Source organism: Cedecea davisae, assembly GCF_044095835.1.
Taxonomy (GTDB): domain Bacteria; phylum Pseudomonadota; class Gammaproteobacteria; order Enterobacterales; family Enterobacteriaceae; genus Cedecea; species Cedecea davisae.
Window position 1 is genome coordinate 4,059,575 of sequence record NZ_CP172054.1, and the last position, 115,343, is coordinate 4,174,917.

Below are 115,343 nucleotides of genomic sequence, written 5' to 3' on the forward strand. Positions count from 1 at the left end.
CTCCCACTGCATCAAGTCTTCGAGCATCCTTAGTCTTTGCTCTACCGTCAGGCGAGCCAGCCATCCAGAACGAACAGATTGTGTCGCAGCAAAGTACTGTTGGAAAAACTTAACAGGTGATGACCGCATCATAAACACCTCCTCGCTTCATCGCCGATGATTATTGACGTAATATAGGGATAGTTAAATTGATGAGTTTCCAGCGGGAGTTCCTCTTTTATGTCTTCGTCACGTCTGCAACAACAATTCATCCGCCTGTGGCAGTGCTGCGAGGGCAAACCACAGGAAACTACGCTTAATGATCTGGCCGAGCTGCTGAGCTGTTCACGTCGCCATATGCGCACATTGCTGAACGCCATGCAGGAAAAAGGCTGGCTAAGCTGGCAGGCCGAAGCGGGCCGCGGCAAACGCTCGCAGCTCACCTTCCTCTACACCGGGCTGGCGCTTCAGCAACAGCGAGCCGAAGATTTGCTCGAGCAGGATCGCATCGATCAGCTGGTGCAAATCGTTGGCGATAAGGCGGCTGTGCGCCAGATGCTTATCTCCCATTTGGGACGCAGCTTCCGCCAGGGGCGCCATATTTTGCGTGTGCTTTACTACCGCCCTCTGCTTAACCTGCTGCCCGGCTCGGCGCTGCGGCGCTCCGAAACCCATATCGCAAGGCAAATTTTTAGCGGCCTGACGCGTATAAATGAGGAAAATGGGGAACTGGAAGCGGATATTGCCCATCACTGGCAGCAAATATCCCCTTTACGCTGGCGCTTCTTTCTCCGCCCCGGCATTCATTTCCATCATGGCCGGGAGCTGGACATGCTGGATATCATTACCTCGCTACAGCGCATCAATACCCTGCCGCTGTTTGCCCACATCACGCAGATAACCTCCCCGACCACCTGGACGCTGGATATTCATCTCAGCCAGCCGGATGACTGGCTGCCGTGGCTGCTGGGCAGCGTTAACGCCATGATCCTGCCGCGCGAATGGACGACGATGCCGGATTTTGCCAGCCAACCCGTTGGCACAGGGCCTTATTCCGTCGCCCGTAATAATCGCAACCAGCTGAAGATCCACGCATTTGATGATTACTTCGGCTTCCGGGCGCTGATTGATGAAGTTAACTTCTGGGTACTGCCGGAAGTGGGGGAAGAGTCGAGCTGCGGCGTGCAGCTCCAGGGCATGCCGGACAGCGAAAAAGCCGTTGAAAGCCGCCCCGAAGAAGGCTGCTACTACCTGCTGTTCGACAGCCGCTCCACGCTCGGCGTTCACGAAGGCGTACGCCAGTGGATTGGCCACATCCTTTCGCCGGTCAATCTCATTTACCGTGCGGCCGAGCAGTATCAGCAATACTGGTTCCCTGCCTACGGCCTGCTGCCGCGCTGGCATCATTCGCGCCCCGGCCCGCTGCCCGCCAGGCCTGCTGGCCTCGAAAGCATTACCCTCACCTACTACCGCGACCATGTAGAACACCGCGTTATCAGCAATATCATGACCGAACTGCTGGCCGAGCAGGGCGTGAAGCTGATTATCCAGGAAGTCGATTACGCCGAGTGGCACCAGGGCGATGCGCAAAGCGATATCTGGCTGAACAGCGTTAACTTTACGATGCCGCTGGAATATTCCCTGTTCGCCCAGCTGTATGAAGTGCCGCTTATCCAAAAATGCATGCCGCTGGACTGGCAGGGCGACGCCCGCCGCTGGCACGGAAAAACCCTTCCTCTGCCGGAATGGTGCAAGCAAATGCTGGAGCGAAACGACGTTATGCCCTTGATTCACCACTGGTTGCGCATCGAAGGTCAGCGCAGTATGCGCGGGGTAAGAATGAACACCCTCGGCTGGTTTGATTTTAAATCCGCCTGGTTTGCGCCACCCGGCCCATAACGCTTTCGTAACACAGAGGAAATCAGTAGAATCCTCCCTGCTCAACGGGGTGCCAGGACAAATTGTCCGCGCTGAGATAATACCCGTCGAACCTGATCCGGATAACGCCGGCGAAGGGATTTGAGACAGTCCGCTCAATTCCTTTGCCCCCTTTTATAAGAGGTGCGAAGTGTTCAAAAAATTACTGCCGCTGCTGGCGCTGGTCGCCGCTCCCGTTTTTGCTAAGCCCGTATTAACCGTTTACACCTACGACTCATTTTCCGCCGACTGGGGCCCTGGCCCGGCGGTTAAAAAAGCGTTTGAGGCCGACTGTAACTGCGAACTGAAATTTGTCGCGCTGGAAGACGGCGTGTCGCTGCTCAACCGCGTGCGCATGGAAGGTAAAAACAGCAAGGCTGACGTGGTGCTGGGGCTGGACAACAACCTGCTGGACGCGGCTTCACAAACTAAACTGTTTGCGCCATCCAATATCGACACCGCCAGCCTGAAAGTGCCCGGCGGCTGGAAAAACAGCACGTTTGTTCCTTATGATTACGGCTACTTCGCTTTTGTTTATGACAAAAACAAGCTGAAAAACCCGCCGAAAAGCCTGAAAGAGCTGGTCGAAAGCGAGCAGAAATGGAAAGTGATTTATCAGGACCCGCGTACCAGCACGCCGGGGCTGGGTTTGCTGCTCTGGATGCAGAAAGTGTATGGCGACAAAGCGCCAGAAGCCTGGCAGAAGCTGGCGAAAAAAACCGTCACCGTCACCAAAGGCTGGAGCGAAGCTTATGGCCTGTTCCTCAAAGGTGAAGCCGACCTGGTCATGAGCTACACCACCTCCCCGGCTTACCACATCATTGAAGAGAAGAAAGACAACTACGCAGCCGCGGACTTCAGTGAAGGCCACTACCTGCAGGTTGAAGTTGCCGGGCGTCTTGCCAGCAGCAAACAGCCCGAGCTGGCGGAGAAATTTATCAAATTCATTACCACCCCTGGGTTCCAGAACACTATCGCTACCGGCAACTGGATGTACCCGGTAACCGACGTGAAATTACCCGCTGGTTTTGACGGGCTGGTGAAACCGCAAACCACGCTGGAGTTTACGCCTCAGCAGGTCGCGGCCCAACGAGCAACCTGGATTAGTGAATGGCAACGCGCCGTCAGCCGCTGATCCCCGGCTGGCTCTATCCAGGGCTATTTGCCGCCACGCTGGTGGTGGCGGTAGCCCTGGCGGCTTTCCTTGCGCTGTGGTTTAACGCTCCGCAAACGGACGTCTCCGCGCTGCTGCAGGACAGCTATATCTGGCATGTTCTGCGCTTCTCTTTCTGGCAGGCCTTTCTTTCCGCCGCACTCTCCGTTTTCCCGGCTATCTTTTTAGCTCGGGCGCTTTATCGACGGCGTTTTCCAGGCCGTATGGCGCTGCTGCGGCTGTGCGCCATGACGCTGGTGCTGCCGGTGCTTGTCGCGGTATTTGGCATTCTCTCGGTTTACGGGCGCGAAGGCTGGCTGGCAACGCTTTGCGGCTGGCTTGGCCTCGAGTGGAATTTCTCGCCTTACGGCTTACAGGGCATCCTTCTGGCGCATGTTTTTTTCAACATGCCGATGGCCACCCGCCTGCTGCTCCAGGCGCTGAATAATATTCCATCAGAGCAGCGCCAGCTGGCCGCGCAGCTGGGTATGCAGGGCTGGAATTTCTTTCACTTCGTCGAATGGCCGTGGCTGCGGCGGCAAATTCTGCCGGCCGGAGCGCTTATCTTTATGCTCTGCTTTGCCAGTTTCGCGACCGTGCTCTCGCTGGGCGGAGGACCTCAGGCAACAACCATCGAACTGGCTATCTTCCAGGCCCTGAGCTACGACTACGATCCTGCCAGAGCCGCGCTGCTTGCGCTGCTGCAAATGGCTTGCTGCCTTGGGCTGGTGCTGTTCAGCCAAAGACTAAGCAAGGCTATCCCCGTGGGTTCAAGCCAGCTACAAGGCTGGCGAGATCCGCAGGATTCTCTGCGCCGTAAACTGTGCGATGGCCTGCTCATCGGGCTGGCATTGCTGCTATTGCTCCCGCCTTTGCTGGCGGTGATGTTCGACGGAGTCAATAGCAGCATGAGCAGCGTGCTCCGGCAGGCCGCGCTCTGGCAGGCGCTCTGGACTTCGCTGCGCATTGCGGTTGCCGCCGGAGTTATCTGCGTTGTGTTAACCATGATGCTGCTGTGGAGCTCGCGTGAACTGCGGCTGCGCAAGCGAGTGTTTGCCGGGCAGGCTATAGAACTAAGCGGCATGTTAATTCTGGCAATGCCGGGCATCGTACTGGCTACCGGCTTCTTCCTGCTGCTCAATAATACCGTCGGCCTGCCCCAGTCTGCCGATGCAATTGTCATTTTTACCAATGCGCTGATGGCCATTCCCTATGCGCTGAAAGTGCTGGAAAATCCCATGCGTGACGTAGCGGAACGCTATACGCAGCTCTGCCAGTCACTGAATATTAGCGGTTTTAATCGCCTGCGGTTTATTGAACTCAGGGCGCTCAAAATCCCAATTTCTCAGGCGCTGGCGTTTGCCTGCGTGCTCTCTATCGGCGATTTTGGCGTGGTTGCGTTGTTTGGCAATGAAGATTTCCGCACGCTGCCGTTTTGGCTGTACCAGCAAATCGGCTCTTACCGCAGCCAGGATGGCGCGGTGACGGCGCTGTTGCTATTACTTCTGTGCTTTATGCTGTTCACTTTGATTGAAAAATTACCGGGGCGCGATGCTAACTCTGACTGATGTAACCTGGCTGTATCAGCATTTACCCATGCGCTTTTCTCTCCGCGTTACCGCCGGTGAACGCGTGGCAATCCTTGGGCCAAGCGGCGCGGGGAAAAGCACGCTGCTGAGCCTGGTTGCCGGTTTCCTTGAACCGGCCAGCGGCAGCATCAAGCTGGACGGAAAAGAACATACCCGAACGCCGCCTTCGGCTCGCCCTGTGTCCATGCTATTTCAGGAAAACAACCTGTTCAGCCACCTTAACGTCCGGCAGAACATCGCCCTCGGTATGCACCCCGGTATGAAGCTAAATGCGCAGCAGCAGAGCAGGCTGGTGGCAATGGCAGAGCGCATGGGGTTGCAGAAGATGCTCGATCGTCTGCCGTCCCAGCTTTCCGGCGGCCAGCGCCAGCGTGTGGCGCTGGCCCGTTGCCTGGTGCGTCAGCAGCCTATTTTATTGCTGGATGAACCCTTTTCGGCGCTCGACCCGGCGCTGCGCCAGGAGATGCTACAGCTGCTTGATGAACTGTGTCGGGAGCAGCGGCTGACGCTGCTGATGGTCTCTCATAGCACTGAAGATGCGGCGCGCATTGCCGAACGCAGCCTTGTCGTTATGGACGGACGTATAGCCTGGGATGGGGAAACAAAAACGCTGCTAAGCGGCGAGGCAAGCGCCTCGACGCTGTTGGGTATCGGCCGCTAGTGGGATAAAACCTTCCACAAAATATCCCAGTAAACCGGCATCAGCGGATGCTGAAGCAGCGCCACGAGGCTGCCGATTCCGGCCACCAGCATCAACGGCGCCAGCCAGTGTAAACGCGAGCGAGGCAGAAAGCGGGTAAGCCTGTCTGAGCCGCTCTTATCGCTACGATACCAACGCCAACACAGCCAGGCGGCCAGCCATAATAGCAGCGCCACCGCCAGCAGCAGCCACTTAAAGCTGGCGCTCTTCATATCTGCCGGAATGTCTATCGCCGCGCCGGCCAAAATACCGGGCATAAAATAGAGCGGAGGCCAGAGCAGGCAGCCAATGATATTCGGCGGCAGAAACTTAGCCAGCGGCAAGTCCAGCATTCCGGCAACCATCGGCACCAGCGGCCGCGTCGGGCCAACAAACCGCCCAACCAGGATGGTAAACATGCTGTGCTGATGCAGGGCGTGCTCGGTTTTATCCAGCAGCGCCTTGTTCTTCTTCATAAACGACCAGCGGTGCAGCGGCCCTTTAAAACGCTGCCCCAGCCAGAATGAAATCCAGTCGCCCAGCAGGCAGCCTACAATTCCTGCGCCCCATGCATAGTAAAAATTGACCTGCCCGCTGCCGATAAGCGCGCCAAGCCCCGCCATCATCACCGTGCCCGGCAGGATAAGCCCCACCAGCGCCAGCGACTCAAAGAAGGCCACCAGCATCACCGCAAAAAGCGAATATGCTACTGACTGCGTAATAAAGTGTTCCAGTAAGGCTTCCATAGGCTTTCCGTCGATAAACGAGCGGGGGATTCTCCAGAATTAACGTGATGGCCGTCAAGGTATCATTTATATGAATAAATAATAGCCGGGAAAGTTCCGGATGGTTTGCGGCATCGCTCGACAACACTGTATATAAATGCAGTAATCAGCCGCAAAATGGACTATAATCGAAGCACTTTTCCTGAAAGAGAATGCAGCGTGTCTCAAGCTCGTCAGGGGTTTCTGCTGACCAGACACTGGCGGGATACTCCACGCGGAACCGAAGTTGATTTCTGGCTGGCCACCGATGCTGGCCCGCAAAAAGTGCGCCTGCCGCCGCAGGAGTCCGTGGCTTTTATTCCGCAGGCACAGCTGGCGCAGGCGCAGCGTTTGCTGGCAGGCGAAAGCCAGTTCCGCCTCACTCCGCTTGAGCTAAAAGATTTCCACCGTCAGCCGGTGGCCGGTCTTTATTGCCACCAACACCGCCAGCTCATCAGGTTTGAGAAACTGCTGCGGGACGGCGGAGTAACGGTTTACGAAGCGGACATCCGCCCGCCGGAGCGTTTCCTGATGGAGCGCTTTATCACCGCCCCGGTCTGGTTCAGCGGCCAGCCTCAGGGCGAAGTGCTGCTCGACACGCGCCTGAAGCCGGCCCCGGAATATCGCCCACCGCTGAAATGGGTATCGCTGGATATCGAAACCAACCGCCACGGCGAGCTTTACTGCATCGGCCTTGAGGGCTGCGGCCAGCGCCACGTCTACATGCTGGGGCCGGAGAACGGCGAGGCCTCCAGTTTGGATTTCACGCTGGAATATGTTGCCAGTCGCCCTCTGCTGCTTGAAAAGCTCAACGCTTGGTTTGCCGAACACGATCCCGACGTCCTGATAGGCTGGAACGTGGTGCAGTTCGACCTGCGGGTGCTGCAAAAAATGGCAGAACGCTATCAGGTACCGCTCCGGCTGGGCCGTGGCAACAGCCTGCTGGAATGGCGCGAGCACGGTTTCAAACAGGGCGTATTCTTCGCCCAGATTGCCGGGCGGGTAATCATCGACGGTATTGAAGCCCTGAAATCCGCATTCTGGAATTTTTCCTCTTTTTCTCTGGAAACCGTCTCACGCGAGCTGCTGGGAGAAGGCAAATCTATCGATAATCCATGGGATCGAATGGATGAGATCGATCGCCGCTTTGCCGAAGATAAGCCCGCCCTGGCAACCTATAACCTCAAAGACTGCGAGCTGGTTACGCGGATTTTCCATAAAACCGAGCTGATGCCGTTCCTGCTGGAGCGCGCTTCGGTGAACGGACTGCCTCTGGACAAACACGGCGGCTCGGTAGCGGCATTCAGTCATCTCTATTTCCCGCGTATGCACCGCGCCGGTTATGTCGCACCTAACCTTGGTGAAGTGCCGCCGCAGGCAAGCCCCGGCGGCTACGTTATGGATTCCCGCCCCGGGCTGTACGACTCGGTGCTGGTGCTGGATTATAAAAGCCTCTACCCGTCTATCATTCGCACCTTTTTAATCGATCCTGTCGGGCTGGTCGAAGGCACCGCGCAGCCGGACTCCGCGCACGCTGTTGAAGGTTTTATTGGCGGGTGGTTCTCCCGCGAAAAACACTGCCTGCCGGAAATAGTCGGCCAAATATGGCACGGCCGAGACGAAGCAAAACGCCGGGGCAATAAACCTCTGTCCCAGGCGTTGAAAATAATCATGAACGCCTTTTATGGCGTGCTGGGCACCAGCGCCTGCCGCTTTTTCGATCCCCGTCTTGCCTCATCGATCACCATGCGTGGACATGAGATCATGCGCCAGACCAGGGAATTAATAGAAGCCTGCGGGTATGACGTGATTTATGGCGATACGGATTCAACCTTTATCTGGCTTAAAAAGGCGCACACCGAGCAGGATGCCGCGCGCATCGGTAACCAACTGGTTGAGCACGTTAATAACTGGTGGCGCGAGCACCTGAAGAACACACAAAACCTCAGCTGTGCGCTGGAGCTGGAGTACGAAACCCATTTTAGCCGTTTCCTGATGCCAACCATCAGAGGAACGGATCAGGGCAGTAAAAAACGCTATGCCGGGATGATTCAGGAGGGCGACGCTCAGCGCATGGTGTTCAAGGGGCTGGAAACGGTGCGCACGGACTGGACGCCCCTCGCCCAACAGTTCCAGCAAACGCTGTACCTGCGGATTTTCCGCAACGAGCCCTATCAGGATTATATTCGTGAGACGATTGCCAGCCTGATGGCGGGTGAGCTGGACGCCCAGCTGATTTATCGCAAAAGGCTGCGCCGCCCGCTAAGTGAATACCAGAAAAATGTCCCGCCTCACGTCCGCGCCGCCCGACTTGCCGACGAGCATAACCAGCGGCTTGGGCGCCCGGCGCAGTACCAAAACCGCGGTACAATAAAATATGTGATGACGCTAAACGGCCCCGAGCCTGTGGATTACCAGCAGGCCCCTCTGGATTACGATCATTACCTGACGCGCCAGCTACAGCCGGTGGCAGAAGGGATTTTGCCCTTCCTTGAGGATGACTTTGCTACACTGATGACGGGGCAAATGGGGCTATTTTAATAGACTCGGGGTGTGACAAGCAGGTGACGAATCCGTTGCCATCCAGTACCATAGCGCCCTTCTCCGAATCCATAGACCCAATTTTAAACGACTGCGCCCCTTGTGCGCGGTAGCCATGCTATTGCCTGCAAATTTAAGTCACTGAAATAGAGCCGAAAACTTATGCCTTTTACACTTGGTCAACGTTGGATCAGCGATACCGAAAGCGAACTGGGACTGGGAACTGTTGTGGCGCTCGATACGCGCATGGTTACTCTGCTATTCCCGGCAACGGGTGAAAATCGTCTGTATGCCAGAAATGACTCGCCTATCACCCGCGTGATGTTTAACCCGGGCGACATCATTACCAGCCATGAAGGCTGGCAGCTAAAAGTTGATGAAGTTAAGGAAGAAAAGGGTTTACTCGCCTACCTTGGTACCCGCCTCGACACCGAAGAACAAAGCGTTCTGCTGCGCGAAGTGTTTCTCGACAGCAAGCTGGTGTTCAGCAAGCCTCAGGATCGCCTGTTTGCCGGGCAAATCGACCGCATGGACCGTTTTGCGCTACGTTTTCGCGCGCGCAAATATCAGAGCGAACAATCTCGCCAGATCTGGAGCGGACTGCGCGGCATGCGCACCAGTCTTATCCCGCACCAGCTGAATATTGCCCACGATGTAGGCCGCCGCCATGCGCCGCGAGTCCTGCTAGCCGATGAAGTTGGCCTGGGCAAAACCATCGAAGCCGGGATGATAATCCACCAGCAACTGTTGGCAGGCAGCGCCGAGCGTGTGCTTATCGTGGTGCCGGAAACTCTGCAACATCAGTGGCTGGTTGAAATGCTGCGCCGCTTCAACCTGCGTTTCGCCCTGTTTGATGACGAACGCTATGCCGAAGCCCAGCACGACAGCAGCAATCCGTTTGATACCGAACAGCTGGTCATCTGTTCGCTCGACTTTGTGCGCCGCAGCAAACAGCGCCTTGAAAACCTGTGCGAAGCGGAATGGGATCTGCTGGTTGTCGATGAAGCCCACCATCTGGTGTGGAGCGAAGACGCACCGAGCCGCGAATACCAGGCCATCGAACAGCTGGCCGAACACGTACCCGGCGTGCTGCTGCTGACGGCAACGCCGGAACAGCTGGGAATGGAAAGCCACTTTGCGCGTCTGCGCCTGCTTGATCCTAACCGCTTCCATGACTTCGAGATGTTCGTTGAAGAGCAGCAGCATTACCGTCCGGTTGCGGACGCCGTTGCTCTGCTGCTGGCGGGCGATCGCCTGACTGACGAGCAGCTCAACACCATGGGCGAGCTTATCGGCGAGCAGGATATCGAGCCGCTGCTGCAAACCGCCAATAGCGATCGCGAAGGCAGCGAGGCCGCTCGTCAGGAGCTGATCTCTATGCTGATGGACCGCCACGGCACCAGCCGCGTGCTGTTCCGTAATACCCGTAACGGCGTGAAAGGCTTCCCGAAACGCGAACTGCATACCATTCGCCTGCCGCTGCCAACGCAGTATCAAACGGCAATTAAAGTTTCCGGCATCATGGCGGCGCGCAAGTCCGTTGAGGAACGCGCCCGCGATATGCTTTATCCGGAGCAGATTTATCAGGAATTCGAAGGCGATACCGGCACCTGGTGGAACTTCGATCCGCGCGTCGAATGGCTGATGGGCTACCTGACCAGCCACCGCTCGCAAAAAGTGCTGGTTATCTGTGCCAAAGCCGCCACCGCGCTACAGCTTGAGCAGGTTCTGCGCGAGCGTGAAGGCATTCGTGCCGCCGTGTTCCATGAAGGCATGTCAATTATCGAACGCGACCGCGCAGCCGCCTGGTTTGCGGAAGAAGACACCGGCGCTCAGGTCCTGCTGTGCTCCGAAATCGGTTCCGAAGGGCGTAACTTCCAGTTTGCCAGCCAGTTGGTGATGTTTGATCTGCCGTTTAACCCGGATCTGCTGGAACAACGTATCGGCCGCCTCGACCGTATCGGCCAGGCGCACGATATCCAGATCCACGTTCCTTATCTGGAAAAAACCGCGCAGTCGGTACTGGTAGACTGGTATCACGCGGGGCTGGATGCCTTCGAGCATACCTGCCCGACCGGCCGCACCATTTACGATAGCGTCTACCCGCAGCTTATCGAGTACCTTGCCGCCCCGGAAAACACCGAAGGCTTTGATGGCCTGATTAAACAGTGCCGCGAGCAGCACGATGCGCTGAAAACTCAGCTTGAACAGGGCCGTGACCGCCTGCTGGAGATCCACTCCAACGGCGGCGAAAAAGCCCAGGCGCTGGCGCAGGCAATTTCCGAGCAGGATAACGATACCAACCTCGTAAGCTTTGCGATGAACCTGTTCGACATCGTCGGTATCAACCAGGACGATCGTGGCGACAACATGGTTGTACTGACGCCGTCCGACCATATGCTGGTGCCGGACTTCCCGGGCCTGCCGGAAGATGGCTGCACCATTACCTTCGAACGTGATGTGGCGCTATCCCGCGAAGACGCGCAGTTTGTTACCTGGGAACACCCGATCATCCGTAACGGCCTGGATCTGATCCTTTCCGGCGATACCGGGAGCTGCGCCCTGTCTCTGCTGAAGAACAAGGCGCTGCCGGTAGGCACGCTGCTGCTTGAGCTGGTCTACGTTGTTGAGGCGAAAGCGCCTAAACAGCTGCAGCTTAACCGCTTCCTGCCGCCAACGCCGGTGCGTATGCTGGTTGATAAAAATGGCACCAACCTTGCGGCACAGGTGGAGTTTGAAAGCTTCAACCGCCAGCTGAGTGCGGTTAACCGCCACACCGGCAGCAAACTGGTCAATGCGGTGCAGCCCGACGTTCACGCGATTCTGCAACTGGCCGAAGAGAAAGTCGCCAGCGCTGCACGGGAGCTGATCGACTCTGCTCGCGAAGAAGCCGATGAGAAACTGAGTGCGGAACTGTCACGTCTGGAAGCGCTGAAGGCGGTCAACCCTAACATCCGTGATGACGAACTTGCGGCAATTGAAAGCAACCGTCAGCAGGTAATGGAAGCCCTGAGCCAGGCTAACTGGCGCCTGGATGCGCTTCGCCTGATTGTCGTTACCCACCAGTAAATAGACGTCGCTTTACTCAAATCATTCGAGTTGTAGCAAAGCGGCAAGAGAAAGCATTCCCGGTCGCTGACTTGAGCCAGTGACCGGGATAAACAAGAGCAGCAAACTCAGCTGTGACTTGAAGGATGCAGAGTAAATGTTGATGGAACCGTACAACCCGCCAACTGAACCGTGGCTGCACATCCTTTACCAGGATGAGCACATCATGGTGGTCAACAAGCCCAGCGGCCTGTTGTCGGTTCCCGGGCGTCTTGAAGAGCATAAAGACAGCGTAATGACGCGCGTCCAGCGCGACTATCCGCTGGCAGAATCGGTCCATCGGCTTGATATGGCGACCAGCGGCGTTATTGTAGTGGCGTTGACCAAAGCGGCCGAGCGTGAACTCAAACGCCAGTTTCGCGAGCGCGAGCCGAAGAAACAGTACGTGGCTCGCGTTTGGGGCCATCCACAGCCGGAGAAAGGCATGGTGGATTTGCCGCTGATTTGCGACTGGCCAAATAGGCCTAAGCAGAAGGTGTGCTACGAAACAGGGAAAGCGGCTCAGACGGAATATCAGGTGCTGGAATACGCGGCGGATAATTCCGCCCGCGTACAGCTAAAACCGATTACCGGGCGCTCGCACCAGCTGCGTGTCCATATGCAGGCGCTCGGGCACCCGATCCTTGGTGACCGCTTCTACGCCACGCCTGAGGCGCTGGCAATGGCACCTCGTCTGCAACTGCATGCCGAAATGCTTACCATAAGCCACCCAAGCTTCGGTACGCCAATGACGTTTAAAACACCTGCTGACTTTTGACTAAAAGCCTCCGAATGGAGGCTTTTTTCTACTTGAACCCTTTCGTCGTTTTAATCAGGTCGTAAGCACCCTGAATTTCCTGCGCTTTCTGCTTCGCCATCTGCATCATTTCCGGCGGTAACCCTTTTGCCACCAATTTATCCGGATGATGCTCGCTCATCAGCTTACGGTAGGCACGCTTGATGACCGTCGGCTCATCGGAGCTTTTCACCCCCAGCACATTGCAGGCGTCCTCAAGCGTTGGGCCTCGCTGCTGCTGAGAGAAGCCGCCCTGTGACTGCTGCTGATACTGCCCGCCGCCAAACTGCTGGCCGCCCTCCATCATGCGCAGGAACTGGTCAAACTGGCCGCGAGAAATCCCCAACTCTTCGGCAATGACATACAGCACCTGCCGCTCATTCGGATGCAATGAACCGTCGGCGAACGCCGCCTGGATTTGGATTTCCAGAAACATCCGAATAAGATCGGAGCGGCCAAAGCACACGGTGCGCATCTGACGCATTTTTTCACGCAGCGGGTAGCCGTTCTCTTTACCGTCCCGGAAGGCTCTTTGCGCCGCAGCGCGCGCTTCACCGTGGAGCTGCATGCGGTCCATAAGTAAAGAAGCGATTTGGATATCCGCCTCGGTTACTCTGCCTTTCGATTTGGTGAGATGCCCCATCACTTCAAAAGTGGTAGAAAAAAACAGCGCCTGACGCTGCTGCTGGTTGGCAAACCAGGCGCCACGGCGGCCGCGCGCCTTATCGAACATATGGCCGATAAGAAAACCAATCACCACACCCCAGAAGCCGCCGCCCGAGATTAACCCCAAAGCAACACCCACTACTTTTCCCCAATACCGCATATACTCCCCAAATCGTCATGCCGTCGTCTAGAATTTGCTTTATCATACCCGCCATTGATAGCGGTGCCTAACGGCATCCTGCTGAACGGGCTGGATTAACACTAGCGCTGTGGTGATGAGTACGTTAGTCTCTGACCGTTTGCCTTCGCTATACCCTGATGACGGAACAACAAATAACACGTATGAAAAAACGTATTCCCACCTTGCTGGCCACCCTGATTGGCTCAGCGCTTTATAGCCAACAAGGTATGGCTGCCGACCTTGCCTCGCAATGTATGCTGGGTATCCCAAGCTACAACCGTCCTTTGGTTCAGGACGATGGCAACAGCCTTCCGGTAACTATCCAGGCCGATCATGCCAAAGGAAATTACCCGGATAATGCCGTATTTACCGGCAATGTTGACATTCAGCAGGGGAATAGCCGTCTACAGTCTGACGAAGTCCAACTGCATCAGAAGCAGGTTGAAGGCCAGCCGGAACCGGTACGCACCGTCGATGCCTTAGGTAATGTGCATTACGACGATAATCAGGTCATCCTGAAAGGTCCGAAAGCGTGGTCGAATTTAAATACCAAAGATACTAACGTCTGGAGCGGTGATTACCAGATGGTAGGCCGTCAGGGTCGCGGAACTGCGGACCTGATGAAGCAGCGCGGCGATAACCGCTACACCATCCTCGAGAACGGGACATTTACCTCCTGCCTGCCCGGCTCCAATACCTGGAGCGTGGTCGGAAGCGAAGTTATTCAGGACCGTCAGGAAGAAGTCGCCGAGATCTGGAACGCCCGCTTTAAGCTCGGCCCGGTGCCGGTCTTTTATAGCCCTTACCTGCAGTTGCCGATTGGCGACAAACGCCGCTCAGGCTTCCTGATCCCAAGCGCTAAATACAGTACCAACAACGGCATCGAGTTCGCACTGCCGTACTACTGGAACATTGCGCCTAACTTCGATGCCACCATTACGCCGCACTACATAGACAAACGCGGCGGCATTCAATGGCAGAACGAGTTCCGCTATCTGACCCAGGCGGGTACAGGCTTGATGGAGTTTGATTACCTGCCGTCAGACGATGAATATAAGAATGAAACTAACACCGCGCCTGGTGAAAAGGACCGCCGCTGGCTGTTCTACTGGAACCACAGCGGGGTGATGGATCAGGTATGGCGCTTCAACGTTGACTATACAAAAGTCAGCGACTCCCGCTACTTTAACGATTTTAGCTCTAAGTACGGCTCCAGCACCGACGGCTACGCGACGCAAAAATTCAGCGTCGGATACGCTAACCAGAATTTTGACGCGACATTGTCCGCCAAACAGTTCCAGGTATTCGCTAACCAACTCAATAACGGCACTAGTTCTTATCGCGCAGAGCCGCAGCTGGACGTTAACTTCTACCAGAACGATGTGGGCCCATTTGATACCCGTATTTATGGCCAGGCGGTTAAATTCACCAACGTGAATGACAATATGCCGGACGCCACGCGTCTGCACCTGGAGCCGGTTATCAGCCTGCCGCTGTCGAACGGCTGGGCCAGCCTGAATACCGAAACCAAGCTGATGATGACCCATTATCAGCAAGGCAATCTTGATAAATATAAAAACTACGCTACGAATTTATATAATAGCGATAGGAACAATGCTTCTTACCAGCAGACACTAGCCTCAGCTAATAGTCTCGAATCATCCGTCAACCGCACGCTGCCGCAGTTTAAAATGGACGGCAAGCTGATCTTTGACCGCGATATGGACTCCGTAGCCGGCTGGACTCAGACCCTGGAGCCGCGCGCCCAGTATCTGTACGTGCCTTACCGCAACCAGAGCGCCATCAATAACTACGACTCCTCGCTGTTACAGTCAGACTACAGCGGGCTATTCAGGGACCGTACCTACGGCGGCCTGGACCGTATTGCTTCCGCCAACCAAATGACTACCGGCGTCACTTCTCGCGTTTATGATGATGCTTCGGTTGAACGTTTTAATATTTCCGCTGGTCAAATCTACTATTTCACCCAGTCCCGAACCGGGGATGACAACATCAACTGGGAGAAAGATAAAAATACTGGATCAATGCTCTGGGCCGGTGACACCTACTGGCGTATGACGGATCGTTGGGGCCTGCGCGGCGGCGTGCAGTATGACGCGCGCCTTGGCAACGTAGCAACCGGCAGCGGCGCGATTGAGTATCGTCGCGATTCAGATCGCATGGCACAGTTAACCTATCGTTATGCCAGCCCGGAGTATATTCAGGCGACGTTGCCAGCATATTCTTATGCCGAGCAATATAAAGAAGGGATCTCGCAGGTAGGTATGGTAGCCAGCTGGCCGATAGTCGATCGCTGGTCGGTAGTCGGGGCTTACTACTATGATACCAATGCCAGACAGTCCGCTGACTCTATGTTTGCCGTCCAGTACAGCTCTTGTTGCTATGCAATTCGTGTTGGTGTCGAACGTAAAATCAACGGCTGGGAAAATAACCAAAGCAAATACGATAACGTAATCGGCTTTAACATCGAGCTACGCGGCCTTAGCTCCAACTATGGCCTGGGTATCCCGCAGATGCTGCGTTCTAACATTCTGCCGTACCAAAGCTCGATGTAATTCACTTTGACGAATACTCTAAATAATCCGCTTTGCGGCTAAGTAAAATGGAAAAAGTATGAAGAACTGGAGAACGCTGCTTCTTGGTGTCGCACTGGTGGCAAACACGGCTTTTGCCGCCCCACAGGTTGTCGACAAAGTAGCCGCCGTAGTCAATAACGGCGTAGTCCTTGAAAGTGATGTTGATGGCTTAATGCAGTCGGTGAAAATGAATTCACGGGATGCGGGCCAGCAGCTTCCTGACGATGCTACCCTGCGTCACCAAATTCTTGAACGCCTGATTATGGACCAAATCATCCTGCAGATGGGCCAGAAAATGGGCGTCAAGATTACCGACGATGAGCTCGATCAGGCTATCGCCAACATCGCCAAACAGAACAATATGACCATGGATCAGATGCGCAGTCGTCTGGCCTATGACGGCGTGAACTACAACACTTATCGCAGCCAGATTCGTAAAGAGATGACGATTTCGGAAGTGCGTAATAACGAAGTTCGCCGCCGCGTAACTATCCTGCCTCAGGAAGTGGACTCTCTTTCCCAGCAGGTTGGCAACCAGAACGACAGCAGCACCGAGCTGAACCTCAGCCACATCCTGATTGCTCTGCCGGAAAACCCAAGCTCTGCTCAGGTTGACGATGCGGAAAAACAGGCGCGTAACGTAGTTGAACAGGCTCGCGGCGGCGCCGACTTCGGCAAGCTTGCCATCAGCTATTCTGCCGATCAGCAGGCGCTGAAAGGCGGCCAGATGGGCTGGGGCCGTATCCAGGAGCTGCCTTCTATCTTCGCGCAGGCATTAAGCACCGCGAAAAAAGGCGATATCATCGGCCCAATTCGTTCCGGCGTTGGCTTCCACATCCTGAAAGTTAACGATCTGCGCGGCCAGAGCCAGAATATTTCGGTTACGGAAGTTCATGCTCGCCATATCCTGCTGAAAACCTCGCCTATCATGAACGATGCCCAGGCGCGTCAGAAGCTGGAGCAGATTGCCGCCGATATTAAGAGCGGAAAAACCACTTTTGCCGCTGCGGCAAAAGAGTTCTCCGACGATCCTGGCTCTGCGAACCAGGGCGGTGACCTGGGCTGGGCGGCAACGGATATCTACGATCCTGCCTTCCGCGATGCCCTGCAGAAGCTGAATAAAGGCCAGATGAGCGCTCCGGTGCACTCTTCCTTTGGCTGGCACCTGATTGAACTGCTGGATACCCGCAAAGTGGACAGAACCGATGCCGCACAGAAAGACCGTGCTTACCGCATGCTGTTCAACCGCAAGTTCTCTGAAGAAGCGCAAACCTGGATGCAGGAACAGCGTGCCAGCGCTTACGTGAAAATCATAGGCAGCAATGGCTAACATTTCTCGTGTGACCATCACTCCCGGCGAACCCGCCGGGATTGGTCCCGACCTGGTCGTCGCGTTGGCGCAACGCGACTGGCCCGTTGAACTGGTCGTCTGCGCTTCCCCGGATCTTTTACTCGATCGCGCCGCTCTGCTCGGCCTTCCCCTTACCTTAATGCCTTTGCAAGCCGGTGCACCCGCTATACCCCAGGCTGCCGGTACGCTCACCGTGTTACCCGTTGAACTCTGCGCGCCGGTGGTTCCAGGGCAGCTCGACGTGCGTAACAGCGCCTATGTGGTCGAGACGCTGGCTCGCGCCTGCGACGGCTGTATGAACGGGGAGTTTGCCGCGCTGATAACCGGCCCGGTACACAAAGGCATAATCAACGATGCCGGTATTCCTTTTATCGGCCATACCGAATTCTTTGAAGAACGCTCCCACAGCGAAAAAGTCGTGATGATGCTGGCAACGGAGGAGCTGCGCGTTGCGCTGGCCACCACCCACCTGCCGCTGAAAGCGATTTCTGACGCCATTACGCCAGATTTACTACGCCAGATAGTCACCATCCTGTATCATGACCTGCAAACCAAATTTGGTATCCCGCAGCCGCACGTTCTGGTCTGTGGTCTCAACCCGCACGCCGGGGAAGGTGGCCATATGGGCACCGAAGAGATAGACACCATTATTCCGGTGTTAAATGAGATGCGAGCTTTGGGAATGCACCTTTCTGGCCCGTTACCGGCAGATACGCTATTCCAGCCCAAATACCTCGACCACGCCGATGCTGTGCTGGCGATGTACCACGATCAGGGGCTGCCGGTGTTGAAATACCAGGGCTTCGGCCGAGCGGTAAATATCACGCTGGGATTACCTTTTATCCGCACTTCGGTTGACCACGGCACTGCGCTTGAACTTGCAGGCCAGGGTAAAGCCGAAGTCGGCAGTTTTATTACGGCGCTTAATCTCGCCATCAAAATGATTACTAATAGTCAATGAATACTCGAGTCCACCAGGGCCACCTTGCCCGCAAACGTTTTGGACAAAACTTCCTTAATGATCAGTTCGTTATCGACAGTATTGTCTCCGCTATCAACCCACAGCCCGGCCAGGCAATGGTCGAAATCGGGCCAGGCCTCGGTGCATTAACCGAGCCGGTGGGTGAGCGCATGGATAAAATGACCGTTATCGAACTGGACCGCGATCTCGCCGCCCGTTTGCAGACGCATCCGTTCCTTGCTCCTAAGCTGACGATTTATCAGCAGGATGCGATGACAATGGACTTCGGTGCGCTTTCGCAGGAAATCGGCCAGCCGTTGCGCGTCTTCGGCAACCTGCCGTATAACATCTCTACGCCGCTGATGTTCCATCTCTTTACCTATACTGATGCTATTGCAGACATGCACTTCATGCTGCAAAAAGAGGTGGTTAACCGCCTGGTCGCCGGGCCAAACAGCAAAGCGTATGGCCGCCTGTCGGTGATGGCGCAGTATTACTGCAACGTTATCCCGGTGCTGGAAGTGCCGCCTACGGCGTTCACCCCGGCGCCAAAAGTAGACTCAGCCGTAGTGCGCCTGGTCCCGCATGCAACTTTACCGCACCCGGTAAAAGAGCTGCGTGTTCTGAGCCGCATCACGACAGAGGCGTTTAACAAGCGTCGTAAAACCATTCGCAACAGCCTGGGCCATCTGTTTAGCCCGGAGGTCATGGCGGAGTTGGGAATTGATGCGACGCTGCGTGCGGAAAATATTTCCGTTGCTCAATATTGCAAGCTTGCAAACTATCTGGCTGACAACCCTCAGCAGCCGTCGGAGAGCTAAACCATGCTTGATTCGCCCCGCGTATGTGTTCAGGTACAAAGCATTTATATTGAGTCGCAGTCTTCTCCGGAAGATGAGCGTTTCGTGTTTGCCTATACCGTCACGATTCGTAATGTGGGGCGAACGCCGGTTCAGCTACTCGGCCGTTACTGGCTTATCACCAACGGTAACGGTCGGGAAACCGAAGTACAGGGCGAAGGCGTGGTCGGCGAGCAACCGCTGATTGAGCCGGGCAATGACTACCAGTACACCAGCGGAGCGGTTATCGAAACGCCGCTCGGCACCATGCAGGGCCATTATGAAATGGTCGATGCTCAGGGTGAGGCCTTCCGGGTCGAAATTCCCGTTTTCCGTTTAGCCATCCCAACATTTATTCACTGATACAATGTCTACATATCTGATAGGCGACGTTCACGGCTGCTACGATGAACTGGTCGCATTGCTACAGCAGGTTAATTTCAAACCTGAAGAAGATACGTTATGGCTGACCGGGGACCTGGTCGCACGTGGCCCTGCCTCGCTGGAAGTCCTGCGCTATGTCCGCAGCCTCGGCGACAGCGTGCGCCTGGTGCTGGGCAATCACGATCTCCATCTGCTGGCGGTTTTTGCTGGCATCAGCCGTAATAAACCCAAAGATCGCGTGACTCCGTTACTGGAAGCGCCGGATGCGGACGAGCTGCTCAACTGGCTGCGTCGCCAGCCGCTAATCCAGGTGGATGAAGACAAAAAGCTGGTGATGGCCCACGCGGGTATTACGCCGCAATGGGACATCAGCACCGCTTTGGCCTGTGCTCGCGACGTGGAGGCCGTGCTCTCGAGCGACAGCTATCCGCTGTTCCTCGACGCCATGTATGGCGATATGCCAAATAACTGGTCCGACTCACTTACCGGTCTCGCTCGTCTGCGTTTTATCACCAACTCGCTCACCCGCATGCGCTACTGCTTCCCGAACGGGCAGTTGGATATGTACTGCAAAGATACGCCGGAGAAAGCACCTTCTCCGCTGAAACCCTGGTTTGCTATCCCGGGTCCTGTTACGGCTGAATATTCCGTTGCGTTTGGCCACTGGGCATCGCTGGAAGGTAAAGGCACACCGGAAGGGATTTATGCCCTGGATACGGGCTGCTGCTGGGGAGGGGATCTCACCTGCCTGCGCTGGGAAGATAAAGCCTGGTTCGTGCAGCCTTCAAACCGCCAGCAGGAAGGGGATGAAGGCCAGGCGGCCGTCGCCTCTTAATAATCAGCCCTCCCCCAGTGGGAGAGGGCTAAGTTCTAGCGACGTTCCAGAATTTCGAAGCAGTAGCCGTGCGAGTTATTTTCATCGGCATCGTGGAACTCGCTAAAGGTAGACTGCCACTCGTCCGGGCTGTAGTCCGGGAAGTGAGTATCGCCTTCAACTTCTGCATCAATATGGGTCAGATACAGGCGCTGTGCTTTTGGCAGGAATTGTTCGTAAACGCGCCCGCCGCCAATCACCATAATCTCTTCAGCGTCACCGCAGGCTTTAATCGCCTCTTCTATCGAAGTCACCCACTCAACGCGCTCATCGTTACCCGGCTTGCTGCTGATAACAATGTTTTTACGGCCAGGAAGTGGACGACCAATAGACTCCCAGGTCAGGCGCCCCATAACAACCGGCTTGTTTAACGTATTGCGTTTAAACCAGGCCAGGTCGGCAGGTAAATCCCAGGGCATGGCGTTTTCCATGCCGATAACACGATCTACCGCTAAAGCAGCAATCAGACTGATCATTTATATAACCTAAGGGTAAGCAAAAAAATTGCCGCCACTATACGGAAAGCGCAATCTTTCGTCGACAGGGGGCGTGGCCGGTAACGAGAATTTTTTTTATTCTGCTGGGCCAGACACGCCGCCGTTTTCAACAGCAGGATATGGAACAAGGGGTTAGCATGAACCCCCTTTCTTTACAGGGAAAGTAAATATTTTTCAGCAATATTACTCTGCCGGTTTGGCCGGGGGTTCATCCGCCAGTTTGCCGCTATGCAGCCCCTCTTCCGTCCCCTGCCAGCCGTGGCGCTGGATCACATTCAAATGCGCCCGATCTTCGTTGATGACCTCGGTAAGCATGGCGCTATTGCGTTTGAACACGTCGGCCCTGTCGGCCGACATATCGTCAGTCGGCACCATTTCTTCCAGCATTTGCAGGTTGAAGCGACGGAAGTGATCGGCCCTTTCTCTTGCCTCGTACTTTCCTACGCCTAAACCTTCCAGTGCGCGTCGCCCAATCTTCAGAGAGCTTTCAAACGTTTCACGTTCCGGCTGCTCAACGCCAGCCTGACGCAGGCGGATGTAGTGATTAATGTCGCGAGCACGAGCAAGGATTTGCAGGTGTGGAAAATGTTCCTTCGCCAACTCGGTAAGCTGCATATTCGCCTCAGGATCGTCGATGGCGTTAATCAGCACCTCGGCTCCAGCCGCTCCGGCAGACTCCAGTAAATCAACACGAGTGGCATCGCCATAAAACACTTTAGTGCCAAATTTACGCAGCGTTTCAATGTGGTCTGGATCGTGATCCAGGATGACGACATTAACCCCACTGGTCAGTAATAAACGGCCTGCTATCTGCCCAAAGCGGCCGAAACCGGCAATAATCACCCTCGGCTGCTCTTCATCAATTTCGTCGGCCTCTCCCGCCTGCTCGCTTCCCGTCTTCTCAAGCCGGTTCAGCAAAACCAGCAGCAGAGGCGTTGCCGCCATCGACAGGGCAACCGCAAGAGTGAGCGACTTCGCCCAGCTGTCGTCCAGCACCTGCGCCATATGTGCCGCGCCGAAGATAACAAAGGCGAACTCACTTCCCTGCCCGAGCAGTACGGCAAACCAGCGGCGCTGCCTGCGTGGAACCTTCAGCGGCTTAGCCACCAGCCAAAGCATCAGCATTTTAATCGCCAGGAAACCGACCAGCAGAGCCAGAATGCGCAACGGATCTTCCAGCAAAGTGCCGAAGTCGATAGACATCCCTACGCCGATAAAGAACAGCCCAAGCAGCAGGCCCTTAAACGGTTCGATATCGCTTTCAAGCGCGTGACGGTATTCGGAGCTGGCCAGCAGGACACCCGCAAGAAACGCCCCCATCGCCATCGACAGCCCGGCTTCTTCAAGCAGCAGGCCGAAGCCGAAGACCAGGAATAGCGCAACGGCACTGAACACTTCACGTAGCCCGGATCGAGCGACAAAACGCAGAGCCGGACGAGTGACATAGCGGCCCAACAGCACCACCAGCGCCAGCGCGGCCACAACCTTAAGGGCAGAAATAGAAAAAGCGGCGAAGGTCATCGTGCCGCCGCTGCTGGCCAGCAGCGGGATCATCGCTACCAGCGGGATCGCGGCGATATCCTGGAACAACAGCACCGCAAACGCGCTACGCCCCATCGGCGTAACGGTCAGGTTACGTTCGTTCATCGCCTGCATGGCAATAGCGGTGGAAGAGAGCGCAAGCGTCAGGCCTATCAATACCGCAATCTTCCAGTCCAGCCCCATCACTATACAGAATACGCCAAGTGCCAGACCGCAGGCCGCCATTTGTAAAAAGCCGCCGCCAAACACCGAAGCACGTAGCGTCCACAATCGTTGAGGATCCAGCTCCAGGCCAATGACAAACAGCATCAGCACGACGCCAATTTCGGCAAAATGCAGAATGCTTTCCGCATCCGTTACCAGCCGTAATCCCCACGGGCCGATAATACAACCGGCGATCAGATACCCGAGCACAGAGCCAAGACCGAGGCGAACCGCAATCGGAACAATAAGCGCCGCTGACCCCAGATAAATCAGCGCCTGAATCATGCTATGGCTATCCACGGCGAGCCTCCTGCCAGTCCATCAGGCGCTGCTTATATTCATCCGCCTGGCGAGCGAGGGTGAACTCATCGCAAACAAAGGTGAAGTGAATAGCGAAATTTGGCAGCCAGTTCATGCCGCAATAGAGCGCGGTAGCCTGTAGCGGCTGAGCAAGCACGTCAAAACCGGGGTGATCCCCAAGCTCAAAATGCTTTTCGCTGCCGCCGGTGGTCACGGCCCACATCACGTCTTTACCGTGTAGCGCTTTGCCACCCTTGCCGTAGGCCCAGCCATGTGCCAGAACTTTATCTATCCACAATTTCATCAGCGGCGGCGTGCTGTACCACTGCATCGGATGCTGCCAGATAATCAACTCGGCACGACTAAGCGCCTGCTGTTCGGCGGCAATATCAATATTAAAATCGGGATAAAGGTCGTAGAGGGAGCGAACCTCTACCCCCGGCAGCGTTTTCGCTCGCTCAATCATTTGTCGGTTGGCGTGCGAATGCTGGGGGTAGGGATGCGCATAAATAATAAGGATCATTGTTAGCCTGTCTTCACTACTGCATTTAATGACAGTGAGTTTAGTCACATAATCGACAGGCTAACAGTCAATATTGCTGAGCGTTCAGCGGGAGATTTCTGAATTAATTGTCCAGCTCGCTCATCTCTTTCACCTGATCCCGGTTGATCTGCTCGGTTTTACCGGTTTCAGCGTTTTTGTAAGAGACCAGCCCAGTATCTTTATCTACCTGCGGTTTCCCGTCGGTAACGATGGTTTTGCCATCGCTGGTCTTAACCGACTGATTGGACGAACAGCCGGCCACGGTCATCAGAGTAGCGGCGGCAAAGAGTGAAGCAAATAGCATATGTTTTTGCATGGTGTTCTCCCAGCATGTTAGTCATTTTCAATTGTGTGCCAATTAACTATAGACTAACTGGCTGACTCTAAAAGCAAATACAGAACACTCCGAAGCGGGGGTCATTCAGCGGGTTTACGTCTCATCGTTATCTTACCCGCCTGCACCAGCGTCAGACCGCGGGTTTCAGGGGCAAACGCAATCGAGATCATCAGTCCTAAAAACGAAATAGTGGCCCCCATTAACACGACGTTGTTGATGCCATAGCGGATGATAAAAATCGGCAGTGCCCAGGTCGAGACAATCGTCCCGATGCGGCTAATCGACATAATGACCCCCACCGCCGAAGCGCGAATATCGGTGGGAAACAGTTCGTTAGGGTAAAGCCATTGCAATATCCCCGGTCCGCCGGAGAAAAAAGCGTAAACAGCAAATGCCGCCACCACCAGGCCAATGCCCAAACCTGGCGCCAGCCCGAGCAACGCCAGCGCCATCGTCATCATCGCAAAACTGCCGATCAGCAAAGGGCGGCGGCCAATGCCGTTTAGCCAGAACATCGCCGGAACACACCCCAGCATGAAAAAGAGGCTAATAGCCACGTTTCCGAGTGCGGCACTCCTCCCTTGTTCCCAGCCGAGCTGCCCGACAATTTGCGGGCCAAAAGTATAAATAGCGAACATTGGGATCACCTGACAGGTCCAGATAGCCGCGACAAACAGCACAAAAGGGAAGTGGCGACGATTAAACAGCTGCAAAAAACGAGTCTGCTGCGGCGGTTCGGCCTCAAAGCAGACCGGCTCACCAAACAGTTTAATCATCATCTCGTTGCACTCTGCCACTCGCCCTTTACGCAGCAGCCAGCGCGGTGACTCGGGCAGATCGAAACGGCCTATCAAAATCATCAGGCAGGGAATGAAGGCGCTCCCGAGCATCCAGCGCCAGCCGCCCTCTATATCGTAAAGGCAGTAGCCCACAAGATTGGCGCAGGTTGCCCCTACGTACCACATGGCGGCGATGAAACCGATCGAAAACGCGCGCTGGCGAGTGTTGGAAAATTCGGCAATCATTGAGGTCGCAATCGGGTAATCCGCGCCAATAACAATCCCAATAAGTACTCGCATAATTAACAACTCGAACGGCGTGGAGACAAACATTGTTGCTATCGATATCAACCCAATGGCGACGATATCAATCAGGAACATTTTGCGCCGCCCGACCCTATCTGAAATATAGCCAAACAGCGTGGTGCCAATAAACAGCCCGGCAAGGGTTGCTGCGCCAAGCAGCCCAATCCATTCGGCATCAAGATGCAACAAAGGCGTCAACTGCTCCAGCGCCACGCCGATGATAACCAGCACATAGCCATCAAGAAACGGCCCGCCGCTTCCCCACAACATAATGCGGCGGTGGATGGAGGAAAATTTAATATCATCGAAGTTTCTGGGCTGCTGCATGGCGGTTTCCTGTTTCCCCAGGTAAGGCAGAGTGCCGCACTCTCGATAGCTAACGGTGAGAGCGCGGCATAGTCAGCCATAACGGAACATCACGCCAAAGGTACCGCGCGGGTATTCCCACTTATCCAGCACCGTGCCCAGCCCAAGGACCCGGCAGGTGCCGCACTCCAGGCATCCGGCATAATCGAAACGCACGCTACCATCCTCCTGTTTTTTGTATAGCCCGGCCGGGCAGGCAGCAATTAGCCTCTCCAGAGCGTGCTTATCAGGGTCCTTTTTCAGAATGATGTGTGGGTTTTCTTCATCAACATTGAATTTATTGACGCCCAGCTTGAGATCCACGTTAACGGAGGAAGTCATAATACGGTCACTCCTTTCATGCCGTCCTTTATCAGATTGATAAACCCGACTTTCTTGCAGCGGCGTAGAATTTTTTTGCGTATCGGCACCGGCTCACCGCCGTTGACGGTAAATACGTCATGAGCAATACCAACCACCATCTCCGGCCAGGCGCTAAACATTCGTGGATTATCGAGGAAAGCCGGAAGCCGGCGATACATGCGCATATCGCGCAGCGGACCGCTTTCCAGATGACGGCGATATTCCTCCAGCCTCTCACGGCTAAAATCGTTGCTCTGCATGGCGGAAAGCACTGTTTTAGCCGCCGCCTCACCGGCCGCGATGGCGAGATCCATACCGCGAAGGGTAAAACCTAAATTCATACACATTCCTGCGGCATCACCGGCCACCAGCACCCCGTTACCGACCAGTTCAGGCAGCATGTTTAGCCCGCCTTCAGGCACCAGATGCGCCGCATACTCCAGCAATTTTCCTCCGGCAATCAGTGGAGCGACGGCGGGATGAAGCTTAAAATTCTCCAGCATTTGCGGTAGCGAATTCTTAGCCCCTTTTAGAGCATGCAGGCCGCAGACCAGGCCGAGAGAGAGGGTGTTTTTATTAGTATAAAGAAAGCCTCCTCCCATCAGCCCTGCGGTTGCCGAACCGGCAAATAAACAGGCAGCGCCTTCGCCCGGCAACAGCTGGAAACGGTCTTCAATCACCGGGCGAGGCAGCTCGATGAGTTCTTTAAGACCGACAGCAACCTGCCTGGCTTCAATGCGCTTTGCCATGCCCAGCTTCTCTGCCAGCAGTGAGTTCACCCCGTCTGCAAGGATCACAACCTTTGCTTCAATAATCTCGCCCCCGGCCTCCACGCCGACCGCTTTGCCATCTCGCTGGACAACGCTCTCCACGCAGATACCGGTAATAAGCTGAGCACCCGCCTCTTCAGCCTGCTCCATCAGCCAGGGGTCAAATTTGGCGCGCAGAACGGAGTAAGAGAGTTGCGAAGGCACGCCCTCTTCGGCATTGAGGTAGTCCATCGCCATCGCACCTTTTTCAGTCATAAAGGTGAGTCTTTCACGGCTTATCCTGCGCTCAAGCGGAGCACGGCTGGCAAAGCCCGGTATAATGCGCTCCAGGCTGTGGGCGTAGATGCGCCCGCCGGTGACATTTTTCTCTCCAACAGAATTCGCGCGCTCAATCACCAGCACCTGTGCTCCCTGCCGGGCAAGTACCAGCGCAGCAGCAGAACCGGCAGGCCCCGCCCCCACGATGATGGCATCAAAGATATCTTCAGACATAACAACTCCCGGCAGAAAGATCAGCGTGATAGTGCGGCGGTAAGGGCGGGAAGAATTTTCACCGCATCGCCAACGATGCCGCAGTCCGCATGCTGGAAGATCGGCGCATTTTTATCTTTGTTGATGGCATAAATTGCCTGCGCCCCATTAGCGCCTACCATGTGTTGGATCTGGCCTGAGATCCCTACCGCCAGATACAAATGGGGTTTGATAATCAAATTTGAGATGCCGACATAGCGCTCGTGCTCCATCCACTTTTCGTTTTCCGCCACCGGGCGAGAGCAGGCAAGCTCTGCCCCTATTGCCCGGCACAACGCCTCTGCCAGCGGAATATTCTCTTGACCGCCAATACCGCGCCCCACGCTAACCACCAGTCGAGCCTTATCGAGATTTACACTGCTTTTCCGGCGAACCTGTGTTTTGCTACGTGTCACGACTGCCGCTTGTTCCCGCCACTCAACTGTGTGCGTTTCACCGTAGAGAGAATCATCCGGCGGCAGCACCTCAAACGCACCGCTACTCATAGTTACCACGGCAAAGGACGAGAAAACCGTCTCTTCGCCAATCGCCAGTCCGCCGTAGACCCTGTGCTGTAGCACCGCTTTATCATCCTGCCGGGCAACAGAGATGACATCGTTGGATACCGCAGCCCCAAGGCGAAAACCGAGTCGAGCCGCCAGCAGCTTTCCGCGGCGAGTATTGGGCAGCAGCACCAAACCACCAGCATCCTGTCGACACAGGGTGGCAACCATGACGTCGGCATAATCCTCCATCATGCGATCGTCCGGCTTGCCGCTCAGATACCAGACGTGGTGCGCTCCCGCACTCAACGCGGTTGCCGCATCAGTCTCATCTAGCACAAAGGCATTAATTTCCTCGCCTAAGCCGCGTGCGCCGCTCATCAGTTCCGGAAGGCGGGAAGGCGTATCGCTAAATACCCAAACGCTGGAAAACTTGCTCATAACATCCCCTCTTAGTTAATGATTTTGCGCAGGCTATCGGCAAATGCGACAATCTGTTCTTCACCATCGCCATCAATAACGATGCCCCGACGCTGGCGCTGTTTTGGAGCGGCAACCCGCTGCACGGAATAAACATCCGTGGCGCTGAAGCCAATATCCCCCGCAGTCAGTACCTGAACCGGTTTTTTCGCCGCACCGAGGATGGCTTTCATGGAGGGGATTGGCGGGAGATTAATATCGCTGGTTACCGCCACAACCGCAGGAAGAGGAATACGCAGAGTCTCAACCTCCTCCTCCAGCTCACGTTCAACAACCAGCGCATCCTGCGTCAGAGAAAGGATTTTGCTGACGCCGTTAATGGCCGGAATATGCAGCGCTTCTCCCATCAACAGGCCGACCTGTTGCGCGCAGAGATCGGAGGAGCCGTCCCCGCAGATAATTAAATTGAAACCAACTTGTTGTGCCGCGGCGGCAAGAGCACCTGCGGTATGGGCAGGAAGCGCCTGTTCAAACTGCTCATCAATCACCAGCACAAGCTCATCCGGGCCGCGAGAGAGAACATCTTTCCGCCCTTTAACGTTAGCCAACGCCCTGCCGCCCACGCTCATAGCAATGACTTGACTCTCTTCCGCCTGCAACTTTAACCGACAGGCCTCTTCAATAGCGTTCAGGCAGTACTGGCTAATGATGGTCTTAGCTTCGCTAATATCTAATGAGCCATCGGCATTATCGACAGCAATATCCTGTTCGTCAGGCACGCATTTGTAGCAAGTAATTATCTTCATTGCATCTCCAGAAACCATGCGAAAACGTTACCGTTATTGACAGCATTTAAAGAAATAGCATGAGATTTAATTAAAAAATAAAATAACAATCACCAATATTGAAAACAACACCCGAGAAATTATAAATATCCAATATTGCTTTCAGGATCACCAATACTGAAAATAATGACAAAAAAACCCAAACAGATGATTACATTGAAGTAATAAATAAAATTTAAAAACACAATAGAACTGTGGGCAAGATAACAGAATAAGAAAAAGCGAATCACCATTATGAATTAATGACTGAGACACTAAGAAACCATATTGCTCACAATAAATAACTAACAACAAACATTGTCCGGGAACAAAAATAAATTTACTTTTTATTCTGGAATGAAAATATGAAAAACAAAGAGAGAAAGACAGGAATTGAACCAAAGGTTTTTTTCCCTCCGCTTATCATCGTCGCCCTACTCTGCTGGTTAACCGTTCGCGATCTTGATGCCGCAAACATAGTCATTAATGCGGTATTCAGCTATGTCACCAACGTCTGGGGGTGGGCATTCGAGTGGTATATGGTGGTGATGCTTTTCGGTTGGTTCTGGCTGGTCTTTGGTCCCTACGCCAAAAAGAGATTAGGTGACGATCCGCCGGAGTTCAGTACCGTCAGTTGGATATTTATGATGTTCGCATCCTGCACCTCTGCCGCCGTGTTGTACTGGGGCTCGATTGAGATCTTCTACTATATCTCCACGCCTCCGTTTGCCCTGGAGCCTTATTCTAACGGCGCAAAAGAGATAGCCCTCGCCTACAGCCTGTTCCACTGGGGGCCACTGCCGTGGGCTACTTACAGCTTTCTTTCCGTCGCCTTCGGCTACTTCTTCTTTGTTCGCAAGATGAATGTGATTCGCCCAAGTTCAACGCTGGCGCCGTTAGTCGGCGAAAAACACGCTAAAGGCCTTTTCGGCACCATTATCGACAATTTCTATTTGGTGGCGCTAATCTTTGCGATGGGTACCAGCCTTGGCCTGGCAACGCCGCTGGTGACAGAGTGCATGCAATATCTGTTCGGTATTCCGCATACCCTGATGCTCGACGCCATCATTATTACCTGCTGGATAATTCTCAACGCTATCTGCGTGGCCTGCGGCCTGCAAAAAGGGGTGAGGATCGCCAGCGATGTGCGCAGCTACCTGAGCTTTCTGATCCTGGCCTGGGTGTTTATCGTCAGCGGCGCCAGCTTCATCATGAATTACTTTACCGACTCCGTCGGCGCGCTGCTGATGCACCTGCCGCGTATGCTGTTCTACACCGACTCTATCGCCAAAGGCGGTTTCCCACAGGGCTGGACCGTCTTCTACTGGGCGTGGTGGGTAATTTACGCCATCCAGATGAGTATCTTCCTCGCGCGCATCTCCCGCGGCCGTACCGTGCGTGAATTGTGTTTTGGGATGGTGCTTGGCCTGACCGCCTCAACCTGGATCCTCTGGACCATCCTCGGCAGTAACACCCTGCTGCTGATGGATAAAAACGTCCTCAATATCCCACACCTGGTCGAGCAATATGGCCTGGCGCGCGCAATTATCGAAACCTGGGCCGCGCTGCCGCTGAGCACCGCCACGATGTGGGGCTTCTTTATTCTCTGTTTTATCGCCACCGTCACGCTGATTAACGCCTGCTCTTACACCCTGGCAATGTCTACCTGCCGCGAAATACGCGATGGCGAAGAGCCCCCCTTGCTGGTGCGCATCGGCTGGTCGGTTCTGGTGGGCGTTATCGGCATCGTTTTGCTGGCGCTCGGCGGGCTGAAGCCGATTCAAACCGCAATCATTGCCGGAGGTTGTCCGCTGTTCTTCGTCAATATCATGGTAACGCTGTCCTTTATCAAAGACGCCAAAGTGCACTGGCAAGATAAATCAATTTAAACCCAATATATCAAGAGGCTGAAAGATGGACTTTCACTTAAATGACGAACAGGAACTGTTTGTCGCCGGCATTCGCGAACTGATAGCCAGCGAGAACTGGGAGGCTTATTTTGCCGAATGCGATCGCGACAGCGTCTACCCTGAACGTTTTGTCAAAACATTGGCAGATATGGGCATAGACGGCCTGCTGCTTCCGGAGAAGCACGGCGGCCTTGATGCAGGGTTCGTCACCCTTGCCGCCATCTGGATGGAACTGGGGCGCCTGGGCGCGCCAACCTACGTGCTGTATCAGCTACCGGGCGGCTTTAATACCGTACTTCGCGAAGGTTCGTCGGAGCAAATCGACAAGATTATGGCATTTCGGGGCACCGGCAAGCAGATGTGGAACTCTGCCATTACCGAACCGGGCGCCGGGTCAGATGTCGGTAGTCTGAAAACCACCTATACCCGCAAAAATAATAAGGTTTACCTTAACGGCAGCAAGTGCTTCATCACCAGCAGCGCCCACGTTCCCTATATCGTAGTGATGGCGAGAGACGCCTCCTCTCCGGACGCCCCCGTCTATACCGAATGGTTTGTTGATATGAACAAAACCGGTATCCAGGTCAACAAGCTGGAAAAACTCGGCCTGCGCATGGACAGCTGCTGCGAAATTAACTTTGATGACCTCGAACTGGACGAAAAAGACATGTTTGGCCGCGAGGGAAACGGATTTAACCGCGTTAAAGAAGAATTTGACCACGAGCGCTTCCTGGTCGCGTTGACTAACTACGGTACCGCGATGTGCGCATTTGAAGATGCCGCCCGCTATGCCAACCAGCGCGTGCAGTTTGGTGAAACGATCGGCCGCTTCCAGCTAATTCAGGAAAAATTCGCACATATGGCCATCAAACTAAGCTCGATGAAAAACATGCTGCTGGAAACTGCGTGGAAAAGCGATAACGGTACGATTACCTCTGGCGACGCCGCAATGTGCAAATACTTCTGCGCCAATGCTGCGTTTGCGGTGGTGGACAGCGCCATGCAGGTGCTCGGCGGAGCGGGTATTGCGGGCAACCATCGCATCACACGCTTCTGGCGCGACCTGCGCGTTGACCGCATTTCAGGAGGCTCCGATGAAATGCAGATCCTGACTCTGGGTCGCGCCGTGCTGAAGCAGTATCGCTAAGCCGCCGAATGTAGCCTTATCGCCGTTGATGCGGCTACTGACACGCACAACAGGAGATCTTCAATGAACGATCGTCTATCTATGCCCGCCTTTGGGCCACTTTCCGGGCTACGAGTAGTGTTCTCAGGTATCGAAATTGCCGGGCCGTTTGCCGGGCAGATGTTTGCTGAATGGGGCGCAGAAGTTATCTGGCTCGAAAATGTAGCCAGCGGCGATACTATTCGCGTCCAGCCCAACTATCCGCAGCTCTCGCGCCGTAATCTGCACGCCCTCTCCCTGAATATTTTTAAAGAAGAAGGCCGTGAAGCTTTTCTGAAGTTGATGGAAACCACCGATATTTTTATCGAAGCCAGCAAAGGTCCGGCGTTTGCTCGCCGCGGTATAACTGACCAGTTGCTCTGGCAGCATAACCCCAAGCTGGTGATTGCCCATCTTTCGGGCTTTGGCCAGTACGGCAGTGAGGAATACACCAACCTCGCGGCCTATAACACCATCGCTCAGGCCTTCAGCGGTTACCTTATTCAGAACGGCGATGTTGACCAGCCCATGCCCGCCTTTCCCTACACCGCAGACTATTTTTCCGGCATGACTGCCACCAGTGCCGCGCTGGCCGCGCTTTATAAGGTGCGCGAAACCGGCAAAGGCGAAAGCATTGATGTTGCAATGTATGAAGTGATGCTGCGCATGGGTCAATACTTCATGATGGACTACTTCAACGGCGGCGAAATTTGCCCGCGCATGACCAGGGGCAAAGATCCCTACTACGCAGGCTGCGGACTTTATAAGTGCGCCGACGGCTATATCGTGATGGAGCTGGTCGGTGCTGGTCAAATTACCGAAAACTTTAAAGATATCGGCCTGGCTCACCTTATCGGCACGCCGGAAGTGCCGGAGGGCACGCAGCTGATTCACCGCGTCGAGTGCCCTTATGGGCCACTAGTGGAAGAAAAATTAGATAAATGGCTGGCGGCCCGCACCATCAACGAGGTCCAGGCACGCTTTGCCGAACTGAAAATTGCCTGCGCAAAAGTGCTGACTGTTCCCGAGCTCGAAGGCAATCCGCAGTATCTCGCTCGCGAATCTATTACGCAGTGGCAAACGCTGGACGGCCGCACATACAAAGGCCCTAACGTCATGCCAAAATTCAAAAATCACCCGGGAAAAATCTGGCGCGGTATGCCTTCCCAGGGTATGGACACCGCCGCCATCCTTAAAAACATCGGCTACAGCACGGCAGATATCGAAGCGCTGGTCAGCAAGGGGCTGGCCAAAATTGAGGACGAGCAAAGCGATTCATTCGCCTGACGCGCTCGAAAGAAAACACGGACGGAACGTAATGGATATCGTTGGCGAACAAAACCTGGGCCAGATGTGGGATGACCTGGCCGAGGTTTACGGGAATAAAACGGCGCTTATTTTTGAATCCTCTGCGGGCGAGGTTCGGCAGTATAGCTATGCCAGCCTGAATGCTGAGATCAATCGTACGGCAAACCTGTTTCACGCCCTGGGTATTCGTAAAGGCGATAAGGTTGCTCTGCACCTGGACAACTGCCCGGAGTTTATTTTTTGCTGGTTTGGACTGGCAAAAATGGGGGCCATTATGGTGCCGATTAACGCTCGCCTGCTGCGTGAAGAAAGCGCGTGGATCCTGCAAAACAGCGGCGCGAGCCTGCTGGTTACCGCCCCACAATTTTATTCTATATACCGCCAGACCCTGCGGGACGAGGCTTCACCGCTGGATCATATTTGCCTGATCGGCGAACAGGCAACGGCGAGTGAAGACGTTAGCTTGTTTACGGCATTAAAAAACCGCCAGTCGGCGGTGCCTGAGTATACGCCCTGGTTGTGCTCGGACGATCCGGCGGAAATTCTGTTTACCTCCGGCACCACCTCGAGACCAAAGGGCGTGGTCATTACCCATTACAACCTGCGCTTCGCGGGGTATTACTCCTCCTGGCAGTGCGGCCTGCGGGAAGATGACATCTATCTGACCACCATGCCCGCTTTCCACATTGACTGCCAGTGCACGGCGGCAATGGCGGCATTCTCGGCCGGAGCCACCTTCGTACTGCTGGAGAAATACAGCGCTCGAGCCTTCTGGAGCCAGGTACGTCGTTACCAGGCTACGGTGACAGAATGCATCCCAATGATGATAAAAACGTTGATGGCTCAACCCCCGACCCCGCAAGACAGCCAGCACAGCCTGCGCGAAGTGATGTTCTACCTCAATCTACCCGAGCAGGGAAAAGATGCATTTGTTGAGCGGTTCGGCGTCAGGTTGCTAACTTCATACGGAATGACGGAGACGATTGTCGGCGTTATTGGCGATCGCCCGGGCGATAAGCGGCGCTGGCCGTCTATTGGCCGCCCGGGATTTTGCTATGAAGCCGATATTCGGGACGATCAAAACCGCTCTTTAGCGGCGGGCAAAACCGGCGAAATTTGCATTAAGGGCGTGCCGGGCAAAACCATTTTCAAGGAGTATTACGCCCGTCCGGATGCCACGGCCAAAGCGTTCGACCCCGGCGGCTGGCTTCACACCGGTGACTCCGGCTGCCGTGACAAAGACGGTTTTTTTTATTTTGTCGACCGGCGCTGCAATATGATCAAACGCGGCGGGGAAAATGTCTCCTGCGTAGAGCTGGAAAATATTATTGCTCTGCATCCAAAAATTCAGGAAGTGGTCGTTATTGGAACCAAAGACTCTATTCGTGACGAGGCAATTAAAGCCTTTGTCGTGCTAAATGAAGGGGAAACGCTGGGCGAAAATGAGTTTTTTAGTTTCTGCGAAAGGAACATGGCGAAATTCAAGGTTCCTTCATTTCTGGAGATAACATCAGACCTCCCCCGCAATTGCTCGGGGAAGATCATTAAAAAACATCTGAAATAAAACATACGGCGGGCAAATATTTTCCGCCAAATAGCCATACCGTGAAGAATATTTATAACACCGGAGAAAAGATATGAGCACATCATTACATCTGATCCGCAACGGCCCGATTCTTGAAATCACCTTAGACAGACCCAAGGCCAATGCCATAGACGCCTGCACCAGCTTTGAAATGGGTGAAGTTTTTGTTAATTTCCGCGATGATCCGCAGCTGCGCGTGGCGATAATTACCGGCGCCGGGGAGAAATTTTTTTCCGCCGGATGGGACTTAAAAGCCGCGGCGGAAGGTGAAGCGCCAGATGCTGATTTTGGTCCCGGAGGGTTCGCCGGGCTAACCGAAATGTTTGACCTCGATAAACCAGTGATTGCGGCGGTCAACGGCTACGCCTTTGGCGGCGGGTTCGAGCTGGCGCTGGCGGCTGATTTTATCATCTGTGCAGAAAATGCCTGCTTTGCGCTGCCGGAAGCTCTGCTCGGGATAGTGCCGGACAGCGGCGGCGTACTCCGCCTGCCCAAACTGCTGCCCAGGGCCGTCGTCAATGAACTGATTATGACCGGCAGGCGCATGGATGCAGAAGAAGCGCTACGTTGGGGCATTATCAATCGCGTTGTCGCCGGGGAGGAACTGCTGAACAGCGCCCGTGAACTGGCACAGCAACTGATACACAGCGCGCCGCTGGCTATCGCCGCACTCAAAGAGATTTGCCGCACTACCGGCGAGATGACGGTTGAGGAAGGTTATCGTTACATCCGCAGCGGCGCGTTAAAACATTATCCCGCCGTGCTGCATTCTGAAGATGCTATCGAAGGACCTCAGGCGTTTGCTGAAAAACGAGACCCGGTATGGAAAGGCCGCTAACAGCGCTTAACGGCGCATGCTTTTTGACAGCATTATCTTCCATTTCTGCTCGCGATTAAGTTCCTCGGGAGGCACCGCGGCTACAGGCGGTGCTTTTTTAGTTTTGAACATTTTATCCTGGATACTGTATCCGGCACGCAGATAAATTCTTTCGTCAATATGCGTCACTCTTACCAGTCGATGGCACTGGCATCCTCGCCCCTCAATTTTGTTAGGAATGATTCTGGTTTCACAGCTTATTTCTTTCACTTGCGCGAGGATATAAGAGACTGTATTAATCGCCTTGCAGTAATCCATATTAAATTGCTTTGCGATCTCTTTAGCGCTTACCCAACGGTTTTCCGCCATCACCCATTCTGAAATTAACAAATAAAGCGGCTTTTCAACATATTCGTCACACATAAGTTCACCTCTTATAAATTAAAAATTCTGCCGCACTCTGTCAGAAATAGACAAAGTCAGGCTATATTAAAATTGGATATAAGAGAGATGGTATGCGAGTGGGGTATTAATTAGTGTGAGAGGGAGCACAGAAGGCTCCCTCCCGGTTAACAAGTTACTTCTTAATCTGAGCGTGCATTTCCTGTACCGAAATTACTTTTTCGGTCGCATCGGCATTCAGCGCCATTGCGGTGGCAAAACCGCCGTTCAGGGTAGTGTCGTAATGCACCTTGTATTGCAGAGCACTGCGGCGGATGAGTTTGGAATCCTCAATCGCCTGGCGGCCAGCGGTGGTGTTGATGATGTAGGTGTACTCGCCATTCTTGATACGGTCCTGAATGTGAGGGCGACCTTCATGCACCTTGTTCACCAGGCGCGGGTTGATCCCGGCTTCGCCCAGAACGATGGCCGTGCCGTGGGTTGCATCCAGCTCAAAGCCCTGTTTCAGCAGCTTAGCGGCCAGGTCTACCACGCGCTCTTTATCCCCTTCGCGTACCGAAAGCAGCGCGCGTCCTGGTTTACGCATCGTGGACTGGCTACCCAGCATTGCTTTAGAGAACGCCTCTGCGAAAGTACGCCCCACGCCCATCACTTCCCCGGTAGAGCGCATTTCTGGCCCTAACAGCGGGTCAACGCCCGGGAATTTGTTGAACGGAAGCACCACTTCTTTCACCGAGTAGTACGGCGGGATAGTTTCTTTGGTCATACCCTGCTCAACCAGCGTTTTGCCGGTCATTACGCGGGCGGCTACTTTCGCCAGCGGTACGCCGGTCGCCTTGGAGACAAACGGTACGGTACGCGCGGCGCGTGGGTTCACCTCAATCAGATAAACTTCGTTGTCCTTCACCGCAAACTGCACGTTCATCAGGCCGCGCACCTGTAGTTCGAAGGCTAACTTCTGTACCTGCTGACGCATCACATCCTGAATTTCCTGGCTCAGCGTATAGGCTGGCAGAGAACAGGCGGAGTCGCCGGAGTGAACGCCTGCCTGCTCGATATGCTCCATGATGCCGCCAATCAGCACGGTCTCGCCGTCGCAGATTGCATCAACATCCACTTCAACCGCATCGTCAAGGAAGCGGTCAAGAAGCACCGGAGCGTCATTGGAGACGCTAACCGCGGTCTGGAAGTAGCGGCGTAAATCCACCTCGTCATAGACGATTTCCATTGCGCGGCCGCCGAGGACATAAGAAGGGCGAACCACCAGCGGGTAACCAATCTGAACCGCTTTCTCAACGGCCTGCTCAATAGCGGTCACGGTGGCGTTAGCTGGCTGTTTCAGCTTCAGGCGCTCAACCGCATGCTGGAAGCGCTCGCGGTCTTCGGCACGGTCGATAGCATCTGGGCTGGTACCGATAACCGGTACGCCGGCGGCTTCCAGCGCACGCGCAAGTTTCAGCGGAGTCTGGCCGCCGTACTGGACGATAACGCCTTTTGGCTTCTCAACGCGGACAATTTCCAGCACGTCTTCGAAGGTAACCGGCTCGAAGTAGAGGCGGTCGGAAGTGTCGTAGTCGGTGGAGACGGTTTCCGGGTTGCAGTTAACCATGATGGTTTCGTAACCATCTTCGCGCAGCGCCAGCGAGGCGTGTACGCAGCAGTAGTCAAACTCAATGCCCTGGCCGATACGGTTCGGCCCGCCACCCAGCACCATGATTTTGTCACGGTCGTTGTTCGGGTTTGCTTCGCACTCATCTTCATATGTGGAGTACATATAAGCGGTGTCGGTAGCAAATTCAGCGGCGCAGGTATCTACGCGCTTGTAGACCGGGTGGAGGCCATATTGCTCGCGCAGTTTACGGATTTCCGCTTCACGCACGCCAGCCAGTTTAGCCAGGCGCGCATCGGCAAAGCCTTTACGCTTCAGCATACGCAGGAAGTCGTGGTTCAGGCCGGTAATACCGATTTCCGCTACCTGCTCTTCCAGGCGAACCAGCTCTTCAATCTGCACCAGGAACCAGCGGTCGATGTTGGTCAGGTTGAACACGCCGTCAACGGAGAGACCCGCGCGGAAGGCGTCAGCCACGTACCAGATACGCTCCGCGCCAGCATCTTTCAGCTCGCGGCGGATTTTGGTCAGCGCTTCCGGGTCATCAAGGTTAACTTTCGGGTCAAAACCGGTAGCGCCGACTTCCAGACCGCGCAGCGCTTTCTGCAGCGACTCCTGCTGGGTCCGGCCAATCGCCATCACTTCACCCACGGATTTCATCTGGGTGGTCAGACGGTCGTTAGCACCGACGAATTTCTCGAAGTTAAAGCGAGGAATTTTAGTCACAACGTAGTCGATGGACGGCTCGAACGAAGCCGGAGTGCGGCCGCCGGTGATGTCATTCATCAGCTCGTCGAGGGTGTAACCCACCGCCAGTTTCGCCGCCACTTTAGCAATCGGGAAGCCGGTTGCTTTAGAAGCCAGCGCCGAGGAGCGGGATACGCGCGGGTTCATCTCGATGATAATCAGGCGGCCAGTTTTCGGGTTAACCGAGAACTGAACGTTGGAGCCGCCGGTTTCCACACCGATTTCACGCAGGACCGCCATCGAGGCGTTACGCATGATTTGGTATTCTTTGTCGGTCAGGGTCTGAGCCGGAGCAACGGTGATGGAGTCGCCGGTGTGGATGCCCATCGGGTCTAAGTTTTCGATAGAGCAGACGATGATGCAGTTGTCGTTTTTATCGCGAACCACTTCCATCTCGTACTCTTTCCAGCCAATCAGCGACTCGTCAATCAGCAGCTCTTTGGTTGGGGAAAGATCCAGACCGCGTTCGCAAATTTCTTCGAACTCTTCGCGGTTATAGGCGATACCGCCGCCGGTGCCGCCCATGGTAAAGGAAGGACGGATGATGCACGGATAGCCCACGTCGGCGGCAACCGCCAGCGCTTCTTCCATATTGTGCGCAATACCGGAGCGAGCGGTGTCGAGGCCGATTTTTTTCATCGCGATGTCGAAACGACGGCGGTCTTCGGCTTTATCGATAGCATCAGCTGTGGCGCCAATCATGGTGACGCCAAATTCTTCCAGCACGCCCTGACGCTCGAGTTCCAGCGCGCAGTTCAGCGCGGTCTGGCCGCCCATCGTAGGCAGCACCGCGTCCGGGCGCTCTTTCTCAATGATTTTGCGAACCACTTCCCAATGAATCGGCTCGATATAGGTCGCATCGGCCATTTCAGGGTCAGTCATGATGGTGGCCGGGTTAGAGTTCACCAGGATAACGCGGTAGCCCTCTTCACGCAGCGCTTTACACGCCTGAGCACCGGAGTAGTCGAACTCACACGCCTGGCCGATAACAATCGGGCCAGCGCCGAGGATCAGGATGCTTTTTATATCTGTACGTTTTGGCATTTTCTTTAGCTCCTGATTTTATTTGGCGGTAGAACGGTATTGCTTAATCAAATCGATAAAGTGGTCAAACAGCGGCGCGGCATCGTGCGGCCCGGGGCTTGCTTCAGGGTGCCCCTGGAAACTGAACGCGGCTTTATCGGTGCGGTGGATGCCCTGCAGGGTGCCGTCGAACAGCGATTTATGGGTCACACGCAGGTTGGCAGGCAGCGTGGTTTCGTCAACCGCAAAACCGTGGTTTTGAGCGGTTATCATCACGCAGTCTTTATCCAGGTCTTTTACCGGATGGTTGCCGCCGTGGTGACCAAACTTCATTTTCACGGTGTTTGCGCCGCTCGCCAGCGCCAGCAGTTGGTGACCGAGGCAGATGCCGAACACAGGAATATCGGTTTCCAGGAAAGATTTAATCGCGCTGATAGCGTAATCACACGGTGCCGGGTCGCCGGGACCGTTGGAAAGGAAGATACCGTCAGGATTCATCTTCAGCACTTCTTCAGCTGGCGTTTGCGCAGGAACAACAGTCAGGCGGCAGCCTCTGTCTACCAGCATGCGCAGGATATTGCGCTTTGCGCCGTAATCGTAAGCCACAACGTGGAACGGCAAATCTTCTGCTTTTGCGGCTTCCGGCAGGTCGTGCTCCAGCGTCCAGCTCCCCTGCTGCCAGGCGTAAGCTTCTTTAGTAGTGACTTCTTTTGCCAGATCCATACCGTTCAGGCCCGGGAAGGCTTTTGCCTTTTCCAGCGCCAGCGCCGCATCAACGTTATCACCGGCAATAATGCAGCCATTCTGTGCACCTTTCTCACGCAGCAGGCGGGTCAGTTTGCGGGTATCAATATCGGCAATCGCCACGATGTTATGGCGCTTAAGGTAAGAAGAAAGGTCTTCGGTGCTGCGGAAGTTGCTGGCAATCAGCGGCAGGTCACGGATGACGAGGCCTTGCGCATGTACCTGGGAGGATTCTTCATCGGCTTCATTGGTGCCGACATTACCGATATGAGGATAAGTAAGAGTGACTATCTGGCGGGAGTAAGAAGGATCAGTGAGGATTTCTTGATAACCGGTCAATGAGGTATTGAAAACGACTTCACCCACTGCCGTACCCGATGCCCCAATGGCCCGACCGTGGAATTGGGTTCCGTCTTCCAGAACCAACAGCGCTGACTTAATCAAAACGTCCTCCAGGGAATAAACATTCAATTTATTCGCATATTAATTCAAAACCAGTTCCTGAATCAAATGCAAAAGCGTCTGCCTTTCGGATTTTTGGCAAACGGCGGCATTCTAGGGACTGGCTGGGCAAAAGTCTACCTTATCGCGAAGTTTTTCTGTGTATTTTAGCGCTCAGAGCAAAAAGATCTGATTTGAAGGTCAAAATAGCCAGCTAACAAAGGAAAAGTAATCGGTTGCTGACCATGAATATTGGGAAAGTGGTCGTAACAGCGTAAAAAAGTAGACCAAATGGTCAAAATTAACAACACCACAACACAAAAATGAACGATAAGTTGTTTTTATAAGGTTCTAAAGTGAAAATTAAAATCAAACCCATTAAATCAAGACAATAAAAAAGGGCAATAACATATTGCCCTGACAATCAATAGATTACGATTGAAACAACCACATCACTAAGGATAAATTAAATTACAAACTGTTGAGATCGAGCACATCTCTCATATCAAAAAGACCATTTTTTCTGGACTTTAACCATGATGCAGAACGAACTGCACCATTAGCAAAAGTCATCCGGCTGGACGCCTTATGGGTAATTTCAATACGCTCTCCGATATCGGCGAACATCGCGGTATGCTCACCCACAATGTCACCCGCACGTACCGTAGCAAAGCCAATGGTTCCAGGCACACGTTCGCCTGTATAGCCTTCGCGAGAATAAACCGCGCACTGCTTCAGATCTTTGTCCATCGCCTGAGCAATAGCTTCGCCCATTGCCAGCGCCGTGCCGGATGGAGCATCAACTTTGTGGCGGTGGTGGGCCTCAATAATTTCGATGTCGGTATAATCGCCCATCACTTTGGCCGCCTTCTCCAGCAGCTTCAGCATCACATTTACGCCAACGCTGAAATTGGCCGCGAAGACGATAGGGATCTCGCGAGAAGCATCGTGGATTGCCTGCTTACCGGCCTCTTCAAAACCGGTAGTCCCGATAACCATGCCTTTGCCGTGTTTGAGGCAGAACGCCAGATGGGCAAGCGTGCCTTCCGGGCGGGTGAAGTCGATAAAGACATCAAAATCGTTCACTACCGCGTCCAGACTATCGCTGACCAGCACGCCCGTTTTTGCCACTCCGGCCAGTTCACCCGCATCGCTGCCGAGCAGAGAAGAGCCCGGACGTTCCAGGGCGGCACCAAGCTGCACGCCGTCCAGCTGCAAAGTGGCCTGAATAAGCTGGCGTCCCATGCGCCCGCCAGCTCCCGCAATGGCTACGCGAATTTGTGCATCATGCATATCTTTACTCTTTGGTTAAATAATTCGTAGAAAACGTTCTCAGGTTAACCATCCCGGTGTCGGGCCGCCAGCCGAAAACAGCGATAATTAGAATTTACTGTCATGACGCGGCAGTTATCAATATCAGCCATAAAAACCCTTCTTTTACCAGGCTTAAATCAAGCCCGGCAAAACGGCTCCCGCTGCCCCGGTTATTTCCCCAAGAGTAATAGAATTCGCGCTAAAAAGGTGCACTCATGGCGTTTATGCGAGCGTGTAATTCACGATAAGCTGCCCTTTTTTGATTTTGACAGCCGTAATAGCGAGGCCATTAATCTCGGCCAGCGTCTTAACGTGGGTTCCGCCGCAAAGGTAAGCAGGCAGGTCGCCAAACCACACTTTGCGCCGCCCTTCTTCAAATGCAACAAAGCGGCTTAACCCACCCTCCAGCCACGGCTGGATTATTTCGAGAAGCTCTGCGCCCGTGGGTTGGGAGACATTATCTTTAGCTGCAAAGGTAATGCGTCCCTCCCCTGGCCAGTGGTGGGCTTTAACGGGCTGCCAGCCAGAGATTTCACCAGCATAGCCCACCAGATGCCCCGCGGAGTGCCAGTGCGAATGCTGCTGCCGAATTGCCGCATCAACGCGGACTTCTACCTCGCCGGGTTCCAGCGGCTGGGAAAGGATATGCGCCACATCGTCGCCGCGCTGTACCACCTCCTCAACCAGGATGTCAGCGATCCAGCCTTTGTCCGCAGGCTGCCCGCCGCCCTGCGGATGGAACAGCGTTTTATCCAGTTCAACAACATAACGCCCGTCGGCATCAGCCGTGCAGCTAACAACCCTTGCGCGCCCCTCGGTTACATCACTCGTATAATAAAGTCGTTCAGTCATCGTGTTCTCCTCATTGTCAGAAGAGTATATTGCGTTTATCAATGCGGATAATCTTCTCGCAGAACAATGCACCTTTGCCTGGTATGCACAAATGAATTTAACTTTACTTCCCGATCTGGCGACTTTCGTTGTTATTGTTGAGCAGGGCAGCTTTTCCGCCGCCGCAAGAGTAACGGGGGCAACCCCCTCCGCCATCAGCCGCAGCGTCTCACGCCTTGAACGCGAAATGGGCTGTAAATTGCTGCACCGCACAACGCGCAAGCTGGCGCTGAGCGATACGGGTAAAACGGTGCATCAGCATGCGCTGGAGATGCTGGATGCGGCCCGGCAGGCGATGGATAAAGGGCGCAGCTTACAAACGGTAGTCCAGGGCAGGCTGACCCTTAGCGTGCCGAAGGCCGTTGGCCACTTTGTTATTCATCCTTTGATCCCCGAATTTCTCGCCCGCTATCCGCAGGTGGATGTCAGCCTGCGCCTGGAAGACCGCTACATGGATCTCATTGATGACGGAGTCGATCTCGCACTGCGCATTACCGGCACGCCCTCTCCGGGGCTTTACGGCAAACCGCTGATGCCCATCGCACACATCATTTGTGCAACCCCGGAATACCTGCGTCTGCACGGCACGCCTGAAACCCCTGCGGAGCTTCGCCAGCATAGCTGTATCAGCCTTGGAGAGACTCCGGCAGATTCACGCTGGAAGTTTCACCGCCCCGGCAAAACGGAGACGGTTCAAACCCACGGGCGCTATGCGGCAAACCATACGGGAGTGAGGCTGGATGCTGTTAAACGTAATCTGGGGATCGGCAGCCTGCCGCTGTTTACCGCGCGCGACGCGCTGGCGCATGGCGAAATAGTGCAAGTGCTGCCGGAATGGGAGTTTATCAGCGCCTATACTGGCGAACTGTGGCTATTGTGGACTCGCAATCAGCATATGCCAGGCCCGATGCGGGCAATGATTGACTATTTAAGCGAGGAACTTGCCGCTCGTGCTACCGATACGGCGGTAAATCTTGTTTGAACCGCATCATGACCTGGATACGCAAAAAAAATACCAGCGGGTTTACACCGGCTGGCATTTTCAGGCTGGCAAAAATCGACGACGTTACTCTACTTCACGCACGTCAACCCGCAGCTCTCGCGGCACTTCAAAGACAATATTCTCTTCGCGGCCGGTGAGTTCGCGGGCTTCGCTACCGCCCATTTCACGCAGGCGTGAAATGACGTTTTGCACCAGCACATCCGGCGCAGAAGCCCCGGCCGTTACGCCCACGCAGTTTGCCTCTTTTACCCACGCTTCCTGGATATCGGCTGCGTCATCGATAAGATAAGCGGCTTTTCCCATACGCTGAGCAAGTTCAGCAAGACGGTTGGAGTTGGAGGAGTTTTTCGACCCCACAACCAGCACCACATCGGCTTCATTAGCCAGCGCACGCACCGCTTCCTGGCGGTTAGTGGTGGCGTAGCAGATATCATCTTTACGCGGGCCGATGATTTTCGGGAAGCGTTTACGCAGCGCGTCGATAACCTCAGAAGTGTCGTCCACCGAAAGCGTCGTCTGGGTCATAAACGACAAATTGCTTTCGTCTTTAACTTCAAGCGTCAGCACATCGTCCGGCGACTCGACCAGGTACATCCCGCCCTTCGGATTGCTGTACTGGCCCATAGTGCCTTCTACTTCCGGGTGCCCTGCGTGGCCGATTAAAATCGACTCTTCGCCACGGCGGCTGGCTCGGGCAACTTCCATATGCACTTTGGTGACCAACGGGCAGGTCGCATCGAACACCGTCAGCTCGCGGCATTTGGCTTCGTTACGCACCGCCTGAGAAACGCCGTGCGCCGAGAAAATCAGGATCGCACCGTCCGGCACTTCGCTGATTTGCTCGATGAAAATAGCGCCGCGCTCGCGCAGGCTATCCACCACGTAGCGGTTGTGCACTACTTCGTGACGAACATAGATTGGCGCGCCGTAAATTTGCAGCGCGTTTTCGACAATGCTGATAGCGCGGTCGACCCCAGCACAAAAGCCTCTGGGATTAGCCAACAGGATCTGCATTCAACGCCTCCAGCACCGGATCGACTTCCAGCACTTCAATATCAAAATGAACGGTTCGCCCGGCCAGCGGATGGTTGAAGTCGACGGTAATCGAGTCACCGTTAACCTCGCGTACGACGCCAGGCATTTCGCTGCCATCCATTGCGGTAAACAACATTATAGCGCCCGGCTCCGGCTCGCCCGCGTCAACGAATTCACGACGCGAGAAATACTGGATCATATCCGGGCTTGGAATGCCAAACGCCGCTTCCGGGGCCAGAGAGAATGCTTTTTTCTCTCCGGCTTTCAGGCCAATCAGCTCGCTTTCGAGGCCCGGAGACAGCGTTTCATCCCCAAGGCGGAACAGCGCAGGCTTACCGTTAGCGCGGGTGGACTCCGCGATGGAGCCATCTTCAAGCTTCAGCGTGAAATGCACCAGCACCGCGCTGTTGCTCTGTACAGACTCAGCCATGGGTTACCCTTTTTGCTTCGCGGGCTTGTCGGAGGAGACAAAGAAGCCCTCCAGCACAATCAGCGCCGCGCCGATACAGATTGCCGTATCGGCCAGATTGAAGGTGGCAAAGTGCCAGTCGCCAACGTAGAAATCGATCATGTCGACCACAAAGCCGTGCCATAAGCGGTCAAACAGGTTGCCGAGCGCACCGCCGATAATCAGAGCATAGGCGATGTTATTCAGTTTTTGGCTCGCTTTAGCGCGGTACATCATCCACACCAGCGCTACGCAGATACCGATTGCGATACCGGCGAAGAACCAGCGCTGCCAGCCGCCTTTATCCGCGAGGAAGCTGAACGCCGCCCCGTAGTTACGAGCGTAGTGCAGATTCAGGGACGGGAACAGAGACACCGTGTCCCCCAGCATGAAATGCTGGAGGATCAGGTATTTACTGCCCAGATCCACAATCAGTACCACGACCACCAGCCAAAGCCAGCGCAACCCGGTAGAGAGTAATGGTTTCATCAGGCAAACTTACGTTGTTCGCCGTCACCGGCTACGTTGGTAACACAGCGGCCGCAAATTTCTGCGTGTTCCGCAACCTGACCGATGTCGGTGGTGTAATGCCAGCAGCGCGGGCACTTCTCACCATCGGCTTTACGCAGGGCAACTTTCAGCCCTTTGAGGATTTCGCTCTGCTGAGCGTCTTCACCCGCCTGTGCATAATCGGCAACCGCAGCCCCGGAGGTCAACAGGACAAATCGCAATTCATCACTCAGGCTATTTAGCTTCGCCGCCAGCTCGCTGTCGGCAAACAGAGTGACTGCCGCTTCCAGAGAACCGCCGATGCGTTTATCGGCACGCGCCTGCTCGATAACCTTGTTAACTTCACCGCGCACGGTCAGCAGCGTATCCCAGAACTCACCGTTCATCGCTTCGCTTTCCGCCAGGCCGAACAGACCTTCGTACCACTCGCCGGTAAACACGTACTTCTCGCGAGAACCCGGCAGGTAGCCCCAGATTTCATCCGCGGTGAAGGACATGATAGGTGCCATCCAGCGCACCAGCGCTTCACAGATATGGTACAGCGCGGTCTGGCAGCTGCGGCGAGCCACGCTGTCGGACTTCGCGGTATACTGGCGGTCTTTAATGATGTCGAGGTAGAACGAGCCCATCTCAACGGAGCAGAAGCGCATCAGGCGCTGAACCACTTCGTGGAAATCGTAGTTTTCGTAGGAAGCCAGAATATCAGCCTGGGCTTCCTGGGCGCAGCCTACTGCCCAGCGATCCAGCACCACCATCTCTTCCGGTTTCACCATGTCGGTTTCCGGATTAAAGCCGTTCAGGTTAGCCAGCAGGAAACGTGCGGTGTTACGGATACGACGATAAGCGTCGGCGGAGCGTTTCAGAATTTCATCAGAAACCGCCATTTCGCCGGTGTAGTCGGTAGACGCCACCCACAGGCGCAGGATATCCGCGCCGAGTTTGTTCATTACGTCCTGCGGGCTAACGGTGTTGCCGATGGACTTGGACATTTTGCGGCCCTGACCATCAACGGTGAAACCGTGGGTCAGCACCTGGCGGTAAGGCGCTTTGCCTTTCATCGCCGTGGAGATCATCAGAGAGGACATGAACCAGCCGCGATGCTGATCCGAACCTTCCAGATAGATATCCGCAGAATGGCCGTTAAATTCAGGGCGAACATCCACAACGGAGGAGTTGGTTGACCCGGAGTCGAACCAAACGTCCAGCGTATCCGGCACTTTGACGTAGTTATCGGCGTCATCGCCCATGATGTCGCGCGGGTCGAGATCCCACCACGCCTGAATGCCGTCCTGCTCTACGCGCTTAGCAACTTCTTCCATCAATTCCAGAGAGCGCGGGTGCAGCTCTTCGGTCTCTTTATGCACAAACAGGGACATCGGCACGCCCCAGGTACGCTGACGCGAAATACACCAGTCAGGGCGGTTTGCCACCATGGACTCGATACGCGCCTGGCCCCAGTCCGGGATCCACTGCACGCCTTTGATCTCTTTCAGAGACTGAGCGCGCAGGCCTTTCTGATCCATGCTGATGAACCACTGCGGGGTCGCACGGAAGATGATTGGCGTTTTATGGCGCCAGCAGTGCGGGTAGCTGTGCAGCAGTTTTTCAATGTGCAGTAGAGCGCCTTTATCACGCAGGATGTTAACCACCAGATCGTTGGCTTTAAACACCTGAACGCCGTCGAGGCCTTCATAAGTGCCCGGCAGATAGCTGCCGTCCGGGCCAACCGGGTTAGCAACTTCCAGACCGTATTTCTGGCCGATAACGTAGTCGTCCGGGCCGTGGCCTGGCGCCGTATGTACAGCACCGGTACCCGCGTCCAGCGTAACGTGATCGCCGAGGATTGCAGGCACGTCGAAGCCCATAAACGGATGCCTGAAGCGCAGCAGTTCCAGCTCGGAACCTTTGACTGTGCCGAGGATTTGATAATCAGTGATGCCAGCGCGTTTCAGCACGCTTTCCAGCAGGTCTTTTGCGAGGATCAGCGCCTGGCCTTCAACCTGCACCAGCACATATTCGAACTCGGCGCCCAGAGAAATAGCGCGGTTAGCCGGCAGGGTCCACGGCGTGGTGGTCCAGATAAGCAGAGAGATTGGGCCTTTAACTTCAGCCGCGCCAAACTTCGCTTTCACCGCATCGCTATCGACGGCGTTAAACGTCACGTCGATAGATGGCGAGGTTTTGTCGTAATACTCAACTTCCGCTTCCGCCAGTGCGGAACGGCAGTCAACGCACCAGTGCACCGGCTTCGCACCTTTATGCAGATGGCCGTTGCCGATGATTTTGCCCAGCGCACGAATGATGTTGGCTTCGGTGTTGAAGTCCATAGTCAGGTACGGGCGAGACCAGTCGCCCAGCACGCCAAGACGGATAAAGTCAGCGCGCTGGCCATCAACCTGCTCTGCGGCATATTTACGGCATGCTGCACGGAACTCAGCGGCAGAAACCTTCTCACCCGGCTTACCGATCAGTTGTTCTACTTTCAGTTCAATCGGCAGACCGTGGCAGTCCCAGCCCGGCACGTACGGCGAGTCGAAGCCGGACAGCCCTTTGGACTTGATAATAATATCTTTCAGAATCTTGTTAACTGAGTGACCAATGTGAATGCTACCGTTCGCATAAGGAGGGCCATCATGCAAAATGAAGGTTTTTTTGCCCTTTTTCGCATTACGAATGATGCCGTACAGGTCATCATCGTTCCAACGCGCCAGCATGCCCGGTTCGCGCTTGGCTAAGTCGCCGCGCATCGGGAACCCTGTTTCAGGCAAATTTAGGGTAGATTTAAAGTCACTCATTAGATTCTCGGTTCCGTATTTCGGTTAGCCTTTCAGGCATTTGACTCAAAAAATTCGCGGGCTGATACCACATCTCTGGCGATTTGCGCTTTCAGCTCATCGAGTGAAGCAAACCGCTGCTCATTACGTATCTTTTTACGCAGCACTACTTCTATATGGCGACCATAAAGGTCCATTACAACGTCCAATAAGTGGACTTCAAGCTGCTGGCGGACACCCGCCACCGTAGGGCGAGTGCCAATATTAGCCACGCCAGCTATCGGCTTATCACCGAGGCCTGAGACTTCAACCGCATACACCCCTTTTACCGGGGAAACCTGACGACGCAGCGGTAAATTCGCCGTAGGGAAACCAATAGTGCGACCCAGCTCATCGCCGTGTACCACACGCCCGGAGATCATAAACGGATGCCCCAGCAGGCTTTCAGCCTGTTGCAAATCGTCATCCGCCAGCGCCTGACGCACGGCGGTACTGCTAATACGCACCCCGTCTTCGCAAAATGTTTGAGTACTTGCGATGTCGAAGCCGTATTCCTGACCAGCCTTCTGTAATAACAAGAAATCCCCCTGACGACCAGCGCCAAAGCGGAAATCATCGCCTACCGCGAGGAATTTAACCCCCAGACGGTCCACCAGCAGATTGCTGACGAAATTCTGCGCGCTCAAGGCGGCAAAACGGCGATCGAAGCGCACGCACAGCACGTAGTCCACGCCGCACCCAGCGAGATAGCGCAGTTTTTCACGCAGGCGAGTCAGGCGGGCTGGGGCCTTTTCCGGGGCGAACAGTTCAAGCGGTTGAGGCTCAAAAATCATCACCATGACCGGAAGGTTGCGCGCACGCCCCTCTTCACACAGGCCCTTTAACAGCGCCTGATGGCCACGATGTACGCCGTCGAAATTACCAATGGTGAGGACACACCCGTGGTGGTTCTGGCGCAGGTTATGTATACCGCGTATCAGCTTCATGGCTGGCTCAAAACAGTGGAAATTGGCGGATTATATCAAGGACAGCGATTAAGGTTAACCGGCGATTGCCGCCTTTGGCATAAAGCTTTAATGAATTCATTACGCTGAGCCGCTCTTTGAGCAGGCTTAGGCTTTGTCTCGACGATTTTTGATGCGAAAGACTGTATTCCCGGCCCTGATGCTGGTAGAATCCGCGCCATCACAACGTAAGAGGTGCCGAAAATTTAACGGCGCTTATTTGCACAAATCCATTGACAAAAGAAGGCTAGCGGGGCATATTCCTCGGCCTTTGAATTGTCCACATAGATCATATTTGGGAGTTGGACCTTGGCTAATATCAAATCAGCTAAGAAACGTGCTGTACAGTCTGAAAAGGCTCGTAAGCACAACGCAAGCCGTCGCTCTATGATGCGTACTTTCATCAAGAAAGTATACGCAGCGATTGAAACTGGCGACAAAGCTGCTGCACAGAAAGCATTTAACGAAATGCAACCAATCGTGGATCGTCAGGCTAGCAAAGGTCTGATCCACAAAAACAAAGCTGCGCGTCATAAAGCAAATCTGACTGCGCAAATCAACAAACTGGCTTAATCGCTCGTTTGCTGTCGCTTTGATAAAAAAACCGGCTAACGCCGGTTTTTTTATATCCGCAAATCACTCCACCTTAAACAACGCCGAGTAATCCTTGCTGCAAATTCGCTGCACCGCAGGATGCTGAATCATTCGTTCGGCAAAAATCGCGTGATACTCCTCCAGCACATTATCAATCCGCCCAACCTCGATGATATCGTCGTCGCTATAGATGTCCTGCGCGTAGAGCGTTGGCGCAACAAAAATAGCGTTATGGGTCGCCCCAAATGCCTTCATCAGCGCGGCATCATCAAATTCGCCGAGGATCTCAATCTTCAGGCCCTGGATGTTAATCCAGTTCAGCAGCTTACGTCCCAGCATCGAGCGACGCCCCGGAATAAGCAGGCGCCGGGTTTCAAGGCAGGCCGGGAAAGGCAGTTCAGGGGCCGGCCCCTTGCACCAGAAGCTAATCCCGCATTCGCCAAGCCTGACGGAAAACAGCCCTTCCTGCTGGGTCGAGTCTATCGGGCAGTCTGAAATAATCATGTCCAGCTTATGCTGGCTCAGCTGTTCCAGCAGCATTTCGTGAGTCGACTCGAAGCAGCGCAGGTGGATTTGCTCATCATCAACCACCGCAGCGTCCAGCACCCCGCTGACCAGCCGCTTGGAAAGCGCATCCGCTACGCCAACGTCGAAAAGAATATTGGCCTCTTTGCGATAGTTAACGATATCCAGCATTTCCTGGCTCAGGGTGAACATGCGGTCGGCATAGCGAAACACCAGTTGGCCCAGCTCCGAAGGCACCAGCCCCCTGCCCTGACGGCGAAACAATTTTCCCTGCAGCCGCTCTTCGAGCGCTTTAATTTGCCCGGTGATGGTCTGCGGCGTCAGAAACAACGCTTCGGCAGCGCCGACCACCGAACCTTCTTTGCAGACGTGCCAGAAGTAATAAAGATGGTTGTAATTAATATGGGACATCGCCCTTCACTCCCTGAAAGTTATTCCGTTATCGGGCCATCCTGCCGATGGCCCGGTTAACACAAGTATCATGCTTTGGCCTCAGAAAGGCGCGCTCTCAGCATGCTAAAGCCCACCACGGCTGAAAGCAGCGACCCAAGAAGAATGCCGAGTTTCGCCCAGGTAATCAGCTCCGCATCCACGTCGCCGAAGGCCAACGAAGCGATGAAAATCGACATAGTAAAGCCGATGCCGCACAGCACGCCTACCGCCATGATGTCGCTGAATCGCGTCCCCTTTGGCAGCGTGGCGAGCTTAAGCTTAAGCGCCAGCCAGCAGAACAGGCTTATCCCCAGCGGCTTGCCGATAAACAAACCGGCAATGATGCCGAGCGGCAGCAGCGAGGTCAGGCCTTCCATGGTCACGCCAGAGAGCGACACGCCAGCATTGGCAAAGGCGAACAGCGGCAGGATCAGGAACGCCACCCACGGATGCAGCACATGCTCAAGCTCCTGAGCAGGCGAACGCCCGTTCTGCTCTTTTAGCGGAATAAAGAAGCCGATGATGACCCCCGCCAGCGTCGCATGAACCCCGGATTTTAAAACAGCAGTCCACAGGATCACGCCCACCAGGATGTAAACGCCCGTGCGGCGCACGTTGAACAGGTTCAGCAGCGCCAGCGCGACGATAGCCGCTGCCGCAATCCCCAACGACATCATGGATAAGTCATGAGTATAGAACAGCGCGATAATGATGATGGCGCCCAGGTCATCGATGATTGCCAGCGCCATCAGGAAAACCTTCAGCGCCAGCGGCACCCGGTTGCCCAGCAGCGCCAGAATTCCCAAAGCAAAGGCGATATCGGTCGCCGCCGGGATAGCCCAGCCTTCGCGGGTTACGGGGTCAGAATAGTTAAAGGCCAGATAGAGCAGCGCCGGAACAACCATCCCGCCGAGCGCGGCAATCACCGGAAACGCCGCCTGACGGCGATCGGCAAGCGAGCCGAGCACCATTTCCCGCTTCACTTCCAGGCCAATCATCAGGAAGAAGATAGCCATCAACGCGTCGTTGACCCACAGCAGCAGGTTTTTGCTGATATCCAGCGGCCCGATGCGTACCTCAACCGGCGTGGCCAGAAAAGCCTCGTAGCCCGCGCTGGTTGCACTCAGGTTTGCCAGCAGCATCGCCAGAGCGGCGGCAACTATCAAAAAAATACCGCCCGCGGCGTCATTTTGAAAAAAGCGTTGCAGATTTTTAGTCATTATTTCACCCAGTTATCCAAACAGCGTGTTCATCCCAAACACTATTATGGTAGTCAGCATAGCGGCAATGACACATCGATAAAATCAGCTTATATGGCAAATATAGATCGCAAAAACCGAACTGTTTTCTGAGACATAAAAAAACCTGAACCGAATGAAGCAGTTCAGGTTTTTGCGTGGCTAAAGCCGGAAGAAATTAGCGGGTCAAATCGTCAAAGAATTTCTTCACGCCGTCGAAGAAGCTCTTCGAACGCGGGCTGTTTTGCTCACCCGCTGGCCCACCAAAGCTCTCTTCTAAATCACGAAGCAGCTTTTTCTGTTTTTCGTTCAGGCTGACAGGCGTTTCGACAACCACGCGGCACAGCAGGTCACCCTGAGCACCACCGCGTACGGACTTAACGCCTTTACCGCGCATTCTGAACAGCTTGCCGGTCTGCGTTTCGCTCGGCACCTTCAGTTTCACGCGACCGTCGAGGGTTGGGACTTCAATTTCCCCGCCCAGAGCGGCCATAGCGAAGTTGATAGGCACTTCGCAGTACAGGTTGTTACCTTCGCGCTCAAAGATTGGGTGCTGTTTCACCTGAACCTGAACGTACAGGTCGCCGGACGGCGCACCGTGCTCACCGGCTTCACCTTCGCCGGACAGGCGAATACGATCTCCGGTATCAACACCCGCAGGAATTTTCACCGACAGGGTTTTGGTTTTCTCTACCCGGCCATGGCCGTGGCAGCTGTTGCACGGATCTTTAATGATGGTGCCGCGGCCCTGGCAATGAGGGCAGCTCTGCTGCACGGTAAAGAAGCCCTGACGCATCTGCACCTGGCCCTGTCCGTGACAGGTTGGACAGGTTTGCGGAGATGAGCCTTTTTTCGCACCGCTGCCGTGGCAAACGTCACACTCTTCCAGCGTCGGGATACGGATCTCTTTGGTAACGCCACGAACCGCTTCTTCAAGCGTTAAGTCCATGTTGTAGCGCAGGTCCGCGCCACGAGACGCTCGTTGACGGCGTCCGCCGCCAAAGATATCGCCAAACACGTCGCCAAAGATATCGTTGAAGTCCGCACCGCCGCCGCCAAAGCCGCCACCGCCGCCCATACCGCCCTGCTCAAACGCAGCATGGCCGTATTGATCGTAGGCCGCACGTTTCTGAGAATCGGTAAGGATCTCGTAGGCTTCTTTGATCTCTTTGAACTTACCCTCGGCCTCTTTATCGCCCTGGTTACGGTCCGGATGGAACTTCATCGCCAGGCGCTTATAGGCTTTTTTGATTTCACGCTCTTCCGCTGATTTCGGAACGCCTAAAACCTCGTAATAGTCTCTCTTCGCCATCTCTTTTTTCTGCCCTTAACATACGAGCACGGGCGTGGAGTAAACTCCGCGCCCGTGCCGGTTAATTACCCTGCATCAGGGCGATTATTTTTTATCTTTCACTTCTTCGAACTCAGCATCAACAACATCGTCGTCTTTGCCTGCGTTAGCGTTGCCAGCATCAGCGGCATTACCTGCCTGCTGCTCGGCATGCTGCTGCTGAGCCAGCTCCATCAGTTTCTGAGAAACCTGAGCCAGAGCCTGCATTTTAGCTTCGATGTCAGCTTTGTCTTCGCCTTTCAGAGAACCTTCCAGCGCGCTCAGAGCGGACTCGATAGCCGTTTTGTCGTCAGCCGGCAGCTTGTCGCCTGCTTCTTCAACCTGCTTACGGGTGCTGTGCAGCAGGTGATCGCCCTGGTTACGGGTCTGAACCAGCTCTTCGAACTTACGGTCAGACTCGGCGTTAGCTTCGGCTTCGCGCACCATTTTCTGGATCTCTTCTTCGTTCAGGCCGGAAGAAGCTTTAATGGTAATCTTCTGCTCTTTACCGCTGTTTTTGTCTTTAGCGGAAACGTGCAGAATACCGTCAGCATCGATATCGAAGGTGACTTCGATCTGCGGCATGCCGCGCGGTGCCGGGCTGATCCCATCCAGGTTGAACTGACCCAGTGATTTGTTATCGGATGCGCGTTTACGCTCACCCTGAATCACGTGGATGGTTACCGCAGACTGGTTGTCTTCAGCGGTAGAGAACACCTGGCTGTGCTTGGTTGGGATAGTGGTGTTTTTCGCGATAAGCGCGGTCATCACGCCACCCATGGTTTCGATACCCAGAGACAGCGGGGTAACGTCCAGCAGCAGTACGTCTTTCACTTCGCCGGTCAGAACACCACCCTGAACCGCTGCACCGATGGCAACAGCTTCGTCCGGGTTAACGTCTTTACGCGGCTCTTTACCGAAGAACTCAGCAACTTTTTTCTGCACCATTGGCATACGAGTCTGACCGCCGACCAGGATAACGTCCTGGATATCGGAAACGGACAGGCCAGCATCCTGCAGCGCAACTTTCAGCGGATCGATTGAACGGTTTACCAGGTCTTCGACCAGGGATTCCAGTTTCGCACGAGTCACTTTGATGTTCATGTGTTTCGGACCGGTCGCGTCTGCGGTGATGTACGGCAGGTTCACGTCGGTCTGCTGTGCAGAAGAAAGTTCGATTTTCGCTTTCTCTGCCGCTTCTTTCAGGCGCTGCATGGCCAGCGGATCGTTACGCAGGTCAATGCCCTGATCTTTCTTAAACTCGTCAACGAGGTAGTTGATCATACGGCTATCGAAGTCTTCACCACCGAGGTGGGTATCACCGTTGGTCGCCAGAACTTCGAAGGTTTTTTCGCCGTCAACTTCGTCGATTTCGATAATAGAGATATCGAAAGTACCACCACCCAGGTCGTAAACCGCGATAGTACGGTTGCCAACTTCTTTGTCCAGACCGTAGGCCAGAGCCGCTGCGGTTGGTTCGTTGATGATACGCTTAACTTCCAGACCCGCGATACGGCCGGCGTCTTTCGTTGCCTGACGCTGAGCATCGTTAAAGTATGCAGGTACGGTGATAACAGCTTCAGTTACCGGCTCACCCAGGTAATCTTCAGCGGTTTTCTTCATTTTTTTCAGCACTTCAGCAGAGATCTGCGGCGGTGCCATTTTCTGACCTTTTACATCAATCCATGCGTCGCCGTTGTCGGCGCCGATGATTTTGTAAGGCATGATGGCTTCATCACGCTGCACTTCTTCGTCCTGGAAGCGACGGCCAATCAGGCGTTTGATCGCAAACAGAGTGTTTTGCGGGTTAGTCACTGCCTGACGTTTAGCCGGCTGACCTACCAGGATTTCGCCGTCCTGAGTGTAAGCAATGATAGAAGGCGTGGTGCGGTCGCCCTCGGCGTTCTCCAGCACACGAGCAGTAGTACCATCCATAATCGCGACACAAGAGTTGGTTGTCCCCAGGTCGATACCAATAATTTTACCCATCTAAACGTCTCCACTAAAAATTCGTCATCATGTGGTTGTGAACCTGTTATATGGGCAAAGGCGTCTGTTTCAATTGCCCGTCGCGTTTTTTTCAGGTCCGCCAACTGCGGTTGCATACAAGATGGGGTCGCAACACCCGCCATCAAGGGGCAGATGAAAAAAAATTTTCTGCTTTCCACCCGCTCAGATCATAGACGGCGGCCTGCCGCCTGATTATTATGCCGCGCCCGCTGCCGGAGTCCCGGCGGTGTGGGCTTACTTGATACTTTTTTTCAGATGAATTTTTCAGAGGAACTATGGGCAACACTAAGTTGGCTAATCCAGCTCCCCTGGGCTTAATGGGCTTCGGCATGACCACCATTTTGCTCAATCTGCACAACGCAGGCATTTTTGGTTTTGACGTTATTATCCTCGCTATGGGGATTTTCTACGGCGGTATCGCGCAAATCTTCGCGGGCCTGCTGGAGTTTAAAAAAGGGAACACTTTCGGTTTAACCGCCTTCACCTCTTACGGCTCGTTCTGGCTGACGCTGGTCGCTATCCTGCTGCTGCCTAAGATGGGTCTTGGCGATGCAACCAACGGGCACTTCCTCGGCGCGTACCTGGGCCTGTGGGGCGTGTTCACGCTGTTCATGTTCTTCGGCACCCTGAAAGCGCCGCGCATGCTGCAATTCGTGTTTGCCAGCCTGACCGTGCTGTTTGCCCTGCTGGCCGTTGGCCATCTGACCGATAACGAAGGCATCGTTAAAGTTGCCGGCTGGATTGGCCTGGTGTGTGGCGCGAGCGCTATCTACCTGGCAATGGGTGAAGTGCTGAACGAACAGTTTGGCCGCACCGTACTGCCGATTGGCGAAAAGCACTAATTTCTTTCGCTTAGCAATAAAAAACGCGGAGCCCGGCTCCGCGTTTTTTATTTATGACTGCACCAACGTCCTTTCCTTTGCTTCATCCTCATGATGGATGTCACGCCTGAGCCAGAGTCCCAATCCCAGCCCAACTAGCGCCAACGCCAGCACGTACCACGCCGGAGCCATAGGCGAAACGCCCATCAGCATCGTGACGGCCACCGGCGTCAGTCCGCCGAAAATCGCATAAGAAAGGTTATAAGAGAAAGAGATACCGGTGAAGCGCACTTCCGCCGGGAACGCCCGTACCATCACAAACGGCACCGCGCCAACAACGCCAACGCTTAGCCCCACAAGGCCATATAGCAGGAACAGCTGCTCGGGATGAGTGGCCGTCAGGTGGTAAAACATCCAGCTGCAAATCGCCAGCAGAATACTGCCTACGGTAAAGGTTTTACCTGCCCCGAACCGGTCCGCCGCCAACCCGGCCAGCAGGCAGCCAATACACAGCATGATGGTTGCGATGCTGTTGGCCTTCAACGTCAAAGCCGGTGCCATGCCGTACTGCTTTTGCAGCCAAATCGGCGACATCAGAATGACCACGACGATACAGGCCGAAAGCAGCCAGGTCAGCAGCATGGAAATCACCACCGCTTTCTTATGCTTAGCCACAACGGCTTTCAGCGGCAGCTCTGCGGCCAGCGCTTTACGTTGCTGCATCTCGAGGAATATCGGCGTCTCACGCAGCCAGCGGCGTAAATACATCGCCACCAGGCCGAAAATGCCGCCGAGTAAGAAAGGAATACGCCAGCCGCCGTCGTGAATAGTCTGCTGGGTCAGCGAAGTATTAATGATGGTCGCAACAACCGAGCCAAGAAGAATACCGACGGTCAGCCCCATCGTCAGGGTTCCGCAGGCGATACCGATGCGCCTGGCCGGAACGTGCTCGGCAACAAAGACCCACGCGCCCGGCACTTCACCGCCTATCGCAGCGCCCTGCAAGATACGCATCAGCAGTAACAACAGCGGAGCCGCAATGCCCAACGTGGCATAAGTAGGCAGCAGACCAATAGCCAGAGTCGGCAGCGCCATCAGCAAAATGCTGAGGGTGAACATTTTTTTGCGGCCAACCAGGTCGCCAAAGTGCGCCATCACGATGCCGCCAAGCGGGCGTGCAAGATAGCCAGCGGCAAATATCCCGAAAGTCTGAACCTGACGGAGCCACTCGGGAATATCGGCCGGGAAGAACAACTCCCCCACTACCGCGGCGAAAAATACGAAGATAATGAAGTCGTAAAATTCGAGAGCGCCGCCGAGGGCGGCAAGTGTCAGGGTTTTATAGTCCTGACCATTCAGAGGTCTGACGCGCTGTATTGACATAAGAAACCGCTTGTAAAGAGGAGTGTTAATTATTATTTCCGTTTAGCTGTAAAGCCAGGATTACTATAACGGTTAAAAACCAACACTCCACATCAACTCGATCTTATGTCAAGAAAGGCATTTATTTAGGATTTTGTTTCGCGGCGCGCGCTCTTAGGACGAAATGCTGCTACCACATCGTCATTAGTTTCAACATAAGGGCCGTCGAGGAGCTGTACACAATACGGTACGCTTGCGAAGATCCCGGGCACCACCACCTTGCCGCTCTCGTCTTTCACGCCTTCGAGCGTTTCCTGAATAGACTTCGGCTGGCCCGGCAGGTTAAGGATCAGCGCCTGCTTGCGAATAACGCCGACCTGGCGCGAGAGAATGGCCGTCGGCACAAAATGCAGGCTGATCTGGCGCATCTGTTCGCCAAAGCCCGGCATCACGCGGTCGGCAATCGCCAGCGTAGCATCCGGGGTCACGTCGCGTCGCGCCGGGCCGGTACCGCCGGTCGTCAGCACCAGGTGGCAACCCATCTCATCCACCAGCTCGCAAAGCGTTTGCTCAATGATCGGCTGTTCATCGGGGATCAGGCGGGTTTCGACTTCAAAAGGTGTCGTCAGGGTTTGCTCCAGCCACGCCTGTAGCGCAGGGATGCCTTTGTCCTGATAGATGCCGCTGGAGGCGCGGTCTGAAATGGAAACTAATCCAATGCGAAAGGTATTCATATCATTCCCGGAAATGAGCAAGTCTGGGCGAAATGATACACGGCGAAAGGCGTTGCAGACAGGGGAAGACGCTAAAAGCGTGGCCGACGAGCGCCGGCCACGATAATGATTACAGCAGGTCGCCGATCATTTTTTCCAGTTTTTCCTGGTCGATAGCAAACTTACGGATACCGTCCGCCAGTTTATCTACCGCCATTGGATCCTGGTTGTGCTGCCACAGGAACTGGGATTCAGTGATGCGCTCCGGACGCGCTTTCACTTCACCGGTGTAGCTCAGCTTACGCTCGAGCGCCCCTTCGCTTTCCGCCAGCTCTTTGAGCAGAGCAGGTGCGATGGTCAGGCGGTCACAGCCAGCCAGCTCGATGATTTCACCGACGTTACGGAAGCTTGCGCCCATCACTACGGTTTCATAGCCGTGCTGTTTGTAATACTGGTAGATTTCAGTAACGGAAACCACGCCCGGATCTTCCTGCGGCGCGTATTCTTTCTTGTCGGTGTTAGCTTTGTACCAGTCGAGGATACGGCCAACAAACGGAGAAATCAGGAACACGCCAGCTTCCGCACAGGCGCGTGCCTGAGCGAAGGAGAACAGCAGGGTCAGGTTACAGTTGATGCCTTCTTTTTCCAGCTGCTCGGCAGCGCGGATACCCTGCCAGGTAGAAGCCAGTTTAATCAGAATGCGATCGTTGCTGATGCCCGCATCGTTATAGAGCTTAATCAGGTGCTTCGCTTTGGCGATGCTGGCTTCGGTGTCATAAGACAGGCGAGCATCAACCTCGGTAGAGATACGACCCGGGATCAGTTTCAGAATTTCCAGGCCGATGTTCACAGCCAGCTTGTCGGTAGCGTCAACAACCTGCTGAGCGCGGTCGTTGCTCTGGCCGCGAGCCCAGGTAATCGCTTCATCAATCAGTTTGCGATACTCAGGGATCTGCGCTGCGTTAAGGATCAGAGAAGGGTTAGTAGTAGCATCCTGCGGCTGATACAGCTTCATCGCCGCGATATCTCCGGTGTCAGCAACCACGGTGGTCAGTTGACGCAAAGAAGTCAATTTATCCGTCATAATGAGTGTTTCTCTTCAGGTGTAGCTTGTTAGGGAGATGTAACCGGTCTGGCTTGATGATATCACGCCGCCCATCAGGTGCAACCGCGACAAGTGCTGTCCGTCCAGTGGCTGAGAATATGATAAACTCCGCCCGCTCTTTATCTGTAACGTAATGGACTGCATGGCACGGGCCCGTCAACCTCGCCGCCATCACGCATTAACAAGAGGGACGTTAATGACAGATTTTTTGTTATTTATCAACGAGGTGCTTTGGGGGTCCGTTCTACTCTGGCTGCTGATTGGGGCCGGAGTCTGGTTCACCTGGCGCTGCGGCTTCGTGCAGTTTCGCTATTTCACCCGGCTTCGCCTTTTCCTGCGTAACAGCACCTCGTCAGATCCTTCCGGAATATCCTCATTTCAGGCGCTCTGCACCAGCCTCGCCGCACGCGTAGGCAGCGGCAATCTTGCCGGTATTGCGCTCGCCATCTCGGCCGGTGGCCCCGGTGCCGTTTTCTGGATGTGGGTTGCAGCCGTGCTTAGCATGGCAACCGCCTTTGCTGAATGCTCGCTGGCGCAGCTTTATAAAAGCCGCGACAAAGACGGAAATTATCGCGGTGGCCCGGCCTGGTATATGGAACGCGGGCTGGGTATGCGCTGGATGGGCGTACTGTTCTCACTCTTTTTAATCGTCGCCTTTGGGATGGTGTTCAATGCCGTTCAGGCAAACTCTATTGCCATTGCCACCCATTATGCGTTCGACGTGCCGAAACTCTGGATCGGTATTGCGCTGGTCATCGTCACCGCGCTGGTCATCTGGCGCGGGATGAGGGCGATAGCCCGCCTGTCCCAGTGGCTGGTGCCGCTGATGGCGCTGCTGTGGGTATTTATGAGCCTGTACGTGGTTACGCTGCATATTGAGCGCTTCCCGGAGGTGGTCAGGCTAATTTTCAGCCAGGCGTTTGGCTGGCATGAAGCCGCGTCGGGCGCGCTCGGCTACACCGTCAGCCAGGCTATCACCAACGGTTTTCAGCGCGGTATGTTTTCCAACGAAGCGGGGATGGGTTCAACGCCCAACGCGGCCGCAGCGGCAGCGGCGTGGCCTCCGCACCCGGCTACCCAGGGCGTGGTCCAGATGTTTGGGGTATTAATTGATACGGTTATTATCTGCACCGCCACCGCCGCCATCGTATTAATGTCCGGCATGCTCGACGGAGCCGTAACCTCACGCGGCGGAATTATTCTGGTTCAGCAGGCGCTTAGCTCGGCTGTCGGCAGCTGGGGCAGCGGTTTCATCGTCGTTATCGTTTTTCTGTTCGCCTTCACTTCGATAGTCGCCAACTACAGCTATGCGGAAAATAACCTTCTGTTTCTTAACCCAAACAGCCGCGTGTCAAAGCTATTGCTGCGCTGCTTTGTGCTGGCGATGGTGATGTTTGGCACCCAGGCGGCGCTGCCGCTGGTCTGGCAGTTGGCAGATGTGGCGATGGCCATTATGGCTATCACCAACATTACGGCGATTTTATTGCTCTCACCGGTGGTTCGGGATCTTGCTGCGGACTATCTACGGCAGCAAAAGCTGGGCATTACGCCGACCTTCAATCCCAACCGTTTCCCCGAGATAAAGAACCAGCTGGCTCCCGGCGTCTGGGGCACGGAGCCTGAAAAAAAAACCGATCGCTAATTGCAGCCATAGGCCGCTACGTTCCGGAAATTTGCTAAAGTAACCGCCAAAACCTGCAAGGAGTGGACATGCTAATTCTTATTTCACCTGCCAAGACGCTGGACTACCAGAGCGAGTTAGCCACTAACCGCTACACGCAGCCGGAACTGCTGGAATACTCTCAGCAGTTGATCAGCGTTGCCCGCAAACTTAGCGCGCCGCAAATTGCGTCGCTGATGAGCATCAGCGATAAGCTGGCTTCCCTGAACGAAACCCGCTTCCACGAGTGGCACCCGGAATTCAGCCCGCAGAATGCCCGCCCGGCTATCCTCGCTTTCAAAGGCGATGTTTATACCGGCTTACAGGCTGAGGAATTTAGCGAAGCAGACTTCGATTTTGCCCAACAGCATTTGCGCATGCTCTCCGGTCTGTACGGCGTGCTGCGCCCGCTGGATCTGATGCAGCCTTACCGCCTGGAGATGGGTATCCGCCTTGAGAACCCGAAAGGCAAAGACCTGTATCATTTCTGGGGCGATACGATAACCGAAAAGCTGAACCAGGTGCTGGCCGCCCAGGGCGACAAGATCGTTATAAACCTGGCGTCAGACGAGTATTTCAAAGCGGTTAAACCGAAAAAGCTCGATGCAGAAATCATCAAGCCGGTGTTCCTGGATGAGAAGAACGGCAAGTTTAAGGTCATCAGTTTCTACGCTAAAAAAGCGCGCGGCCTGATGAGCCGCTACATCATTGAAAACCGCCTCAGCAAGCCGGAACAGCTGAAGGCGTTTAATACCGACGGTTACTTCTTCGATGAAGAAGCCTCGCAGAAAAACGAACTGGTGTTTAAGCGCCACGAGCAGTAAAAAAAACGCCAGCTTAATGCTGGCGTTTTTTATTCACAGAATGATATTAAGCTCTCGCCATCATCAGCTTACGCAGCTCTGCAAAGTCAGCCGGAAGGTTATGGGACAGTAGCGGCAGGTCGGCGCGGGACGCCAGCTCCTGCGGCAGCGGCAGCGCTTCGCCCAGAATCTCTTCCACGCTCTCTTTAAACTTCGCCGGATGCGCAGTGCCCAGGAACAAGCCAAATTCACCGGGCTGCAGCTGGTCGCGCAGCGCACGATAGGCAATGGCCGCGTGCGGCTCAGAAACATAGCCGATAGTTTTCAGCTCGCGCATCGTCTCTTTGGTCGTTTCGTCGGTCACGGCGGCATAGCCGAGATCGGTAAGACGCCAGATTTTACGGCGGAACAGCTCTTCTACACGCGGCCAGTTGTTTGGCTGGCTCACGTCCATGGCGTTGGAAAGGGTGGCAACCGTCGTTTTCGGCGCCCACTGCCCTTCAGCCAGGAAGCGAGGAACTGTGTCGTTGGCGTTGGTGGCGGCAATAAAACGCTTAATCGGCAGGCCAAGGGATTTCGCCAGCAGGCCGGCAGTCAGGTCACCAAAATTACCGCTTGGCACGGAGACCACCAGCTGGTTACGCGCTTCCTGAGGGAGCTGAGCAACCGCTTCAAAGTAGTAGCAAATCTGCGCCAGCAGCCGGCTGATGTTAATGGAGTTGGCCGAGTTTAACCCCAGAGCGGCTTTCAGCTCTTCGTCGTCGAATGCCTGTTTCACCAGCGCCTGGCAGGCGTCGAAATCGCCATCGATAGCGACAGTTTCGATATTGCCGCCCAGGGTGCAGAACAGTTTTTCCTGCAGCGGGCTAATTTTGCCACGCGGGTACAGGATGACCACACGAACGTTCTCAATACCGTAGAAAGCGTGGGCAACGGCTGCCCCGGTATCGCCGGAAGTCGCGGTCAGAATAGTGACCGGTTTGTCACCGCTGATATGAGTCAGCATTTGCGCCATAAACCGGCCGCCGAAGTCTTTAAACGCCAGCGTTGGGCCATGGAACAGCTCAAGGCAGCCGACATCAGGCTCGACCATCTTCACCGGCGCGGGGAAAGCGAAGGCCGCGCGAACGCGCTCTTCCAGAATCTCCTGAGGGATCTCATCGCCGATAAACGCCGAGAGGATTTTGCTGCTGCGGCTGACAAAATCCTGGTTCAGCATGGCGTCGATTTCAGTCAGCTCAAATTCCGGCAGGTCGTGCGGGAAGAACAGGCCCTGCTGTTTGCCCAGCCCCTGGGTGACGGCCTGCGCAAAGCTGACCTGCTCGTTGTGATCTTTAAGGTTGTACAGTTTCATGCGTTATCCCAAAACTCGTGCGCCAGCCGTATCCAGACGGCAAATATGTACAAAACCTTCCTGGTTTTGCAAATAGTGTTGGCTTAGCCAGTCAGCCACACGCTGCGCGGTATCGTTGTTATCGCACAGCGCAAATAAGGTTGGGCCGGAGCCCGAAATACCGCTCGCCAGCGCGCCAATATCGGCCACCGCTTTACGAGACTCATCGAACTTCGGCAGCAGTTTAGCGCGGTAAGGCTCGGCTATTACGTCCTGCATCAGTTTGGCCGCAAGCGCAGGCTGGCGGGTATGGCAGGCATGAATAAAACCGGCCAGATGGCGCCCGTGGCTGATGCAGTCCTGGCGGCGATACTGCGCCGGCAGAATAGCCCGCGCTTCGGCGGTAGAAACTTTGATGCCGGGATAAGCCAGCACCCACAGCCACTCATCAAAGCCTGGCACCTGCTGGCTGATGATGCCGCTTTCTTCAATCATCAACTGCATGCCGCCGAGGAAACACGGCGCAACGTTGTCGTAATGAATGCTGCCGGAGATGCGCCCTTCCAGCTCGCCCATCAGGCCAAGCAGGCGCGTGTCGCTCAGCGGTTTACCGCAGAACTCATTCATTGCCATCAGCCCGGCAACCACCGAACAGGCGCTGGAGCCCAGCCCGGAGCCGATAGGCATATTTTTCTCAAGCGTCATCGCCACCGGAATGGTTTTGCCAATCTCCTGGCAGAAGCGCTCCCAGCACTGGTAAACAATATTCTCGCGAGGTTCATCCGGCAGCTTGCTGGCAAAACGCCCGAGGTTGGTGAGGCTGAAGCTTTCCGCCGCCTCCACCGTCACGTAATCGCCGAGGTGCGAACCGTCAATCGGCGACACCGCCGCCCCCAGAACGTCAAAACCCACGCTCATATTGGCGCTGGAAGCCGGTGCATATACTTTAACCATCTTAAACTCCTAACTTCCATGACAGGGTGCGCAACAGATCCGCGAACACGCCCGCGGCAGTAACATCGTTACCGGCACCGTAACCGCGCAATACCAGAGGCAGCGGCTGATAATAGTGGCTGTAGAAGGCCAGCGCGTTCTCGCCGTTTTTCACTTTATACAGCGGATCGTTGCCGTCTACGGCATCGATCTTCACTTTACAGCTGCCGTCTTCTTCAATAATACCGACGTAACGTAGCACTTTCCCATCGTCACGCGCCTTCCTCACACGAGCCGCAAACTCATCATCCAACTGAGGAAGGCGTGCCATAAAAGACTCCACGTCTCCGCTGGCGTCAAAGGTCTCCGGCAGCACCGACTCAATAGCAATATCGGAAAGTTCGAGTTCGCTACCGGTTTCGCGCGCCAGGATAAGCAGCTTACGCGCAACATCCATGCCGGAAAGATCGTCGCGTGGATCCGGTTCGGTGTAACCCATTTCGCGGGCGGTGCTGGTCGCCAGCGAGAAGCTCATGCCCTCATCAAGCTTGCCAAAAATAAACGAAAGCGAGCCAGAGAGAATGCCGGAGAAGCGCTGCAAATCATCTCCGGCATTGAGCAGGTTTTGCAGGTTTTCAATCACCGGCAGTCCGGCACCTACGTTGGTGTCGTACAGGAACTTACGGCGAGAATGCTCAGCCGCATTACGCATCTGGTGGTAATAATTCATGCTGGAGGTGTTGGCCTTTTTATTCGGCGTCACCACGTGGAAGCCTTCGCTCAGGAAGTCGGCGTACTGGTCTGCCACCGCCTGGCTGGAAGTACAGTCGACAATCACCGGGTTCAGCAGGTGATACTCTTTCACCAGACGAATCAGGCGGCCAAGATTAAACGGCTCTTTAGCCTGCTCAAGCGCCTGCTGCCAGTTTTCCAGGTCCAGCCCGTGTACGTTGGTCAACAGGGCTTTTGAGTTCGCTATGCCGCACACACGCAGGTCAATATGCTTCGCCTTCAGCCATGCCTGCTGCCGCTTAACCTGTTCCAGCAGCGCGGCACCTACTCCACCCACGCCCACCAGGAAAAGCTCGATAACCTGGTCGGTGTTAAACAACATCTGGTGAGTAACGCGCACGCCGGTCGTCGCATCGTCGTTATCGACGACAACCGAGATAGAACGCTCGGAAGAACCCTGCGCAATCGCCACGATGTTGATATTGGCGCGGGCCAATGCGGCAAAGAACTTCGCCGAAATACCACGCAGCGTTTTCATACCGTCGCCCACAACCGAGATAACGGCCAGACGTTCGGTGACCGCCAGCGGCTCCAGCAGCTCTTCTTTCAGCTCAAGATAGAATTCATCTTCCATTGCCTTGCGGGCGCGCCCGCAGTCCGCCTGCGGCACACAGAAGCTAATGCTGTACTCGGAGGACGACTGGGTTATCAGCACCACGGAGATCCCGGCGCGTGACATAGCGGCAAACACGCGCGCGGCCATGCCTACCATGCCTTTCATTCCGGGGCCGGAGACGCTGAACATCGCCATGTTATTCAGATTAGTAATGCCTTTAACCGGCAGGCCTTCATCGTCGCTTCTGTCGCCAATCAGCGTGCCTGGCGCCTGCGGATTGCCGGTATTTTTAATCAGACAAGGGATCTGGAACTGGGCTATCGGGGTAATAGTGCGGGGATGAAGAACTTTGGCACCGAAGTAGGAAAGCTCCATCGCTTCCTGGTAAGACATCGACTTCAGCAGCCGGGCATCCGGGACCTGGCGCGGGTCGCAGGTATACACCCCGTCAACGTCGGTCCAGATCTCACAACAATCGGCCCGCAGGCAGGCGGCCAGCACGGCAGCGGAATAGTCGGAGCCATTGCGCCCCAGCACTACCAGTTCTCCTTTGTCGTTACCGGCGGTAAAACCGGCCATCAGGATCATGTGGTCTTCAGGAATACGGCTGGCGGCAATACGGCGGGTGGACTCGGCAATATCAACGCTGGAATCAAGGTAATGACCCACCGCGAGCAGCTTCTCAACCGGATCGATGACCGTCACCGGGTAACCGCGAGCCTGCAATACCGCCGACATGATGGCGATGGAAAGCTTCTCACCGCGGCAGATGATTGCCGCATTGATGCTGTCCGGGCACTGCCCTAACAGGCTGATACCGTGCAGGACATGCTTAAGCTGGGCAAATTCCCGATCAACCACCGCCTTCAGCTCGGCAAGCGGGAAGCCGGGCTGCGCTTCGGCCAGGCCATTAAGCAGCTCTGAGAAGATACGTTCGGCATCGCTGATATTCGGCACAGCATCCTGGCCACCGATGGTTTTCTCAATCATCGCCACAAGGTGGTTGGTAATTTTTGCCGGAGCAGACAGCACGGTCGCTACCTGCCCCTGTTTGGCATTACTTTCCAGGATATCGGCAACGCGGAGGAAACGCTCCGCATTTGCCACTGATGTACCGCCGAATTTCAACACTCGCATTGTTGTGACCCCTTGATTTTTTCCCGAAAAAAAAGCCCGCACTGTTTAGGTGCGGGCTTTTTTCATTTTTACCTGTATGCGTCAGCCCGCACCGTTACCTGTGGTAATGGTGGTTGTGATAATTGTGGTAATCAGGCTGAAGCGGAACATGGATGTTGTGTGCTCTAAATTTGAATTAGCTCTATTGGTTAAAGTAATCGCTCTGCTAAGTCAATTTTTTTTACATCCGTCACATTAATCGGCCACGCTCACTCACGCTGGAAAATCCACCAGAAAGCGTAGAAAAGGCAAACTCACGCGGCCATTTATTGATTTATTATTCTGAAATTGATTTATTTTGCGGTCATTTATTCTGTCATGTTTTTTTCGATATCATGCAGCAAACGATGCAACATTGCGGTGTCGCGCTGCTCAAGCAGTCCCAGGCGCTGTTGAACCCAGTCGGCTAATTTTTGGTCATCGGCCACATCAAGGCGAGTCAAAAGCGCGCTAATACGCAAGCGCAGAGCGTTCAATTGTTGACCGTCCATCCCGGCAGTTTCCACCGCGGGCAGCTGCATTAATGCTGAAAGCTGATAGCAGTAGACCATTACGGCCTGGCCCAGATTAAGCGAAGGATAGTCGGCCACCATCGGCACGCCGGTTAATACATCGGCCAACTCCAGTTCTTCGTTGGTCAGGCCTGAGTCTTCGCGCCCAAACACCAGTGCGGTGGTTTGCACCCACTGGCGCTTCTCCTCCAGCAGCGGCAGCAGCTGTTGCGGAGTCGCGTAATAATGAAACTTCGCGCGGCTTCTGGCGGTTGTGGCAACGGTAAAATCAACATCGCTCAGCGCTTCGGCCAGCGTGGCAAAATGCTGCACGCCGTCAAGAATATCGCCCGCCCCGTGTGCGACCCAACGCGCCGCAGGTTGCAGGTGGGCATCGCTTGCAACGATGCGCAACTCGGTAAACCCCATAGTTTTCATGGCCCGGGCGGCGGCCCCGACGTTCTCAGGTCTGGCCGGTGAAACCAGGATAATTGGCAAACGCATAGGAACTCTCTTCTAAAATCCGCAAAAACGTGAGAAGTGATGCACAAAATTTGATAATACGCATCGCAAATTTACTTTGTTGCAACATATATTATCAATACAGGCTCGCTAGATTTATAACTTAAACTTATGCTTTTATTCGGTTATATGGCTAAAAATCGTCTCTGCAACGCACTATATCCACTTGTTTGGCATGGTTTATTTCATTCCGTGAAGGATAAAGTGCGGTGAATGATTAGCGCTACTTTTTTTAACCCTTTACGATCTTGATTATTAAAAAGTTGTGACAAAAGCTAGCATTGAGCTACGATGATTTAATGAAACTGTTAACGTGCTACAATTGAAATTGATATATGTCAACGAAGCGCAGTTTTATCAGGTGTCTAAGGCGCTCCAGCCTGTTATGTTGCTGTTAAAATGGTTAGGATAACAACCGTTTTTGACACCGTCGGGTCCAAAGGGAGCGTACCCACGACCAAGCTAATGATGTTGTTGACGTTGATGGAAAGTGCATCAAGAACGCAATTACGTACTTTAGTCATGTTAAGCCCGGCATGTTAATTTATGGCATGTAACAGGCAGGTCAGGGACTTTTGTACTTCCTGTTTCGATTTAGTTGGCAATTTTAGGTAGCAAACATGCAGACCCCGCACATTCTTATCGTCGAAGACGAATTAGTAACACGCAACACGTTAAAAAGCATTTTTGAAGCGGAAGGCTATGATGTCTTTGAAGCGACCGATGGCGCCGAGATGCATCAAATCCTCGCGGATAATGACATTAACCTCGTGATTATGGACATCAACCTGCCGGGTAAAAACGGCCTGCTGCTGGCGCGTGAACTCCGCGAGCAAGCCAACGTGGCGCTGATGTTCCTGACGGGCCGTGATAACGAAGTGGACAAGATCCTCGGTCTTGAAATTGGCGCGGATGATTACATCACCAAGCCGTTCAACCCGCGTGAGCTGACCATTCGTGCACGCAACCTGCTGTCACGCACTATGAATTTAGGGGCCATCAGCGAAGAGCGTCGCTCCGTTGAAAGCTATAAATTCAACGGCTGGGAGCTGGACATCAACAGCCGCTCTCTGGTTAGCCCTAACGGCGAGCAGTACAAGCTGCCGCGCAGTGAATTCCGCGCGATGCTGCACTTCTGCGAAAACCCGGGCAAAATTCAGTCTCGTGCTGAACTGCTGAAGAAAATGACCGGTCGCGAGCTGAAGCCGCATGACCGTACCGTAGACGTGACTATCCGCCGTATTCGTAAGCACTTCGAATCCACGCCGGATACGCCGGAAATCATCGCCACTATCCACGGCGAAGGTTACCGTTTCTGCGGCGATCTGCAGGAATAAGCAGTAAAAATCACGGAAAAGGGCCGGCATTCGCCGGCCCTTTTTTATGCCCGAAATCCTAGCGCGCGATACGCTGCGCCCAGTCGCGGGTAAATACTTTCTCGCCGTTATGCCGCACCGTCATCTCTCCGCTGACGATAAAATGCGTCAGGTCACTGCGCATCTCCAGCACGATATCCGTCTCCGTCCACCAGCCTTCCCGGCCAATCTTCATGCTTTGCGTCAACAAATAATGGGCTGACAGCGGGTCCTGATTATTAACGGTCAGCTGGCGGCGCAGGCTATGATCGACGGTAGTATCAATATCGTCAAAGCGGTAAACCCCTTCCCCGAACACGCCGCCCACGCCCTCGGTAATACTTTGCCAGCTATCGTTGACTACGTCATAACGCAGTTCCCGCTCGACCCTCCCCGGCGATAGAATCGTTAAAGGCGTATTGGCGGCAGTTTCAGGCTGCGGGTTCGGCCCGGCGCAGGGCACGACCTGCCGACATACCGGCAGCAGCAGCCTGCTGCTTGCCAAATCAACATCGAGCGTAGCAACCTCCGCCATCGGCCAGATCATAGGCCAGAAGGTTGTCGCCAGCGAAACGCGCAGCCGATGCCCGGCCGCAAAGCGCCACGCAATGCCGTCCAGGTGCACCGGTACGCTAACTTTTTCCCCCGGCGTCAACGGCACATTCTGGTGCTGCCCCTGGAGGTGGCTGAGATTCACCCAGCCGTGGCTTACGCGTGTCGATGCCCCGTCCGGCGCTACGTCAGAAAGCCGCACGTAGAGCATGGCCGCGGGTTTATCGCTGGAAAGCGTAATGCTGAACTGCGGGAAGCCGTAAATCGTCAGGCTTTCGCCCAACGGCTCGCTGTCGAAGCATTCGGCCATGCCTTCGTCCATCCGCTGATCGCCCGGGCTTTCCCCTAACACACCAGCGCCCATCCACTCCCCCGCCAGCAGGCCGTGGTTTTGCACGCTACAGACAGACCGCAGGTATTCCCCGGCTAATGGCTCCGTCTCCAGCCCGCCGGGATGCAAATGCCAGCTCTGAGGCTGCGTGACTTCATCGGTATCGCCGTCGATAGCGATCCACTCGCCAAAGGCTTTTGGACGCTGAGAGTCTGGACGCTGGCTATCGTTCAGCCACGCCTGCACGCGCGGCCCTTCGAGAGCGTCATTGTCCACCTGCTTCAGCCAGCGATCCCACCAGCTCACCGCCTCCTGCAGGAAGCCTATCGCCGGTTCCGGCGTGCCGTCCTGCGGGTAGATGTGCGCCCATGGGCCGAGGATTGCCTTACGCGGTACGTCGAGATTATCCATCAGGCGGAAGACGGCGTTGCTATAAGAGTCCGCCCAGCCGCCCACCGCCATAACCGGGCAGGTAATAGCCTGCCAGTCTTCACCCACGGAGCCGTGCTCCCAGTAGGCGTCTTTCAGCGGATGCTCCATCCACAGCGCCGGGAAAAAGGGCATATTTTCCAGGCGATTCAGCCACTCTTTGTACCAGCTATCCCCCACCAGCTGCGGATCCTGCGGGCGACTCTGATAGGCCAGCATAATCCCGCCCCACCACAGATTGTCGTTCAGCAGGCAGCCGCCTTTATAGTGAATATCGTCGTTGTAACGGTCGTCCGTCGAGCAGACGGTAATAATCGCTTTCAGCGCCGGTGGCCGCCGGGCCGCCAGCTGCAGGCAGTTAAAGCCCCCCCAGGATTTGCCCATCATGCCGACCGAACCGTTGCACCAGCCCTGACGGCTGATCCAGTCAATGACCTCCAGCGCATCTTCATGTTCCTGTAGCAGATATTCGTCGGCGAGCAGCCCGTCGGAATCTCCGCTCCCGCGCATGTCCACGCGCAGAACGGCATAACCGTGACCGGCAAAATAGCCGTGCATCGGTTCGTCTCGGGTGCGCGTACCGTCCCGCTTACGGTAGGGAATGTATTCAAGAATTGCGGGAACAGGGTGCTGCGCAGCCGACAAGGGCAGCCACATTCGGGCCGCCAGGCGAGTGCCGTCTTTCAGGACGATCCACAGATGTTCGGTCACGCTGACGCTGTGCGGAAATTGCGTGATAAGTTTTTTCATGAGGCTCCTGCCATCGCATTTAGCTGGCGCTGACCCAGCACCTCATCCAGCCAGGACGGGCGCATTTCCGGAACGGAAGTCAGCAGTTTTTCGGTATAGCTGTGCATCGGCGCGCTGAATACCTGTTCGGTCGGCCCCTGCGCAACAACATTGCCCTGGTACATCACCGCCACCTGCTGGGCGATGCGTTTTACGGTGCTGAGATCGTGAGTGATAAACAGATACGACAGCCCCAGTTGTTCCTGCAAATGGCGCAATAGCTTGAGCACCTCTTCCGCCACTAAAGGATCGAGCGCCGAAGTGGCTTCATCGCAAATAATCAAATCAGGCTGTGCGGCCAGCGCTCGCGCAATGCAGACGCGCTGCTTTTGCCCGCCGGAAAGCGAGCCAGGGTAACGATCGATCAGGTAATCAGGCAGCTCGGTCAACTTCAGCAGCTCTGCAACGCGGGCGCGAACCTGCTGCTTATCCAGGCCAAAATAGAAAGCGACCGGCCGGCCGATTGCCTCAAGCACCGTCTGGCGTGGGTTAAGCGCGACATCGGGCAGTTGATAGATCATCTGGATCCGCCGCAGCGTCTCTTTATCACGCTGCTGATAGCGGTTGGCCAGCGCCTTGTCGGCAAAAGTCACCGCTCCTTGCGTATCGGTCAGCAGGCCGCATAAAGCGCGAGCCAGCGTGCTCTTTCCGCTGCCGGACTCGCCGATAATGGCCAGCGTCTCCCCTTTAGAAATAGTCAAAGAAACGCCGCGCACTACGGTTTTTCCGTTATAGCCGGTGGACAGGTTATCAATGCTTAGCAATTTACCCTGGGGCCGATTCTCAGCGTGTACCGGCGTTAGCGCATGCGCCCGCTCGGACACCAGCCGCTGGGTATAGCTTTCTTTGGGATGTTGAAGAATATCGGCAGTGCTGCCGCTTTCCACTTCGCTCCCCTGCCTCAGCACCATAATGCGGTCGGCAATCTGCGCCACAACGGCGAGGTCGTGGGTGATATACAGCGCGGCGGTATTAAACTCTCTGACCAGCTTGCGCAGCATCACCAGCACTTCTATTTGAGTGGTCACGTCCAGCGCCGTTGTTGGCTCATCCAGCACCAGCACGTCCGGCCTGCAGGACATTGCCATCGCCGCCATTGCACGCTGAAGCTGGCCGCCTGAAAGCTGGTGCGGGTAGCGCTGGCCGATAGTTTCAGGCTCGGGCAAGTCCAGCGCCCGAAACAAGGTTACCGCCCACGCCTGCGCCTCCTCACTGCTCATCAGCCCGTGGCGAATCGGCCCCTCGCAAACCTGCTTGCCGATAGTCAGCGCCGGGTTAAAGGCCGCCGCCGCGCTCTGGGCAACATAGGCCACGCGCCTGCCGCGAATTTCACGCTTCTCCTTGCCCGAGAGGCGCACAATATCCTGCCCGGCAATCAGCACTTCGCCGCCTGCAATACGGCAGCCCGGACGAGCATAGCCAAGAGCCGCAAGCCCGATGGTCGATTTGCCCGCGCCGGACTCGCCAATCAGCCCCAGCACTTCGCCCGGCATCAGGGTAAGAGAAATGCCTTTCACCAGCGGCAGCCCCTGTTCAGTGTCGATGCGTAAATCGCGCATCTGTAAAATCGGTTGTGTCATCTCTCTTCCCCCAGCGAAAGGTTATTACGCGCCAGCAGCCAGTCGACCACCAGATTGACGCCAATCGTCAGAAGGGCGATGGCCGCAGCCGGGTAAAGCGGTGCCAGCTGCCCGAAGTTAATCGCCTGGGCGTTGTCGCGCACCATGCTGCCCCAGTCCGCCCACGGCGGCTGAATGCCCAGCCCAAGGAAGCTCAGTCCGGCAATAAACAGGAAGGTGAAGCAAAAACGCATGCCAAATTCAGCCAGCAACGGCGGCATGGCGTTAGGTAAAAACTCTTTACGCACGATCCACCAAAGACCTTCCCCGCGCAGACGAGCGGCCTCAACATACTCAAGGCAAACAATCCCCTGAGCGACGAGGCGCGCAAGCCGGAACACGCGCGTGGCGTCCAGCAAAGCAATAGTGCCGACCAAAACAGGGATTGAGGTTCCAAGTACCGACAGCACAATCAAGGCCAGGATCAGAACCGGAATCGACATCAGCGTATCGACAATGCGCGTCAGGACCACATCCACCCAGCGGCCATAAATAGCGGCGGTAAACCCGGTGATAATCCCGAGTACAAAGGAGATGGCGGTAATCGACAGCGCAATAGCGATAGTGGTGCGAGCGCCAAACAAAATGCGCGAAAGCATATCGCGCCCGAGGCTGTCGGTGCCGAACGGCAGCGCACCGGATGGCAGCATCCAGATATCGCCAACCTGTGCGGTTTCGCTGTGTGGAGCAAGCCAGGGCGCAAAAAGCGCGGCTATCAGATTGACGGCAATAATTGCCATCCCCAGCATCGCCGACAGCGGCACCGTGCGAATTTTTATCTTGTTCATGACTTACCTCGCATGCCGCAGTCGTGGGTTACACCAAATAGCCAGCAAATCTGCGGTGGTATTCAGCAGGATGTAGGTTCCGCCAAACAGCAGCCCGCACGCCTGCACCACCGGCAAATCACGTTTAGTCACCGCGTCCACCATCAGTTGACCAATGCCCGGATAGACAAACACCACTTCCACCAGAATCACGCCCACCACCAGGTAGGCGAGGTTAAAGGCGATAACGTTGATGATCGGCGCCAGCGCGTTGGGCAGCGCGTGACCCAGCACGATGCGCCAGCGGGATAGCCCTTTCAGCAGCGCCGTTTCGATATAGCTGCTGGACATCACCGCTCCTACCGAGGCCCGGGTCATGCGCAGCATATGCGCCAGCACGACCAGCACCAGCGTCAGCATCGGCAAAGTGCAGGCGTAGAGGCGATCCCCCAGGCTGGCATCGGGGTCGACCAGCGCGAGGCTCGGAAACCAGGCGAGGCGAATAGCAAAGAAGATAACCAGCACGTAGCCGACGAAAAACTCCGGCACCGATATACTCAGCAGCGTCAGCGTGTTTGCCAGGCGGTCAAACCAGGAGCCACGCCATACCGCAGAAGCAATGCCCAGCATTACGGCCAGCGGAATAGCAATCAGCGCGGCATAGGCGGCAAGGAACAGCGTATTTGCCAGCCGGGGCAGCAGCTCGGCGCCAATCGGTTGATTATTGGTAAGCGAATTGCCCAAATCCCCGTGCAGCACGCCGGAAAACCAGTGCAGGTAGCGGTAAACGGCTGGCTGATCGAGCCCGAGCTGCAGGCGCAGCGCGGCAATGGTTTCAGGCGTGCCGTTTTGACCAAGGATCGCGCTGGCCACGTCTCCCGGCAGCAGCTCGGTGCCAACAAAAATCAGCACCGAGACCAGCCACAGCGTAAGAATGCCCAGCAGCAGGCGATGAAGGATCTGTTTTTTCATTACGACTCCAGCCAGACGCGTTCAGCCAGACGGCCACCCATAAAGTTGAACAGCGGGTGCGGCTTCACCCCGCCGACTTTCTTGCTGGCGGCGTCCAGATAGTCGCCAAATAGCGGGATCATTGCGCCACCGTCGTCGTGGGCAATAGTCTGCAATTCGCCATAGATTTCCGCTCGTTTCTGGTCATCGAGCAGCGAACGAGCCTGGAGCAGCAGGCTGTCGAATTTCTCATTCTTCCAGTGGGAGTCATTCCATTTCGCCGTGGACTGCCAGGCGGTGGAGAACATCTGGTCCGCCGTCGGGCGGCCTCCCCAATAGCCCATGCTGAACGGCGCTTTCATCCAGACATCATCCCAGTAGCTGTCGGCGGGCTGCCGTTTGATGTTCACCTGGATCCCGGCGGCAGAGGCCTCGCTCTGGAACAGGGCTGCGGCATCCAGCGCTCCGGCAAAGGCGGCGTCCGAGGAAGAAAGCTCCAGCGGCAAGGTGCTAAGCCCGGCTTTTTGCAGATAGAACTTCGCTTTATCCGGATCGTAGGCGCGCTGCGCGAGGCTCTTATTAAAGAAGCGATCGGTTTTCGGGATCGGATGATCGTTGCCCAGCGCGCCATAGCCACGCAGCACGGTGGCCAGCAGCTTTTCGCGATCGATGCCGTACTTAATCGCCATGCGCACATCGTTGTTGTTAAACGGCGCAACGCGGCAATCCATCAGGAAGGTGAAGTGTTGGCCGCCGGAAGAACGCACGATATTCAGCGCCGGGCTGCGTTTGAGGAAATCGACGGTTTTGAAGTCAACGCGATTGATAGCGTGTACCTGGCCGGAAATCAGGGCGTTGGTTCGCGCCGTGGCGTCGTTGATGACCAACACTTCCACAGCGTCTACGAACGCACGATTCGGTTTCCAGTAATTAGGGTTACGCTTGAAGTAGGAGCGTACGCCCGGCTGATATTGGTCGAAGACAAAGCCACCTGTCCCAATCGGATGCTTCCAGTCAGTAAAGCCGTCCGGCACCACGACGAGGTGGTAGTCCGCCAGCAGGAACGGCAGGTCCGCGTTGCCGCCGTCCAGCACGATACTGATTTCGTTATCGCCGCTCTTTTTCAGCTCTTTGATGCTGGCGAGCTGGGTCTTAATGGCGCTGCGCGACTGGTCGCCGCGGTGCAGGTTGATAGAATAGAGAATGTCTTCCACGCTCAGGGTCTTGCCGTTATGGAAGGTGACGCCGGAGCGAACCTTAAACGTCCACTCCTGCGCTCCCGGCTTCGCCTCCCAGCTTTCGAGCAGCTCGGGTATAGCCTGGTTATTTTCATCAATCTCCACCAGGCCGTTCATCAGCATATAGGCCTGGTTAAGCGGTACCCAGTCGCTAAACAACGTAGGGTCGAGCGAGTCGCTGGTATTGCCGCCCGACATCCCAAGCTTTAGCACGCCCCCTTTTTTTGGCGCAGCCTCTGCGGCGAAACCGGCCAGCGGCGAGAGCGACAACGCGGTGCCCGCCCCGATAAGGGCGGCAGTGTTGATAAATGAACGGCGGCTGATGTTTACGCCCTGCATGTATTTATTCAAATCTGAACGCTCGTCTTTCATTTATTTTTCTCCGTTATTATTTGTCTGTCTGACCACGGGTCTGATGCCATAGCACATCTATTTATGATTTATATCAAAAGCGCTTAATTCTGATGCATGAGTTTTTCGTATCAGACTATGAAAAAAATGCACAGCAGAGCTTCAGCAAAAAAGATAATTTGCCGATCACGGAGTCATCTCAGGAAAAAAAAGTGGAACTGCATACCTTTGTAGGATTAGTGGGCGTGTTTTGCTACCTGCTGGCATACGCGCTGGTTCAGATGCGCAGGGTATCAATAGATTCAAACAGTTATGCCTGTCTTAATATCGCAGGCTGCGTGGGCGGGCTGTATTCCTTAAGCCATGATTTTAATTTGGCATCGGTAATATCGCAATCAATGTGGCTGGTTTTCACCCTTGTAGGTATGCATACTTCTTATCGCCGACGTGGAGCCTTAAAAAATAAATTGCCGCCTTTAGATTTAGACACCCACAAATAAACCAGTGGCTTAATACTTATTTATTCCTGTCAGTTCACGGAATATATATAAGAAAATGTTATGGCAGCGATTTCAGATAAATAATTTAGTGATACATTCCATAGTAAAATAATATTCCGTGGCGACTACACGCCAGGAATACCCGATTCAACTGGCTGCGGCCGCTGCAGCCAGCTCATCACATGGCGAACAACCGGCTTGATATAACGATCTTCAGGAACCAGCAAGAAGCACTTACTGCCCGCCGCCAGTTTTCCCGGGTGCGCCGCCACCAGATCGCCGCGATTAAGATAATCCTGCACCAGCCCTTCCCAGCCGAGTAATATCCCGTCTCCGCGCGCCGCCGTCTCGACTAAAAACGGATAATTATTTGCCCGCCAGGTCTGGCGAGGCACAAAGCTGAGAACATTCTGCGAGGCAAACCAGTCGCTCCAGCCCGTCCATTCCCGCTGCGGATCGTCCTGAATCAGCAGCGTGTGCTGTAGCAGCGCTTCTGCGGGTGCGGCGGTATCGATACGCGACAAGAACGCCGGGGAACACATCGGGTAGCAGACTTCATCAAACAGTGGCTCAGCATGAAACCCCGGCGGTGCCTCACGCAGATAAAAGATAGCCAGATCGAATTCAGATGAGCGAAGTTCGGTGAAGTTGTCGGTAATTTTCATCCGCACCTGTAAATCCGGAAGTTCGCGGTGCAGCGCAGATAAACGCGATGACAACCAGAGCGAACTCATGGCGCTGGTGCAGGCAATGGTCACCTGCGGCAGCCCGGTCCAGCCCATAACTTCGGCGGTAGCGTGAGACAATGCGGCCAGCTGCTGGCGCACCCTGGTTGCGTAGGATTCACCGCGCGGCGTAAGTAAAACTCGCCTCTGGGTGCGGGTAAACAGCTTGCACCCCAGCATCTCTTCCAGCTGTAAAATCTGGCGGCTGATGGCACTTTGCGTGAGGTTTAGCTCTTCCGCGGCGCGAGAGATATTGCCGTAGCGGGCAACACATTCGAAAGCGATAAGGGTATTGAGGGGCGGTAGAGGTTCAATCTGCATCAATCGATGCCTTAATCGGCGGCGGAGTCGTGAGCACACACTAATAAGGAAGGCCGGAGCTGACAAGCCTGATGAGTCAGAAATACATCAGGCTTCTCATGCTGATGCCGCGCAAGCGCATCCGTTCAGCGCCGGCCGGGTGATTATTTACTCCACGGAATAATCGGCACCGCGCTGATGGCGTTTTTCGGCGAGCCTTCTACCACTCTGTCGGAGTAGGCCAGATAGGCGAGCGTGTTGCGTTTTGAATCGTAAAAACGCACAACCTGAAGCTTCTTGAACACCAGCGAGGTACGCTTCTGGAATACGACATCGCCCTGAGCTTTACCGGCTTTGATCTTGTCGCTTAGCTCAACGGGCCCGACCTGCTGGCAGGAAATTGCTGCGTCGGAAGTATCTTCCGCCAACCCAAGCCCGCCTTTAATACCGCCGGTTTTGGCGCGGCTGATGTAACAGGTCACGTTCTTAACGTCGGGATCGTCAAACGCTTCTACTACGATCTTGTGATCCGGGCCAAAGACTTTAAACACCGTATCGACCGATCCGATCTGCTCCGCGTGAGCGCCGTAGCTCAGAGCCAGAAGCGCACTGCAAAGTGCTAAAGCTTTATATTTCATATTGTTACCATTGTATAAAAATTACACTACGCGATTATTCAATAGTTGCGTAAAAAACCGTTGAATATCACATTATTAGCAAAACCTGTCTCCATAATGCGCAGATTTGGCACAACTTGTTAAAAAAAAACGCTGAATGCATAAAGTACAAAAATGCTATCATCCGCTACCTTAGTAAACAGGCATTCGCTTGTATGGATGAGGATATTTTATGGATCAGGCTGCGATCATTCGCGATCTGCTTAGCTGGCTGGAGGGCCACCTCGATCAGCCCCTCGCCCTTGATAATGTGGCGGCAAAAGCAGGGTATTCCAAGTGGCATTTACAACGGATGTTCAAAGAGGTTACCGGGCACGCCATAGGTGCCTATATTCGCGCCCGCCGACTCTCCAAATCTGCCGTTGCCCTGCGTTTAACGGCGCGCCCAATTCTTGATATTGCGCTGCAATATCGTTTTGACTCGCAGCAGACGTTTACCCGCGCCTTTAAGAAACAGTTCGCTCAAACGCCGGCCCTGTACCGCCGTTCCCCGGACTGGAGCGCATTCGGTATGCGTCCGCCGCTGCGCCTGGGCGAGTTCACGCTGCCTCAGGCCCATTTCATTACGTTGCCGGAAACCCATCTGGTCGGGGTGACGCAAAGCTACAGCTGCACGCTGGAGCAGATATCAGACTTCCGTAATGAAATGCGTATTCAGTTCTGGACGCAGTTCCTGGGCAACTCGCCAACCATTCCGCGAGTACTGTATGGCCTGCATGAACCGCGCCCAAGCTCGGAAAAAGATGACGAGCAGGAAGTGTTCTACACCACCGCGCTGACGCCGGAACTGGCCAACGGGTTCCTGCCGGACTCGCACCCGGTGGTGCTGGAAGGCGGGGATTACGTGCAGTTTAACTATGAAGGGCTGGGCACCGGGCTACAGGACTTTATCCTGACGGTTTACGGCACCTGCATGCCTTCCCTGAACCTTACGCGCCGCCAGGGTCAGGACATTGAGCTTTTCTATCCGCAGGATGAAACGCGGGAACAGGACGTGCCGATGCAAATCCGCTGCGAATACCTGATCCCGGTACGCCGTTAACGCTGGAGTTCATCCAGGGCAGGAGCGTCGAGATGCGAGATGTCTCCTGCCGTTTCAACTACCCACCCGGACGCCAGCCACGGGCTGTGCTGATAATCCACCCGGGAGATTGAGCAGTTACGCAGGCGCAGACGGCGTTCAGCCGATGCGGGCAACCCCAGAATAGTGCTCACCAACCCACCCAGCGCCATGCCGTGGCTCACCAGCAGCGGTCGGCTTCCTTCCGGCAGTTCGCGGCAGGCGTTAAGCGCCTCATGCATGCGATTGCTCAGCTCCTGCATGCTTTCGCCCTCGGGAATACGCCCGTCCGGCGTACCGTCCACCAGGCGACGGCGCCAGCCCTCTTCTTCCTCGGTCAGCGTATCCATTTTGCGGCATTCAAGCACGCCCATGTTCAGCTCACGCAGGCGCTCATCAAAAATAATATCGCAGCCGCAGGCCTCGGCGATAATCTCTGCGGTGCGGCGCGTGCGGCCTAAATCGCTGCTGATAATGTGGGTGACTCCAAGGGCTCTGGCCCGCTCGGCAACTTGCCAGGCCTGACGTTCTCCGTTTTCAGTCAGCGCGCTGTCTGACTGGCCCTGAATGCGGCGTTCCGCGTTCCACTGCGTTTCGCCATGACGAACAAGGTATACCTGTAACATGCGTTTTATCCGTTATACTGCGGTCACGAAATATCGAGAGTTCTGACTTATTATGAACCATGTCGTTGCTGCAACAACTAATCCCGCCAAAATTCAGGCGATTCTGCAGGCTTTTAACCAAATCTATGGTGAAGGATCCTGCCATATTGAGTCGGTTGTCGTCGATAGCGGCGTGCCTGAACAACCCTTCGGCAGCAGCGAAACGCGAACTGGCGCACGAAGCCGGGTGCTAAATGCCCGGGAAGTCAGACCAGAAGCCGACTTCTGGGTCGCCATTGAGGCCGGAATTGACGAAGGCAGCACCTTCAGTTGGGTGGTGATAGAAGCGGGTAATCAGCGCGGTGAAGCGCGCTCCGCCACCCTGCCGCTGCCGGACGTTATTCTTGAAAAAGTGACCGCCGGGAACGCGCTCGGGCCGGTTATGTCGGAATACACCGGTATCGATAAAATTGGGCGTAAAGAGGGGGCAATCGGGGTGTTCACCGCCGGAAAGCTCACGCGCAGCAGCGTTTACCATCAGGCGGTGATTCTGGCGCTAAGCCCGTTTCATAACGAGATTTATCGCCGGTAGAGACTTTATTCGGCGGGCTTGCCGCCCTGAAGCAGCTGCTGTTCCAGCCATGCCCGCAGCTCGGGAGGCGCGGCCTTCAGGCTGTTAGAGCCGCGAGTAATTGTTGCTATCCCCGCGCCCAGTTCATTCTTCAGCTCGCGCTGGCTCAGTTCACCACGCAGTAGCTCTTCGATAATCCGCACCCGGGTGCCGAGCGCCGTGCGCTCATCCGGGGTCAGCAGCAGCGTCAGCAGGGGCAAATGAAGCTCCTGCCCAAACGCCTGCTGCAACAGCCCCACAAAGCGGAGCCACTCTTTGTTACTTTGCTCGGCCTGTTCCGCCGAATATTGAGAGAGCTGAGTCATGTCAGGCCACCATACTCTTTAACTAGTACGGCAGCATAACATACTCTCAGCGCAATCAGTAACGCCGCTGCCACTCGCTATCCGACAGAATTTTGTCGGGCTGCCCCATGAAATAGCGATAGTAGGCGTCGTAAGCCAGCACGTTTTTCACGTAACCCCGAGTTTCCGAGAACGGAATACTCTCCACAAAGGCGATAGCGTCGATGCGCCCCGCGCTATTGCCAAGCCAGGTTCTGACCCGCCCCGGCCCGGCGTTGTAGGCGGCGGAGGCAAAGATACGGTTGCTCTCAAACTGCTGGAACACGTATTGCAGATAACTGGTGCCAATATTGATATTGGTCTCCGGGTCGAGCAGCTGCACCGGGCTGCTGTAGCCTGGGATGCTGAACATCTTCACGGTATGGGTGGCGGTTCCCGGCATGATTTGCATCAGGCCGCTGGCGCCTACCGGAGAACGAACTTTCGGGTTCCATGCGCTCTCCTGGCGGGCAATCGCCATGGCATAGCTTTGCGGCACGGTTTTGCCGCTAACGTAGCGGGCAAACGTCTCCTTGTAAGCCAGCGGGAAGCGCTCCTCGAGGTTATCCCACAGCTTACCGGCAATGGTTGCCTGCACGCTGAGATCCCACCAGTCCTGCTCAAAAGCATAACGCGCCAGCCCGCCCTGTTCCTGTTTGGTTCGGCTGGTGACCAGGTTAGCCCACTCGCTGCGCGCGGTGTTATCCATATTCCAGTACATTAGCTCGCGCACGCGCGCCATCTCCGGCCCCTGCACCAGCGCCGGGTTCACGCTTTCGGCCTTCTCTACGCGCAGCGGATACTCTTCCCCAAGGCGCTGGGCGGCGACCATCGGATAGAAACCGCGCTCTTTCATCAGCGCATGCAGAATCTCTTTTGCTTCATCATCGCGCCCGCGCTCCAGTAACAGGTCCGCCTGCCAGTAGCGCCATTCATCTTTTTCCTTCGATTCCATCGGCAGACGCGCAAGCCAGGTGTTCAGGCCGGAACGGTCTCCGCTACCCAGAGCCATGCGCACCCGGCGCTCAATCAGCGAAGTAGACTGGGAGCGCATGATCGCATCATCACGCCATTTGGCCTGCTCGTCGGTAACGTCGTTGCCCATCAGCCGCCACGCCACGGTGTCCCTCAGTTCCTGCGCCTGCTCATCGTTCAGCTTTTGCGCCTGAACCAGGGACGGGATCATCAAACGAGCATTCTCAACGTCCTGGCGAGCAACGCTCGCAAAGGCGATGGCCGCCGCCTGGCGCGTGAAATCCGTCGCCCCAACGCTATTGGCGAAAGTCAGCACCGTGCCGGGGTTGTTTTGCAGGCTAATCAGCGCGCTGGCGATGGTCTGATAATCCGCAGGCATTTGGTTTGCAAGAGCGTTCACCAGCGAGGTATTGCCCTCTTTCATCGCCAGGCGAATACGTTCCAGATAAGCGAGCGGGTCCTGAGTGCCCGAGGCGCGCCACGCCGAGAACAGCGCATCGCAGCTCGAAGGCTGGCTTTTGCCCGTCAGCCACAGCTCTTTGGCTCCGGCCCAGGCAGCGTCCATCTGCCCGGTGCTCCACTTCGCAAAGTAGTAATTACATTTTGCTTCATTGGTGGCCGGTGGCTCGGGGCTAAACGCCAGCAGGCCGCGCCAGTCCTGACGCCTTGCCAGTTCATTAACAAAGCGCGAGCTCAACGAGCGCGCGGGCGGCAGCGTGGGGTTAGCCTGAATAAACTGGGCCACCGCCATGGCGGGCTCATTCATCAGGTCATCGGTTAGCTGGCGATATTCGAGATAAGGGTAAAGAGGATAAGTTTGTAGCGTGGGCATCAGCTGCGCCACCACATCCATTTGCTTGTTATCCCACGCCTGTTTGATTTGCGCGTAGCGGCTGCGTTGCTCATCCAGCGAGTCAGCACGCACCGCGCTGTTTAACATCACCAGGCTGACGCCCGCGACAAGCAACTGCCATACGACTTGTTTGGCTTTTACCACAACTTCTCCTCACTATTTTCCTGACGGCATCATGCCAGCGCTGCAATAAGCGAATGAATTCATGCTAACCAGGGGGCGCCCATTACGCCATGTCCGAAAGGTATATTTTGGTCATTAAACGTATAAAGGGGAAACCAGCGTCAGAACCACGATGCCCCGCTGGGATTAGACCGGGAAAACGGCTACACTTCGCATTTGTTATGGACCATCTTACATCACGATAAAAGAGGCAAAGTCGCACTGTGGCTCAATTCGTTTATACCATGCATCGTGTCGGCAAAGTTGTCCCGCCGAAACGACATATTCTGAAAAATATTTCGCTCAGCTTCTTCCCTGGCGCCAAAATCGGCGTGCTGGGTCTGAACGGTGCCGGTAAATCCACCCTGCTGCGCATCATGGCCGGCATCGATACCGATATCGAAGGTGAAGCCCGCCCTCAGCCTGGCCTTAAGATAGGTTACCTGCCGCAGGAACCTAAGCTGAACCCGGAGCACACCGTACGTGAGTCCGTAGAAGAAGCCGTTTCCGAAGTGGTTAACGCCCTGAAAGGCCTGGACGAAGTCTACGCCAAATACGCCGAGCCGGACGCGGACTTCGATAAGCTGGCCGCGCAGCAAGGCAAGTATGAAGAAATTATCCAGGCGCACGACGGCCATAACCTGAACGTGCAGCTGGAGCGCGCCGCTGATGCGCTGCGCCTGCCGGACTGGGATGCAAAAATTGAGAAGCTGTCCGGGGGTGAACGCCGCCGCGTAGCGCTGTGCCGCCTGCTGCTGGAAAAACCAGACATGCTGCTGCTCGACGAACCAACCAACCACCTGGATGCAGAATCCGTGGCATGGCTGGAACGCTTCCTGCACGACTTCGAAGGCACCGTTGTGGCGATTACCCACGACCGTTACTTCCTCGACAACGTCGCCGGCTGGATCCTGGAGCTTGACCGTGGGGAAGGTATTCCATGGGAAGGTAACTACTCCTCCTGGCTGGAGCAGAAAGATCAGCGCCTGGCGCAGGAAGCCTCCACGGAAGCCGCTCGCCGTAAATCCATTGAGAAAGAGCTGGAGTGGGTTCGTCAGGGCGCTAAAGGCCGCCAGTCTAAAGGCAAGGCTCGTCTGGCACGCTTTGAAGAGCTGAACAGCACCGAATACCAAAAACGTAACGAAACCAACGAACTGTTTATCCCGCCTGGTGCACGCCTGGGGGATAAAGTGGTGGAAGTTAACAATCTGCGTAAATCCTACGGCGACCGCCTGCTGATTGACGACCTGAGCTTCTCCGTACCGAAGGGCGCCATCGTGGGCATCATCGGTCCGAACGGCGCGGGTAAATCCACCCTGTTCCGCATGATGTCCGGTCAGGAACAGCCTGACAGCGGCTCTATCACCCTGGGTGAGACCGTGAAGCTGGCCTCCGTTGACCAGTTCCGTGACGCCATGGACAACAGCAAAACCGTGTGGGAAGAAGTCTCCGGCGGCCAGGATATCATGCGTATCGGTAACACCGAGATGCCAAGCCGTGCCTACGTTGGCCGCTTTAACTTCAAAGGCGTCGACCAGGGCAAACGCGTGGGCGAGCTGTCCGGCGGTGAGCGCGGTCGTCTGCATCTGGCGAAGCTGCTGCAGGTTGGCGGCAACGTGCTGCTGCTCGATGAACCGACCAACGACCTGGATATCGAAACCCTGCGCGCGCTGGAAAACGCCCTGCTGGAATTCCCGGGCTGCGCGATGGTTATCTCCCACGACCGTTGGTTCCTCGACCGTATCGCCACCCACATTCTGGACTACCAGGATGAAGGCAAGGTGGAGTTCTTCGAAGGTAACTTTACCGAATACGAAGAGTACAAGAAGCGTACCCTCGGCGCAGATGCCCTGGAACCAAAACGCATAAAGTACAAACGCGTAACCAAGTAAAAGCAAAAGGCACCTTCACGGTGCCTTTTTTATGGCTAGCTCCCGGTCCATGGGGGTGTTCTTAGTTACACGTTTCTTGCAAATCCCCGTGAGATATCTTTCGCTCCGCAGTTTTTCCGTTCACCCGTAGATCTTTTTTCCCCGCAAGTTCAGCGCACGGTGAACGTGTCAGGTGGCATTACGCCATGCCCCCTGACAACCCCCGGCGCCCGGCGAGCTCATCGCCGCTGAAGCGGTAAACCCACCGGCTATCACCCAAACAGTCGGGGTCGTTCGCGATTCGTTCCCGACGATCGCTCTCTTTCGCTGCTCCCGGCAGTTCAACCCCGCCTGAGTTGGGTCATCACCGGGGGCGATGAGAGCCGGGAACAAGGTCGTGGCGGTGTGACTTACACCGACTGTGACGTTCTATGTAGCTGCGGACTTGAAGCGAGGCTCGGTTCCGGCTTAAATCGCCTCCGTTTTCTCTCCGACTGGCCAGGGTCCGGACGTCGGGAACGGCCGGAGGTTGAGAGCGTCAGGAACGCATCTCAGCCGACCCAGGACTGGGAGATAAAACGGAGGTCTGCCGCTTTAGCGGTCGATTTATTTGGCCGGGAGTCCGGGGTCTCGGGGGAATGACGGTGATTCTCCCGAGACGTTCACCGGTTTGGTGGCTACATATAAAATAGGACTAGAAGTGAACGGAATATTCGCCGAACCTACATAACCACAGAGATTAGAAACCGATCGACAGCGCCAAACTAGAGCGCAGAACTGAGGGCATCAAGTCCCACAGCCCATTATTTATCGCTGCTCGCCCATCATCTCTTTAACCAGATCCACGCAGCGCAGGAAGCGCGAGTCATAGTCAGACTCTTCAACGTGTACGAAACTGATACCATTCTCTTTCAACATATCCACCAGCAGATTCTGGAAGGATTTTCTGTCCGCATCGCTGCCCAGACTGCGCAGCCCGTCGGCAACCCACGGCGTATTGTTCTCCAGCAGGATAACCAGGTCGAAGCGGTATTCGTCGATCAGCGCCTGAACAAACGGGTGCTCCCGGCCTTCATACTTTTTACAGAACGCCTGAGTCGTCACGAAATCGGTGTCGATAAACGCCACTTTATTGGCGTACTTAACCGCAAAATCAACGTACTGCGCATGGCCGATGGCTATTTTATCGTAGTCAGAGTATTGCAGCGCCATTTCGTCACCGCCGAGATGAGAGAAAACATAATCTCGCCCGTATTCCCATGCGCTGGTGGTGTTAAAAATGTTGGCGAGCTTGTTCACCATCCACGATTTGCCGCTCGACTCGCCGCCGAGGATAGCCACGGTACGCACAAAGAATGGCTTCACTTCGGTAGGAATATATTCCCAATAGCGGAACGGGTTTTCACGGATTTGCGTGCCGCTGATGTTCATAAAGGTGCGTTTAGGGTCGACAACAACCGTTTCAATTCCCAGATGCTCGGTAAATTTAGCGGCATCGCCTTCTTCCGAGGTGTAGATCCTGTCGGGAGAAATGCCTTTGCTGTCCATAAACGCCTTAATGCCGCGGCTCCAGACGTCCCAGCCGTGCGGATAAGGCTCCATCCCCTCCTCGTTAAAAGAGTGAATGCGGATATTTTTCTGATATTTGAAGGTTTGTAGCAGCCAGCGCAGGCGGTCGCCGGTGGTAGGCTGCTGGGACATCGCGCTGTCATCGAACAGCGCACGGTCGCGCGGTTCGTCATAGCCCATGATGATGTGCAGCTCGTCCACCTGGCTACAGGCGCGCTGGATCAGATAAATATGGCCGGTATGCAGCGGGTAAAATTTGCCGAACACCACGCCGACTTTCTTTTCGCGCCGCGGGAATTCCAGCCCAAGGAAACGATGCAGCGCCTCCAGTTTCTGAGCGCTGGGGCTTTTAATTTTCGCGTTCAGTAACTGGCTCAGGTAGCCTTTAGTCATGCCGCTGGCGTCCGCCACCTGCTGTAAAGTACAGCCCTGCTGGCGAATAGCCGTTTTGATATAGTCGAATGACGACACGCGCTGCCTCCTGCACAAAGCGGGAACGATTCCCGCAAGTTACTCAATTATAAGTCGTCAAAGACTGAAAGCGCATCAGCAAGTTTCTTGACGCCAAAGACCTGCATGCCTTCGGGGATTTTTTTCGGCACGTTGGCCTGCGGCACAATCGCGCGTTTAAAGCCGTGCTTGGCCGCTTCCGCGATCCGCTCCTGGCCGCTCGGCACCGGGCGAATCTCACCGGCTAGGCCGACTTCCCCAAACACCACCAAATCCTGCGGCAGCGCTCTGTTACGCAGGCTGGAAACCATGGCCAGCAGAAGCGCTAAATCGGCGCTGGTTTCGGTGACTTTTACGCCGCCGACAACGTTAACGAATACGTCCTGATCCGCCATTTGCAGGCCGCCGTGGCGGTGCAGTACGGCCAGTAAGATAGCGAGACGGTTTTGCTCCAGCCCCACGGCCACGCGCCTTGGGTTGGACATCATCGACTGGTCTACCAGGGCCTGGATTTCAACTAACAGCGGGCGCGTACCTTCCCAGACCACCATCACCGAGCTGCCCGGCGTGACTTCATCGCCGCGGCTCAGGAATATGGCAGACGGGTTGCTCACCTCGCGCAGCCCCTGTTCCGTCATCGCAAATACGCCCAGCTCGTTTACCGCACCAAAACGGTTTTTATGGCTGCGCAGAGTGCGGAAGCGGGAATCAGCATCGCCGTCCAGCATCACGGAGCAGTCGATACAATGCTCGAGCACTTTTGGCCCGGCCAGCGAGCCGTCTTTAGTCACATGGCCGACCATCACGATAGCCACGCCTTTCGTCTTGGCAAAACGGGTGAGATAAGCCGCCGTCTCGCGAACCTGAGCCACGCTGCCCGGAGAGGACTGCACATCGGCCATATGCATAACCTGAATGGAGTCGATAACCATCAGCTTCGGCTGCTCTTCATCGGCAATCATGCAGATTTGCTCGATGCTGGTTTCGGACAACATATTGAGGTTCTGGGTCGGCAGACCAAGACGGTGGGCGCGCATCGCCACCTGCTGAAGCGACTCTTCCCCGGTGACATACAGGGTTTTCATCTGCTCGCTCAACTTGCAAAGCGTTTGCAGCAGCAGCGTTGATTTACCCGCACCTGGGTTACCGCCAATTAAAATCGCGCTTCCGGGCACTACGCCGCCGCCGAGCACGCGGTCAAATTCTTTAAAGCCGGTTGAGAAACGCGGCAGCTCTTCAAGACTGATATCGGAGAGCTTTTGCACCCGGCTGACGCCAGCGCTGCCGGCATAGCCGGACAGACGCTCGTTGCGGGCAACCTGAGGAGAAGCGGCGATGCGCACTTCGGTAATGGTATTCCACGCGTGACAGGCGCTGCACTGCCCCTGCCAGCGCGGGTAATCCGCACCACACTCGTTACAAACAAATGCGCGTTTTGGAGCTTTCGCCACCTTATTTCCTCTTAACGTTCTTCCTGAATCAGGCTGCCGGAAAGAATGCAGAATACGCCCATCAGATCCGCATGGCGGATGCTGACTTCGCTCTTCTCATTCACCTTCGGCTTAGCGTGATAGGCGATGCCCAGACCAGCGGTATGGATCATCGGTAAATCATTCGCCCCGTCGCCAATCGCTACGGTCTGGGCGGCGGGAATTTCATATTTTTCGGCCAGGCGCGTCAGGGTTTCAGCCTTGAATTTGGCATCCACAATTTGCCCGAGCACTTCGCCGGTAAGTTTGCCGTCACAAATTTCGAGTTCATTTGCCACAACGGTCGTCAGGTTCAGCTTGTCGCGCAGGTACTCGGCGAAGAAGGTAAAGCCCCCGGAGGCAATAGCGACTTTCCAGCCCAGCGTTTCAAGGTTCTGAACCAGCGAGGTCAGCCCCGGCATCAGCGGCAGCTCATCGCGCACCTGGCGCAGAATATTGGCATCGGCACCTTTAAGAGTAGCCACGCGCTGGCGCAGGCTGGCGGTAAAGTCCAGCTCACCACGCATCGCGCGCTCGGTGACTTCGGACACCATTTCACCGGTTCCCGCCAGCCTGGCGATTTCGTCGATACACTCAATCTGAATAGCGGTTGAGTCCATGTCCATGACCAGCAGACCCGGCGTTTTTAAGTGCGGGATTTTGCCCAGCGGCGCAACATCCAGACCGGCTTCATGAGCAAGACGGGTCGCGCGCGGGGTCAACGACCCGGCAAGGCGGATGACCTGATAATCTTCCACGCACCAGGCGGTCACGATAACCATCGCCGCCCCGAGCTTGCGCTGGTATTTGGTCAGGCACTGTTTATCGAGATTACGCCCATACAGGAGCCAACCGCTGCGCCCGGCGCGGTAATCCAGCGGCATCACTTCATCACCGCTTAAAGAAAGCGGCAATCCAGGCCAAAGTGAAACATCATTAGGCAAGTCGCACCAGGTCAAACTGTTTGGCATTACGGCTCCAGGTTCAATTTAAGATACTCTTTAGCATTCGAATTGCGGGAAGGCGGTAAGCAAGTGCAGCCCACACCTGCGATTCGAAGGATGAAGGGTATCCAGGATAAAACAACGCATGAGGCTACCTTGTCCGCCTTGCTTCTGGCAACATTAATGTAAGCAATTTTCCAAAGGTGCATCATGGTTCGGGTAAAATTTAAATTTCGGCTCCATCGCGCGGTGATTGTGCTGTTCTGCCTGGCGCTTTTGGTCGCTTTAATGCAGGGCGCATCCTGGTTCAGCCGGGGCAGCCAGCAGGCGCGTAACGTCCAGCTTGAAGAGTTGGCCCGCACGCTGGCGCGTCAGGTTGCTTTTAATCTTGTACCGGTGATGAAAACCGAAAATCCCGATGAGAAGCGTATCTCTGCCTCGCTTAATCTCCTGACTAAAGATAGCCGCATTCTTGATGCTGCCGTCTACGACAGCGAAGGCGATCAGATTGCCAGGGCGGGGGAAAACATTGAAGTCCGCGACCGCCTGGCGCTGGATGGGCAAAAAGCCGGCAGCTATTTTAACCGCCAAATCGTTCAGCCCATCGAGGATAAAAACGGCCCTATTGGCTACCTGCGCATCACGCTTGATACCCATACCCTCGCCACCGAGGCAAAGCAGGTGGACAACACCACCAATATTCTGCGGCTAATGCTGCTGCTGGCCGTCGCTATCGGCATCGTCCTGACGCGCACGCTGCTGCACGGCAAGCGCACGCGCTGGCAGCAATCCCCCTTCCTGCTCACCGCTAACAGCAAGGTAAAGGAAGAGGATGATGAAACGAACCAGGGCTCCGGGCGCTAACTCTACCTCAGCGCCTGCATGCTAAGATGGCGCTATTCTTCTGGGAAAAGGATCTCTGCTATGCCAACGTTGCGTTTACTTATTTCTGACTCTTACGACCCGTGGTTTAACCTGGCTGTTGAAGAGACAATCTTTCGTCAGATGCCCGCCACCCAACGTGTGCTGTTTCTGTGGCGCAATGCGGATACGGTCGTTATTGGCCGGGCGCAGAACCCGTGGAAAGAGTGCAATACCGGGCGAATGGAGCAGGATAATGTGCGGCTGGCGCGCCGTAGCAGCGGCGGCGGCGCGGTATTCCACGACCTCGGCAACACCTGCTTTACCTTTATGGCCGGCAAGCCTGAGTACGACAAAAGCATCTCCACCGCCATTGTGCTCAAGGCGCTGAGCAACCTGGGCTTCCAGGCAAGCGCTTCCGGGCGTAACGATCTGGAAGTAGAAACGGCCGAAGGGACAAGGAAAATCTCCGGATCGGCCTACCGCGAAACCCTGGATCGCGGCTTCCACCACGGCACGCTGTTATTAAATGCCGACCTCAGCCGACTGGCAAACTACCTGAACCCGGACCCGAAAAAACTACAGGCGAAAGGCATCACCTCTGTGCGAGGCCGGGTGGCCAACCTTTGTGATTTGAAACCGGGAGTCACTCACGAGCAAATCAGCGACGCCATTCGTGAAGCCTTTTTCGACCATTTCGGCGAGCGGGTAGAAGCCGAGCACATCTCACCCGAAGCGCTGCCGGACTTACCGGGCTTTGCCGAAACCTTTGCCCGCCAGAGCAGCTGGGAGTGGAATTTTGGTCAGGCTCCGGCTTTCAGCCACCTGCTGGACAACCGCTTCAGCTGGGGCGGCGTCGAACTGCATTTTGACGTCGAGAAAGGCCATATTACGCGCACGCAGATGTTCACCGACAGCCTGAACCCGGCGCCGCTTGAAGCGCTGGCCGACCGGCTGAAGGGCTGTCTGTATCGCAGCATCCTGCTACAGCAGGAGTGTGAAACGCTGATTTATACTTTCCCGGAGCAGGAAAAGGAACTGCGGGAACTCTCCGCGTGGATTGCCCAGGCGGTACGCTAAGCCAGCCGCCGGAGCGACTCGCTCAGGCTCTCAACCCGCTCGGCCATTTCAGCTGCGATAAGCCGGAATGGCTTGCTCACCTGCTCATTCTGACTGAGCGTCAGCCAGAAACGCCGTGCCAGAGATTGCATCTCCAGCCATACGGCACCCGGGATCGCCGCATCAAGGCTGATATCATAAACCTGACTCAGCATGCTGCCCGTGCTGCCGGGCGCGTAGGCCATCGGCAGCATGTCGTATACCGGAGCCAGCGCGAGCGGGCGGTCGGAAAGGAAAAAGGAGAGATTACCGGCATGCATATCGCTGTTGGCAATCAGCCTGCCGAAGGCCCAAACCTTCTGAACCTGCCGCAAAGTTGCGGCATCAACAATGCCCGCCTCTTTTAAACGTGCGACGGCTTTTGGCCAGTTAAGTACGCCTGACGCAAACTCGCTCTGCACGCTCTCGAGGGAAACTATTCCAAGCCGCCCGTGAGCGCCAACGCAATCAAAACGCTCAACCTCAAGAAATACCTGCCCCGTTTCCGCCCGCAGCAGTTCGCATTGAGCGGCAGAAATACCGCTGTCGTTCAGCAATGCCAGGGCGGCAGCCTCCGCCGTCAATAAATCAGCCCAGCGCCGCTGGTTGGCGTTGTGAACAGCGGGAGTAAATTTAACGATAACCTGCCGGGCTCCGCGACTTGTCTCGCTGTAGCTGGAGAATTTCGGCTGCTCTCCTCCCGCAGACGATCCGACAATTTCGCCGTCCATCGCGCGATGCGCAAGCTCTGAATATGCGCGTAACCGCTCACCACAGGGGACAGGCAGCGCCGCTTGTGCCGTCGCCCATCGGCGGTAACTCTCCTCCCCCACCAGCCATCCGCCCAGATGTTCCGGCTCCTGCACGGAAAGCGCAAACAGCACGTCCTCTTCCTGCCACAGGCGAATGTCTTCGGGTAAATCACTTTTTCGGGCCAGCTCACGGCCCCATGCGCGGCCGAGGAATCCCTGAGGCCTGAGATCGCTTAGATACCACGGCAACCCATCAAACCAGCTGCTTTCCCCGTTATCGTGGATAACCAGGCAGCTTCCCCTGGGCCACATCGGGTAGAGCACGCCAAACGACCAGGCTTTTCCCTGGTCATCAATCTGCCAAAGCTGAAACGCATCCTTCTGGCGTACGGGGTGTTTCAGGCCATACTGCGTTGCCCTGGCCTGACCAAATTTGATGATGTCTTTCTCGGTGAGTACGCGGCGCGAGAAGGTCGCCTGGCTTATTCCCAGGCGCTGGATCAGCTCCCTTGCCGGGCGTGGCCCCTGCAAAAGTAGGTCCGTTATCTCGCTCATATGGATAGATTCTTGAATAGATACTTGAATAGATATATAGCCAAAAAACCTTTGTGAGTAAAGGAATCATGGGATTTTATGAAGAGAGGAATGAATAGATACTTTCAATAAAAAAGACGCCCGCGGGCGTCTTTTTAACAAGCTAAAAATTTACTCTTTATCGCCCAGCAGGACGGATTCCAGAGCAATTTTGATCATGTCGTTGAACGTGGTCTGGCGCTCAGCGGCACTGGTCTGCTCGTGGGTACGAATATGGTCAGACACGGTGCAGATGGTCAGCGCTTTGGCACCAAACTCTGCCGCTACGCCGTAGATACCGGCCGCTTCCATTTCCACGCCGAGGATGCCGTATTTTTCCATCACGTCGAACATGGACGGGTCCGGCGTGTAGAACAGGTCGGCAGAGAAGATGTTACCTACGCGAGCGTCAACGCCCAGCGCTTTAGCCGCATCCACCGCGTTGCGAACCATGTCGAAGTCCGCGATAGCCGCGAAGTCGTGATCTTTAAAGCGCAGACGGTTCACTTTAGAGTCGGTGCAGGCGCCCATACCGATAACCACATCGCGCAGTTTCACATCCTGGCGAACTGCGCCGCAGGAGCCAACACGAATGATTTTTTTCACACCAAAATCGGTGATCAGCTCTTTAGCATAGATAGAGCAGGATGGGATGCCCATGCCGTGGCCCATAACGGAAATCTTACGGCCTTTGTAAGTCCCGGTGAAGCCCAGCATGCCGCGCACGTTGTTCACTTCACGCACATCTTCCAGGAAGGTTTCCGCGATGTGCTTAGCGCGCAGCGGGTCGCCCGGCATCAGCACTACGTCAGCGAAATCACCCATTTCTGCGTTAATGTGTGGCGTAGCCATTGTTTATTCCTTGATTTAAAAAGTTAACAATCGGGCAGGCAACGCCTGCCCAAAGGGATCACAGCATGTTTTTGCCGTAGTCCATGTCGGAAACACCAAAGTATTTCGCCACGGTCTGGCCGATGTCCGCGAAGGTTTCACGGTGGCCAAGCGAACCGGCTTTAACTTTCGGGCCATAGATAAGCACCGGAATGTGTTCGCGGGTATGGTCGGTGCCCTGCCAGGTTGGGTCGCAGCCGTGGTCCGCGGTGAGGATCAGAATATCGTCCTCTTTCAGCAGTTCCATCAGCTCAGGCAGACGGCGGTCGAACAGCTCAAGACCAGCGGCATAACCGGCCACATCGCGGCGGTGGCCCCAGGAGGAGTCGAAGTCAACGAAGTTGGTGAAGACGATAGTCTCGTCGCCTGCTTCTTTCATCTCCTTGATGGTGGCATCAAACAGCGCATCCAGACCTGTCGCTTTCACTTTTTTGGTGATGCCGCAGTTGGCGTAGATATCAGCAATTTTACCCACTGAAACTACCTGGCCGTTTTTCTCATCCACCAGTTTTTGCAGCACGGTTGCCGCAGGTGGCTCAACCGCCAGATCGTGACGGTTACCGGTACGCTGGAAGTTACCCGCTTTATCGCCGATGAACGGACGGGCAATAACGCGGCCAATGTTGTAGCCGCCTTCGGTCAGTTCTTCACGGGCGATTTCGCACAGCTCGTAAAGTTTATCCAGGCCGTAGGTTTCTTCATGGCAGGCAATCTGGAACACGGAGTCAGCGGAGGTATAGAAAATCGGCTTGCCGGTTTTCATGTGCTCTTCGCCAAGCTGGTCGAGAATGACGGTACCGGAAGAGTGGCAGTTACCGAGGTAGCCCGGCAGATTGGCACGCTTAACCAGTTTTTCCAGCAGCTCCTGCGGGAAGCTGTTTTCGTGATCGCTGAAGTAGCCCCAGTCGAACAGAACCGGCACGCCGGCGATTTCCCAGTGGCCAGACGGAGTGTCTTTGCCGGAGGAAAGTTCGTGTGCCCAGGCGTACGCCCCGATAACTTCTGCGTTAGGGTCCATGCCCGCGGCAACTTTCCCGGTAGAGCCTTGGTGGGCTTTAACCAGGCCAAGACGAGTGAGGTTAGGCAGGTTCAGAGGCCCTTTACGGCCTTTGTCAGCTTCGCCTTTGGCGCAAGCTTCCGCGATGTGACCGAAAGTATCAGAGCCGACATCTCCGAAGCGCTCAGCGTCTTCGGTAGCACCGATGCCGAACGAGTCCAGCACCATAATAAACGCACGTTTCATATTATTCTCCGTACCTTGTGCTCTATAAAATAGGGATCAGATCAGTATACCGTTATTCGGTGATTCGACGATAGACCGTTGGTGTTTCCTGCGGCGCTTTTTCGTCAATTATGATTGCCGCTTTCACCGCCTTCGCCGCATCCTGCCAGCTGGCTTCATCTTTAGCGTGAATAACCGCCAGCGGACGTTCGGCGTCGATAGACTCGCCCAGACGAGCCATATCGGTAAAGCCAACGCTGTAGTCGATAGTATCGGAAGCCTGACGGCGACCGCCGCCCATAGAAACCACGGCCATGCCCAGCGCACGGGTATCCATCGCGGAAACAAAGCCGGAGGCGTCGGCGTAAACGGCTTTGCTCAGCATCGCTGTAGGCAGGTATTTTGCATAGTTTTCAACAAAGTCGCTCGGGCCTTTCTGCGCGGCCACCATGCGGCCAAACACTTCGGCCGCTTTGCCGTTATCCAGCACCGCCTGAAGCTTCGCGCGCGCTTCTGTTTCGTCTTTGGCGAGCCTGCCGGAAATCAGCATTTCCACGCACAGCGCCATCGTTACCTCAAACAGACGCGGGTTACGGTATTCACCCGTAAGGAATTGCACCGCCTCGCGAACTTCCACTGCGTTACCGGCGCTGGAAGCCAGAACCTGATTCATATCGGTCAGCAGGGCGGTCGTCTTCACGCCCGCGCCGTTAGCCACGCCAACAATTGCTTCGGCCAGCTGTTCAGAGAGCTGATAAGTCGGCATAAATGCGCCGCTGCCAACTTTCACATCCATGACCAGCGCATCCAGCCCTTCGGCCAGTTTCTTCGCCAGAATAGAAGCGGTAATAAGCGGGATAGAGTCCACCGTCGCGGTAATATCGCGGGTGGCATAAAAACGTTTGTCCGCCGGTGCCAGAGAGCTGGTCTGGCCGATAATGGCCACGCCGACGTCCTTAATAATGTCTCGGAAGCGGTTATCATCCGGGAAGATATCGAAGCCCGGAATAGCTTCCAGTTTATCGAGCGTGCCGCCGGTATGACCGAGGCCACGGCCGGAGATCATTGGCACATAACCGCCGCACGCCGCCACCATTGGGCCAAGCATCAGCGAAGTCACATCGCCCACGCCGCCGGTGGAGTGTTTATCAACAATTGGGCCGTTGAGATTGAGGCTTTTCCAGTCCAGCACGGTTCCGGAATCCCGCATCGCCATAGTCAGCGACACCCTTTCCGGCATCGTCATGTCGTGGAAGAAGATGGTCATCGCCAGAGCAGCAATCTGCCCTTCAGAGACGGTGTTGTCGCGAATACCGTTAATAAAGAAACGAATCTCTTCGTCACTCAGTACCAGGCCATCACGTTTTTTACGAATAATTTCTTGTGCGAGAAACACGGCAACCCCCTGGGAATGCGGGTAAAAAGCGGCGGAAAACCCGCCTCAATTAAAGATTACTCTAGATAATTCGAGTCGCAGGCAGAAGGCAAAAGAGCTCATCCCCAGGAGCTTACTGAAGTAAGTGACTGGGGTGAGGGAGTGCAGCTTACGCACCTGCGGCTTGAAGTATGACGAGTAATTAGTAGCTGCTGGCGCTTTTGCCGTCGCCGTGGCCCAGCGCTTTCAACAGGCTGGCTAGCAGGCTGGAAGCACCGAAGCGGTAGTGGCGAGAGTCGGCCCAGTCAGCACCAAACAAATCGTCGGCAATAGCAAGGAACTGCGCGGCATCTTCAGCAGAACGAACGCCGCCGGCCGGTTTGAAGCCTACGGATTTCTCCACGCCCATATCGCGGATAACTTCCATCATGATGCGGGCGCTTTCCGGCGTGGCGTTAACCGGCACTTTACCGGTAGAAGTTTTGATAAAGTCTGCGCCAGCTTTAATAGCGATGGCAGAAGCCTTACGGATCAGCTCTTCGGTTTTCAGCTCGCCGGTTTCGATTATCACTTTCAGCAGCACGTTCGCGCTGGCACAAGCCTCTTTACAAGCTTTCACCAGATCGAAACCAATTTGCTCGTTACCGGCGATCAGCGCGCGGTATGGGAATACAACGTCAACTTCATCCGCGCCATAAGCGATGGCCGCACGAGTTTCAGCCAGTGCGATATCAATATCATCGTTGCCGTGCGGGAAGTTGGTCACGGTGGCAATACGGATATCCGGCGTGCCCTGCTCTTTCAGGGTTTTACGGGCAATTGGGATAAAGCGTGGGTAGATACAGATTGCGGCGGTGTTGCCCACCGGGGTTTTCGCCTGATGGCAGAGGGCGATGACTTTCTCATTGGTGTCATCGTCGTTCAGGGTGGTCAAATCCATCAGTTTCAGCGCACGCAGGCTGCTTTTGGTTAAATCGGTCATAACGCTCTCCAACAAAAGATATAAAAGTCTCCGGCCTGAAACGGGAAACTCAACACGTTGGAGCGGACTTGGTTCCTTGAAGATGAGTGGTCACCGGAGTCACCATCACGTTGAGATCCTTCTCACCGCACATTGCCGGTAGCAATGTTAGAATTCTAACACTCACCGCCGAATCAATTTTGTGTCTCGTCTCACAAAAGCCAAAGAGTGAATTGCAAGCTTTCATCCATTATATGTGATTAAAGAAACAAAATAACGCGCTAAATTGCATCAGACCGCAAGAAAATGGCCGGCAATGCGCCAGCCATCGGCCTTATCACAATGTTATAATTATAACATTCCTGGTGAGAACTACAGCGCCAGGAATATCCCGGCAATAGTCGCGCTCATCAGGTTAGAGAGCGTCCCCGCCGCCACGGCCTTCAGGCCAAGCTGTGCAACCTCATGCCGACGCGTCGGTGCCATACTGCCCAGGCCACCAATCAGGATCGCAATAGAAGAAAGGTTAGCAAACCCACACAGCGCGAAGGAGATAATCGCTTTAGTATGCCCGGAAAGCACCTGTAACCCGGCGGCGGCAACTTCCGCATCGTCTTTCAGGTAAGCGCCAAAGTTCAGGTAGGCGACGAATTCGTTGATAATCAGCTTCTGGCCGATAAACGATCCCGCCACGTTCGCTTCACTCCACGGCACGCCAATCAGCCAGGCTACCGGGGCAAACACCCAGCCGAGCATCAGCTCCAGCGACAGCTGCGGGAAATTAAACCAGCCGCCAATCCCGGAAAGCATGCCGTTCAGCAGGGCAATCAGCGCAACAAAAGCCAGCAACATTGCGCCCACGTTCAACGCCAGCTGCATCCCGGAAGCGGCACCGGAAGCGGCTGCATCCAGCACGTTGGCCGGACGGTCGGGATCGTTTTCCATTGATTCAAGATGCGGCGCATCGTTAGGCGTTTCCGTCTCCGGCAGCATCAGTTTAGCAAACAGCAGGCCGCCCGGTGCCGCCATAAAGGAAGCCGCAATCAGGTATTCCAGCGGCACGCCCATCTGGGCATAACCGGCCAGTACGGAGCCTGCCACGGACGCCAGCCCGCCGCACATTACCGCGAACAGCTCCGAGCGGGTCATGGTGGCAATGTAAGGGCGTACCACCAACGGCGCTTCGGTCTGCCCAACGAAAATATTCGCCGTTGCCGAAAGAGATTCGGTGCGGGAGGTTTTCAGCAGCTTACGCAGGCCGCCGCCGAGCAGGCGGATAACCAGCTGCATAATGCCCAGGTAGTAAAGCACGGCAATCAGCGAGGAGAAGAAGACGATAACCGGCAGAACGCGCAGCGCAAAAATAAAACCGCCGCCGCCGAAGAGTTCGAACATTTTATCGGAAACCAGGCCGCCAAACAGGAAAGAGATCCCTGAGTTGCCGTAGGCGATAACGTTAGCCACCCCTTCTGACATAGCAAGCAGCACTTTACGGCCAACTGGCACATAAAGGATCAGCGCGCCGATGCCTATCTGGATAAGCCACGCGCCGATAACGGTACGCAGGTTTATCGCTTTGCGGTTGCTGGAGAGTAAAACGGCGATCAGCAATAAAACGACCATGCCGACCAGCCCCATGAGGATTTGCATACAGATTCCCTGTGTATTAATTGGAAGATTCGGGCCTTGCCAGCCCGCTTTTAAGCGCGCGGATTATAACCACAGGGGGGTGAAAAGTGCCGGAGCAATCACGTATTCACGGAAATATATAGAAACATTTACGCAAAAGAGTGACACCCGTCACATCAAGGTGCGGAGTGATTAGAAAGCAAATAATTCGTCTGCGTTGTTTTTCAAAGTGTTAGCGATGGTTTCGGGAGATTCAGGGCGTAATTCGCATAGCGTGTCAAAGACCAGCGCCGCACGTTCAGGGCGGTTAGGCTCGCCCTGCCAGCCGTTAAGAGGCATATCGGGAGCATCGGTTTCCAGCAGCAGCGAGGAGAGCGGTAGCCGGGACATAACATCGCGAGTTTTGCTGGCCCTGGGGTAGGTAATCGTGCCGCCGACGCCTATGCGGTAGCCCAGCGCAATAAAGCGTTCCGCCTGCTGCTGGCTGCCTGCAAAACCGTGTATAACGCCGGTGCGCGGTAAATTATGGCGCTTTAAATGCAGCGCCAGCTTGTCGTGCGTCCGCCTGGAATGCAGCAGCACCGGCAAATCGTAACGCTTAGCCAGCTTTAGCTGTTCACCCAGCATAAACTCCTGGCGATCAAACTGCGGATCCTCCCTATAAAGATCCAGTCCGATCTCTCCGAGAGCGACAAGTTTGCGCGGTTTTTTTCGCAGCAGCGTTTCAAGCAGAGCAAGCCCGGCTTCATCATGTTTTTCTATAACAATGGGATGCAGACCGATTGCGGCATACAGTTCAGGGAAGTTCTCCGCCAGCGCCAGCACGCGTTCAAAACGCCCCGCCTCTACCGCGGGCACGATGATTTTAGTCACGCCGGCCTGCACGGCCAGCCTGATGCTGTTAGCTTCATCTCCGGCAAACGGCGGAAAATCAAAGTGGCAATGGGTGTCGTAGAACGTAAAGCTCACGCAAGATCCTCGTTATCAAAAGCCGAATCATTAGCCTGCGGAGCCGGAGTTATCGGCTTAACCAGAGCTTGATTTGCCGCCGCAGCCGGTGGAATGACCAGCGGGCCAGGCATCTTAATACGTGGAGTATGGCGCATCAACGGGGGCTTGGGCACCAGCAGCTTGCCCACGGCAGCCAGGAAATAACGCCCGCACAGGCGGCCGGTCTGGTAGTCGGCCGTGAGCGACGGCAGGCGGCTGCCGAGCGCATTGCTCAGCAGCGGTTTCGGCGGATAAATTTCAAAGATCCTCAGCTTGCCGGGCGGTTTCTCAATAAAACTCTGGATCTCGCGGTAGCTCTCTTCGTGATGCTGCACCAGGTTCAGCAGCGGCTGGAGGCTGCTGTCACCCAGCCAGCGCTCCATGCGTTTGAACCACTGGGGGGTGTAATACATCTGTGAAGGCACGGTGCGAATCACCACCAGCGTATCGGCACCCCGGCTTGCGGCTTCTCGCACGGGCACCGCGTCGCTGATGCCGCCGTCCTGATAGCTTATGCCGTCAATGTCTACCCCGGTGCGGTAAAATCCCGGAATGGCGCTCGAGGCCTTCAATAAATTCAGCCATGTGTCCTGGGTCGGTGAGAAATAGTTTGCCGCATAATCGTCGCTGCGGCAGGCGCACATGTAGAACTCTTTTCCCTTCTCGAACAGGCCATCGGCGCTGGACATAGAAAGCGGCAGCCTGGCAGCCGTCGACTCAATCAGCCAGTCAAGGTCTATCAGGTTTCCACCACGCACAAAGCGCAGCGGGTTAAAGAATTCGCTGGTAGTGGTGAAACGAGTGATCACGCGGCGGGCGTAACCCGGCTGGTTGCAAACGTAGGCAGAGAGGTTTTGCGCCCCGGCGGAAGTGCCAAGAAACAGATCGAAGGGATTAAATTCGGCGCGCATAAATTCGTCCAGAACCCCGGCCGTAAAAATTCCCCGCTGGCCCCCTCCTTCACAAATAAGAGCGAGCTTTCCAGGACGAAAAGGCTTGAGCGCTAGCGGCGCAATATTGCCGAGCGTAACGGGTATACGATGTCCCACCCTGCTTCCCTGAAATCTGTTGTTGTGTATTTCTACCCTATACCCTTAGGCTGCTATGTAAAACCGAGAAAGCCAGTCACAAGGACTGGCTTTTGTATCGGTATGTTACTGGCTTAGCGTGGCTAAGGGCGCCTGCGTCCCATAAACAGACTGACCAGGAACAGGATGATACCTACTACAAAGACAATTTTTGCAGCACCTGCGGCAGTACCTGCCAGGCCACCAAAGCCCAGAGCCGCAGCTATCAACGCGATAACAAGAAAAATAATGCCCCAACGAAACATAGACTCTCCTTAACCATAGTGAACCTTATCGCTTCTTAATGGGCACCGGATGGCTAACCCACTGGCGATAATTAATAATGGTGGTGCTTACCGCCTTCCGGGCCGGGCCCGGAAGAAAGTTTCGGGTGCTGCCGTTACTTCACTTTCAGATCGTTTTTAACGCTTTTCACGCCTTCAACTGCCTTGGCGATGCTTTCAGCGCGTTCGGACTGTGCGCTGGTTTTCACCTCACCGGAAAGCTGAACTACGCCATCGGTGGTTTCTACTTTCACATGACGGGAAGGTACGCTGTCATCTGCCAGTAATTTGCCTTTAATTTCACTGGTGGTTGCCGCATCACCCGCGTAGCCCTTCACCGACTGGGATTTAGCGTCACGGACGTGGAGCTTGTCGCTCACGGAGCTAACGCCTTCCACTTTTTTGGCCGTGGCAACGGCCTGTTCCGCCTGGGCCTGGCTCTCTACGAAGCCGCTCAGGGTAACCACTTTTTTCTCGGTTTTTACCGAGATATCGGTGCTCTTGATGTTTTTGTCATCCACCAGAGCGGCCTTAACTTTCGCTGTGATACCGCTGTCATCCATGAAGTCGCCGACTTTACTCATAGAGCTATCGATTTTTTTCCCTGCGGAATCAGCCGTAGCTTCCGTTTTGTTGGCCAGCGTCTCTTCGGCGAAAGCGCTACCGCTTGCCAGAACAGAACCCAGAACAACAGCCAGCAGAGTTTTTGAAATCTTAGTCGTAGTCATCGATTAATTCCTGTAGGTTTGCTCATCATTTGAGCTTTTTCGTTTCCCACCGCGCCGAAAAGAATCAGCAATTAATATCGCAACAACCGGAGAAACGTTAATAACAAGCCAGGAAACAATAATTTCCCGGTGCTTTCATCCAATAAAGTGGTCATCGCTTTGTTAAATATAGATCACAATCATAAAAGTGCATGGCGGAGTGGTGGAAAAAGCAGCAATAACGCCGAATCGGCAGGAAATTAAGAAGATTCCGCAAGGGATTCAAAAGACAAGGAAAGTGGCAGGAACGCGACGGGCGCCGCGTTCCTGAAGGCGATTAGTGCTCGCGGGTTTTGCGGAAAGTGACGTCCGGGTAGCGTTCCTGGGTAATGTTCAGGTTAACCATCGTTGGCGCAATGTAGGTCAGGTTATCCCCGCCATCCAGCGCCAGCTGGATTTCGTTTTTACGTTTGAATTCCTCAAACTTCTTAACGTCTGTCCCTTCAACCCAGCGCGCGGTAGCAACGTTAACCGACTCGTAAATCGCTTCCACGTTGTACTCACTTTTCAGGCGGGCAACAACCACATCAAACTGCAGCACCCCAACCGCGCCAACGATAAGATCGTTATTCGCAATAGGACGGAACACCTGCACCGCACCCTCTTCTGAAAGCTGAACCAGGCCTTTCAGCAGCTGTTTCTGCTTAAGCGGGTCACGCAGGCGGATACGGCGGAACAGTTCCGGCGCGAAGTTCGGAATACCGGTGAACTTCATCATTTCACCCTGGGTAAAGGTGTCGCCTATCTGAATGGTGCCGTGGTTATGCAGCCCGATGATGTCGCCAGGGTAGGCTTCCTCAACGTGAGAGCGGTCACCGGCCATAAAGGTCAGAGCGTCAGAGATAACGACGTCTTTACCAATACGCACCTGGCGCAGCTTCATACCCTTCTCATACTTACCGGAAACCACGCGCATAAAAGCTACACGGTCGCGGTGTTTTGGATCCATATTCGCCTGGATCTTAAACACAAAGCCGGTGAACTTCTCGTCCGCCGCTTCCACAACACGGGTGTCGGTTTTACGCGGCATCGGCGCTGGCGCCCATTCCACCAGGCCATCCAGCATGTGGTCAACGCCGAAGTTACCCAACGCAGTACCGAAGAAGACCGGCGTGATTTCACCCGCCAGGAACAGTTCGTGATCGAACTCGTTAGAAGCTCCCTGCACCAGTTCCAGCTCGTCGCGCAGCTGCTGGGCCAGATCGTCGCCCACTGCGGCATCGAGATCCGGGTTGTTCAACCCTTTAACGATGCGGACTTCCTGGATGGTGTGGCCTTTACCGGTCTGGTAAAGGTAGGTTTCATCTTTATAAAGGTGGTAAACACCTTTGAACAACTTGCCGCAGCCGATAGGCCAGGTGATTGGCGCGCAGCCAATCTTCAGCTCGCGTTCAACTTCATCCAGCACTTCCATCGGATCGCGGATATCGCGGTCCAGCTTGTTCATAAAGGTGATGATCGGCGTGTCGCGCAGGCGGGTAACTTCCATCAGCTTGCGGGTACGATCTTCAACCCCTTTTGCGGCGTCGATAACCATCAGGCAGCAGTCCACCGCTGTCAGAGTACGATAGGTATCTTCGGAGAAGTCTTCGTGCCCCGGGGTGTCCAGCAGGTTAACCAGGCTATCGCGATACGGGAATTGCATCACCGAGGTGGTGATTGAGATCCCACGCTGTTTTTCCATTTCCATCCAGTCGGATTTAGCGTGCTGGCTTGAGCCACGCCCTTTTACCGTACCGGCAGTCTGGATAGCCTGTCCGAACAGCAGCACCTTTTCGGTGATGGTCGTTTTACCGGCATCCGGGTGAGAAATGATGGCAAAAGTGCGGCGTTTCGCCACCTCTTGCAAATAAGGAGACAAAGTCATAATTACATCTTCTGTAAATGCGCACGGCTTTGAGCCACGCGTTGAGTGAACGTTATTTGGCGGCTATTTTACCCGCCATTGTGGGTTTAACAATCAACAATCATGGCTTACACAGCAGTTGCTCCAGTTCACTTAACGAAGTGACCTGCCAGGTTGGCTCAATCCCTTCCGGCGCGGTGCGGCCGTGGGCATTTAGCCAGCAGGTTGCTATCCCGGCGTTGATGCCGCCCAGAATATCGGACTCCGCCGTGTCGCCAACCATCAAAACGCGGTCGCGCGGCGGCTGGCCCATTTGCTCAAAGGTATAGTCGAAAATGCGGCGATCGGGCTTTGCAATGCCGACCTGCTCGGAGATAACCAGCAGATCGAAATAGTCCCGCAGGCCGGTGCGCTCGAGGCGAATCTGCTGTAGCGCGGTAAACCCGTTGGTGATGATGCCGAGTTTCGCTTTCCCCTTCAGGGCGTTGAGCAGCGAAACCGCGCCCGGCAGCGGGGCGCAAATCTCGGCCATCGCCGACAAGAAAGCATCATTCAGTTCGGCAGACGGCACGCTAAGACGCTCTGCCCAGCCTTCAAAACGCCGGAGCTGTAATTGCAATGCGGTGATGGCACCGTTCTGGTAGTCCACCCACAGCGGCTTGTTCACCGCCTGGTAGTCCTGGAAGTCATCTGCGGTAAAGGTCACGCTGTAGTCGAGAAACATCCGCTGTAGCCCGCCGAATGCGTCAAAGGTAAACAGCGTTTCGTCCGCATCAAATAAAATCCAGTCCCAGTTCATCCACACACCTTTTAAATATTAACCGAGGGGTAACGCCATAATAATCGCGTCTTCCCGGCCCTCTTTTGCCGGGTAATAGTTGCGACGTACGGTCGCTTCGTTAAAGCCGAGGCTTTCGTATAACGCTCTGGCGGCGAGGTTGGAGGCACGCACTTCAAGCCACAGCGTGAAGACATCGCGCTTCTCAAGCTCCTGAATTAAGTGCTCGAGCAGCGCTCTGCCCAGCCCCTGGCGCTGATAAGCCGGATCAACCGCGATGTTAAAAAGCGTGGCTTCGTCGAGCACCACCTGGGTCACCGCGAAGGCCGCCATTTTACCGTCTACGTCCAGCCGTAAATTGAAATAGCGTTCGCCCTGGTTACTGGCGAAAGTCTTTTCACTCCAGGGGAAAGCGTGGCTGCGTTGCTCGATGGCGTACGCCGCCGCTAAATCATTCGGCGTCAGGGAAGAAATCTTGTTCATGTTCGCAAATTTGTTGCCACAGCGCCTGTCGCGCATTGCCATTGTGATAAAGCTCGTCAAGCGCCGGAGAAGCAAGCTGGGCGCCGTCAAGGCTCAAAGGCTGCTCAACGCCGAGCCGCCAGCTATTGCAGCGGCTGTCCTGCGGCATCATTGCCACACGGTCCGGCGTCAGTTGCATAACCTGCCCGGCACTCAGCTCAAGACTGCGTAAAACATCCAGCACCAGCGGGTCGTTTAAGGCGGGCAGCTCTTCAGCCACCATCACCAGACGCACGCCTGCCGGTAGCGATACCGCTATCTCTCCCTGTAAAGCCGTCGGACGGCGCAGCACCCACTGAGTAATACCCAGTTGCTGTAACTGCCAGTCACGTCGGGAAGGGGAAGTCATAGCGAAACCTGTCTGGAGCGTAATAAGGGGCGCAAATATAGCAAATTCATCGAATCCACGCCATTAAAGCTCTATAATCCACGCTCTGATTTTCCAGGAGCAATTTGATGAGTGCGTTAACCCCGGCGAGTGAAGTACTGCTGCGCCACAGCGATGATTTTACCGAGAGCCGCGTGTTGTTTGCCGGTGACATGCAAGACGATCTGCCGGCGCGTTTTGACACCGCCGCCAGCCGCGCCCACACCCAGCAATTTCACCACTGGCAGGTACTAAGCGCGCAGATGGGCGAAAACGCACAGTATGGCCTGGTGGCCGGTGCCGACGTCGTTGCAGACAGCAATACGCTGATTTATTACTGGCCGAAGAACAAGCCGGAAGCCCAATTCCAGCTGATGAACATCCTGTCGCTGATGCCGGTTGGCACTGACGTCTTCGTGGTCGGTGAAAACCGCAGCGGCGTTCGCAGCGCCGAACAGATACTGGCCGATATCTGCCCGCTGAGCAAAATCGACAGCGCCCGCCGCTGTGGCCTCTACCATGGCCGCCTCGAGAAACAGCCTGAGTTCGATGAAAACAGCTGGTGGGGCGAGTACCCGCACGGCGAGATGACGGTAAAAACCTTACCGGGCGTGTTCAGCCGTGACGGTCTGGACACCGGCAGCAAACTGCTGCTTTCAACCCTCACCCCGCACACCAAGGGCAAAGTGCTGGACGTGGGCTGCGGTGCGGGCGTACTGGCGATTACTCTTGCCAGCCACTCACCGAAAGTCCGCCTGACCCTGTGTGACGTCAGCGCACCGGCTGTAGAAGCCAGCCGCGCCACGCTTGCCGCTAACGGCATCGAAGGCGAGGTCATTGCCAGCAACGTCTACTCCGGGATCAACGGCCGTTTCGACATGATTATCTCTAACCCGCCGTTTCACGACGGGATGCAAACCAGCCTTGACGCAGCTCACCAGCTGATTCGCGGTGCTGCCCGCCATCTGAACATGGGCGGCGAGCTGCGCATCGTTGCTAACGCCTTCCTCGCGTACCCTAACGTGCTGGATGAAGTGTTTGGTAGTCATGAAGTTATCGCCCAAACCGGGCGTTTTAAAGTCTACCGTGCGGTTCTGTCGCGAGCGGCTAAAAAGCGCTAACCCGCCTTTGGTGCCGCTTTTTCCAGCAGTCAGGGGAGCGGCACCAAATTAACTGTTGACGAAGTTCAGAAAACATCTAGAATGCGCCTCCGTGGTTGTGATACTTCGGTATTACAGGTATGCGAAGGTGGCGGAATTGGTAGACGCGCTAGCTTCAGGTGTTAGTGTTCTTACGGACGTGAGGGTTCAAGTCCCTCTCTTCGCACCAACAACCACGCAAGATATCGTTCGCACTGCGCGAAGGTGGCGGAATTGGTAGACGCGCTAGCTTCAGGTGTTAGTGTTCTTACGGACGTGAGGGTTCAAGTCCCTCTCTTCGCACCAATGCGAAGACGATATCAAAACTCTCAGGCGCAAGCCTGAAACCTGTGCGAAGGTGGCGGAATTGGTAGACGCGCTAGCTTCAGGTGTTAGTGTCCTTACGGACGTGAGGGTTCAAGTCCCTCTCTTCGCACCACTTCTTAAATGAAGTTCCCCCGGTAAAACCCCATTTTTTATCCCGATTTCTCCAGATTCATCACGATAAGCAGCAGTCCGCTGGCAAATGCCACGCACGACGGCAGCAAAACAAAATGCCGCAATTTCTTGTGATACAGCATCAGTGCCGTCGCCAGCAGCCCCGCGACAACCAGCACCCGCCACTCGCTGAAAGAAAGATCCAGCCAGGCGAGCAGCGCCACCGCCATACCCGCCACCATTACGCTCCAGCCACCTTCGAGTCGTCGTTGCAGCATTTCAGCATCCCAATCATGATAATGATAACCAATATCATATGATAAAAATTCTCAACTGTCAGCGAGAAAACGTATCAGGGCTATCGCTGAAATAGCCGGAGTTTACCCGGCATTTAATGACAGATTTTCAGTAAGGTGATAGATTGAGCGCCGGCGTTAATACGCCATATAAAAATTCCAATAGTTACCAAAAAAGCAAACTACCCGCTTTTTTTTAGACAACACACACAACACCAGACGTTCTTACCCAAGACATAACCATCCCTATGACAGCCCAGACCTGGCGAGCACTACTCAAAGCAAAGCATCTGCTTTCATTACGTTTATTTTTGCTACTCAATGCCATATCAGCAGCCTTCTCGATGTTATTTCCGGTGAACCCGGTAATGCGCGTAACGCCGCCGGTGGTGATTATCCTGCTGCTTAGCGTGACGCTGCTCGGCTGGCAGTTGCTGAATAAAAAGCTGCTGATTAACCTGAATATGGTCTCGTTGCTAATTGGCCTGCTCTGGGCGTTGCATATATTCATTAAAAACAACGCTCTCGGCGATGTTGATGCCTCATTCCTGGTGATAAGCCTGATGTCGGTGCTGTTTATCGGCGCTATTTCCTTTATCAACAACATCGTCGCCTTTCTGCTGCATAGCCTGCCGGTCGCGCTGACGGTGCTGTGGCTGGACAGCGTCGATCACTGGCTGCGGGTGCTTTACTCCATCGCCCTACCGGCTATCGGCATTACCATTCAGCATATTATTCAAAAGCGTAACGACCGCTTCACGCAGCGTCTGATGAATAAGCTGGTGGAAGAAAAAGAGACGCTCAACGGCCTCAGTATGCTCGACCCGTTAACCGGCCTGTACAACCGCCGTGGTTTCCAGAACCGGCTGGAACACCTTCGGGCTTCCGGCCCCGGCAACCATTATGTGTTGCTGCTGGATATCGACTACTTCAAGTCCTACAACGATCATTACGGCCACGCGATGGGCGATCAGGCTTTGATCCGCGTTTCGGCCGCTATTCGCGATGCGGTACGTTCGAGGGACATCGTTACCCGCTACGGCGGCGAAGAATTTATGGTGATGTTGACCCATATTGACGGCGAGCGGGCGCTCCAGGCCGCGGAGAGGATCCGCCAGCGCGTTAACGATCTCGATATTCCCCACATGTTCAATAACGAAGTCGCCACCAACGTGACCGTGAGCATTGGCCTTGCGCCACTGCCGGACGAGGATATCGAAAACGCCCTGAGCCTGGCGGACAAAGCGCTCTATCAGGCCAAAAACCAGGGACGCAACAGTATTCTCACCAGCCAAATGGCAAGCGTGAGTTAACCGCTTTCCTCAGAGATTGCGGGGTTGCATCCCGGCGGCTTATTGTTCATATTTCAAACAATAACAATATGCCGCCAGCGGCAATACACCGTATCTCTGAGGAATAACAATGAATAAAATTTTGCCTGCGGCTATCGTTCTTCCCGCTCTTCTGCTCACCGCCTGCTCCACCAGCAGCCCCGGCAAACTCCAGGTAAAAGGCCAGCCGCTCACCAGCGATCCGGCTTACGTTTTACAACATCTCATCCCCATGCTGCCCATCACCAGCGGCTGCCGGGAAAAGCCCAAATCCGTTAGCGTAGCGCTGGTCAGTAAATCTGATGATATTCGTACCAACGCTGCCGGAACCGCGCTTATCTCGGGCTCAGCCAGGGAAGCGTGGAATTTTGATGCCTGCGGCCGCGCGATTCCGATGTATGTCACCTACTCTTTCTTCCCTGACGGCAAAACGGCATACAAGTTCGCCGCGAAATAATCTGAGCCTGAACCCGGCGATTGAAGCAACAGCAGCGAAATCATCTTGCCAATGATTTGCCCCATGGTTAGGATTGCTAATCATTATCATTTAGATTGGCTTCTGACGAGAACATGGCGCTTCAATCCCTTCAGCTTAGCGATGACGGCGGGTGTTTTATTCTCCCGTGGCCTCCGGCGCCCCCACCGCTGGCGGAAGCTTTGCGCGACTATTTCGCCACCCATCGTTCTTACTTCAACGACATCGTTAAGCTAAATGAACCTGCTCCGGCCAGTGCCATGCCGCTGAGCCGATGGCGTCAACCGGCGATACTGGCTTCTCTGATAGCAGCCTATGGCGACCATATCTACCGCAATCAGCCGCATCAATCGCGTGAACATAAGCCGCTGAAATCGCTCTGGGCGCAGTGGTATATTGGCCTGCTGGTGCCGCCGCTGATGATGGCGCTCCTGGCCCAGCGCAAAGCGCTCAGCCTGGCCCCGGAACGGATATACGTCGATTTCCATGAAACGGGCCGCGCCGCAAGTTTCTGGATAAACGCTGAAGAAGATGTGCAGCTAAGCTCCCTTGCTCCGCGCCAGCGCGTGGAAAAACTAATCGCCGATGTTTTAATCCCGGTTGTGGATGCGCTGGAAGCCAGCGGCGATATCAACGGTAAGCTTATCTGGAGTAACACAGGCTATCTGGTGAACTGGTTCTTAGGAGAACTCAAGCCGCTCCTCAAGGATGAAACTCACGCCCTGCTGGTTAACGCCTGCTTTTTTGAAAAACAGCTCTCCTGCGGCCTGGATAACCCGTTATACCGCACGGTAATCCCGCGCGAAGGGGTTCTGGTTCGCCGCACCTGTTGCCAGCGCTACAAGCTGCCCGATGTACAAAGCTGCGGCGACTGTACCTTAAAATAGAAAACGGCGGGTTTCCCCGCCGTTTTGACTCTGTTTTATCGATTAAGCCAGCTGTTGGTTTCCTTCCTCGCTCGCTCTTTGTGCTTCTTCTTTTTCCTGCTCCAGCAGCTGCTTCTCATACACTTTGAAGAACGGGAAGTAGATGATGGACGACACGCAGGCCAGCAGAATAACCAGAATCGCAGCGCGGAAGTCCCAGCCCAGCGCCCAGGCTGCGCCAATTGGAGCCGGTGCAGTCCACGGCACGACGGAAATCACGCGGCCAATCAGGTCAAGCTTCATCGCTCCCCACGCCAGCACGGCGTTAACCATCGGCGCCAGCAGGAACGGAATGAAGAACACCGGGTTCATCACGATAGGCGTCCCGAAGATAACCGGTTCGTTAATGTTAAAGCAGGTCGGAACAATGCTCAGACGGCCGATAGAACGCAGGTGGGCCGATTTGCTGCGCAGGTAGCAAATAACCAGCCCCATCGTCGCGCCGGAACCGCCAACTACGATAAAGAAGGTCCAGAAGGCCTCCATGAAAATGTGCGGCAGCGGCGCACCGGCGGCCAGCGCGCCCTGGTTCAGGCCGAGGTTGGTCAGCCAGAACATTTGCAGCATGCCGGAAACGATAGCCGCTCCGTGGATGCCAGCGAACCAAAGCAGGTGAGCAATCAACACCGCCAGTAAAATCGCAGGCAGCGAGTCCGCGGCGGAAACCAGAGGTTTGAACAGCGCCATAATAGCCTGAGGGATCAGCATATCGAACTGAGACTGAATAAACAGGCTCAGCGGATACAGCGTGAGCACGACAACCAGCACCGGGATCAGCAGGTCAAAGGAGTTTTTGATCATCGGCGGCACCTGGTCCGGCAGTTTAATACCGATGTTGTGTGCCTTCAGGAAGCGCATCATCTCTACGCAGTAAATTGCCACCAGAATGGCGGTGAAAATCCCGGTTCCACCCAGGCTATCCACCGGCAGCGTGCCTTTAGTTTTCGGCGCAGCCACCACCAGGAAAGCCATCAGGGACAGCATGGCGCACATAAACGGGTCGAGACCGTGAGACTTCACATAATGCTTGCCGAGGTTGTAGGCAATGGCCGCGCAAATATAGATAGACATGATGCCCATCGTCATATCAAACGGCGTCAGGATCTGGCCTTCAAACTGCTTCGCCAGATCCAGCCATGCGCGGGCAAACCCCCACGTAGTGGTTGGAGAGAACGGCGGGTAAGCGAACACCAGCAGGAACGAGCCGACAATCATAAACGGCATCGCCGAAATGAAACCGTCGCGGATAGCCATCACGTGGCGCTGGGAAGAAATGCGGCCAGCGACCGGGCTAACGTAGTTTTCAACAAAACGAAAAATTAAATTAAATGCAGCATGGTTGGAAGACATGGTGGCTCTCCTGTCAGGCTATCAACGCGAGTGCATCGGCGAGAATTCTGTCGCCGCGCATCATTCCGTAATCCATAGAGTTAATGACCGTGACCGGGATACGTTTGGGAGCGGCCTGAGCCTTAAAATCTTCCAGACGATATTTGATCTGCGGACCGAGTAAACAGCAATCAAATTCAGGCATAACATCCGTGAACTCTTCGATACCCACCGCTTTTATCTCAACGTCAATCCGTTGCTCCATGGCGGCTTGTTTCATCCTGTTCACGACCATACTGGTAGACATACCAGCGGCACAGCATAAGAGGATACGTTTCATAGACGACTCTAATTATTAGGTACAGGGGGGTTACGAAATCAGTATTCCTCGCGCCAATCATTACTGCAACCGGTTACTGCAACCGGTTTCAGTGATTGTGAAGGAGATCCAGAAATTTCTGACAAGGAGGGTGTGAGATAAGTATAAGCGGTTTACAGAAAGTACAAGCTTATGCGAAATTATTTGCCACCTGGATCAGGAGAAAATCATGAGTTTGCAGTCCGTGCGGCAATTCTTCGCCGACCATGCCCCCGATATTAATATTATCGAACTAAATCAAAGCACCGCTACCGTCGCACTTGCCGCCGCCGCCCATAATGTTGAAGCCGGGCAAATCGCCAAGACCCTGTCGCTCAAGGTTAAAAACGACATCATACTGATTGTCGCGAAGGGCGATGCCCGCCTGGATAATAAAAAGCTTAAGGAAACATTCGGCGCTAAAGCGCGTATGTTGAGCAGCGATGAGGTGGTGAACTGGACCGGGCATCCGGTCGGCGGCGTTTGCCCTTTCGGGCTGGAAAATCCGCTGGCTGTCTACTGCGATATTTCGCTCCGCCAGTACCAGGAAGTACTCCCGGCCGCAGGCGCTATCCACAGCGCGGTGCGAATCTCACCCGAGAGAATGGCCGACTTAACTCAGGCCAAGTGGGTCGATGTCTGCCAGTGAGGGTTATTTGAAGCGTGGCTAAAGGACGCCATCCAAAGGTCACGCGACCGGACTAGTTGCTCAAAGGTTGATCTGGCACGCTTAAGAGAGTGAAGCGCTCATGTTTAATAAGTGAACGTTACCCTTTGTTCACTCTCTTTTTTCGGGATAAGCATGCAGACCGATGTTGCCTCACAGCGTGGTGTCACCCGTTTATGCATTCAATGTGCGCTCTTTTTGCTGCAACACGGGGCTGAGAGCGCGCTGGTTGAGGAGCTTTCCACCCGGCTTGGAAAAGCGCTCGGTATGGACAGCGTAGAAAGCTCAATCTCCGCCAACGCCATTGTGCTGAGCACCATTAAAGATAATCAGTGCCTGACCACCACCCGCAAAAATGTCGACCGCGGGATCAATATGCATATGGTTACCGAAATTCAGCACATCGTTATCCTCGCTGAACACCGGCTTATCGATGCCAGAGACGTGCTCAAACGTTTCGAACATATCAAGCCGCTTCGTTACCCACGCTGGCTGGTCGTGCTGATGGTCGGCCTCTCCTGCGGCTGCTTCTGTAAACTCAACAACGGCGGCTGGGATGGGTCATTGGTGGCCTTTATTGCCAGCTCTCTGGCGATGTACGTGCGCCAGCTCCTGACCCATCGGCAGATGCATCCTCAAATTAATTTTTGCCTCACCGCCTTCGTTGCCACCAGCGTCTCCGGGCTATTAATCGCCAAAGGCCCGTTTGCCAGCACCTCAAATATCGCCATGGCGGCGAGCGTGCTGCTGCTGGTGCCGGGGTTCCCGCTGATTAATGCCGTTGCCGATATGTTCAAAGGCCACGTCAACACCGGCCTGGCGCGCTGGGCCATGGCCAGCCTGCTAACCCTCGCCACCTGTATTGGCGTGGTGATGGCGATGTCGGTATGGGGGCTTCGGGGATGGGCATAATCGAGTTTGTTCTGGCACTGATGCAGGATATGGCGCTGTCGGCTATTCCGGCGGTAGGTTTTGCGCTGGTCTTTAACGTTCCACAGCGAGCGCTGCCGTACTGCGCCCTGCTCGGTGCCGTCGGTCACGGCTCGCGAATGGCGATGATGACCGCAGGCCTGAATATTGAATGGAGCACTTTTTTGGCCTCAATCCTGGTCGGCATTATCGGAATCCAGTGGTCGCGCTGGTATCTGGCTCATCCCAAAGTGTTTACCGTTGCGGCAGTAATCCCAATGTTTCCGGGGATCTATGCCTATACGGCGATGATCTCTGCGGTAAAGTTGACCCACTTCGGCTACACCGAACCGATGATGATCCAGCTGGTGACAAACTTCCTGAAGGCCTCATTTATCGTGGGCGCGTTGTCGATTGGCCTTTCTCTACCGGGGCTGTGGCTGTACCGTAAAAAACCCAGGGTCTAGCCCAAACGCGGCGTCAGACAAAATTCACGTAAAATTATTTGCTATTTAATCGCACACTATCTATATTCAAATCCATGAACAAGACATCGACCGAAACGAACGCGCTGCTGCTGGACAACCAGCTTTGCTTCGCGCTCTATTCCGCCAATCTGGCGGTTAATAAACTCTACCGCCAGCTGCTTGCGCCGCTGCAGCTCACCTATCCGCAATATCTGGTGATGCTGGTGCTGTGGGAGCGGGACGATGTCACGGTGTCGCAAATCGGCGAGCGTCTTTTTTTAGACTCCGCCACCTTAACGCCGCTGTTAAAGCGTCTTGAAAGCGCGGGTCTGCTGCTGCGTCAGCGCTCCCGTGAAGACGAACGTCAGGTCGTCGTTACCCTGACCGGTGAAGGCAAAGCGCTGCAGGAAAAAGCTCACAGCATTCCTGAGTCGGTACTCTGTGCTTCGGCCTGTAGCGTAGACAGCATGCTGGCGCTTAAGGATCAGCTGGAAACGCTGCGCGGCAACCTGAATATCTAATTAACACCCGTCGGCACTGCCGGCGATTTTTAAAAAACCATATAAATCGCGTGCTATTTTATAGCGCAAACACAAAGTAAGATGAGGAACCTGCCATGTCTTTAGAAAAAGTCGTTTATACCGCAAAAGCAAAAGCAACCGGCGGCCGTGAAGGTCGTGCAACCTCTTCTGACGGCGTTCTGGACGTCAAACTGGGCCTGCCAAAAGAGATGGGCGGTGCCGGTGGTGAAGTGACTAACCCGGAACAGCTGTTCGCCGCTGGCTACTCGGCCTGCTTCCTGGGCGCGATGAAGTTTGTTTCCGGCCGCGACAAAATCTCCATGCCTGCTGAAGCCTTTATCGAAGGTGAAGTGGGTATTGGGCCGCTGCCTACCGGCTTCGGCATCGAAGCTAAACTGAACATCCACCTGCCGGGAATGGACGCTGCTGAAGCGAAAAAACTGGTCGATGCGGCGCACATCGTTTGCCCGTATTCCAACGCCACTCGCGGCAACATCGACGTCACACTGAATATCATCAACTGATGTCGCAAGCCGGGGAAACCCGGCTTTTTACTCTCATGCCCGCCGTTTAGGAAAACTCTCAATCCCCCTCTTTCCCGGCAAAGCGTTATACTCAGCGCTGAATTCTCCTGCCCGGCAGGTAAACAAAGCGAGTATCAACAGATGAAAGTAAGCATTAAAACTCTCTGCGCAATGGCGCTGGCAACGGCCTTTTTTGCGGGCCAGGCAAGTGCGGCAAGCTGGCAGGATCAGCTTTCAAGCGCGGCAAACGAGCTGAGCAAAAGCGGCTCAACCACCACCGGCGCAGGCGCTCAGAACGGCGGCCTTTCTCTCTCTTCCCTGACCAGCCTGCTTAACGGCAACGGTAAATCGCTCACCTCCAGCACCATGACCAACGCCGCAGGCGTGATGGAATATTGTGCGAAGAACAAGCTTGCTTCCGTCACCAATACGGAAAATATCAAAAATCAGCTGATGACCAAACTTGGCCTGGAGAACAGCACCAAGCCCGCGGATAAGCAGGATTACAACCAGGGCCTGATGGGGCTGCTGAATACCGCTAACGGCCAGAAGCTTGACCTGAACACTATCGGCAACTCGCCTCTGGCTGAAAAGGTGAAAACCAAAGCCTGCGACCTGGTGCTGAAACAGGGTATGAATTACCTGTCCTGATCGTATCTTGCCCGAAGGCACTACACCTTCGGGAATTTAACTTACCGCCTACCTCTCAGAATCCCCGTTTTGCCTTTGTCAGATCGTACCCCACAGGATACAGTC

At 55.1% G+C, this 115,343-nt stretch carries 105 protein-coding genes, 3 tRNA genes, 1 riboswitch and 1 other annotated feature (1 of these 110 cut by a window edge); of the genes, 43 read left to right on the forward strand and 65 right to left on the reverse strand.

Annotated elements, in window-relative coordinates:
- On the reverse strand, positions 1-132 hold the 5' portion of the coding sequence (gene sgrT / locus ACG1VR_RS19380) for a glucose uptake inhibitor SgrT (protein WP_039897904.1). Its footprint begins 48 nt before the window's first position; the window shows 132 of its 180 coding nt (coding positions 1-132); it begins with the start codon at positions 130-132; its stop codon lies beyond the left edge, outside the window.
- A gap of 87 nt (positions 133-219) precedes the next feature.
- Between sgrT and sgrR the strand changes: the two genes are divergently transcribed.
- The 4 genes from sgrR (at position 220) to thiQ (ending at position 5,299) form a co-directional block, all read left to right on the forward strand.
- On the forward strand, positions 220-1,878 hold the full coding sequence (gene sgrR / locus ACG1VR_RS19385; protein ID WP_039897902.1) for an HTH-type transcriptional regulator SgrR: 1,659 nt from the start codon (positions 220-222) through the stop codon (positions 1,876-1,878).
- Between the two features lie 35 nt (positions 1,879-1,913).
- A riboswitch (TPP riboswitch) is annotated at positions 1,914-2,015 on the forward strand.
- A gap of 32 nt (positions 2,016-2,047) precedes the next feature.
- A complete protein-coding gene (gene thiB, locus ACG1VR_RS19390) occupies positions 2,048-3,031 on the forward strand; it encodes a thiamine ABC transporter substrate binding subunit (protein ID WP_395489584.1) in 984 nt (327 codons plus the stop codon).
- Positions 3,007-4,617, forward strand: a complete 1,611-nt coding sequence (gene thiP / locus ACG1VR_RS19395; protein WP_395489585.1) for a thiamine/thiamine pyrophosphate ABC transporter permease ThiP — start codon at positions 3,007-3,009, stop codon at positions 4,615-4,617. The genes thiB and thiP overlap by 25 nt, the downstream gene beginning before the upstream one ends.
- Positions 4,601-5,299, forward strand: coding sequence for a thiamine ABC transporter ATP-binding protein ThiQ (thiQ, locus tag ACG1VR_RS19400; RefSeq protein WP_016534869.1), 699 nt, complete (start codon positions 4,601-4,603; stop codon positions 5,297-5,299). The genes thiP and thiQ overlap by 17 nt, the downstream gene beginning before the upstream one ends.
- Here the strand turns inward: thiQ and ACG1VR_RS19405 are convergent.
- Positions 5,296-6,063: a DedA family protein gene (locus tag ACG1VR_RS19405; RefSeq protein WP_016534868.1), complete on the reverse strand. Its 768-nt coding sequence runs from the start codon at positions 6,061-6,063 to the stop codon at positions 5,296-5,298. The genes thiQ and ACG1VR_RS19405 overlap by 4 nt on opposite strands.
- 156 nt (positions 6,064-6,219) lie before the next feature.
- On the opposite strand from ACG1VR_RS19405, the gene polB reads away from it, so the two are divergent.
- From polB to rluA, 3 genes are all read left to right on the forward strand, one after another.
- Positions 6,220-8,622 carry a DNA polymerase II gene (gene polB, locus ACG1VR_RS19410; protein ID WP_395489587.1) on the forward strand — a complete coding sequence of 801 codons (2,403 nt, stop codon included), beginning with the start codon at positions 6,220-6,222 and terminating at the stop codon, positions 8,620-8,622.
- A 162-nt stretch (positions 8,623-8,784) separates the two neighbouring features.
- Complete coding sequence (gene rapA / locus ACG1VR_RS19415) at positions 8,785-11,691, forward strand: RNA polymerase-associated protein RapA (RefSeq protein WP_395489588.1); 2,907 nt, start codon at positions 8,785-8,787, stop codon at positions 11,689-11,691.
- A 136-nt stretch (positions 11,692-11,827) separates the two neighbouring features.
- Entirely contained in the window at positions 11,828-12,487 is a 660-nt protein-coding gene (rluA, locus tag ACG1VR_RS19420; protein ID WP_016534864.1) for a bifunctional tRNA pseudouridine(32) synthase/23S rRNA pseudouridine(746) synthase RluA, read from the forward strand.
- 28 nt (positions 12,488-12,515) lie between these two features.
- Here rluA and djlA read toward each other — a convergent pair whose 3' ends face one another.
- Positions 12,516-13,331 carry a co-chaperone DjlA gene (gene djlA, locus ACG1VR_RS19425; RefSeq protein ID WP_395489589.1) on the reverse strand — a complete coding sequence of 272 codons (816 nt, stop codon included), beginning with the start codon at positions 13,329-13,331 and terminating at the stop codon, positions 12,516-12,518.
- Between the two features lie 182 nt (positions 13,332-13,513).
- On the opposite strand from djlA, the gene lptD reads away from it, so the two are divergent.
- The 6 genes from lptD to apaH are packed head-to-tail and all read left to right on the forward strand — an operon-like array spanning position 13,514 to position 20,319.
- On the forward strand, positions 13,514-15,928 hold the full coding sequence (lptD, locus tag ACG1VR_RS19430) for an LPS assembly protein LptD (protein WP_395489590.1): 2,415 nt from the start codon (positions 13,514-13,516) through the stop codon (positions 15,926-15,928).
- A gap of 58 nt (positions 15,929-15,986) precedes the next feature.
- Positions 15,987-17,279, forward strand: a complete 1,293-nt coding sequence (gene surA / locus ACG1VR_RS19435) for a peptidylprolyl isomerase SurA (protein WP_016534861.1) — start codon at positions 15,987-15,989, stop codon at positions 17,277-17,279.
- Positions 17,272-18,261, forward strand: a complete 990-nt coding sequence (gene pdxA, locus ACG1VR_RS19440) for a 4-hydroxythreonine-4-phosphate dehydrogenase PdxA (protein WP_395489591.1) — start codon at positions 17,272-17,274, stop codon at positions 18,259-18,261. The genes surA and pdxA overlap by 8 nt, the downstream gene beginning before the upstream one ends.
- A complete protein-coding gene (rsmA, locus tag ACG1VR_RS19445) occupies positions 18,258-19,082 on the forward strand; it encodes a 16S rRNA (adenine(1518)-N(6)/adenine(1519)-N(6))-dimethyltransferase RsmA (protein ID WP_016534859.1) in 825 nt (274 codons plus the stop codon). The genes pdxA and rsmA overlap by 4 nt, the downstream gene beginning before the upstream one ends.
- A 3-nt stretch (positions 19,083-19,085) precedes the next feature.
- Entirely contained in the window at positions 19,086-19,463 is a 378-nt protein-coding gene (gene apaG / locus ACG1VR_RS19450) for a Co2+/Mg2+ efflux protein ApaG (protein WP_016534858.1), read from the forward strand.
- Positions 19,464-19,467: 4 nt separating this feature from the next.
- Positions 19,468-20,319 carry a bis(5'-nucleosyl)-tetraphosphatase (symmetrical) ApaH gene (gene apaH / locus ACG1VR_RS19455; protein ID WP_016534857.1) on the forward strand — a complete coding sequence of 284 codons (852 nt, stop codon included), beginning with the start codon at positions 19,468-19,470 and terminating at the stop codon, positions 20,317-20,319.
- A gap of 35 nt (positions 20,320-20,354) precedes the next feature.
- On the opposite strand, the gene folA is transcribed toward apaH, so the two are convergent.
- The 9 genes from folA to fixA all read right to left on the reverse strand — a co-directional run bounded on the left by folA (position 20,355) and on the right by fixA (position 28,584).
- Entirely contained in the window at positions 20,355-20,834 is a 480-nt protein-coding gene (gene folA / locus ACG1VR_RS19460) for a type 3 dihydrofolate reductase (RefSeq protein ID WP_172568374.1), read from the reverse strand.
- Between the two features lie 204 nt (positions 20,835-21,038).
- Positions 21,039-22,901, reverse strand: a complete 1,863-nt coding sequence (gene kefC / locus ACG1VR_RS19465) for a glutathione-regulated potassium-efflux system protein KefC (protein ID WP_395489592.1) — start codon at positions 22,899-22,901, stop codon at positions 21,039-21,041.
- On the reverse strand, positions 22,894-23,424 hold the full coding sequence (gene kefF, locus ACG1VR_RS19470) for a glutathione-regulated potassium-efflux system oxidoreductase KefF (RefSeq protein ID WP_016534853.1): 531 nt from the start codon (positions 23,422-23,424) through the stop codon (positions 22,894-22,896). Before kefF ends, kefC begins: the two co-directional genes overlap by 8 nt.
- 103 nt (positions 23,425-23,527) lie before the next feature.
- Positions 23,528-23,761 (reverse strand): YgdI/YgdR family lipoprotein, encoded by a 234-nt coding sequence (locus tag ACG1VR_RS19475; protein ID WP_016534852.1) that lies wholly within the window; start codon positions 23,759-23,761, stop codon positions 23,528-23,530.
- Positions 23,762-23,862: 101 nt separating this feature from the next.
- On the reverse strand, positions 23,863-25,194 hold the full coding sequence (locus ACG1VR_RS19480; protein WP_395489593.1) for an MFS transporter: 1,332 nt from the start codon (positions 25,192-25,194) through the stop codon (positions 23,863-23,865).
- Positions 25,195-25,266: 72 nt separating this feature from the next.
- Complete coding sequence (gene fixX / locus ACG1VR_RS19485) at positions 25,267-25,554, reverse strand: ferredoxin-like protein FixX (RefSeq protein ID WP_395489594.1); 288 nt, start codon at positions 25,552-25,554, stop codon at positions 25,267-25,269.
- Positions 25,551-26,837, reverse strand: a complete 1,287-nt coding sequence (gene fixC, locus ACG1VR_RS19490; RefSeq protein WP_395489595.1) for an FAD-dependent oxidoreductase FixC — start codon at positions 26,835-26,837, stop codon at positions 25,551-25,553. The genes fixX and fixC overlap by 4 nt, the downstream gene beginning before the upstream one ends.
- Positions 26,838-26,857: 20 nt before the next feature.
- Entirely contained in the window at positions 26,858-27,799 is a 942-nt protein-coding gene (locus ACG1VR_RS19495) for an electron transfer flavoprotein subunit alpha/FixB family protein (protein ID WP_395489596.1), read from the reverse strand.
- An 11-nt stretch (positions 27,800-27,810) separates the two neighbouring features.
- Entirely contained in the window at positions 27,811-28,584 is a 774-nt protein-coding gene (fixA, locus tag ACG1VR_RS19500; RefSeq protein WP_395489597.1) for a putative electron transfer flavoprotein FixA, read from the reverse strand.
- A 383-nt stretch (positions 28,585-28,967) separates the two neighbouring features.
- Here fixA and caiT point away from each other — a divergent pair, with 383 nt between their 5' ends.
- The 5 genes from caiT (at position 28,968) to caiD (ending at position 35,408) form a co-directional block, all read left to right on the forward strand.
- The gene (caiT, locus tag ACG1VR_RS19505) at positions 28,968-30,491 is read left to right on the forward strand and encodes an L-carnitine/gamma-butyrobetaine antiporter (RefSeq protein ID WP_395489598.1); all 1,524 of its coding nucleotides are present in this window, start codon (positions 28,968-28,970) and stop codon (positions 30,489-30,491) included.
- A 25-nt stretch (positions 30,492-30,516) separates the two neighbouring features.
- Complete coding sequence (gene caiA, locus ACG1VR_RS19510) at positions 30,517-31,659, forward strand: crotonobetainyl-CoA dehydrogenase (RefSeq protein WP_395489599.1); 1,143 nt, start codon at positions 30,517-30,519, stop codon at positions 31,657-31,659.
- A 63-nt stretch (positions 31,660-31,722) separates the two neighbouring features.
- Positions 31,723-32,964 carry an L-carnitine CoA-transferase gene (caiB, locus tag ACG1VR_RS19515; RefSeq protein WP_395489600.1) on the forward strand — a complete coding sequence of 414 codons (1,242 nt, stop codon included), beginning with the start codon at positions 31,723-31,725 and terminating at the stop codon, positions 32,962-32,964.
- Positions 32,965-32,995: 31 nt separating this feature from the next.
- On the forward strand, positions 32,996-34,549 hold the full coding sequence (gene caiC / locus ACG1VR_RS19520) for a crotonobetaine/carnitine-CoA ligase (RefSeq protein ID WP_395489601.1): 1,554 nt from the start codon (positions 32,996-32,998) through the stop codon (positions 34,547-34,549).
- A 73-nt stretch (positions 34,550-34,622) separates the two neighbouring features.
- A complete protein-coding gene (caiD, locus tag ACG1VR_RS19525; RefSeq protein WP_395489602.1) occupies positions 34,623-35,408 on the forward strand; it encodes a crotonobetainyl-CoA hydratase in 786 nt (261 codons plus the stop codon).
- 6 nt (positions 35,409-35,414) lie between these two features.
- Here caiD and caiF read toward each other — a convergent pair whose 3' ends face one another.
- The 5 genes from caiF to ACG1VR_RS19550 all read right to left on the reverse strand — a co-directional run bounded on the left by caiF (position 35,415) and on the right by ACG1VR_RS19550 (position 42,519).
- Positions 35,415-35,810 carry a carnitine metabolism transcriptional regulator CaiF gene (caiF, locus tag ACG1VR_RS19530; RefSeq protein WP_016534840.1) on the reverse strand — a complete coding sequence of 132 codons (396 nt, stop codon included), beginning with the start codon at positions 35,808-35,810 and terminating at the stop codon, positions 35,415-35,417.
- A 154-nt stretch (positions 35,811-35,964) separates the two neighbouring features.
- Complete coding sequence (gene carB / locus ACG1VR_RS19535; RefSeq protein ID WP_395489603.1) at positions 35,965-39,189, reverse strand: carbamoyl-phosphate synthase large subunit; 3,225 nt, start codon at positions 39,187-39,189, stop codon at positions 35,965-35,967.
- Positions 39,190-39,207: 18 nt separating this feature from the next.
- On the reverse strand, positions 39,208-40,356 hold the full coding sequence (gene carA, locus ACG1VR_RS19540) for a glutamine-hydrolyzing carbamoyl-phosphate synthase small subunit (protein ID WP_039899097.1): 1,149 nt from the start codon (positions 40,354-40,356) through the stop codon (positions 39,208-39,210).
- 468 nt (positions 40,357-40,824) lie between these two features.
- Positions 40,825-41,646 carry a 4-hydroxy-tetrahydrodipicolinate reductase gene (gene dapB / locus ACG1VR_RS19545; RefSeq protein WP_395489604.1) on the reverse strand — a complete coding sequence of 274 codons (822 nt, stop codon included), beginning with the start codon at positions 41,644-41,646 and terminating at the stop codon, positions 40,825-40,827.
- Positions 41,647-41,889: 243 nt separating this feature from the next.
- A complete protein-coding gene (locus ACG1VR_RS19550) occupies positions 41,890-42,519 on the reverse strand; it encodes an alanyl-tRNA editing protein (protein ID WP_395489605.1) in 630 nt (209 codons plus the stop codon).
- Positions 42,520-42,610: 91 nt separating this feature from the next.
- Between ACG1VR_RS19550 and ACG1VR_RS19555 the strand changes: the two genes are divergently transcribed.
- A complete protein-coding gene (locus tag ACG1VR_RS19555) occupies positions 42,611-43,540 on the forward strand; it encodes a LysR family transcriptional regulator (RefSeq protein ID WP_395489606.1) in 930 nt (309 codons plus the stop codon).
- 84 nt (positions 43,541-43,624) lie between these two features.
- Here ACG1VR_RS19555 and ispH read toward each other — a convergent pair whose 3' ends face one another.
- Genes ispH through ribF form a run of 5 tightly spaced genes read right to left on the reverse strand, consistent with a single transcriptional unit; the run spans position 43,625 to position 49,314 of the window.
- Positions 43,625-44,575, reverse strand: a complete 951-nt coding sequence (ispH, locus tag ACG1VR_RS19560) for a 4-hydroxy-3-methylbut-2-enyl diphosphate reductase (protein ID WP_016534832.1) — start codon at positions 44,573-44,575, stop codon at positions 43,625-43,627.
- A complete protein-coding gene (gene fkpB, locus ACG1VR_RS19565) occupies positions 44,556-45,026 on the reverse strand; it encodes an FKBP-type peptidyl-prolyl cis-trans isomerase (protein WP_395489607.1) in 471 nt (156 codons plus the stop codon). The genes ispH and fkpB overlap by 20 nt, the downstream gene beginning before the upstream one ends.
- A 3-nt stretch (positions 45,027-45,029) precedes the next feature.
- A complete protein-coding gene (lspA, locus tag ACG1VR_RS19570) occupies positions 45,030-45,536 on the reverse strand; it encodes a signal peptidase II (RefSeq protein WP_039897888.1) in 507 nt (168 codons plus the stop codon).
- On the reverse strand, positions 45,533-48,349 hold the full coding sequence (gene ileS / locus ACG1VR_RS19575; protein ID WP_395489608.1) for an isoleucine--tRNA ligase: 2,817 nt from the start codon (positions 48,347-48,349) through the stop codon (positions 45,533-45,535). Before ileS ends, lspA begins: the two co-directional genes overlap by 4 nt.
- A gap of 32 nt (positions 48,350-48,381) precedes the next feature.
- Positions 48,382-49,314, reverse strand: a complete 933-nt coding sequence (ribF, locus tag ACG1VR_RS19580; RefSeq protein WP_016534828.1) for a bifunctional riboflavin kinase/FAD synthetase — start codon at positions 49,312-49,314, stop codon at positions 48,382-48,384.
- Between the two features lie 327 nt (positions 49,315-49,641).
- Here ribF and rpsT point away from each other — a divergent pair, with 327 nt between their 5' ends.
- Positions 49,642-49,905, forward strand: a complete 264-nt coding sequence (gene rpsT, locus ACG1VR_RS19585) for a 30S ribosomal protein S20 (protein WP_039897887.1) — start codon at positions 49,642-49,644, stop codon at positions 49,903-49,905.
- 63 nt (positions 49,906-49,968) lie between these two features.
- On the opposite strand, the gene nhaR is transcribed toward rpsT, so the two are convergent.
- The 4 genes from nhaR to dnaK form a co-directional block, all read right to left on the reverse strand.
- Positions 49,969-50,862, reverse strand: coding sequence for a transcriptional activator NhaR (gene nhaR, locus ACG1VR_RS19590; RefSeq protein WP_016534825.1), 894 nt, complete (start codon positions 50,860-50,862; stop codon positions 49,969-49,971).
- Between the two features lie 68 nt (positions 50,863-50,930).
- Positions 50,931-52,103, reverse strand: coding sequence for a Na+/H+ antiporter NhaA (gene nhaA / locus ACG1VR_RS19595; RefSeq protein ID WP_016534824.1), 1,173 nt, complete (start codon positions 52,101-52,103; stop codon positions 50,931-50,933).
- A gap of 196 nt (positions 52,104-52,299) precedes the next feature.
- The gene (gene dnaJ / locus ACG1VR_RS19600) at positions 52,300-53,433 is read right to left on the reverse strand and encodes a molecular chaperone DnaJ (protein WP_172568383.1); all 1,134 of its coding nucleotides are present in this window, start codon (positions 53,431-53,433) and stop codon (positions 52,300-52,302) included.
- A gap of 84 nt (positions 53,434-53,517) precedes the next feature.
- Positions 53,518-55,440 carry a molecular chaperone DnaK gene (gene dnaK / locus ACG1VR_RS19605; protein ID WP_016534821.1) on the reverse strand — a complete coding sequence of 641 codons (1,923 nt, stop codon included), beginning with the start codon at positions 55,438-55,440 and terminating at the stop codon, positions 53,518-53,520.
- Between the two features lie 296 nt (positions 55,441-55,736).
- Between dnaK and satP the strand changes: the two genes are divergently transcribed.
- Complete coding sequence (satP, locus tag ACG1VR_RS19610; protein WP_016534819.1) at positions 55,737-56,303, forward strand: acetate uptake transporter; 567 nt, start codon at positions 55,737-55,739, stop codon at positions 56,301-56,303.
- Between the two features lie 51 nt (positions 56,304-56,354).
- Here the strand turns inward: satP and ACG1VR_RS19615 are convergent, their stop codons facing one another.
- The 3 genes from ACG1VR_RS19615 to tal all read right to left on the reverse strand — a co-directional run bounded on the left by ACG1VR_RS19615 (position 56,355) and on the right by tal (position 59,441).
- Positions 56,355-57,665: an MFS transporter gene (locus ACG1VR_RS19615; RefSeq protein ID WP_016534818.1), complete on the reverse strand. Its 1,311-nt coding sequence runs from the start codon at positions 57,663-57,665 to the stop codon at positions 56,355-56,357.
- A gap of 125 nt (positions 57,666-57,790) precedes the next feature.
- The gene (mog, locus tag ACG1VR_RS19620; RefSeq protein WP_216375266.1) at positions 57,791-58,378 is read right to left on the reverse strand and encodes a molybdopterin adenylyltransferase; all 588 of its coding nucleotides are present in this window, start codon (positions 58,376-58,378) and stop codon (positions 57,791-57,793) included.
- 109 nt (positions 58,379-58,487) lie between these two features.
- Entirely contained in the window at positions 58,488-59,441 is a 954-nt protein-coding gene (gene tal, locus ACG1VR_RS19625) for a transaldolase (protein WP_016534815.1), read from the reverse strand.
- Positions 59,442-59,658: 217 nt separating this feature from the next.
- Between tal and ACG1VR_RS19630 the strand changes: the two genes are divergently transcribed.
- Positions 59,659-61,104: an alanine/glycine:cation symporter family protein gene (locus ACG1VR_RS19630; RefSeq protein ID WP_395489609.1), complete on the forward strand. Its 1,446-nt coding sequence runs from the start codon at positions 59,659-59,661 to the stop codon at positions 61,102-61,104.
- A gap of 68 nt (positions 61,105-61,172) precedes the next feature.
- Positions 61,173-61,946 (forward strand): peroxide stress protein YaaA, encoded by a 774-nt coding sequence (gene yaaA / locus ACG1VR_RS19635; protein WP_016534813.1) that lies wholly within the window; start codon positions 61,173-61,175, stop codon positions 61,944-61,946.
- Between the two features lie 46 nt (positions 61,947-61,992).
- On the opposite strand, the gene thrC is transcribed toward yaaA, so the two are convergent.
- The 6 genes from thrC to yjjY all read right to left on the reverse strand — a co-directional run bounded on the left by thrC (position 61,993) and on the right by yjjY (position 68,252).
- Complete coding sequence (gene thrC, locus ACG1VR_RS19640; protein ID WP_172568387.1) at positions 61,993-63,279, reverse strand: threonine synthase; 1,287 nt, start codon at positions 63,277-63,279, stop codon at positions 61,993-61,995.
- A gap of 3 nt (positions 63,280-63,282) precedes the next feature.
- Positions 63,283-64,212: a homoserine kinase gene (thrB, locus tag ACG1VR_RS19645; protein ID WP_172568388.1), complete on the reverse strand. Its 930-nt coding sequence runs from the start codon at positions 64,210-64,212 to the stop codon at positions 63,283-63,285.
- Position 64,213: 1 nt separating this feature from the next.
- Positions 64,214-66,676: a bifunctional aspartate kinase/homoserine dehydrogenase I gene (gene thrA, locus ACG1VR_RS19650; protein WP_395489610.1), complete on the reverse strand. Its 2,463-nt coding sequence runs from the start codon at positions 66,674-66,676 to the stop codon at positions 64,214-64,216.
- Between the two features lie 25 nt (positions 66,677-66,701).
- Positions 66,702-66,819, reverse strand: a sequence feature (Thr leader region).
- Positions 66,758-66,826: a thr operon leader peptide gene (gene thrL, locus ACG1VR_RS19655; RefSeq protein WP_071530522.1), complete on the reverse strand. Its 69-nt coding sequence runs from the start codon at positions 66,824-66,826 to the stop codon at positions 66,758-66,760. (Overlaps the previous feature by 62 nt.)
- A gap of 197 nt (positions 66,827-67,023) precedes the next feature.
- The gene (locus ACG1VR_RS19660; protein ID WP_016534809.1) at positions 67,024-67,710 is read right to left on the reverse strand and encodes a tRNA/rRNA methyltransferase; all 687 of its coding nucleotides are present in this window, start codon (positions 67,708-67,710) and stop codon (positions 67,024-67,026) included.
- Between the two features lie 401 nt (positions 67,711-68,111).
- Positions 68,112-68,252: a protein YjjY gene (gene yjjY / locus ACG1VR_RS19665; RefSeq protein ID WP_115586303.1), complete on the reverse strand. Its 141-nt coding sequence runs from the start codon at positions 68,250-68,252 to the stop codon at positions 68,112-68,114.
- A gap of 96 nt (positions 68,253-68,348) precedes the next feature.
- Here yjjY and arcA point away from each other — a divergent pair, with 96 nt between their 5' ends.
- Positions 68,349-69,065: a two-component system response regulator ArcA gene (gene arcA, locus ACG1VR_RS19670; protein WP_008461663.1), complete on the forward strand. Its 717-nt coding sequence runs from the start codon at positions 68,349-68,351 to the stop codon at positions 69,063-69,065.
- A 58-nt stretch (positions 69,066-69,123) separates the two neighbouring features.
- Here the strand turns inward: arcA and ACG1VR_RS19675 are convergent, their stop codons facing one another.
- From ACG1VR_RS19675 to ACG1VR_RS19695, 5 genes are read right to left on the reverse strand one after another with little or no spacing between them, the layout of a single operon-like run.
- A complete protein-coding gene (locus tag ACG1VR_RS19675) occupies positions 69,124-71,145 on the reverse strand; it encodes a CocE/NonD family hydrolase (RefSeq protein ID WP_395489611.1) in 2,022 nt (673 codons plus the stop codon).
- On the reverse strand, positions 71,142-72,764 hold the full coding sequence (locus ACG1VR_RS19680; RefSeq protein ID WP_016534807.1) for an ABC transporter ATP-binding protein: 1,623 nt from the start codon (positions 72,762-72,764) through the stop codon (positions 71,142-71,144). The genes ACG1VR_RS19675 and ACG1VR_RS19680 overlap by 4 nt, the downstream gene beginning before the upstream one ends.
- On the reverse strand, positions 72,761-73,591 hold the full coding sequence (locus ACG1VR_RS19685; protein WP_216375275.1) for an ABC transporter permease: 831 nt from the start codon (positions 73,589-73,591) through the stop codon (positions 72,761-72,763). Before ACG1VR_RS19685 ends, ACG1VR_RS19680 begins: the two co-directional genes overlap by 4 nt.
- A gap of 3 nt (positions 73,592-73,594) precedes the next feature.
- A complete protein-coding gene (locus tag ACG1VR_RS19690; protein ID WP_172568393.1) occupies positions 73,595-74,542 on the reverse strand; it encodes an ABC transporter permease in 948 nt (315 codons plus the stop codon).
- Complete coding sequence (locus tag ACG1VR_RS19695; protein WP_395489612.1) at positions 74,542-76,131, reverse strand: ABC transporter substrate-binding protein; 1,590 nt, start codon at positions 76,129-76,131, stop codon at positions 74,542-74,544. The genes ACG1VR_RS19690 and ACG1VR_RS19695 overlap by 1 nt, the downstream gene beginning before the upstream one ends.
- A 191-nt stretch (positions 76,132-76,322) precedes the next feature.
- Here ACG1VR_RS19695 and ACG1VR_RS19700 point away from each other — a divergent pair, with 191 nt between their 5' ends.
- Positions 76,323-76,610, forward strand: a complete 288-nt coding sequence (locus ACG1VR_RS19700; protein WP_216375278.1) for a cyclic nucleotide-binding protein — start codon at positions 76,323-76,325, stop codon at positions 76,608-76,610.
- A gap of 125 nt (positions 76,611-76,735) precedes the next feature.
- On the opposite strand, the gene ACG1VR_RS19705 is transcribed toward ACG1VR_RS19700, so the two are convergent.
- A complete protein-coding gene (locus tag ACG1VR_RS19705) occupies positions 76,736-77,656 on the reverse strand; it encodes a LysR substrate-binding domain-containing protein (protein ID WP_016534802.1) in 921 nt (306 codons plus the stop codon).
- 143 nt (positions 77,657-77,799) lie between these two features.
- The gene (gene creA, locus ACG1VR_RS19710) at positions 77,800-78,273 is read right to left on the reverse strand and encodes a protein CreA (RefSeq protein ID WP_016534801.1); all 474 of its coding nucleotides are present in this window, start codon (positions 78,271-78,273) and stop codon (positions 77,800-77,802) included.
- 211 nt (positions 78,274-78,484) lie between these two features.
- Here creA and robA point away from each other — a divergent pair, with 211 nt between their 5' ends.
- Positions 78,485-79,354: an MDR efflux pump AcrAB transcriptional activator RobA gene (gene robA, locus ACG1VR_RS19715; protein WP_016534800.1), complete on the forward strand. Its 870-nt coding sequence runs from the start codon at positions 78,485-78,487 to the stop codon at positions 79,352-79,354.
- Here robA and gpmB read toward each other — a convergent pair.
- Positions 79,351-79,998: a 2,3-diphosphoglycerate-dependent phosphoglycerate mutase GpmB gene (gene gpmB, locus ACG1VR_RS19720; RefSeq protein WP_016534799.1), complete on the reverse strand. Its 648-nt coding sequence runs from the start codon at positions 79,996-79,998 to the stop codon at positions 79,351-79,353. The genes robA and gpmB overlap by 4 nt on opposite strands.
- A gap of 52 nt (positions 79,999-80,050) precedes the next feature.
- Between gpmB and yjjX the strand changes: the two genes are divergently transcribed.
- Positions 80,051-80,569: an inosine/xanthosine triphosphatase gene (gene yjjX, locus ACG1VR_RS19725; protein ID WP_016534798.1), complete on the forward strand. Its 519-nt coding sequence runs from the start codon at positions 80,051-80,053 to the stop codon at positions 80,567-80,569.
- Positions 80,570-80,574: 5 nt separating this feature from the next.
- Here yjjX and trpR read toward each other — a convergent pair whose 3' ends face one another.
- Complete coding sequence (gene trpR, locus ACG1VR_RS19730) at positions 80,575-80,913, reverse strand: trp operon repressor (protein ID WP_016534797.1); 339 nt, start codon at positions 80,911-80,913, stop codon at positions 80,575-80,577.
- A gap of 55 nt (positions 80,914-80,968) precedes the next feature.
- Positions 80,969-82,903: a murein transglycosylase gene (gene sltY / locus ACG1VR_RS19735; protein WP_395489613.1), complete on the reverse strand. Its 1,935-nt coding sequence runs from the start codon at positions 82,901-82,903 to the stop codon at positions 80,969-80,971.
- Between the two features lie 242 nt (positions 82,904-83,145).
- Here sltY and ettA point away from each other — a divergent pair, with 242 nt between their 5' ends.
- Complete coding sequence (gene ettA / locus ACG1VR_RS19740; protein WP_039897884.1) at positions 83,146-84,813, forward strand: energy-dependent translational throttle protein EttA; 1,668 nt, start codon at positions 83,146-83,148, stop codon at positions 84,811-84,813.
- A 786-nt stretch (positions 84,814-85,599) separates the two neighbouring features.
- Here ettA and nadR read toward each other — a convergent pair.
- From nadR to serB, 3 genes are read right to left on the reverse strand one after another with little or no spacing between them, the layout of a single operon-like run.
- Positions 85,600-86,832 (reverse strand): multifunctional transcriptional regulator/nicotinamide-nucleotide adenylyltransferase/ribosylnicotinamide kinase NadR, encoded by a 1,233-nt coding sequence (gene nadR, locus ACG1VR_RS19745; RefSeq protein ID WP_016534794.1) that lies wholly within the window; start codon positions 86,830-86,832, stop codon positions 85,600-85,602.
- 47 nt (positions 86,833-86,879) lie between these two features.
- Positions 86,880-88,262: a DNA repair protein RadA gene (gene radA / locus ACG1VR_RS19750; protein ID WP_039897883.1), complete on the reverse strand. Its 1,383-nt coding sequence runs from the start codon at positions 88,260-88,262 to the stop codon at positions 86,880-86,882.
- Between the two features lie 11 nt (positions 88,263-88,273).
- Positions 88,274-89,251, reverse strand: coding sequence for a phosphoserine phosphatase (serB, locus tag ACG1VR_RS19755; RefSeq protein WP_172568396.1), 978 nt, complete (start codon positions 89,249-89,251; stop codon positions 88,274-88,276).
- A gap of 183 nt (positions 89,252-89,434) precedes the next feature.
- On the opposite strand from serB, the gene ACG1VR_RS19760 reads away from it, so the two are divergent.
- The gene (locus ACG1VR_RS19760) at positions 89,435-90,088 is read left to right on the forward strand and encodes a YtjB family periplasmic protein (protein ID WP_016534791.1); all 654 of its coding nucleotides are present in this window, start codon (positions 89,435-89,437) and stop codon (positions 90,086-90,088) included.
- A gap of 60 nt (positions 90,089-90,148) precedes the next feature.
- Entirely contained in the window at positions 90,149-91,165 is a 1,017-nt protein-coding gene (gene lplA / locus ACG1VR_RS19765; protein ID WP_016534790.1) for a lipoate--protein ligase LplA, read from the forward strand.
- Here lplA and yjjJ read toward each other — a convergent pair.
- The 14 genes from yjjJ to ACG1VR_RS19835 form a co-directional block, all read right to left on the reverse strand.
- Positions 91,162-92,490: a type II toxin-antitoxin system HipA family toxin YjjJ gene (yjjJ, locus tag ACG1VR_RS19770; RefSeq protein ID WP_395489614.1), complete on the reverse strand. Its 1,329-nt coding sequence runs from the start codon at positions 92,488-92,490 to the stop codon at positions 91,162-91,164. The genes lplA and yjjJ overlap by 4 nt on opposite strands.
- Before the next feature lie 150 nt (positions 92,491-92,640).
- Positions 92,641-93,360, reverse strand: coding sequence for a purine-nucleoside phosphorylase (gene deoD, locus ACG1VR_RS19775; protein WP_016534788.1), 720 nt, complete (start codon positions 93,358-93,360; stop codon positions 92,641-92,643).
- A 58-nt stretch (positions 93,361-93,418) separates the two neighbouring features.
- Positions 93,419-94,642 carry a phosphopentomutase gene (gene deoB / locus ACG1VR_RS19780; RefSeq protein WP_395489615.1) on the reverse strand — a complete coding sequence of 408 codons (1,224 nt, stop codon included), beginning with the start codon at positions 94,640-94,642 and terminating at the stop codon, positions 93,419-93,421.
- 52 nt (positions 94,643-94,694) lie between these two features.
- On the reverse strand, positions 94,695-96,017 hold the full coding sequence (gene deoA / locus ACG1VR_RS19785; protein WP_395489616.1) for a thymidine phosphorylase: 1,323 nt from the start codon (positions 96,015-96,017) through the stop codon (positions 94,695-94,697).
- 181 nt (positions 96,018-96,198) lie between these two features.
- Positions 96,199-96,978, reverse strand: a complete 780-nt coding sequence (gene deoC / locus ACG1VR_RS19790; protein WP_016534785.1) for a deoxyribose-phosphate aldolase — start codon at positions 96,976-96,978, stop codon at positions 96,199-96,201.
- Positions 96,979-97,329: 351 nt separating this feature from the next.
- Positions 97,330-98,607, reverse strand: a complete 1,278-nt coding sequence (locus ACG1VR_RS19795) for a NupC/NupG family nucleoside CNT transporter (RefSeq protein ID WP_016534784.1) — start codon at positions 98,605-98,607, stop codon at positions 97,330-97,332.
- A 171-nt stretch (positions 98,608-98,778) separates the two neighbouring features.
- Entirely contained in the window at positions 98,779-99,555 is a 777-nt protein-coding gene (locus tag ACG1VR_RS19800) for a TatD family hydrolase (RefSeq protein WP_395489617.1), read from the reverse strand.
- A complete protein-coding gene (locus ACG1VR_RS19805; RefSeq protein ID WP_016534782.1) occupies positions 99,552-100,625 on the reverse strand; it encodes a patatin family protein in 1,074 nt (357 codons plus the stop codon). Before ACG1VR_RS19805 ends, ACG1VR_RS19800 begins: the two co-directional genes overlap by 4 nt.
- 122 nt (positions 100,626-100,747) lie before the next feature.
- Entirely contained in the window at positions 100,748-100,909 is a 162-nt protein-coding gene (locus tag ACG1VR_RS19810) for a DUF1328 domain-containing protein (RefSeq protein ID WP_002437547.1), read from the reverse strand.
- A gap of 134 nt (positions 100,910-101,043) precedes the next feature.
- The gene (gene osmY, locus ACG1VR_RS19815; RefSeq protein WP_172568401.1) at positions 101,044-101,655 is read right to left on the reverse strand and encodes a molecular chaperone OsmY; all 612 of its coding nucleotides are present in this window, start codon (positions 101,653-101,655) and stop codon (positions 101,044-101,046) included.
- A 316-nt stretch (positions 101,656-101,971) separates the two neighbouring features.
- The gene (gene prfC, locus ACG1VR_RS19820) at positions 101,972-103,561 is read right to left on the reverse strand and encodes a peptide chain release factor 3 (RefSeq protein WP_016534780.1); all 1,590 of its coding nucleotides are present in this window, start codon (positions 103,559-103,561) and stop codon (positions 101,972-101,974) included.
- A gap of 100 nt (positions 103,562-103,661) precedes the next feature.
- Positions 103,662-104,339 carry a pyrimidine 5'-nucleotidase gene (gene yjjG, locus ACG1VR_RS19825; RefSeq protein WP_172568402.1) on the reverse strand — a complete coding sequence of 226 codons (678 nt, stop codon included), beginning with the start codon at positions 104,337-104,339 and terminating at the stop codon, positions 103,662-103,664.
- Between the two features lie 18 nt (positions 104,340-104,357).
- Entirely contained in the window at positions 104,358-104,801 is a 444-nt protein-coding gene (gene rimI / locus ACG1VR_RS19830; RefSeq protein ID WP_016534778.1) for a ribosomal protein S18-alanine N-acetyltransferase, read from the reverse strand.
- Complete coding sequence (locus ACG1VR_RS19835; protein WP_395489618.1) at positions 104,770-105,189, reverse strand: DNA polymerase III subunit psi; 420 nt, start codon at positions 105,187-105,189, stop codon at positions 104,770-104,772. The genes rimI and ACG1VR_RS19835 overlap by 32 nt, the downstream gene beginning before the upstream one ends.
- Positions 105,190-105,296: 107 nt before the next feature.
- Between ACG1VR_RS19835 and rsmC the strand changes: the two genes are divergently transcribed.
- The 4 genes from rsmC to ACG1VR_RS19855 all read left to right on the forward strand — a co-directional run bounded on the left by rsmC (position 105,297) and on the right by ACG1VR_RS19855 (position 106,785).
- A complete protein-coding gene (gene rsmC, locus ACG1VR_RS19840; protein ID WP_395489619.1) occupies positions 105,297-106,328 on the forward strand; it encodes a 16S rRNA (guanine(1207)-N(2))-methyltransferase RsmC in 1,032 nt (343 codons plus the stop codon).
- Between the two features lie 121 nt (positions 106,329-106,449).
- Positions 106,450-106,536: transfer RNA gene (locus ACG1VR_RS19845), tRNA-Leu, on the forward strand.
- A 29-nt stretch (positions 106,537-106,565) separates the two neighbouring features.
- Positions 106,566-106,652: transfer RNA gene (locus ACG1VR_RS19850), tRNA-Leu, on the forward strand.
- 46 nt (positions 106,653-106,698) lie between these two features.
- Positions 106,699-106,785, forward strand: a tRNA-Leu gene (locus ACG1VR_RS19855).
- 37 nt (positions 106,786-106,822) lie between these two features.
- Here ACG1VR_RS19855 and ACG1VR_RS19860 read toward each other — a convergent pair.
- The gene (locus ACG1VR_RS19860; protein ID WP_395489620.1) at positions 106,823-107,062 is read right to left on the reverse strand and encodes a DUF1435 domain-containing protein; all 240 of its coding nucleotides are present in this window, start codon (positions 107,060-107,062) and stop codon (positions 106,823-106,825) included.
- Between the two features lie 266 nt (positions 107,063-107,328).
- Between ACG1VR_RS19860 and ACG1VR_RS19865 the strand changes: the two genes are divergently transcribed.
- The 3 genes from ACG1VR_RS19865 to fhuF all read left to right on the forward strand — a co-directional run bounded on the left by ACG1VR_RS19865 (position 107,329) and on the right by fhuF (position 109,773).
- A complete protein-coding gene (locus ACG1VR_RS19865) occupies positions 107,329-108,393 on the forward strand; it encodes a GGDEF domain-containing protein (RefSeq protein WP_395489621.1) in 1,065 nt (354 codons plus the stop codon).
- A gap of 109 nt (positions 108,394-108,502) precedes the next feature.
- A complete protein-coding gene (locus ACG1VR_RS19870) occupies positions 108,503-108,868 on the forward strand; it encodes a hypothetical protein (protein WP_395489622.1) in 366 nt (121 codons plus the stop codon).
- Positions 108,869-108,981: 113 nt separating this feature from the next.
- Positions 108,982-109,773, forward strand: coding sequence for a siderophore-iron reductase FhuF (gene fhuF / locus ACG1VR_RS19875; RefSeq protein ID WP_395489623.1), 792 nt, complete (start codon positions 108,982-108,984; stop codon positions 109,771-109,773).
- A 42-nt stretch (positions 109,774-109,815) separates the two neighbouring features.
- Here the strand turns inward: fhuF and ACG1VR_RS19880 are convergent, their stop codons facing one another.
- Both ACG1VR_RS19880 and ACG1VR_RS19885 read right to left on the reverse strand, forming a co-directional pair.
- Positions 109,816-111,162 (reverse strand): PTS sugar transporter subunit IIC, encoded by a 1,347-nt coding sequence (locus tag ACG1VR_RS19880; RefSeq protein WP_039897877.1) that lies wholly within the window; start codon positions 111,160-111,162, stop codon positions 109,816-109,818.
- Positions 111,163-111,175: 13 nt separating this feature from the next.
- Positions 111,176-111,481, reverse strand: coding sequence for a PTS sugar transporter subunit IIB (locus ACG1VR_RS19885; RefSeq protein ID WP_039897876.1), 306 nt, complete (start codon positions 111,479-111,481; stop codon positions 111,176-111,178).
- A 208-nt stretch (positions 111,482-111,689) separates the two neighbouring features.
- On the opposite strand from ACG1VR_RS19885, the gene ACG1VR_RS19890 reads away from it, so the two are divergent.
- From ACG1VR_RS19890 to ACG1VR_RS19915, 6 genes are all read left to right on the forward strand, one after another.
- Positions 111,690-112,148 (forward strand): YbaK/EbsC family protein, encoded by a 459-nt coding sequence (locus ACG1VR_RS19890; RefSeq protein WP_016534769.1) that lies wholly within the window; start codon positions 111,690-111,692, stop codon positions 112,146-112,148.
- A gap of 153 nt (positions 112,149-112,301) precedes the next feature.
- Positions 112,302-113,078 carry a threonine/serine exporter ThrE family protein gene (locus ACG1VR_RS19895; protein WP_016534768.1) on the forward strand — a complete coding sequence of 259 codons (777 nt, stop codon included), beginning with the start codon at positions 112,302-112,304 and terminating at the stop codon, positions 113,076-113,078.
- Positions 113,069-113,542, forward strand: coding sequence for a threonine/serine exporter (locus tag ACG1VR_RS19900; protein WP_016534767.1), 474 nt, complete (start codon positions 113,069-113,071; stop codon positions 113,540-113,542). The genes ACG1VR_RS19895 and ACG1VR_RS19900 overlap by 10 nt, the downstream gene beginning before the upstream one ends.
- Positions 113,543-113,616: 74 nt before the next feature.
- On the forward strand, positions 113,617-114,063 hold the full coding sequence (locus tag ACG1VR_RS19905) for a MarR family winged helix-turn-helix transcriptional regulator (RefSeq protein ID WP_395489625.1): 447 nt from the start codon (positions 113,617-113,619) through the stop codon (positions 114,061-114,063).
- Positions 114,064-114,158: 95 nt separating this feature from the next.
- A complete protein-coding gene (locus ACG1VR_RS19910) occupies positions 114,159-114,587 on the forward strand; it encodes an organic hydroperoxide resistance protein (protein ID WP_016534765.1) in 429 nt (142 codons plus the stop codon).
- A gap of 141 nt (positions 114,588-114,728) precedes the next feature.
- Entirely contained in the window at positions 114,729-115,238 is a 510-nt protein-coding gene (locus tag ACG1VR_RS19915; protein ID WP_016534764.1) for a DUF2501 domain-containing protein, read from the forward strand.
- Positions 115,239-115,343 lie beyond the last annotated feature (105 nt).

Bases quoted from the DNA above. Each gene is read 5' to 3' on its own strand.
- sgrR (WP_039897902.1), top strand. From the start codon at position 220: ATGTCTTCGTCACGTCTGCAACAACAATTCATCCGCCTGTGGCAGTGC.
- thiP (WP_395489585.1), top strand. From the start codon at position 3,007: ATGGCAACGCGCCGTCAGCCGCTGATCCCCGGCTGGCTCTATCCAGGG.
- thiQ (WP_016534869.1), top strand. From the start codon at position 4,601: ATGCTAACTCTGACTGATGTAACCTGGCTGTATCAGCATTTACCCATG.
- ACG1VR_RS19405 (WP_016534868.1), bottom strand. From the start codon at position 6,063: ATGGAAGCCTTACTGGAACACTTTATTACGCAGTCAGTAGCATATTCG.
- polB (WP_395489587.1), top strand. From the start codon at position 6,220: ATGGACTATAATCGAAGCACTTTTCCTGAAAGAGAATGCAGCGTGTCT.
- rapA (WP_395489588.1), top strand. From the start codon at position 8,785: ATGCCTTTTACACTTGGTCAACGTTGGATCAGCGATACCGAAAGCGAA.
- rluA (WP_016534864.1), top strand. From the start codon at position 11,828: ATGTTGATGGAACCGTACAACCCGCCAACTGAACCGTGGCTGCACATC.
- djlA (WP_395489589.1), bottom strand. From the start codon at position 13,331: ATGCGGTATTGGGGAAAAGTAGTGGGTGTTGCTTTGGGGTTAATCTCG.
- lptD (WP_395489590.1), top strand. From the start codon at position 13,514: ATGAAAAAACGTATTCCCACCTTGCTGGCCACCCTGATTGGCTCAGCG.
- surA (WP_016534861.1), top strand. From the start codon at position 15,987: ATGAAGAACTGGAGAACGCTGCTTCTTGGTGTCGCACTGGTGGCAAAC.
- pdxA (WP_395489591.1), top strand. From the start codon at position 17,272: ATGGCTAACATTTCTCGTGTGACCATCACTCCCGGCGAACCCGCCGGG.
- rsmA (WP_016534859.1), top strand. From the start codon at position 18,258: ATGAATACTCGAGTCCACCAGGGCCACCTTGCCCGCAAACGTTTTGGA.
- apaG (WP_016534858.1), top strand. From the start codon at position 19,086: ATGCTTGATTCGCCCCGCGTATGTGTTCAGGTACAAAGCATTTATATT.
- apaH (WP_016534857.1), top strand. From the start codon at position 19,468: ATGTCTACATATCTGATAGGCGACGTTCACGGCTGCTACGATGAACTG.
- folA (WP_172568374.1), bottom strand. From the start codon at position 20,834: ATGATCAGTCTGATTGCTGCTTTAGCGGTAGATCGTGTTATCGGCATG.
- kefF (WP_016534853.1), bottom strand. From the start codon at position 23,424: ATGATCCTTATTATTTATGCGCATCCCTACCCCCAGCATTCGCACGCC.
- ACG1VR_RS19475 (WP_016534852.1), bottom strand. From the start codon at position 23,761: ATGCAAAAACATATGCTATTTGCTTCACTCTTTGCCGCCGCTACTCTG.
- ACG1VR_RS19480 (WP_395489593.1), bottom strand. From the start codon at position 25,194: ATGCAGCAGCCCAGAAACTTCGATGATATTAAATTTTCCTCCATCCAC.
- fixX (WP_395489594.1), bottom strand. From the start codon at position 25,554: ATGACTTCCTCCGTTAACGTGGATCTCAAGCTGGGCGTCAATAAATTC.
- fixC (WP_395489595.1), bottom strand. From the start codon at position 26,837: ATGTCTGAAGATATCTTTGATGCCATCATCGTGGGGGCGGGGCCTGCC.
- ACG1VR_RS19495 (WP_395489596.1), bottom strand. From the start codon at position 27,799: ATGAGCAAGTTTTCCAGCGTTTGGGTATTTAGCGATACGCCTTCCCGC.
- fixA (WP_395489597.1), bottom strand. From the start codon at position 28,584: ATGAAGATAATTACTTGCTACAAATGCGTGCCTGACGAACAGGATATT.
- caiT (WP_395489598.1), top strand. From the start codon at position 28,968: ATGAAAAACAAAGAGAGAAAGACAGGAATTGAACCAAAGGTTTTTTTC.
- caiA (WP_395489599.1), top strand. From the start codon at position 30,517: ATGGACTTTCACTTAAATGACGAACAGGAACTGTTTGTCGCCGGCATT.
- caiB (WP_395489600.1), top strand. From the start codon at position 31,723: ATGAACGATCGTCTATCTATGCCCGCCTTTGGGCCACTTTCCGGGCTA.
- caiC (WP_395489601.1), top strand. From the start codon at position 32,996: ATGGATATCGTTGGCGAACAAAACCTGGGCCAGATGTGGGATGACCTG.
- caiD (WP_395489602.1), top strand. From the start codon at position 34,623: ATGAGCACATCATTACATCTGATCCGCAACGGCCCGATTCTTGAAATC.
- caiF (WP_016534840.1), bottom strand. From the start codon at position 35,810: ATGTGTGACGAATATGTTGAAAAGCCGCTTTATTTGTTAATTTCAGAA.
- carB (WP_395489603.1), bottom strand. From the start codon at position 39,189: ATGCCAAAACGTACAGATATAAAAAGCATCCTGATCCTCGGCGCTGGC.
- dapB (WP_395489604.1), bottom strand. From the start codon at position 41,646: ATGCATGATGCACAAATTCGCGTAGCCATTGCGGGAGCTGGCGGGCGC.
- ACG1VR_RS19550 (WP_395489605.1), bottom strand. From the start codon at position 42,519: ATGACTGAACGACTTTATTATACGAGTGATGTAACCGAGGGGCGCGCA.
- ACG1VR_RS19555 (WP_395489606.1), top strand. From the start codon at position 42,611: ATGAATTTAACTTTACTTCCCGATCTGGCGACTTTCGTTGTTATTGTT.
- ispH (WP_016534832.1), bottom strand. From the start codon at position 44,575: ATGCAGATCCTGTTGGCTAATCCCAGAGGCTTTTGTGCTGGGGTCGAC.
- fkpB (WP_395489607.1), bottom strand. From the start codon at position 45,026: ATGGCTGAGTCTGTACAGAGCAACAGCGCGGTGCTGGTGCATTTCACG.
- ileS (WP_395489608.1), bottom strand. From the start codon at position 48,349: ATGAGTGACTTTAAATCTACCCTAAATTTGCCTGAAACAGGGTTCCCG.
- ribF (WP_016534828.1), bottom strand. From the start codon at position 49,314: ATGAAGCTGATACGCGGTATACATAACCTGCGCCAGAACCACCACGGG.
- nhaR (WP_016534825.1), bottom strand. From the start codon at position 50,862: ATGTCCCATATTAATTACAACCATCTTTATTACTTCTGGCACGTCTGC.
- nhaA (WP_016534824.1), bottom strand. From the start codon at position 52,103: ATGACTAAAAATCTGCAACGCTTTTTTCAAAATGACGCCGCGGGCGGT.
- dnaJ (WP_172568383.1), bottom strand. From the start codon at position 53,433: ATGGCGAAGAGAGACTATTACGAGGTTTTAGGCGTTCCGAAATCAGCG.
- dnaK (WP_016534821.1), bottom strand. From the start codon at position 55,440: ATGGGTAAAATTATTGGTATCGACCTGGGGACAACCAACTCTTGTGTC.
- satP (WP_016534819.1), top strand. From the start codon at position 55,737: ATGGGCAACACTAAGTTGGCTAATCCAGCTCCCCTGGGCTTAATGGGC.
- ACG1VR_RS19615 (WP_016534818.1), bottom strand. From the start codon at position 57,665: ATGTCAATACAGCGCGTCAGACCTCTGAATGGTCAGGACTATAAAACC.
- mog (WP_216375266.1), bottom strand. From the start codon at position 58,378: ATGAATACCTTTCGCATTGGATTAGTTTCCATTTCAGACCGCGCCTCC.
- tal (WP_016534815.1), bottom strand. From the start codon at position 59,441: ATGACGGATAAATTGACTTCTTTGCGTCAACTGACCACCGTGGTTGCT.
- ACG1VR_RS19630 (WP_395489609.1), top strand. From the start codon at position 59,659: ATGACAGATTTTTTGTTATTTATCAACGAGGTGCTTTGGGGGTCCGTT.
- yaaA (WP_016534813.1), top strand. From the start codon at position 61,173: ATGCTAATTCTTATTTCACCTGCCAAGACGCTGGACTACCAGAGCGAG.
- thrC (WP_172568387.1), bottom strand. From the start codon at position 63,279: ATGAAACTGTACAACCTTAAAGATCACAACGAGCAGGTCAGCTTTGCG.
- thrB (WP_172568388.1), bottom strand. From the start codon at position 64,212: ATGGTTAAAGTATATGCACCGGCTTCCAGCGCCAATATGAGCGTGGGT.
- thrA (WP_395489610.1), bottom strand. From the start codon at position 66,676: ATGCGAGTGTTGAAATTCGGCGGTACATCAGTGGCAAATGCGGAGCGT.
- ACG1VR_RS19660 (WP_016534809.1), bottom strand. From the start codon at position 67,710: ATGCGTTTGCCAATTATCCTGGTTTCACCGGCCAGACCTGAGAACGTC.
- yjjY (WP_115586303.1), bottom strand. From the start codon at position 68,252: ATGACTAAAGTACGTAATTGCGTTCTTGATGCACTTTCCATCAACGTC.
- arcA (WP_008461663.1), top strand. From the start codon at position 68,349: ATGCAGACCCCGCACATTCTTATCGTCGAAGACGAATTAGTAACACGC.
- ACG1VR_RS19675 (WP_395489611.1), bottom strand. From the start codon at position 71,145: ATGAAAAAACTTATCACGCAATTTCCGCACAGCGTCAGCGTGACCGAA.
- ACG1VR_RS19680 (WP_016534807.1), bottom strand. From the start codon at position 72,764: ATGACACAACCGATTTTACAGATGCGCGATTTACGCATCGACACTGAA.
- ACG1VR_RS19685 (WP_216375275.1), bottom strand. From the start codon at position 73,591: ATGAACAAGATAAAAATTCGCACGGTGCCGCTGTCGGCGATGCTGGGG.
- ACG1VR_RS19690 (WP_172568393.1), bottom strand. From the start codon at position 74,542: ATGAAAAAACAGATCCTTCATCGCCTGCTGCTGGGCATTCTTACGCTG.
- ACG1VR_RS19695 (WP_395489612.1), bottom strand. From the start codon at position 76,131: ATGAAAGACGAGCGTTCAGATTTGAATAAATACATGCAGGGCGTAAAC.
- ACG1VR_RS19705 (WP_016534802.1), bottom strand. From the start codon at position 77,656: ATGCAGATTGAACCTCTACCGCCCCTCAATACCCTTATCGCTTTCGAA.
- creA (WP_016534801.1), bottom strand. From the start codon at position 78,273: ATGAAATATAAAGCTTTAGCACTTTGCAGTGCGCTTCTGGCTCTGAGC.
- robA (WP_016534800.1), top strand. From the start codon at position 78,485: ATGGATCAGGCTGCGATCATTCGCGATCTGCTTAGCTGGCTGGAGGGC.
- gpmB (WP_016534799.1), bottom strand. From the start codon at position 79,998: ATGTTACAGGTATACCTTGTTCGTCATGGCGAAACGCAGTGGAACGCG.
- yjjX (WP_016534798.1), top strand. From the start codon at position 80,051: ATGAACCATGTCGTTGCTGCAACAACTAATCCCGCCAAAATTCAGGCG.
- trpR (WP_016534797.1), bottom strand. From the start codon at position 80,913: ATGACTCAGCTCTCTCAATATTCGGCGGAACAGGCCGAGCAAAGTAAC.
- serB (WP_172568396.1), bottom strand. From the start codon at position 89,251: ATGCCAAACAGTTTGACCTGGTGCGACTTGCCTAATGATGTTTCACTT.
- ACG1VR_RS19760 (WP_016534791.1), top strand. From the start codon at position 89,435: ATGGTTCGGGTAAAATTTAAATTTCGGCTCCATCGCGCGGTGATTGTG.
- lplA (WP_016534790.1), top strand. From the start codon at position 90,149: ATGCCAACGTTGCGTTTACTTATTTCTGACTCTTACGACCCGTGGTTT.
- yjjJ (WP_395489614.1), bottom strand. From the start codon at position 92,490: ATGAGCGAGATAACGGACCTACTTTTGCAGGGGCCACGCCCGGCAAGG.
- deoD (WP_016534788.1), bottom strand. From the start codon at position 93,360: ATGGCTACGCCACACATTAACGCAGAAATGGGTGATTTCGCTGACGTA.
- deoB (WP_395489615.1), bottom strand. From the start codon at position 94,642: ATGAAACGTGCGTTTATTATGGTGCTGGACTCGTTCGGCATCGGTGCT.
- deoC (WP_016534785.1), bottom strand. From the start codon at position 96,978: ATGACCGATTTAACCAAAAGCAGCCTGCGTGCGCTGAAACTGATGGAT.
- ACG1VR_RS19795 (WP_016534784.1), bottom strand. From the start codon at position 98,607: ATGCAAATCCTCATGGGGCTGGTCGGCATGGTCGTTTTATTGCTGATC.
- ACG1VR_RS19810 (WP_002437547.1), bottom strand. From the start codon at position 100,909: ATGTTTCGTTGGGGCATTATTTTTCTTGTTATCGCGTTGATAGCTGCG.
- osmY (WP_172568401.1), bottom strand. From the start codon at position 101,655: ATGACTACGACTAAGATTTCAAAAACTCTGCTGGCTGTTGTTCTGGGT.
- prfC (WP_016534780.1), bottom strand. From the start codon at position 103,561: ATGACTTTGTCTCCTTATTTGCAAGAGGTGGCGAAACGCCGCACTTTT.
- yjjG (WP_172568402.1), bottom strand. From the start codon at position 104,339: ATGAACTGGGACTGGATTTTATTTGATGCGGACGAAACGCTGTTTACC.
- rimI (WP_016534778.1), bottom strand. From the start codon at position 104,801: ATGAACAAGATTTCTTCCCTGACGCCGAATGATTTAGCGGCGGCGTAC.
- ACG1VR_RS19835 (WP_395489618.1), bottom strand. From the start codon at position 105,189: ATGACTTCCCCTTCCCGACGTGACTGGCAGTTACAGCAACTGGGTATT.
- rsmC (WP_395489619.1), top strand. From the start codon at position 105,297: ATGAGTGCGTTAACCCCGGCGAGTGAAGTACTGCTGCGCCACAGCGAT.
- ACG1VR_RS19860 (WP_395489620.1), bottom strand. From the start codon at position 107,062: ATGCTGCAACGACGACTCGAAGGTGGCTGGAGCGTAATGGTGGCGGGT.
- ACG1VR_RS19865 (WP_395489621.1), top strand. From the start codon at position 107,329: ATGACAGCCCAGACCTGGCGAGCACTACTCAAAGCAAAGCATCTGCTT.
- ACG1VR_RS19870 (WP_395489622.1), top strand. From the start codon at position 108,503: ATGAATAAAATTTTGCCTGCGGCTATCGTTCTTCCCGCTCTTCTGCTC.
- fhuF (WP_395489623.1), top strand. From the start codon at position 108,982: ATGGCGCTTCAATCCCTTCAGCTTAGCGATGACGGCGGGTGTTTTATT.
- ACG1VR_RS19880 (WP_039897877.1), bottom strand. From the start codon at position 111,162: ATGTCTTCCAACCATGCTGCATTTAATTTAATTTTTCGTTTTGTTGAA.
- ACG1VR_RS19885 (WP_039897876.1), bottom strand. From the start codon at position 111,481: ATGAAACGTATCCTCTTATGCTGTGCCGCTGGTATGTCTACCAGTATG.
- ACG1VR_RS19890 (WP_016534769.1), top strand. From the start codon at position 111,690: ATGAGTTTGCAGTCCGTGCGGCAATTCTTCGCCGACCATGCCCCCGAT.
- ACG1VR_RS19895 (WP_016534768.1), top strand. From the start codon at position 112,302: ATGCAGACCGATGTTGCCTCACAGCGTGGTGTCACCCGTTTATGCATT.
- ACG1VR_RS19900 (WP_016534767.1), top strand. From the start codon at position 113,069: ATGGGCATAATCGAGTTTGTTCTGGCACTGATGCAGGATATGGCGCTG.
- ACG1VR_RS19905 (WP_395489625.1), top strand. From the start codon at position 113,617: ATGAACAAGACATCGACCGAAACGAACGCGCTGCTGCTGGACAACCAG.
- ACG1VR_RS19910 (WP_016534765.1), top strand. From the start codon at position 114,159: ATGTCTTTAGAAAAAGTCGTTTATACCGCAAAAGCAAAAGCAACCGGC.
- ACG1VR_RS19915 (WP_016534764.1), top strand. From the start codon at position 114,729: ATGAAAGTAAGCATTAAAACTCTCTGCGCAATGGCGCTGGCAACGGCC.